The sequence below is a fragment of the Stenotrophomonas sp. INTA L402-1 genome, assembly GCF_059295135.1.
The window spans coordinates 229,673-342,351 of sequence record NZ_JCAFWP010000001.1 but is presented as its reverse complement, the minus strand read 5'-3'; the positions used below and the strand labels follow the sequence as shown (position 1 = coordinate 342,351).

Below are 112,679 nucleotides of genomic sequence, written 5' to 3'. Positions count from 1 at the left end.
CTGGAGATGTGTCAGATCATGCGGCGTGTGGATGAAACGCAGGCGTGCTAGGACATCGCGCTGCCTGCAGCGGTGGTCAGGGGTTCGTCTTCAACACGTAATCACCCTTGCGTATTCCCGGCACCAGCGACCATCCCGGCTTCAGGCTCAGCGACCATCCCGGCCCCTCCAGTGGCAGTTCAGCACTTGCCGGGGCCTGCACGAATACCACCTTCCAGTCGCTCTGCAGCAACGCACCGTCGGTGACATCCAGGCTGCCCCAGATGTCGGACAGCCGCATTGCTGGATACACCATGCCTTGGCCTGGCAACGGCTGCATGGCGTTGGGATCGAACTGGATGTGCATGTTGCGCAGATCCAGGCGCACGACCGGGCCTGTCACGAAGCGCGCACGGTTGTGTTCCAGCTGCGCAAGGCGCTGCTGCCCGCGCAGCGTTTCGGCTTCGTGCAGCTCCGGCCCTTCATAGCGCGCGGCAGCCGCTCCCAGCGCGGTCGCGTCCAGCTGCAATGGGGCCTGCGTCACTTCGGCCAGGCGCGTGCCGAGATCGCGAGCCTGGTGGGCGAGGTCGCCGCGCCAGCCAGGTGCCGCCTGGTCCAGCAGCAGGCCATAGGCCGGGCCGGTGGCATAGGCGAAAGAGCGGACGAAGCTGCGATCACCCACGTGTGCGCGAAGGTCATGCAGTGCCGCCTGGATACGTGTCGACGGCGTCGGATTGCCGACGAACACGCCGGTGTACTCGGCCAGGCCCTCGTTCAATTCCAGCGCCGCTTCTTCCTGCGCGGCCGCAGGGAACCGGCGGTAGCGCTCGGCGCGGAATGCGAGTGCGTCCGTCATCGCAGTGTGCTGCGATACTGCATCGGTGGATTCGAGTGCGTCCGCAAGCGCGCGCCATTCCAGTTGCAGCCAGTAGCGTCCTTCAAGCGTATCGAGGTGTTCGTTTCCACCTTCCGCCGGCGCGATGATGGGCAGCGCCGGCTGCAGGCGATGGAACATTTCGTGAGCCAGCAGCGTACTGCGTCGGGACGCGTCCTGCGGCAATGGCCAGAGCAGCTGCGTCCAGCGTGTGCCGGACCAGTCCACGGCGGTGTTGGCGACGATCGCATCAGACGGAAGCTGGCCTGCGAACACATTGCCGCGCTCCTTCAGCGCACCATGTGCGTCTGCCTGCGAGGCGATGACCTGCCGGCTCTTTGGATCCACCAGCATCATCGGCCCGCACAGGGATTGACCCCACAATCGACCCCGGTCTTCGTTGCAGAGCTGTTCGGCGCGCCGGAAGACCTCGCGGGCCGCCGCATCGGAGAACGCCTGCTCGTTGGCCATCACGGTTCGTTGCGCACATAGCGCCAGTACAGCGAAGAGCAGGAAGCGTGACCTCATGACGTCCATTCATCCTTGGGGCCCAGCTCTCATAGCATCGATCCCATAGGCCGGCAATGCAGCAAACGTCATGTTGCGTCGCAAGGTGCCACCCACCATTCGCACTGGTACGGTCCAACCCGTTGCACCACCACCGACGGGGACAGACGACGATGCGCAAGGTATTGCTGCTGTTGATCCTGCTGACCGGACTGGCGCCCACCGCCTGGGCCGCCACGGTCAAGACCACCCACCGGACCATTCCCAGCTGGGATGGAACGCCTCTCGGGGCCTTCGTCATCGAGCCGCAGGACGCGGGCAGCGGGCGCTATCCACTGCTGGTGATGCCCAGCAGCTGGGCGGTACCCAGCGTGGAGTATGTGGGGGTGGCGCAGTCGCTGGCGCGGCGCGGCTATGTGGTGATCAGCTACAGTTCGCGGGGTTTCTGGGAGTCCGGCGGCAGCATCGACATCGCAGGGCCAGCCACGGTCGAAGATGTCAGCGCCCTGATTGATTGGGCGCTGGACAACACCCGCGCCGATCCAGCCCGGATCGGCGTTTCGGGCATTTCCTACGGCGCAGGCACCAGCCTGCTGGCGGCGGCGCGCGATCCACGCATCAAGGCCGTGGCGGCGCTGAGTGGCTGGGCCGATCTGCAGGCCTCGCTGTACAGCAACGACACCCCCAGCGCACAGGGCATCGCCTTGCTGGTGGCAGCCGGCCTGGCCACCGGCCGCCCGGGACCGGAACTGACGACCATCAATCGCAATGTACTGGTCGGCAACTACCAGGGCGCGGTGGATTCGCTGTTGCCGGTGGCGGCGCAGCGCAGCCCCGGGGCCAGCATCGATGAGATCAACGCCAACCAACCAGCGGTGTTCCTCGCCAACGCCTTCAACGACAGCCTGTTCCCGCCGGGCCAGCTGGTCGATTTCTTCACCCGGTTGAAAGGCCCCAAGCAGTTGCAGTTGCGCCACGGCGATCATGCGCTCAACGAAGCCTTTGGCGCTCTGGGTGTTCCCAACGAGGTCTACGATTCGGTGGGCGACTGGTTCGACCATTACCTCAAGGGTGAAGCCAATGGCATCGACCGCCAGCCTGCAGTACAGCTGAAATCGCAGAAGGGCAGCTGGAGTACCTATCCGAACTGGCAGGCGACCAATGCCGGCGCTGTCAGCTATGCGCTGAGCGCACCCAAAGGACTTCTGCTGCCCACGGGCGGCCTCGTCGCGAGCGGCAGCAGCACCGGCTGGAGTTACCGGATCGGCAGCGGGCTGCTGACCGCCGCCAACTCCGGCGTGGCGATGGCCTCCGGTGCATTGCAGATGATCAACCTGCCGCCGGGTGCCTATGTGCCCTTCGTGGGCCGCAACGCCGCAGGTGTCTGGCAGGGGCCGATCCAGTGGAGTGCGCAGCGCCTGGATGGAACGCCGGAGGTACGCTTGACCGTCACGCCCAGCCGCGCCAACACCACGCTGTACGCCTACCTGTACGCCGAGGATGTGCTGGGCAACGGCCAGCTGATCAGCCACAAGCCCTATACGCTGCGTGGTGCCACGCCGGGGCAGGCGAAGACCATCGACCTGCGGTTGGAAGCCAGCAGCTGGAACCTTCCGGCCGGCAGCCGCCTGACCCTGGTGGTGGACACCGTGGACCTGCGGTACGCGGGCATCAGCCAGCTGGGTGGCACGGTGACTTTCAGTTCGCCGGCCAATGCGCCATCAGTGTTGAAGGTGCCGTTGCATTGATGGAAGGCCGCGCCCGTTGCGGCGGGCGCGGTACGCCAGGCAGTAGAACTGCGAGACTGGCGTTTGTTCCGGGGACGGGAAGAATTCATGGTCATTGCATGGCTGTTGCTCGGTGCAGTGCTTGCGGCACCTACCGCGCAAGGCGCGCCGATCGACTGGTCGGATACGCTGTTGAAGGATCTGGACGCTGCCGACGCCGCCATGCGCGGCAGCCATCCGGGCGCCGTGGACCTGCGGAATCCTGGTTTCGGCGCACAGCTGGACGATGCCCTGGCGCTTGCACGCTCGCGCGCGGAACGGGTCGCCAGCTACCCGGGCTACTGGTGGGCGATGAAGGGCTATGCGGCGGCGTTCAATGATGGCCATGTCAGCCTCAATGCGCTTGCCGATGCTCCCGATCTTCCAACGCAGTGGCCGGGCTTCCTGACCGGCTTCGATGGCGACGCACAGGTGGTCATGACCGTGGATGGTGGTCCGGGCCATCCGCCGCTGGGGGCTCGAATGCTGGCCTGCGATGGCATCGATGCGCAGACGCTGGCTGCACGCCGGGTGGGTGACTTCAACGGGCGCTGGAACCTGCAGGCCAGCCGCATCCAGGGTGGCGGTGAAGTGCTGCTCGAACAGGGCAATCCTTACGTGCCTGCATTGCGTACCTGCGTTTTCCAGGTGGGCGGACGTGAGACATCCTATGCACTGCGGTGGCAGCCACTGCAGGCAGCACAGCGCAAGGAGCGCCTGGCCGATACCCGGCGCAGCTTCCGTCCCCCCAACGGCTGGCACGCGATGCCCGATGGCAGTTACTGGATCACCACCAGCAGCTTCAATGCCGACCCTGCGGAGCAGAACTTCAAGGAACTGACCGCGCTGCTTGAGCAGCTTGCACCGCAAGCCGAAGGGTTGCAGCAGGCACCGACGGTGGTGCTGGACGTGCGTGGCAACACTGGCGGTGCTTCGCAATGGAGCATCGAACTGGCGCGATTGATCTGGGGCCGGGCCGCTGTCGACGCGCTGCCCGACCGCAGCTGGGTAGAGTGGCGGACCTCGGAGGGCAACATCGCCCAGCTTCGCGGCTTCCTGCAGACGCTGGAACAGGTGCCCGACGCGTCGCCCGAGCTGCGTCGCATGCTGGAATCGGTGACGGCAGGCATGGCGCAGGCTCGCGGCCGGGGTGAGGCTTTGTGGCGCGAGCCATCCGAGGCCAGCACAGACCCAGCATCCGCCGCAAGCCAGGCCGGACCTGTGCGCAAGGGCAGGGTCCTGGTTGTGGCCGATGCTTCCTGTGGCTCGGCCTGCCTGGATGCATTGGACCTCTGGAAGCGGCTGGGCGCGGTGCAGGTGGGCCTCGAGACCTCGGCCGACAGTCTGTACATGGACGTGCGGCCGGAGCGGTTGCCCAGCGGGCTGGCCAGGATCTCGGTGCCGATGAAGGTGTTCCGTGGGCGGGTACGTGGTTCGAATGAACCGCACGTGCCCGATCATCGCTATACGGGCGACATGCGCGACACCCGGGCGCTGGAAGCGTGGCTGCTGACGCTGTAGATGCGCGCAGGACCTCGTGCAGGGCTGAATTCCGCAGGAGAGGATCGCATGAGCATCCCGCCACCCAGCGCTGCCAGGCCGCCATCGCGGGCAGGAGCCTTCCGTCGTTGGATGCTGACACCCGGTGCATTGCTCGGCGTGGCGCTGCTGATGTACATGGTCGGCGTACGTGTGCCGCTGGCCAGGCTGAGCGGCCTGTAGGGCGGAGCGAGATCAGCGCCGGACGTCGAACTGGTCACTCTCCAGCAGCGCCCAGACATCGGCCTCGCGCACGGGACTGAAGTCTCCGGGAATGGAGTGCTTCAGCGCACCTGCCGCCAGACCGAAGCGCACGGTGCTCTCTGCATCGAACCCGGACGCCAGCCCGTGCAGGATGCCTGCCGCGAACGCATCGCCGCCGCCAATGCGATCAACGATACCGGGCAATGGCCGCGAGGGGGCCTGCGCACGGGTACCGTCGCGTCCCAACAGCAGCGCGCCCAGGATGTGATGGTCTGCACTCACCACGTCGCGCTGGGTGCAGGCCAGCCACTGCAGGTGCGGGAGCGCCGCGAACGCGGCCGCTGCAGCCGCCTCGGTCCGCGCGATGGGGCTGTCCTCGGCGAAGCGCAGTCCCAGCACCAGTTCGATATCGCGATGGTCGGCAAAGACGATATCCGCCTCTGCGAACAGCTCCCGCAGGATGGCGGCGGCGTTGCCGCCCCAACGCTGCCAGAGCGAAGGTCGGTAGTTGCCGTCGAAGGACACACGCACGCCTGACCTGCGTGCGGCCCGTGCAGCGCTCAAGACGGATTCGGCCACATTGGCGCCCAGCGCGGGACTGACGCCGGAAAGGTGCAGCCACTGCGCATCACGCAACAGCGTTGGCCAGTCATGGTCGGCAAGTGCAGTGTTGGCGAATGCCGAACCTGCCCGGTCATACACCACTTCACTGGCGCGCTGCAGCGCGCCGGTGGCCAGGAAATACAGGCCCATGCGGTCTCGGTCGACTTCACGCACACTTGCCACGCCCACACCATGCCGCCGCAGCTCGGCCACGGCATGCCGGCCCAGCGCGTTGCCGGGCACCGTACTGACCATCTGCACATCGTGGCCGAAACAGGCCAGTGAGACCGCCACATTGGCCTCGGCGCCTCCCATGTGGACCTGCAGCTGCGGCGTCTGCAGCAGCAGTTCCCGACCGGGTGCGCCCAGGCGCAGCAGCAGTTCACCGAAACAAACGACGCGGCTCATCGGTTCTCTCTCACTCGGTGGGGGTGCAGCCCAGCATGCGCAGATCGATGGCATCGGCCATGCGCCGGTAGCCTTCGTCATTGGGGTGCAGGTGGTCGCGGGTGATGTCGTTGGGCAACGATTCCACGGCCTTCGGGTCACGCAGCGCGGCATCGAAATCGATGATGCCATCGAACCCGGTCTTCCCACCGCGTGCCCACTGGTTGATCGAGGTGCGGGTCGCTGCGGACACGGGCTCGTAGCGCTCGGAACCACCGAATGGGGTCAACGTACCCAGCCAGGCGCGGATGCCGTGCGCATGCAGTCGCGCTGCAACCTGCTGATAGCCCAGCAGCATGTCCGCCGCACTGCGTCCAGGCAGCGGCTGCGTGCCACCACCGTGGCGGATGTCATTGATGCCCTCGAACAGGATGACCTGATCGGCATCGGCCACCGCGATCACATCGCGATCCAATCGTGACAGGGCGCTGTGGCTGCGGCCATGGTCAAGCAGCTTGTTGCCGCTGATGCCCTGATTGAGTACCACGAACCGGTTCGGGCAGGCTTGCTGCAGGCGCTGCGCCAATCGCTCCGGCCACTGGTTGAAGGTACCGCGACGGGCGGTGGCACCTTCCGTGATGGAATCGCCGAGTGCCACGATCACCTGGGGACGATCAGCGCGCTGCACCATCACGGCCGAGAACACGTTCTGCTGGTAGCTCAGCCGCACGCTGTCGGCAACCGATGTCTGCCTGCCGTCCGCTACCCGCACTTCGGTGCGGCGCACGGCGGGATGGGTAGGCTGCGGGAAGTAGGCCGTTACGCTGATCTCCTGCAGCGCCGCCACCGGCATCGGTACCGGGTCGCTCAGCAGCGCGGCACCCACCGGCACCTCGATGACCGCGCGGCCATCCACCGTTACCGGCAGAGGGGCGGACGTGCCGTTTTTCACTCCTGCGCGCAGGTCCTCGACCCGTAACGGCGCCGTGCCGAGTTCGTTGCTGATGCGCAGCCGCAACGCATCGCCACGGCTGCCGATGCGCATGTCCTGGCGCACGGTCTGCGCGGCGAACTGTACGGGGGCCTCGGCGGTGCCATCCTTGCGGTCCGGTGCCGGCGAGGCGGTCCACGCGGTGACCCAGACCGGTGCGGCCAACGCGCCAGGCGCGGCCGCGGCGGAACAGATCGTCAATGAAAGCAGGAGGGTCCAGCGCTGCATGGTCAGGATTCCAGTCAGGAGAAGTAGGTGCCGCCGTTGACGTCCAGATTCGCACCGGTGATGAACGCCGCCGCATCCGAGGCCAGGAATACAGCAGCGTCGGCGGCTTCGTCCGGTGCCCCTTGGCGGCGCAGCGGGGTAGCGCCGGCAACGGCCGTGCGTACTTCCGGCTTGGTGAACTCATCATGGAAACGGGTGGCGATCATGCCGCAGCACAGTGCATTCACGCGGATGCCCTTCGGCCCCAGCTCCTTGGCCATGGCACGGGTGAAGGTCATCACTGCCGCCTTGGCGGTGGCGTAGATCGATGCCCCCGGGCCGCCGCCATCACGACCTGCCTGCGAGGCGAAGTTGACGATGGCCGCGCCGTCACGCATGTGCGGCACCACCGCGTGCGTGGTCAGGTAGGTCGAGGTCAGATTCAGGTCCATCACGGCGTGGAAGAACGCCGGGTCGATGTCGGCCAGCGGCCGACGCTGCACCATGCCACCGGCCACGTTCACCAGCAGGTCGATACGCTCGCCGAACACGGCCTGTACCGCAGCGACCAGGCCGGCCACGGCGGCGGCATCGGTGACGTCGGCGCGATGCACGATGGCCTGGCCACCGGCCGCCTGGATCTGTGCCAGCGTTTCCTGGGCACTGGCTTCATCATGGGCGTAGTTGATGCAGACGCGTGCACCGGCGGCAGCCAGTTTGATCGAAACGGCGCGGCCGATATCGCGGCCACCACCGGTGACAATGGCCACCTTGTCCTGGAACGACATGCGGAAAACTCCTTGGTTTGCGGGGGAATGGATGTACTTGGAAAAGAAGGAGACCCAGGCTCAGCCGCCGCGACGGTCGAGCTTCTGGATAGGTCCGGTCCACCACCACAGCGCAGCCAGAGACAGCGGCACCAGCGCGGCAACGAGGATGAAGATCGGGGCGTAGGAGTGACGGGTCAGCACCGGCACCAGCCAGGTGGTGATCAAGGTGCCTGCGACGGCCGCCAGGCCGCCCAGGCCTGCCAGCGTGCCCACCGAACGGCCGTCGAACAGGTCGCCGGGCAGGGTCTGGATGTTGCCGATGGCTACCTGGAAGCCGAACAGCACCGCAGCGATCGCCAGCACTGCCAGCAGCGGCTGGTTGGCCAGCACAGCACCCAGCAGGGCAGGGGCCATGATCACGCACCCCAGGGTGATGGCCAGCTTGCGGGCGCGGTCCACGCTGTGTCCGGCGCGGATCATGCGACCCGACAGCCAGCCGCCACTGAGGCTGCCCAGCATCGCGCCGACGAAGGGTACCCAGGCGAACAGGCCGATCTGCTTGATGTCGAAGCCGAAGGTTTCAGCGAGATAGATCGGCAGCCAGGACACGAAAAGCCACCAGATAGGATCCAGCAGGAAGCGGCAGGCGAGCATGCCCCAGCTCTGGCGATGGGCCAGCAGCTCGCGCACGCTGGCCTTCGGCGCAACCTCTGTCTGTTGCCCGGCCTGGTCTTCCTGGATCAGCCGGCGCTCGGCATCGCTCACCCACGGATGCTTGTCCGGCCCGGCGCGGTAGACAAACAGCCACGGCAGCAGCCACAGGAAGCCGATCGCACCGACCAGCACGAAGGTGCCGCGCCAGCCCAGCCACAGATAGAGGCCGGCGATGGCGGGTGCGGAGACGATCGCGCCGATCGACGCACCCGCGTTGAACACGCCCTGCGCCAACGCGCGTTCGCGCGCAGGGAACCACTCGGCATTGGCTTTGACCGCGCCGGGCCACGCACCCGCTTCGCTGATGCCGAGCATCGCCCTTACCAGGCTGAAGGAGAGCATCGAATGGGTGATCGAGTGCAGCGCGATCGAGATCGACCACACGCTGATCGACAGGGCGAACCCCAGGCGCGTGCCGATCATGTCGAACAGGCGCCCGAACAGGAACTGGCCGGCGGCGTAGAACAGCATGAACACCGTTACCAGCAGGGCATAGTCGTCCTTGGTCGCGCCTACTTCCCTGGCAATTTCCGGCCACATCACCGCCAGTGCATTGCGGTCGATGTAGTTGATGACCGTAGCGACGGCGATCAGGCCCACGATCAACCAGCGCACTGCTGAACGCACCGGCACCTTGCGCAGGTTGGCAACCACGGCAGGGCCGTTCATTTTCCGTCACCCTTGCTGCGGTCCATGCGTGCATGGCTGCCGCTCCAGCGGTAGGCATGGCCGTCCACGGTCACGCTGTGTTCACCCTTGGCGCTGCTGTCGTCGGCCACGCCGAGGGCGATGCGTGCACCGCTGGCCAGGCGCAGTTCGATCACCTCTGCATCGCTGCCCCGGCTGCGCACGATGTCCTTGATGCGGCTGTCCGCACCGTGCACGTACTCGGCGGTGCCGTTGTACTCGCCATGCGGCTCCAGCACGCTGAAGAACGTGACGTCCTTCTGGCCGTCCACGCGTTGCAGCAGGGCCGGTTCACGGCGCAGGTTGAATTCCGGATCGTTGGCACCGCTTTCCACCAGCAGCGCCTGCGCAGGCGCACTGCTGCCGAAGCGGTAGGTGTAGAAGCGCCCATCCAGCAGCCACGCCAGCGAGCGCGGTTCGCTGCCGGGCGAGCTGCGTGCATCCAGCCACAGGTGCTGGTAGCCGTTGTCCTTGCCCAGCACCGGGCGCTGGGCAGGGAAGTGTTCTGCCTCGAAGCCGGTGGTGACGATGTGGCCGTTGAAGTGCAGCGGCAGGTCGTAGCGCGCGGCCTTGTCACCGTGCACCTGCAGCAGGTCCAGCACCACCGGCAGGCCCAGGTCGGGGTGGCGCAGCAGCGCCTGGGTGCGGGTGAACACCACGCCGGGGTAGGCATCGCGCATGGTCGCCGAGGCAACCTGGGTATCGGCATCGGCCTGGAAGAAGCGCACCTGCGGGGCACGCTCCTCGCCGCGCTTCCAGTCGCCCTTGAAGTGGCTCTGTTCGTCCACCACCAGAGTGTTGTGGGCCACGGTCTGTTTGGCCCAGCTGCGGTTCTCGGCCAGGTAGATGCCACCCCGCTTGGCTTCCACGTTGAGGAAGCGGGCAGCGCCGTAGTCGGTCACCACCGGATTGCCGTTGTCGTAGAACAGCCAGTTGAGTTTGTCGAAGTGGCCATGGCCCATGCCCTGCATCGTGTCCTTCTGCACCAGCGCCTGGCCGCGTTCGCCGTTCATGCGCAGGATCGCCAGGCCACCGCGGTCGCCGTCCGGGCCATCGCGCAGCAGCATCGGACGGTAATCGAAGGGCTTGGCCTTGTTGGCGGCCAGTGCCTGCGCCACCTGTAGTCCCTCGGGGGACAACAGCAGCCGTTTCTGCTGCTGGGCCACCGACAACAGGCGGTCGTCACCGGTGCGCGCATAGGCGATGCCGATACCGGCCACCAGTTCCTCGGTATCGATGCCCTTGTCCAGGATGGCATCGTTGATCGGGAAGAACAGGCCGTCATAGCTGGACTGCACCAGCACATCCACCGCCTTCAGCAGCACGCCGTCGCGGCGCGCGAAGATCCTGCGCTGCGGCTCGTTGCGTTCGATGGCGTTGGCGAACAGCAGGAACGGTGCCAGTGCGTAGCGCTGGTAGTACGGGCCTTCCTCGTAATAGCCATCGGGCGAGAACAGCAGATCGATCTGGCGAAGGAAGCCGAACTGATCGTTCTTCTGGCTGCCGCGCAACGATTTCTCCACCAGCTCAGGGTCGCGCAGCACGTAGCCGGTCATGCCAGTGGCGGCCACCGCCCAGGTGGCATGGTTGTGGATCTGGTCGTAGTTCTTCGGCTCGCTGACGAGGAACTCAGCCATCGGCCGGAACACCTTCGATTCGATGGTGTCGCGGTCCTCGGCGGACAGCGCGTCGCGGATCGCGTCGTAGCCCTGGATGGCGTTGACCAGCCACACCGAATCGTTGAGCACCTGCCAGAACACGCGGCCTGGAATCTGTCCGCGGCCTTCGGGGTGCGGGCCCAGGGTGGGGTAGAGCCTGGCGTACTGCAGCAGCATGTCGCGCGCGTAGTCGACATAGACCTTGTCGCCGGTCAGCCGGTACAGGGTGCCGGCCGCCATCAGGGCCTGGTAGTTGCGCTTGTGCTGTTCATGGGTGCGGCCGCCGCCCTTGTCCTTCGGTACCGGCACGTCGATGCCGGCCTTCATCATCTTCTTCAGCGATTTTTCCGTGCGCGCCTGTTCCTTGGCGAACCACGGGTAGCGGCCGCCTTCGCTGGCCATCCGCTGCCACTGCGCTGCGGTCACCAGCACCGGCGCGGTGTCGGCCTGCCTCGCTGCGGCAGCGGGGGCTGCGAACAGCGGCGCGGCCGGCAGCAGGGCAAAGGGGGTGGCCAGGGCCAGGGAGACGAACAGCGGCTGCAACCTCATCGATCAACTCCATTGCGGGTGCGTGACAGGGCAACTTCGCCCACCTTGGGATACCAGTCGACGCCGGTCGCCTCGCGCGCGGTCATCGCCAGGGCAGGATCGGCGCCCACGGCGGGCAGGGCGGGCGCGGCCACCCACAATCCGCTGGCAGCCTGCTGCAGGCTGACGCCACGCCCCTCTACGCCGCCCGGGAATACGGTGCTGGCTGCCGGTGACTGCACGTTGCCACTGAAGTCGATGCCGGCCAGCGAACTGGCGGCATTCGGCGGGTTCCTGCTGCTGCGGTTGACGATCAGGTTGGCGCTGAAGCGGCTGTTGCTGGCGGCGACCACGATGCCCTTGGCCTCATCATGGCCGACGCCGAAACTGATCTTCGCCACGTCCACGAAAGTATTGCGGCTGATCGTGGCATTCACCACCGGCGCATAGCCGGACAGCGGCGGATCGGCCTGCGCGTCCATCACCGCCAGCGCGGAACGGTTGCTGGAGCCGGCCAGTCGTTCGAAGTAATTGTTGCTGACGGTCTGGTCGGCATTGATGATGCGCACGCCGCCGGTGCCGGTCTTGTCGTCGCCCAGGAACACGTTGTCGATCACCCGGTTACCGTTGCCATGGCGTAGCGTGAGCGCGCCGGCCGAACGGTAGAACACGTTGCCGCGGTAGGTATTGCCGCCGGACTTGTTGCTGATGATCTCGGTCTCGCCGTCGCAGCCTTCGAACCAGTTGTTCTCCACCGTACTGTTGGAATCGCTCAACGAAGTGTCGCTGGTGCCGACGCGGAGGGTTTCGCCGCCGTTGACGCCCAGCGCCGGGCGCGGTCCGAACCAGTTGTGGTCGATGCGGTGCTGGTTGTCCAGGCCCTGGGTGGCATCGCGCACCACCACTACCGTGGGCCCGGCGTTGGTCTTGCCGCGCAGCTGGCTGTGATCCAACCGGTTGTTGCTGCCATACAGCGATACCCAGTAGTCCTGGTCGCTGGCATCGGGGTTGGTGTAGTCATCGATCACCAGGCCGGTCACCCGGCTGTGGCGGGCCACCGCCTTGCTGGATTCGCGGAACGCCACCACCGCATCACCCGGCGTATAGCCGTTGCGGAACACCAGGTTGGACACCTGCAGGTAGCTGCCCGCCAGGCGCAGGTCCGAACGTCCGCTGAGGACGACCTTGCCGGCGGTCTGCGCGCGCAACACGATCGGCGCGGCTGCCGTGCCCTGGCCTTTCAGCAGCAACCGCGCGTCGGTCCAGGTGCCGTCAGCCAACACGATCTCATCGCCGGGCTGCAGCGCCGAGGCGGCGGTAGTGAACTCAGCGACATCGTGGACGAGCCAGCTGGCTGCACTTGCCGCTGAAGTGGTCAGGCACATTGCCAGACCAGTGGTCAGGCAAAACAGTGATGGATTGTTGAGCGGATGTCGAGCAAGCGGACGAATGAGCATGAAATCCTTCCATAGACGGCCGGGCCGTCGTTTCAGGGTGGGTCTGCATACCACTTCCGGGTCCGTTGTAAGCCAGCTTTCGCGCAAAGTCATGCTGCATGAGCACATTAAATTGCACTCAACTGGTATGGATGAAAGGCATTTGAACATTCGCATACCAATTGGTTGACATTTTCATGTCACCGTGCCGAAGCTGCGTCCCACGCCTGGCATGCAGGCGATCCTTTGGGAGGAGGAAACCATGCGGCGACCCGCCGGAGCAGTGCACAGCATCTCGTTGTCCCCCACACCCCTGATCGTGGCGCTGCTTGCCGTGCTGGCGGGCATGCCCGCGGCCCAAGCGCAGTCCAGCAAGGACGCGTCAGGGCAGGATCCCACCACGCTGGACCAGGTGCAGGTCACCGGCATCCGCGAATCAATGCAGAGTTCGATCAACAAGAAGCGCGACGACACGGTCATCGCCGACGTGCTCTCGGCCGATGACATCGGCGACCTGCCGGCACCGTCGCTGGCTGATGCGATCGAGACCTTGACCGGCGCCGCCTCGACCCGCGACAAGACCGGCGCCTCGGAGATCTCCATCCGGGGCCTGGGCGCCTTCCTCAGCAGCACCAACTTCAATGGCCGCGAGATCACCAACGGCAGCGGCGACCGCTCGGTGAACTTCAACATGTTCCCGGCCGAGCTGATCAACACGGTGGCCATCTACAAGACCCAGCGCGCCGACATCATCGAAGGCGGCGTGGCCGGCACCATCGGCCTGGAAACAGTGCGCCCACTGGAGTACGGCAAGCGTGCAGCGCAGCTGGACCTGCGCGGCAGCTGGGCGGAGTACGACAGCAAGTACCGTGACAAGGACGGCATCGGCTATCGCGGCACCGCCAGCTACATCGATCAGTTCGAGTTCGGCAACGGGCAGAAGCTTGGCATTTCGCTGGGCTTCCAGCGCCTGGATGGCACCGATCCGGAAGAGAGCATTACCAGCGGTTCCACCTGGTATGCCTGCGATGGCACGCAGAACGTGGGCAATGCCAACTGCAACGAAGTGTCCGCGCAGGCCATCGCCAACGGCGCGCCGTACTACCTGGTGCCGAGCAGCCGCATCTACCGGCTCAAGCAGGAGCGCAACGACCGGCAGAGCGAGTTCGCCGCGCTGCAGTGGCGGCCCAATGACGTGGTCGAGCTGAATGTCGACTTCGAGCACACCGAGCGCAACTGGTATGAGAACCGCAGCGATCTGAGCCTGTCCAACGCACGACGCGGCATCACCCAGCGCGAGGTTGACGAAGACGGTATCGTGCGCCACCTGCACGGCAGCACCTCGATTGATTCCACCTCCAACCGCTACTGGCGTGGCGAGGAATACACCGGGGGTGGCCTGAACCTGATCCTGCGCCCGACCCCGGCCTGGGAGCTGTCTACCGATCTTTCCTACTCGCACACCAATCGCCTCGACAGCGAGCGCATGACGCGCCTGCGCGCCAACCAGCGCGACGTCAACAATGCCGTCGTGCCCGGTATCAGCAGTGGTGCCACCGGCTACGTGGACTATGACTGGGACTGGCACGGCGAAGTGCCCAGTGTTGCCCTGGCGCCGAACTTCGACCCCAACAACTGGGACGCCTATACGGGGGCGGCGCGGGTGACCTCCAGCGCCACCGAGAATGACCACAGGATCAAGGCCGGCCGCTTCGATGCCAGCTTCATGCCGGAGTCCGGTTTCTTCACCCGCATCAAGGGCGGCGTGCGCGCCAGCCAGGTCGACTACCGCCTGCGCGACAACACCCTGGTAACCGACTACGACCAGCGCGTGGCGGCCGACAAAGCGAAGATCATCGCCGCCAACCAGGCCTGCCGTGCACCCTTCCCGCAGGATGACTTCATGGATGCCGCCAGCGGAAACACGATCTCCTCGTGGGCGTACTTCGATCCGAACTGCCTGTACCAGTCGTTCCGCGGCAGCCTCGACAGCGGGCTGGATCCGGGTTTCCAGGATCCGAACAATGTCGATATCACCGAGAAGACACGCGCGCTCTATCTGATGGGTGAGTTCAGCAGCACCCTGTTCGGCTTGCCGGTGACCGGCAACCTCGGCCTGCGCTGGGTCAAGACCGATGTTCGTTCTGAAGGCGTGCGTACCGGGCTGCGCATCGAGGACAACGGTGACGGGACGATCCGCCTGCAACCCACCGGCGAGTACAGCACGCAGGTGTTCAAGGCGGGCAACGACAAGCTGCTGCCCAGCCTCAACGCGGCCTTCGAGCTGCGCCCGGACGTGTTGCTGCGGGTCGGTGCATATCGCGCGATGTCACGGCCGGACATTGCCGCGCTGGGTGCCGGGCGCACCATCAACGTGAGCAGTGATGCCACCTACGGCAACCTGGCCGACGCGCTGGATGACATCAGCGCCAGCGGCAACCCCGCCGCGCAGCCGCTGATGTCCTGGAACGGCGACCTTTCCCTGGAGTGGTACCCGAACCCGGACACGATGCTGGCCGGCGCGGTGTACTGGAAGCAGTTCAACGGCGGCACCGCCACTGCGCTGGTGCCGGAGACCTACACCATCGACGGCCAGAGCGTGACCGTGCCGGTGCGGCAGCAGGTAACCACCGACGAGAACAGCACGCTGACCGGCTTCGAGCTGACCGCCACCCATCGACTGTCGTACCTGCCCAAGCCGTTCGACGGGCTGGGTTTCAAGCTGAGCTACAACTACGCCGATGCCGACTATCAGACCCAGGACTCGCGACTGGGCGAGCAGCTGGCCAGCGATGGCACGATCATTCCGGCCATCGTGCCACCGGCTGGCCTGAGTGGTTTCTCGCGGCACGTGCTGTCCGGCTCGATCTACTGGGACGTCGGGCGCTTCAACATCCAGGCCATCGGCAAGTTCCGCTCGCACTACTACCAGGACTTCACCGGCAACACCGCGCAGCAGAACCGCTACTACGATGACAACACCAGCGTGGACCTGCGCCTGCGCTACCGGGTGAACAAGCAGTTGTCGCTGTCGCTGGAGCTGATGAACCTGACCAACGAGCCGCGCGTGGCCTACCAGCCGCTTTATGGGAACTTCCGCGAAGTGGTGACCTACGGGCGGCGTGCGTATTTCGGTGTACGATACAAGTTCTGAACAGGGCGGCGCGGCCAGTGGTCGCGCCGTCGCTCCAACCGGACCCTTGCCGGCCGCGGTGGCAGGGCAGGGACCCGGAAGGAATCGCCAAGGGTCAGCCGCATGTCCGCCAACCGCCTTTACCAGACCATCGCTGCCAAGCTCCGCAAGCTGATCGAGGACGGCGAATTTCCGCCGGGCTCGCGGCTGCCGGGCGAGCGTGAGCTGGCCGAACGGTTCGGTGTCAGCCGGGTCACCATCCGCGAAGCCGAGATCGCACTGGAAGCGCAGGGCTGGATCGCCATCCGCATCGGCTCGGGCGTGCATGTGAAACCGCGCCCGACGCAGGCGTCCGGCGGGCTGCCGGATGTCAGCGCCTTCGACCTCACCGCCGCCCGCGCGGTATTCGAGGCCGAGGCCGCCGCTCTGGCTGCAAGCAATCTGGATGATGCCGGCATTGCCGAGCTGCAGGCGTTGGCCGAAGCGCTGTGCCGTCGCGACCTGAGTGACGCGGAAGCCGGCGAGTACGACCGCCGTTTCCACCTGGCCATCGCACGGCTTTCCGGCAACCCGGTGGTGGAATTCTTCGTGCAGCAGATCTGGCGCATGCGCAGCGAACTGCCTCGGGTGACCGAGGTCTATGCCCGGGTCTGCCATGATGATGGCGCCAGCCGTGCGGACGAGCACATGGCGATCTTCGAAGCCCTGCGCGCGCGTGATCCGGTGGCCGCGCGCAATGCGATGCGCCTTCACTTCCAGCGCCTGTTCGAAGCCATGCTGCAGGCGACCGAAAGCCAGGCGCTGGAGGAGATCCGCCGCCGCACGCAGCAGGACCGCGAACGGTTCATGGCAACGACGCGGATCTAAGCGCCGCGTTCAACACAATCGGCGCTGCGACCTTCAGCAGGGCAGCTCGCGCTCGAAGCCTGATGGATATGAGAAATGGGCATGACTGCACCGATGCCCAGCCTGTCCGCAATGCCTACACTGCCCGCGGGTCATAGACGGCCCGTTGAGAAAGCTGCATACACACAAGGAGCAGGGTATGAAGTTCTCGCTGTTGGGCGCGGCGCTGCCATTGGTGCTGGCACTGAGTGGAGTCCCCGGTGGAAGCGTCAATGCAGGACCGATCGCGGGCACCGCGACCGCCACTGTAGTTGCGAAGGCCACGTACGCGTCGGATTCGCTGGAAGCCGGCTACATCGTCGATTGGATCAAACGGAATTCGCCCGCCTACGCGCCGGCGTTGCAGACGGGCGAACTGGCCATCTCGCACAGCTATCAGTCTGCTGGCAGCCTGAAGCCGGCCGGTGCGGCGGGCCCGCCTGTTCCATTGCCTGCACGCGGTGTGGAGGGCGAGGTCATCTCGATCTCCAATACCTTGCCGAGCGGTGCTTCCGAGTCGTGGACATACCGATGGTCGAGTGGGTCGTGGAAGCTGATCAAGTACAGCTTTGATGCATGCCAGGGCCCCGCCAGCATCGGTGCGAAGGGATCCGGCACGGAGATCGCTGCGAAGGGACCCTGCATCGACTGAGAGTGACCGGTCCTGGCAGAACTGAACCAGGTCTGCTGCAGAGCAGTGGTGCCCCGGGAGATCATCGTCCCGGGGCGCCGCTTCATACCTTGGCGCGCGAGCATTGACCTCGGCAATCGGGCGGAGATCACCCACGGCCCGAGCCAGTCGCTGGGTCATGCAACCCACGCAGCTTCTTCTTGTTGATCTTGCCCACGCTGGTCCGCTCGATCGATTCCACGAAACTGACCCGTTCCGGAATCGCATACCGCGAGATGTCCCCGGAGCGGCTTCGCGCAGCGACCAGTTCGATGATCTCCGCTTCGGTCACCACACTGCCCGGCTGCCTGACAACCAGCGGCAATGGCCGCTCGCCCCATTTCGTGTCGGCGATGCCGATCACCGCGACTTCGCTGACCGCCGGATGCAGGGCGATGATGTCCTCCAGGGCGAGCGAGGAGATCCACTCACCGCCGGTCTTGATCACATCCTTGATACGGTCGGTCACCCTCAGGTAGCCGCACTCATCGATGTTGCCGATGTCCCCGGTATGCAGATAGCCTCCCGCCCACAGTGCTGCAGATGCATCCGGATTGTGCAGGTAGCCCTGGGTGAGCCAGGGTGCGCGCACGACGACCTCTCCGGTGGCGATGCCATCGTGGGCGACATCCTTCATGTCCGGGTCGACGATGCGCAGGTCCACCAGCGGTACCGGTATGCCGGCCTTGGTGCGCAGCGACAGCACCTCATCGGCATCGGTCACGCTGTCCACGTCGATCTGGGCGATGGTGAGCAGAGGGCAGGTCTCGGACATGCCATAGCCGCCGAAGATGTCGATGCCCCGCGCCAGTGCACGCTGCGCCAGCGCACGCGGCAGGGCGGCACCGCCGATGATCACCTTCCAGCCCTCCAGGTCGGTCTGCGTCGCGTCCGGATGCTCCAGCAGCATGTGGAGGATGGTTGGCACGCAGTGCGAGAAGGTCACCTTCTCACGCGCGATCAATGCCAGCAGCTTCGCAGGCAGGTAGCGCCCCGGATAGACCTGCCTGATGCCCATCGCCGTAGCCACGTAGGGCAGGCCCCACGCGTGAACATGGAACATCGGAGTCATGGGCATGTAGACATCGTCACGATGCAGGCGGCCTTGACGGGGTGCACCGCCAAGCGCGGCCATCGCCGCCAGCGAATGCAACACCAGCTGCCGGTGGCTGAAATACACGCCCTTGGGCAACCCGGTGGTTCCGGTGGTGTAGAACACCGTGGCACGGGCGTTCTCGTCGAAGTCCGGGAAGCGGACGATCGGCGTGGCATCGCGCAACCCCGCTTCGTACTCGGTGGCGAAGCCTGGCGGCAGCGGACCGCCTGCATCGTCCAGCAGGATGCGCGTGCGCAGGTCCGGCAGCTGCTCGTCGATGGCGTCCAGCAGCGGCAGGAACTCGCGGTTGGCCAGGATCACCCGCGCCCCGCTGTGGTTCAGCGTGTAGGCGATCTGCTCTGGGGCCAGGCGCACGTTCACCATCATCAGCACCGCACCGATCATCGGCACGGCGAAGTAGGCCTCCAGGTAGCGGTTGCTGTCCCAGTCCATCACCGCCACCGTGTCGCCGTGGCCGACTCCCAGCGAGGTCAACAGGCCGGCCAGCTGGCCGATGCGCGCCTGCAGGGTGCGGTAGTCGAATCGGACCTGGTCGCCGTAGACGATTTCCTGTTCAGGGCTCACCGCCAGCGGCATCAGCAGCAGCTGCTTGATCAGCAGTGGATAGGCATGGGCATCGGGAGTGGGGGCGCATGACATGGCATTTCCTCGTGGGCGGCGTTGCGGTCGCCGGCCTTCTACGCACCACACTAGCAAGCCCTTCCTGCTGCACCAGCGTACCTAGGTACCTGTTCGCGCGCGCACCCGATTTGATAATCTCGCCAGGACATGCCCACCCTGCTCATCGCCGACGATCACCCCTTGTTCCGCGCGGCACTGCATCGCGCGGCGGAAGAGGCGGTCGCCGATCTGCAGATCAGCGAAGCTGATTCGCTGGACAGCGTGCTGGAGGTGATCGAGAACCAGTCGATCGATCTGATGCTGCTGGACCTGCACATGCCGGGCAACCACGGACTGGCCGGGCTGGCCACGATCCGTGCGTTGCAGCCTGGCCTGGCGATCATCATCGTCTCCGCCAACGAGGAGCCGCAGGTCATCCGGCGTGCCATCGACCTTGGCGCCGCGGGCTATCTGCCCAAGAGCTCGGGTTTGAACGAGCTGCAGTCCGCGCTGCAGTCCGTGCTGGAGGGCGAGCGCTGGATCCCGGCGCTGCTGCGCGAACCGGTGGCCCGGGTGGCGACGTTCAGCAGGGATGCCGACCTGGCCGCGCGCCTGGCCAGCCTGTCGGCACATCAGTACAAGGTACTGGGGCTGGTGGCCGAGGGCCTGCTCAACAAGCAGATTGCCGACCGGCTGGGCGTACAGCTGCGCACGGTCAAGGCACACATGACACGCATCATGGAGCGGCTGGGCGTGCGCAACCGCGCGCAGGCCATCCGCGTGCTGCACGAAATGGGATTGGCCGATCCGTCCCGGCAGATCGAAGAACTGCCTGAGCCCTGACCGGTCAGGGCGTGGTGCTGGCCGCCAGCAGGTGGTTGATCGCCCAGCGCAGCGCCAACGGTTTGAACGGCTTGTTGAGCAGGGACAGCCCAACGCCGCGCACCGCCTCGCGCGTATCGCTGCCGGCATCCGCACTGAGGATCACCGTCGGCCGCAGCCCATGCATGCCTACCAGCCGCTTCCACAGCGCAACACCGGTATCGCCATCATCCAGGTGATAGTCGAACAGCCACAGCGCCGCCTCGTGCGCTGAGGGTCCGATGTCATCGGCGTTGCCTGCCGCGATGACATCGCAACCCCAGGAAAGCAGCAGCTGCCGCATCGCCTCCAATGCGTCCGGGTCGTTGTCGACCACCAGCACGCGGACTCCCTTGAGCGCGCTGCTGCCGGCTGCCGGCGGCGAGCTGCGCGGGGTCGCAGGGGGTGCTGCGCGTTGCACGCTGATCGAGAAGGCCGAGCCATGCTCGGGCACGCTGCGCAGGTGCAGGGGTGCGTGCAGCAGGTCGGCGATGCGGTGTGCGATGGTCAAGCCCAGGCCCAGTCCCTGGCCGTTGCTGCGATCGACCCGGTGGAACTCCTCGAACACCACCGCCTGCTGCTCCGGAGCAATGCCGGGGCCGGTGTCATGCACACCGATCAGCAGCGCCTGTCCCTGGCGGCGCACACCGAGCAACACACCGCCATGGCGGGTGTAACGAATGGCATTGGCCAGGAAGTTCTGCAGCACCCGGCGCAGCAGCAGGGGGTCGCTATGGACCCAGGCCTGGCTCCGCACATGGCGGAACTGCAGGCCGCGCGCCGCCGCCAGTACCGCGAACTCCTGCGCGAGCGGATCGAGGACGGTCGACAGCGCGAAGGGGCGCGGATCGGCGACCAGCCCGCCCGCCTCAAGACGGGAGATATCCAGCAGCCCGGACAGCAGGTCGTCGGTGGAGTCCAGCGCACCACGGATCTGGCGCAGGAAACTGTCGAGGAACTCCGATTCGATGTGCTGCGACATCGCATCGGTCAGCAGCTGCGCCGCATGCAGTGGCTGGATCAGGTCGTGGCCGACCGCCGTCAGGAAGCGTGTCTTGGCAACGTTGGCGCGCTCGGCTTCGTGCACTGCCTGTTCCAGCCGTGCGGTGCGGTCCTGCACGCGGCGCTCGAGGGTTTCGTTGCTGCGCTTGAGCGCTTCCTCGGCACGCCGGAAGGCGGTGACGTCGGTGAAGGTCGCCACGTAGCCACCGCCGGGCATTGGATTGCCACGGATCTCGACGATGGTGTTGTCGGGGAAGATCCGTTCGGACAGATGCGGCGTGCCACGCCGCATGTGTGCGGCGCGACGCTGCAGGGCCTTGTCGCGAGAGTCACCAGGGCCGTCGCCGATCTTCAGTTCGGCCAGCGCCCACGCTGTCAGATTGACCACCGGCTGCCCGACCTGCAGCAACTCGGGCGGAAACTTGAACAACGCGGCGTAGCGGCTGTTCCAGGCCACCAGCTGCAGCTGCGCGTCGACCACGCTGATGCCCTGGCTCATGTTTTCCAGCGCCGCTTCCAGCAGGCGCTGGTTGAAGCGCAGCGCCTGGGTGGCTTCGCCCACAGCACGGGTCACCGCATCCAAGGGCGCGGCACCGCCATCGCGAGCGGCCTCCACCAGCAGGCGCGCCATGCCCGCGCCGACCACGGCGCTCAGTTCGCGTTCGATGGTGATGACCCGGTCGTCGTCCAGCAGCTGCCCGGCATTTCCATCCATCAGTTGCCGGGCCCGCTCCTGGCCGAGGAAGCGTCCGGCCGTCCTGCGCAGCGAGGCTGCCGCCACCGCATCCCGTCGTCGCGGCAACGAGGGACGCACCGCGCGCGACACCAGCGCAACCGTCAGCAGGTTGACCGCCAGACTGACGCCCATGCTGATGGCGATATGGCCCGACTGCAGGCGCAGCGAGACCACGGACAGCCAGTGCAGGTCATCGGGGCCCGAGGCTGGCGGCGTGGCAGGGATCACCATCGGCAGCAGCACCAGCCACAGCCAGGCCAACGACCCCAGCACGATGCCGGCGATGATGGCCGGAGAGGGCGTGCGCGGGCGATACACCGCCAGCAGGACCGCCGGCGCCAGCTGCGAGAGGGCGGTGAAGGACATCAGGCCGAAATCGCTGAGTGCCTCGGTGTCGCTCATCGCCCGGCTGTACAGCCACGACATCAGGAACACGGCGAGGATGCCGGCACGGCGGAAGGCCAGCACGCGTGGACGCAGGTCGGCTGCTGCGGCACCGCCGGCTATGCCGTCCAGCAACCGTGAGCCGAAGCCATGGTTGCCGAGCATGATCGACAGGGTCAGCCCGGACAGGATCATCATGCCGGTGGCGGCGCTCAGGCTGCCCAGATAGGCCAGCAAGGCCAGCAGGTGGTGGCCACCGGCCTGCGGCAGCGCCAGCACGTACAGGTCAGGCGACACCGATGCGGGCAGCTGCGCGGCACCGGCCAGCGCCATCGGCACCGACGGCAGCCCGATCAGCAGCAGGTAGACCGGGAACAACCAGCGTGCCGTCTTCAGGTCCGAGGTCTGGCGCAGCTCGACCACGCCGACATGGAACTGGTGCGGCAGGGTAAACGCGGAGATCGCGCCCAGCGCGACCATGGTGAGATAGTCCGGCATGATGGCCGGTGGCGGCAGCTGCGCCATCTTTTCCAGCAGCGGCGTGCCCGCCTGGCGCACCGACAGCGCGGCATAGAGGCCAATGGCGAGCAGCGCCACCAGCTTCAATACCGACTCCAGCCCCAGCGCGACCACGATGCCACGATTGGGCTCGGTGGCCGATGCCTTGCGTGCACCGAACAGCAGGGTGAACGCCGCCATCGTCAACGCGAACCAGAACGACATGTCCAGCTGCGCGGCAGCAGGCGCGAAACGATCGCCCAGCAGCGCGCCCAGGCCCTGACTGACAGCCTTCAACTGCAGGGCGATGTAGGGAATGATGCCGAACAGTGCCACCAGGGTGATGGTGAAGCCGAGGCCGCGATCGGTACGCAGTCGTGCGACGACCAGATCAGCGATGGTGGCACTGTTGTGCTGCTTGGCCAGCCGCCCCAGGCGGAGCAGGAAGGGCAGGCCGAACGCAAAGATCAACGCCATGCCGGCCAGGGTGGGTGGAATCGGGAAGCCCCATTGCAGTCCCTGCGAGGCCGCGCCGTAGTAGGTCCACGCGGTGCAGTGCACGGCCAGCGACAGCGCATAGATGAGCGGCCATGCCTTCGAAAGCCGGTGCCCCCTGCGCTCACCCCACAGCGCCACGCCAAACAGCAGTGCGGTCCATGCAATGCAGGCGAAGAGGACGATGGAGGGCGTCAACATCGCTCCAGTGTAGGGAGAGAACCGGGCAGGGTGGTGCTAGGGAGCGACCACGATCAGTGACAGCTGCTCAGCGACCAGTGCCAGCTCGCCATCGGCAACCCGCTCGACGGCCTTGCGCTGGGTCAGCAGCCACTGGCCGGGCTGGCGCGCGTCCAGCGACAGCAGCTGCGAGCGTACCCGCACCCCGGACCCGCTGGGTACCGGCGCCAGGAAGCGGACCTTGTTGAGGCCGTAGTTGAGCACATGGGCGATGCCGGGGAAGCCGGTGAGGGCGGCCACATCGTCCTGCACGGTGAGCGAGAGCAGCAGGAAGCCGTGCGCGATGGTCTGCCCGCCCGGCAGCTGCATCTGCGCGCGGCCTGGATCGACGTGGATCCAGTTGTGGTCGCCGGTGGCGTCGGCAAAGGCATCGATGCGCGCCTGGTCCACGTGGGTCACGCCACTCACCCGCTCGCTGGCCGCCCACTGCTGCAACGCCTGCAGCGCGGGAGGCAGGTTGCTCTCCGCACTCACGCCACACGCTCCAGCAAGGTCAGGATCGCGTCACGTGCCTCTGGCTCGGACAGCATCGGAGCATGTCCCACATCCGGCACTTCCACCAGGCGGGCACTTTCCGAGGTGGCCGCCATCTGCCGCGCGACATCGACCGGCAGGATGTCGGACAGCGCACCGCGCACCACCAGTACCGGCACCCGTGCGGTCAGCCCACGAACCGCACGCCACAGCACCGGCCGCAGCAACCACAGCAGCCACGGACGTGTCGTTCGGATCACGGCCGGATCGTAATCCAGCTCCAGCAGTCCATCGCTGCGCGGGCGGAAGGTGCGCACCGCCATCTGCCGCCAGTCGTCGGTACTGAAGCGAGGGAACGCGGCCTTGCCGATGGATTCCACGTAAGCGGTGGCCTGCACCAGGTCCATCGGCGGCACCGGCTTGCCGGCGTACTTGCCGATCCGTGCCAGCGCCTCACGCGGTACCTTGGGGCCGGCATCGTTGAGCACCGCGCCCGCGATCCGCTCGGGCGCGCGCGAGGCGAGGGTGATGGTCACCAGCACGCCCAGCGAGGTACCGACGAATACCGCCTTGTCGATGTTCTGCGAGCGCAGCAGCGCGACCATGTCATCTGCATAGGCACGCGGGTTGTAGCTGGACGGGTCATATGCGCGTTCCGACCCTGCGCGACCGCGCAGGTCGACCGCGATCACGCGCCAGCCCTCGGCGGTGAGCACATCGGCAAGCGCATCGAAATCGGCGCCATTGCGGGTCAGCCCGGGAATGCAGACCACCGTGCCACGCGCTGCCTGCCCCGCATCGGGTGCATGGTCGCGCGCGTGCAGCCGCAACCCATCATTGCTGTTCCAGTACAGGTCGTCGTGGGACTGCGTCATGCAGAAGCTTCCTGGAGATCGTAACGGATGCGCTAGAAATCGTAACGGACGCTGAGGCTATATTGGCGTGGCGGACCATAGAAGCCAATCAGCGTGCCGACCGCCGGGATGTTGTAGCCGGTGGTGCGGTATTCCTTGTCGGCCAGGTTGGTGCCCTGCAGCGAGAAGGTCCACGCATCATCCAGGCGCCAGATGACGCCGGCATTGACCAGGCCGTAGCCCTGCTGGCGGATCACCGGGCTGAGATCAGTGGTCGGCCACACTTCGCTCTGGTAGCTGTAGCTCACCCGTGCTGACAGGTTGCTGCCGTTGGCCAGGTCGGTGCGGTATTCCACGTTGAATGCACCTGAGAATTCCGGTGCATTGGTGAACTTCATCTGCCTGGCCACGTTGACGCCACGATCCATGTACTCGTCGTACTTGGTATCCAGCCACGCCAGGTTGCCGGAAATCAACCAGTGCTGGCTGGGCAGGTACTGGTACTCGACTTCCAGGCCTTTGACCTTACCTGCGCCGGCATTGGTGAAATCACCGAAGAAGGAGTCATCGACACCGTCGCCATTGGTATCCAGGCCGGTGAACACCGACAACTGGATGTCCTTGTACTTGTTGTAGAAGGCCGACAGATTGAGGAACAGGCGCTGGTCGAGGAAGGCCATCTTGCTGCCGACCTCGTAGCTGTCCACGGTCTCGTCATCGAACGGTTCGGCCGAGCGCGGCACGGCCACAGCGTTGGCGCGGATGTTGTAGCCACCGGACTTGAAGCCACGCGTGGCCAGGCCGTAGACCATGATGTCCGGAGTGATCTGGTAGTCCAGCGAGACCTTGGGCGAGACGTTCTTGAAGTTGGTCTTCTTGTCGAAGTCCGCGGTCACCGCCACCGGCCGGCTGAAACCCGGGTCGGCGTACAGGCGGTTCAGCACGATCGCGCGCTTGTCCTCGTCGGTGTAACGGGCACCGACATCCAGCTTGAGTTTGCTGGTCAGGTCGAAGGTCCAGTCTGCGTAGAGCGCGATGCTGTCGGTCAACACCTTGCCCTGGTTGTCGGCGAACTGCGCACTGAAGTAGTTGTTCTGGATCTGGCCGCCCGCCTCGCCACTGAACTGGTACAGGCCGACCACACCGCGCACCCGGCCGCCGGCATCGTAGTTCAATTGCACTTCGTTGCTGACCTGGTCGTCGTGATAGGTGCCACCCACGTCGGCCAGCTTGACCGGCGCGGTATCGAAGTCGATGTTGGCCTCGCTGTCCGATTCACGCTTGGCGACCACGTACTTCAGTGCAATGTCCTCGTTCGGCCGCCAGTTCACCGTGGCCGAGGCACCCTTGCTCTCCACGTTGTTGAGGTTGCGCATGCCCGAGCGGATGTCATAGCGGCTGTCCATCGGCGGGTATGCGCGCAGGAACGGATTGGGCGCCAGCATCTTCGAACCGCGCATGCCGGACTGGTCATCGATCCAGTCCAGTGCGAACTGCACGTCGAAGTCATCGCCCGCGTACGCGCCGACGTTCAGTCGGGCGGCATTGATCTGCTTGTCGCTGACCGGCTGGCCGTTGAAGGTGTTCTCGCCAAACCCGTCGTGGTTCATGCTGGCCACCGCCACGCGGGCGCGCAGGCCACTGTCGGCGCCGCCAATCGGGCCGCCGATGGCCGCCTTCGCATCCAGCTGGCTGTAGTTGCCCACGGTGATCTGGGCGAAGCCCTCGGTCTGGGTGGGCAGGCCGCGCGAGATGTACTTGATCGCGCCGCCGATGGTGTTCTTGCCGTAGAGCGTGCCCTGCGGGCCGCGCAGTACCTCGATGCGCGAGACATCGAACACATCCAGCAGCGCACCCTGCGGACGTGCGATGTAGACGTCATCCAGGTAGATGCCGACGCCCGGGTCCGCGCCCCAGGTGGGGTCGGACTGGCCGATGCCACGGATGTAGGCGGTGACCGTGCTGCTGGCGCCGCGCGCCGCGTAGATGGTCAGGTTGGGCACCTGCGCATCGAGGTCGCTGATGTCCTGGACATTCATCTTGTCCAGCGCCTCGGAGGTAAATGCGGTGACGGCAACCGGCACCTCCTGCAGGGTCTCCTCACGCTTGCGCGCAGTGACCTTGATGCTGTCCAGGTTGGTCGGCGAAGCGGATCTGCCTGCCGTCGGTGATTCCTGTGCCAGTACCGGCCCCGTGGCCAGCAGCGCGCCGATCATGAGACTCAAACAATTCCGTTTCATTCGGTCCTCCCCCAGGCATGAGCGTGCGGATGGCCCATTGCCACCCCTGCAGCCAAGGCTAGCGGTGTCATCGGCCAGCAGCGAGTGGACCTAGGTCCAGTCGGCAGCGGCCGGTGGATGCGGATACTGGTCGCGCCCCCAGCCGGAAGCGGTCCCCGGTACTCCTTCATCCACGACTCACGCACGAGGATCAGGTCATGAAATCCGGAATCGATTCGATCAAGGCGGTACTGCTGGTGTTGTGCAGCTGGCTGGCGATGGCGGGCAGCGCGCTTGCCGCTGGCCCGGCCGGGCATTGGGATATCGGCCTGTACGGCAATCTGTTCGGCGCCCGCGAGTACCAGGTATGGGTGCCGGCCGGCTATGACGACAGCCGGCCGCTTCCGCTGCTGCTGGTGCTGCATGGCTGTGTGACCGGGCCGAACCTGATGGGCGAGGCGTCAGGCTTCAATGATGTGGCCGACACGGAGGGGTTCATCGTGGTCTACCCCCGGCAGAACGTCACCTCCAATCCGGCCCGCTGCTGGAACTGGCAGCTGCCGATCAACCAGGCCCGCGACAGTGGCGAAGCATCGATCCTGGCCGGCATCGTGGACAAGGTGAAAGCGGGCTACAGCGTGGATCCGCACCGGGTCTATGTCACCGGCATTTCCGCGGGCGGCGCGATGACCTCGATCATGCTGGCCTGCTATTCGGATGTGTTCGCTGCCGGCGCCATCCATTCCGGTGGCATGTTCAAGGGTGCGACCACGATTTCCGGTAGCGCCTATGCGTTGCTGGCCGGCAGCATCTATTCGCCGGACAGCAATGGCCGTCTGGCCTGGCAGTGCTCGGGATCGCCGTCGCCGCGACCGCTGCCGGTGCTGGTGTTCCATGGCAGCGCCGATCTCACCGTCAATCCGGTGAACGGCCAGCAGGCGGTGCGCCAGTTCCTGCAGACCAATGATCTGGCCGACGACGGCCTGGACAACGACTCGGTGAAGTACGCGCCGACCAGCAGCTATCACGGCCAGGTGCCGGGTGGACGTGCGTATACGGTGGATACCTACGCCTACGGTGGCAGAACGCTGGTGCAGCACTATGTGGTGCAGGGCATGGGCCACGCGTGGAGCGGCAGCCAGTCTGGCTTGCCGTTCACCGACCCGAAGGGGCCGGATGCCACGCTGATCACCTGGCTGTTCCTGGAGGACTACCAGCGCTGAGGGGAAGGGCAATCCTTGCCGGTGCGGGAGCCACGCGCTCCCGCATCCATCAGCGTGGCTCCTGCGGCCGCTGATCGTCGGCGTCCGAAGCCCGCTGCCGAGTGCCTCGTTCCGCCAGGAAACGCTTGGGCGGCGCACCCACGGTCTTGCGGAACATGGTCACGAACGCTCCGGCACTGTCATAGCCCAGGTGGTCCGCAACGGCCTGTACTGTCCTGCCTTTGGCCAGCAGCGGCAGCGCGACCACAACATGCAGCTGCCTGCGCCAGCGCCTTACGCTTAAACCGGTTTCTCCAGAGAACAGGCGCGACATGTTGCGCTCGCTCATTCCAATCCGGCTCGCCCAGACTTCAAGCGTTGCCCGTTCGGCTGGCGTGTCCAGCATTGCGTTGGCAAGCCGGCGCAACCTTGCATCGGATGGCATGGGCAGATGGAGCCACTCCGGTGGCGCGGCGATCAGCTCATCCAGGAACACGGCCATCAGGCGGTCCTGTGCGCTGCCGGGCTCGTAGTGCCCGGGAAGGGCGGACGCCCGCTCCAGCAGGGCCTGCATGAACGGGGTGATCGCCATTGCAGCGCAGTGCGTCGGCAGCCCCGGCACGACACCGGGTTCCACGAACACCACGAACCCGTGCGGCCGCCCACTGCTGCTGGCCCGATGGGACAGGCCACCGGGAATCCAGATCGCACCCTGTGGGGGAACCACCCACAGGCCGGCTGCAGTCTCCAGCATGATCAAGCCGCGCGTGGCAACCAGCAGCTGTGCCTTCCGGTGCGCATGGAAGGGCATCTGCCAGGCATCTGGAATGGGGTCCAGCCCAAGCACCATCACCGGAAGATCGACACGGTCCGGATAGTCGGGCCCAACCTCGCTCAGCCCCGCAATCGAAATCTCCACGCCGGACCTACGACTCAGAGCTACGCCGGGCAGTACGGCGGCGCTTACTCGTCATCGCGTGCCGACACTGCTTCGCGCCTGTGCCAGACACAGATCAGTCCCATCAGGACATGGATGATGGGTGGATCCGTCCTTCCTGCTTCGGCAGCCAGTGCTTTCTCGCTCACGTTGGCATCCTCTCTGTTCGAGGACCGGTAGCGTAGGCGGCAAGCCGAAGGGCGTCATTCGACAGTTCCGCCAGGTGATTCACCAATCCGGCCATATCCGCAGCCGGGCCAGGCAATCACCACGTGGGCGCGATCTACAACGCCGGAACCGTGATCCTTTGCAGATCGAGCTTGGCCCGCAGGGCGTAGTGCTTGCGGGTGACCGGTACCACGCAGGTCAGACGCGGATCGACATAATCCTTGAACAGCGGCGGACGCGGGGAAGACAGGTAGAAACCGCGATCCTGCTTGACCGCCGCCGGCAGCAGAACCTCGCTGAGGTCGCTGTCGGAGGCATCGGTGACGAGGCAGGGCGCATGGCGGAACCCGAGCCGGCGCAGCAGGTACAGGCGATGGGAGCCATTGGTCAGCACCATGCGCTTGCCAAACCGGGTGGCGCTGATCAGGTTGTCACTGAAACCCAGATAGATGACGACGGCGTGGCTGGCTGCGCCGAACGGCTCGTAGTCGGTGATGGCAGCCGGATCGAGGGTCGCCACATCGAGGAAGCGCAGGTCGTTCGAGGTGGACGCGAAGGTGTAGCTGCCATCGGACTGGGTGAAGCGCACTTCCGGATGTGCATGGCTGCCGCTGCGCGCGACAAGCTGCATGACCTCCTGCGCGGTGGGCGAGGCGGTCAGGGATGCCGCCAACTGGTCGATGTGACGCAGGTTGATGCACTCCTGGAAGATCACCAGTCGATCGATATCGACCATCTGCCAGCTGCGCGGCAGAACACTCGTCATGCGGTGCATCGAGGGTTGCCGCAGCGCCTGCTCAGCCAGCGGCAGCATCTCATCCGGCAACGCATGGACATTGATGGCGTCGGCCTCACCGGCTTCCTCCTGCTGCAGCCTCAGCACCTCGGCACGTGCCGTCCGCCATTCCTCCACCAGCGCAGCCTCGTCGAAGCGTCCCGGCGGGCAACGCTCCCGTACGAAACGGATGAACTTCGGCAAGGGAAACATCCCCTTCAGCAGAAGCGTGGGATCCAGGCCGTCGTCTCTGATCTCGCTGCTCATCCCTCTCGCCTCTCGTAGGTCATATCGACAACGGGCCGCTGGCGTCATTCGTCACGCCAAAATAATATGTTATATCGTAACATTGCGGTGCCTTGGCGGCAATCGCCCTGCAATGTCGCGGCGATGGTGGCTTGGCTGCTCCGTATCCAATGCAACGCGATCCAACGCAATGCGCGGGTACATCCACTGACGATAGGAGATGTTCATGAACGAGCTGATTGAGCTGGGTGTAGTGGCAGGACAGCAGAACCCTGAGGATCAGGGCATGGGTGGCGAACTGATCGAGCTGGGCTCGGTGGTTTCGGAAACGAAGGCGCACAACCACGGCACGTTGTGGGATGGCGTGTTCCCGACCACGTCGCCCTGATCTACCGCGCAATGTCGCATCTGCGGTGCATGCCCTGCATGCACCGCTTCTCCGGTTCCGGCGCAGGAGCGCATGATGGAGCAGGCTGCCGCCCCGTATTTCCTGTCAAAGCACGCCCACGTCTGTGTCACCGGCGATGCGATGGTGATTCTGGACCAGGCCACGGGAAAGTATCTTTCCCTTGAAAAACGCGGCGCCGCAGGCCTTGGCAAGCTCGTTCTCGATTGGCCCCTGCAGTCCGATGACGCAAGCACGCCAAGGCTTCTGCAGGCCTTGATCGACCGCCGCTTGATCACCGCGGATCCGCAGCAGGGGAAATCCGCTGCCAGCCCTGCCATTGCGCTGCCTCGGTACTGGGCGCGCGAAGGCGCGCCGCGAGGCCGTCCGCCCATCATGGCGCGCGACCTGCGTCGATTCATCGCCTCGTGCGCCTATGCCGCCTGCAGCAGAACGTTCCTTCCTTTCAGTTCCACGGTGTCGGCCGTGCGCCGTCGGGCGGATCGCGGCCACAGCCGGCCGGTAAGCGCTGAAGAACTGGCCCTGCGGGTGCGGGTGTTCGACTGGCTTCGACCCCTGGCCTTCAGGAAAACCGATGAGTGCTTTCTCTACTGCCTGGCGATGCGCGGATTCCTGTCGAACTACGGCATCGTTCCGGCCTGGGTGTTCGCCGTCAGAACCCAGCCGTTCGCCGCGCATTGCTGGCTGCAGCACGGCGATCAGGTGTTGACCGACATTCCCTTCAACCTGCGCCGGATGGTTCCCATCCTGGTGCTGTAACGAAACCTGCCATGTACCGATACATCGCCGTGCTCTGGAACACCCACTCGGAATCCGCGACGGCGCAGGCGGAACGCATCGTGGAAAGGATCGGCGCCAGGCTGCCCGGCATCGCCTGCGTGTTGAACGACAACGGCGCGGCGATCCATGTGCAGAGCGACAACCACGGCTATTTCGAATGCGATCGCTCGAACGCGCTGGTGGTACTGGGCAAGCTGTTTCACAAAACGTTCGGTGAAGGCAAAGTGCCTTGCCGCGTGAACCTGGATCCCGCAACAGCGGACGCCGCCTGCAGCAGCCAGGGCCGCAGCATCGTAGAACAACACTGGGGCCGCTACGTGGCGTTCGGCTTCCAGCAGGAAACGTCGAGCTGGTTCGTCCTGCGCGATCCCACTGCGGAGATCCCGTGCTATTTGACCACGGTGGGCCAGTTGACGCTGGTCTTCTCCAACATGGAAGACTGCCTGATGCTGGGTCTGCGCGAATTCAGCGTTGACTGGTCCTTCCTGTCGTACTCGCTGCTGTATCCGTTTCGTGATGGCCTGCAGACCGGCTTCCAGGAGGTCACGGCGGTCGAAGCGGGTGAAGCGGTTTCAATCCGCGATGGTGAGCCGGTGGGCCGGCACTGCCAGTGGGACGTGGTGCGGCTGGCCCGCGACGCGCCGATCGAAGATCTTCAGCAAGCCGTGTCGCTGGCGCGTTCCACGCTGCTGGGCTGCATCGGTGCACTGGCCAGCCCGCACCGACGCATCCAGCTGCAGCTGTCGGGCGGGCTGGATTCCTCGATCATCCTGGCCGGCCTGTTGCAGGCGCCGTCGGCGCCGGAGGTGACGTGTGTTCACCACTACGATGAGGGCATCGGTGCCGACGAACGGCTGTTCGCGCGGATGGCGGTGCAAGGGGCCAGTGATTTCTCGGGCAGGCGTTGCGAATACATCGAATACCGAAGGCAACCTCACTGCGCGCTGGAAGAGATCATGACCTTCCCGCGTACAGCCCGGCCGGCGCATTGTTCCGGCTATCTTCTCCACCGCCGTGACGTGGCCTTCGACGGTGACACCGTGCAGTTCACCGGTGTTGGCGGTGATGCGGTGTTCCTGCGTTTCAAGGGCAACGCCGCTGCGATTGACTACGCCTGGCGACGTGGCATCGACCGGGATTTCTTCCGCGTCGCCTTCGAAACCGCGCAGTCCGGCGATTCACTGTACGGGGTGCTGAAGGATGCGATGGTCCATGGTCTGCTCAAGCGGCCAGGCAGCATCAATGGCCGTTGGGGCAAACCCTGCCCATGGGTGCGGGTGGACCGCGCCGAACAGGATGGCCTGCAGCCGGCCTGGTTGCGGCACGCGCAGGCGCAGGGGCATCGCGTATCACCCTACAAGCTGGCCCATATCGGCCGCATGGTGTTTCCGACCAGCGTCCTTGATCCCTTCGAAGGTGCAGGCCACTGGCATGGCGTATCGCCGATCAGTGCGCAGCCGCTTGTTGAACTGTTCGCGCGCATTCCGCTGCACCTGCTCATTGCAGACGCAGAAGACCGCACCATCGCGCGGCGTGCAATGAAGGGACTGTTACCGGATGCGCTGCTGTCGCGGAAGGTGAAATCCTATCTGGATGATCACTCCGTGGCGGTCACCCAGGGGCACCAGCAGTTCATCAGGAATCTTCTGGTCGATGGAATGCTTTCCAGGCGCGGCTATCTCGACAGCGCGCTGGCCGATGCGGGCATCCAGCAGGTCGGCCCGGACCACTCGTCGCAGGTGCTCGGCATCTTCGGCCCGCAGATCAACATCGAAGCGTGGCTGCGGCGCTGGTCCGGCCAACGTGGCGCGCAGGCGGCCGCCGTGGCCTAGGCGCTGCGGCTCATTTCTTCCAGGTACAGGCTCTCAAGATCGTTCGCGGTGATCGTGCTGGCGTCAAGCGTTCTGCGCAGGCGGCCGGCCCGCATCAGGCCGATCGTGGTCGCCACTTCCCGGGCGCGGAACAGATCGTGGGTGGCCATCAGGATCGCCGTGCCGCGATCGCGTTCCCGCACGATCAACTCATGGAATTCGGCTGACGCCGTTGGGTCCAGGCCCGAGGTGGGTTCATCCAGCAACAGGGCCCTGGCTTCCTTGACGATGGCCAGTGCGATGCCGACCTTCTGCCGCATGCCCTTGGAATAGAGGCCCACGCGTCGCCCGAATGCGTCGGTCGCCAGGCCGGCGGACCTGAGTGCGTCCTTCAACCGCGCTGGCGAGCGTTCCTCGACACCGGCCAGGCGCGCGAAGTAGTCCAGATTCTCGTAGCCGGTCAGCTCGTCGTACAGCGCCACGGTCTCGGGGATGTACAGCAGCCGCCGGCGTACCTCCTGCGGCTGCTGGTGCGCACTGAGACCGTCCACTTCGGCCCCACCGGAGGTGGGTTTCAGAAAGCCAAGGAACAGCTTGATGGTGGTCGACTTGCCGGCGCCATTGGCGCCCAGCAGGCAGAAGATCTCGCCGGGCTTCACCTCGAAGCTGACGTCATCCAGCGCCCGATGTGCACCGTGTTCCATGACCAGGCTTTTTGCAGACAGCATGTGGACGTCTCCTCAGGGCGTTGCCAGCCGGCTGCGCAATGCACCGGCTGCAAGCAGGACAAGCAGGGTGGCAATGATCAGTGCGGCGAGATCGGCGAGGACACCACGTTGGGCGACGCCGGCTGTTTCGTGGAACTGGAAGCGGGGCAGGGTGTCGTACTCTTCGAAGGTCTGCGGCGCGTCACGATCCAGATAGGCCTTGTGCAACAGCCGCCTCGCCTGCCAGAAGGAGTGGACCTGTCCCTGGAAGTCGAGCGCGCGGTCGGCATCCGAGCCTGCGATGCGGTCGAGCGCGTCCTGTGTCGCGACGGCCGGCAGCAGCAGCCGCACCTTGTCCAGAACCTGGCGATGTGCGGCCTCGGCCTGCGCATGCGAGGCGATCAGGCGTTCCAGTTCCCGGTCAGCTGCAACCCGATCGGCGTAGGCCTGGCGCACAGTGTCGGAGATGACGGGGGACGGCGAATTCACTGGCGCCGACGTCGCATGCTCGCGCCGCTGGCGCGTGGCGATGTCGGACTGCATCGCCTTTACTTCGGTGGCGAACTGCATCTGTGACGGCGGCGGCGCGATCAGATTCACCGTGGCCAGCGCCAGCGACGGCGCCATGACCACGATCAGCAGCCACAGCGCGCCGGCGGCGATGGCCGCCTCGGTGGTGCGCCGGGCAAGGCAGCCGATCAGCAGTGCAAGGGCCAGCCAGAACGCGCCGTACAGGAGGACGGTAAGGGCCAGCATGGCCAGGCCCGCAGGACTGCGCGCGCCGGCCCCGATCGTCACCGCCAGGAGGATGGCCAGTGCGGGCAGCAGCACCATCAGGCCACGGGCCAGCACCTTGACCACCAGCAGGCGCGTTGCCGACACCGGCTGTGACAGCACCAGCGCCGCGATGCCGCGCTCGCGCTCACGGGACCACAGATCGTGGGTGGCCACGAGAATGACCAACGGCAGCAGGAAGACGATGACGAAGGCGAGGTCGAACCGTCCCGCAGCCCGTGCCGCTGGATTGCCGATGTCGGCCCAAACGTGCTTGAGCAGCTGGGTCGGATCGCCCAGCGCGACCACATCGGCGGTGTAGGGGTAGGCGTCTGCCTGGCCGATCGACAGCGGTGCCATGGCGGCAGGCGCAAGCACCGGCTGGGCGCGGGGCAGCACCGAGGGCGTCTTGCCGACGAATGCCCGGCTGCGTTCCTTCGTCTGTTGTTCTTCCTGCTTGATCAGGGCGATGGCCGCCTCGCGCTGGTCCGCCCATGCGCGGCCGTTCCACGCGGCGTAGGCACCCAGCCCGAGCAGCAGGACAAGCAGCACCGGCAGCGCTCGATCGCGCAGCAATCGGCGGATCTCATAGCGGGCAATCGACACAACGTTCATGGCGATCTCCCCAGCTTCCGAGCGGAGATGAGCACCACCACGCAACCCAGCATCAGCCAGGCCAGCAGAATGACGAGATTTCCGCGCTGCGCGGCAGCGGTACCGGCCAGGGTCTGTTGCGGCGGCCGGTAGTGCACTGAACGGGTGATGCCGGCGATGTCGGCCACATGCTTCCCGCCTTGTGGTGCCTTGTGCAGTTTCACTTCCTGGTTGAGTGCCTGGATCAACCGATAACGGTAGTCCTCCACGCCGCGCAGGAACGCCAGATGCGCCGGGAAATCCGTGCCGGCGAAGGCGCGCGACCAGGACTGCAGCGCCAGCGTCGGCGAGGCAAGGCCAAACAGGCGCTGGGTGGCGTCCTGCTGCTGGTAGGTGGCATGCAGGCGATCGAAATGGCGGTTGTAGACGCGCGTCGAGTTGGCCTCGGCAAACTCCAGCGCCACACCGCGGAAGTTCAGCGGCAGGTCGTCAACGCTGTCGACCCGGTAGCGCGCCATCAACGCCGTGCGCAGGGCATCAAGGCGTTTGTCGGCCGGGTCATGGCCATCCGCGCCGTTCTCCGCTTCTTCGGTCACGCCGGTCCTGAACGCCGGTGCCGAAGGGGTCGGGTACAGGGATTCGGCAACCGCAGGCGCCACCCTCGGCAGCAGCAGTGTGGACACCACCCAGAAGCCGAGCAGCACGACCAGTGACGTCCGTGCCGAGCCGGCAAGTGCCGACACCCCCACGGTAAGTGCACAGAACACCGCCAGATAGAGCAGGTAGGCGGCCGCCAGTGCGAGCAGGGCGGCAAGATCCGTGGCGTCGCCGTACTGGATGGACAGCCCCGGAAGACTGATCAGCAGCATGGCCAGCACCAGCAGCAGCGAGGCGGCCGCCAGGGCAATCAAGCGTCCACAGATCAGCACGCCGGCCGAGGCGCCGGTGCCGAGTTCCTGGCGCAGCGTCTCGCGGGCCACATCGCCGGACAGGGTGGCGAACCCGGCCAGGATGATCAGCAGCGGCGCCACCACCTGCAGCGCCCACGCCGCAGAGAAGCCCTCGAAGCGGCTGAGTGCGGTGCCACCATCCACGGCACGGTGCCGGGCCGGGTTCTGCGCGTGGCCTTCGATGAACACCGAGGTTCCCAGGTAATCCGTCAGCCCCGGGTCCAGTGCAGCCAGTGGCCGCACGGGGGCAGCAATGGCACGCCCCACATGTGCGGCGCTATGCGGGTCGATTGTGCCCTGGCTGTCCCAGAGCCGCGCCTCTTCCTCGCTCATTGCCTGGCGCTCCTGCGCCTGCAGGGTCAGGCGTGCAGCACCACTGAGCACCGATGCTCCCGCAATCAGCAACAGGGCAAGGGCAAGCCACAGCACGCGCCGCTCGCGCCACATCAGCGTGAGCTGGGTTGCCGCAACAGCAAACGCCTGCTGGATGGCCATGACGGACCGGGACAGGGCAGGGGCTTCGGCGCGCATGGCGGCTTACCAGCGGTGCGTCAGCGTCATGGACAGGAAGCGACCCAGCGCTGTTGCATTGGTGGGGTCATAGCCGGTGTTGATGCTGTTGACGATGAACGGCGGATCCCGGTCGAACAGGTTCTGCACGTTGAACGCAAGCGATGTGCCACGCTGCGGGTCCGCCGATGCACCGAAGTGGTAGGCGAGGTTCAGATCTACGGTCGTCCAGGAGCTGACGTGGGGCCGGGCGACATTGGCGGGGTCGCGATAACTGTCCACGTAGTTCACGAAGATCCCCGCCGCGGCCTGCTGCCGGCTGAGCGCGATGCCACCGCGCATCTTGAGGTCCACCGGGTAGTACACCGAATTCACCGCATCCACCTCGGGCGACGTACTGGTCACGCGCCGCTTCGACTCGATGATGTACTGCCCGGCCAGGTTCAGCCCGATGTGGGTCTGGCCGGCATCGAAGCCATAGGATCCGCTGAAGTCGACACCACGCTGCTGGGTGAAGGCGTTGTTGCGAAAGCGGTTGTCGAGGATCACCTGGCTGTTGGTTTCGTCCGTGCCTGGCGGCAACGCATACGGCCCCACGCGCGAGACGAACAGGCCCAGCCCCGAGATGCCCAGCTGGCGCGCCTGCTGGATCTGCTGCTGGGTCGGATTGCTGGTCAGGATGTCCGCGTAGGGTGCCGTGGACTGCAGGAACAGCGACGGGAAGCTGCCGCCGAAGCCACTGCCGATCCGGTCGGCGTATTCGATGTGGTAGTAGTTCGCATCGATCTTGAGCCCCGGCAGCGACGGCGGCGCGAACGAGAAACCGCCGGTCCAGGTCTTGGCCCGTTCGGGGCCCAGATCGGGATTGCCATTGGAGAGCATCATCAGGATGGTGTTGCCATTGGCTGCGCTCGGGTTGGGCACATTCGCCACCACCACGGTGTTGTTCAACTGCATGTCCTGGTACACCGGCGCCCGGTAGGAACGACCATAGCTGGTACGGAACGAAAGCCCCTGGGTCGCCTCCCACAGCAGGCCGAGCTTGGGATTCAGCGTGGAACCGAAATCGCTGTAATCGTCATAGCGCGCTGCCGCAGTGAAGGACAGGCTGCGCACGCCCGGCATGTCCTTCAGCAGCGGGATGTTGAGCTCGCCGAAGGCGGACCTGATCGTTCGATGCAGGTCGAGTGGCTTTTCCAGGCCGCGATGATCGATCAGTTCATAGCCATCGCGGCGATAGCCCGCGCCGAATGCCGCGCGAACCCCACCGGTGGGCAGGCTGAACAACTCGCCGTCGGCGACCACATCCAGGTGGCGGGATTCGGAGTTCGTATCGGTCGGTGGCGCCGTACTGGCCGAACTGCCGGTGATGGTGGTGCGCTGATAGGACACATCGCTCCTGCCGAACCCGGAATTCAGGCGCGCCTGCCACCCGCGTGGAAGATCCAGGGTGAGTCCCGCGAACAGGTCGAACTGGCGCGTATGCGGGAACAACCGGGTTTCGTCGGCCGTGCCGGAAATGGTGGTGTCCATCTCGCGCTTGGCGAACGAGCCGGTCACGTTCAGGGTCAGCACATCGCTGAGCTGCTGCACGCCGTCCACGTACAGGCTGTGGCGCTTCGAACCGGGGTAGAGGTCGTACGGCTTGACCCGCACGTTCTTCGAGAAATCCTTGTCCACCGCCGGCAGGTTGCTCTGCTTCAGGAACTCGTAGCTGGCCAGCACATGGCCACCATCCCACGACCAGCCTGCCGACTGCGAGGCCTGGTATTCCTCCATGCCGCCGGTGGTCACGGCGCCGTAACGCACAGCGGTCTCATACCCGGTGAAGTCGCGGCGCAGGATGATGTTGACCACACCGCCGACCGCATCGGTGCCATAGATGGCCGAGGCACCATCGGTGAGGATCTCCACGCGTTCAACCGCACTCAGCGGTATCAGCGAGACATCCACGTACTGGTAGCGGTTCGACGAGGTCACGCGGTGGCCGTTGATCAGGGTCAACGTGGTGCCGGTTCCCAGACCGCGCAGGTTGATGGCGGTGCCCTGGCCGAAGTTGTTGCCGGTATCGCGGTCGACGCCAAGGTTGGCGACGTTGGCACCATTGGCGCCACCGCCGAAGTTCTGCGGCAGTTTCTCGAACAGCTGCTGCACGGTGGCCACGCCGGTGCGGTCGATGGCCTCCTTGTCGATCACGATGATCGGGGATGCGCCGCCGCCAATGGCATCGCGGATGTTGCTGCCGACCACCAGCACCTGGTCCAGGGTCGCAGTCGGTGCCTGGGGCGCTGCGCCAGCCGCTTTCGAACCGCGGTCATTGCCGGAGTTCTGGGCCAGTGCGGGCGGGCTGGCCAGCAGTGCAGCGGCAATGCTGAGGGCCATGAGCGCGCGTGGCATGGCAGCGGATACGTTCGTCATTCCCCGGTCCATCGATCCCATCCGAAAGTGGCCTGCGACGTGGCGACGTCGCTCCTGAAGGGATATGTTATAGCATATCATTCAAGGGTGTAGTCCACGCCGGAACAAGGCCGATGAAGAAGACTGCTGTTCCGCCGCCCGTCGCTGAAATCCTGGGCGCGTACTGGAAGGCTGACCGCAGGCTGCTGCTGCTCATCGCCGGCAGTGTCCTGTTGTCCAGCCTGGCCAGCGTTGCTGCGCCGTACCTTTTCTCGCGCCTGATCGACCGGTTGCCCATCGACGGGGCCAGTGCCCTGGCGGGGGGATTCCTGCTCTACGCCTTCATCCTGGGCGCGGGCAGTGCCCTGCAGAACACGGTGCAGTACCTGTCGTTCCTCAGCGGCGAGAACCTCGGCTTCATCACCAGTACCCGCTACTTCGCCCGTCTGCTGAAGAAGACCAACAGCTTCTTCCTGGACTACAACGCCGCCGAGCTGCAGGTGGCAGGGGAGAAAGGCCGTGGCGCGCTGAAGATCGTGGTGCAGCTGGGGCTGGTGGCCTTCATTCCCAGTGCGCTGCAGATCCTGTTGACGCTGATAACGTTGGGTGCGTTGATCAACCTGCAGGTGGTGGCCATCGTGCTGGCCTACGGCACGGTAGCCGTCACGCTTTCCGCCATCGCTACCCGGCGTGCACGCATCCATCGCGAAGCGGCGGTCGAGGCCGGGCAGCAGAACGCGCGCTTCGTCGGCAATGCCATGAATGCCATGGAGACGCTGCGCCAGTTCGGCGGCAGCGCCTGGATGGTGCAGCGCTTCGAGCAGAAGGCCCAGGAGGTGCGCGACAGCTGGCGCGCCTACGTACTGCAGCGGATCGGCTTCATTGCACTGCTGGGCATCGGCCTGGCGGTCGAGTTCATCGTTACCTTCCACCTGTTGCTGCCGCGCTACCAGAGCGGCGGCCTGAGCGTCGGCGACATCGTCCTGTTCAACTTGCTGCTGCTCCAGCTCAACATGCCGTTCGAGATGATTGCCCGTTCGATCGATGACGTCGCGCGCTCGTGGAGCATGCTGGCTCCGCTTTCCACCTTGTGGGCGGCGCCCGAGGAGCGACAGGCAACCGACGCCCAGCGCTTTGCGGGTGAAAGCGGCCGGCTGGCGTTCGAGCGCGTCAGCCACCGCTATGGCAACGGTCGCGGGGTAAGTGATGTGTCCTTCGAGGCCGAACGTGGCGGCATCAATTTCCTGATCGGGCCAACCGGGGCAGGGAAGTCGACCCTGTTCAAGCTCGCCCTGAAATCGATCGATCCCCAGCGTGGCCGGATCCTGGTCGATGGCCTTGACCTGTCCCGGATCGACCGTGCGGCCTGGCATGCCGCTGTCGCGGTGGTTCCGCAGGATGTCATCCTGCTCAACGAAAGCCTGGCCGACAACATCCTGCTCGGACGCGCGCGTGATGATGATCGGCTGCGGCATGCCGCACGCAAGGCCTCGATCCTGCCGTTGATCGAGGCGCTGCCCGAGGGCCTTGAAACGACGGTGGGCGAGCGTGGCCTGAAGTTGTCCGGCGGTGAGCGCCAGCGCATCGCGATAGCCCGTGCACTGTATGGCGAGCCAGCGATCCTGTTCCTGGACGAGGCAAGCTCTGCGCTGGACGAAGCCACCGAGCGCGAGATCATGGACCACATCCGCGCACTTGCGAATGATGTAACCGTGGTGGCCATCACCCATCGGCGAGGTATCGTGAGCCCGACTGACCGGGTGATTGATCTCGAGGGTGATCGCTGAGCGGCTTGGTCATGGCGACCGACCCGCGCCTGACCTAGAGCAGCAACAAGGCCCCGATCAGCGCAGGCGGCATCACCAGCGCGCCCACGCGCAGGAAGTCGAGCGCGCTGACATGCTCGCCCTCGCGGCGCAGCGCCACCAGCCACAGCATCGTGGCCAATGAGCCGGTCACCGACAGGTTCGGGCCCAGGTCCACGCCGACCACCAATGCGGCGCGCGTCTGCGCCGGCAGGTCGGCCATCTGGCCCAGCGAGCCAGCGGCCAAGCCGACCGGCAGATTGTTGGCCACGTTGCTCAGCAACGCCGCCGCGCCACCGGCCAGCCAGCTGGCCTGGTGCGGTGATGCCTGCGCCACGGCCTGCAGCGCGCTGGCCGCCGTCTGGATGACACCGGTCTGTGCTGCCGCTTCCACCAGCACGAACAGGCCGGCCACCAGCGGCAGTACGCCCCATGACACATGGCGCAGCAGCGGCAACGGACTGCGCCGCTGGCGCATCGCCACCACTGCCACACTCAGCGTGCCTGCGCAGAACGTGGCCAGGCCGAGCGGGCCGTTCAGTGCGGAGGTCACCAGCAGCACGGTGCCGGTGAACAGCACGCCCAGAGCGCTGAGCCGGCCGCCTTTGGTCAGCGGACGATGCGCCGGTGCCGCCACCAGCGGCTGCGCGATCTCGCGCCGATGCACCCAGCGCAGCACCAGATAGGTGGCGCCGATCGCGGCCAGCGACGGCAGCGCGAACTGTGCCAGCCACTGCGTCAGCGGCGGCATATGCTGGCCGTACACCACCAGGTTGGCCGGGTTGGAAATGGGCAGCACGAAGCTGGCCGCATTGGCGATGAAGGCGCAGACGAACAGATAGGGCAGGGGGTTGGCACGGGCGGCCTTGCAGGCGGCGTAGACCGCCGGGGTCAGCACCACCGCCGTGGCATCGTTGGAAAGGAACACGGTCACCAGCGTGCCGACCAGGAACACCAGGTCGAACAGGCGTCGTCCCGAGCCTCCCGCATGACGGACCGCGTACAACGCCAGCCAGTCGAACAGGCCTTCGCGCCGGGCCAGCTCGGCCAGCACCATCATGCCGACCAGGAACAGATAGACATCGCGGCCCTCGGCCACCGCGTGCAAGGTCGTGCCGAACGACATCGCTCCCAGCAGTGGAAGCAGAAGGGCAGCCCCCAGTGCCCACACGTACTCCGGAATGCGGAATGGCCGGAACAGCAGGCCTGCGGTGGCAACGGCCACGGCCGCCCAGATGAGGAAAGAGGAGTAGGAAACGAGCATCGGGCGGGGTGTCTCAGCGGCGCCGACGCGTACCTCACGGGAGCGCGCCCGCTGCAATCACGGCAGTTCGGGGAAGGCGGCATCATACTCCGTGAGCTACGCCCGAGTTGTGGAGCCCAATCCATGCTCGTCTGCTTGCCGCGTGCCCCCGGCACCCACGCTCCGCGAACGTTTTCTTCGGGCGCTCTTCACCGTCGCTCCGCTTAGAGTGAAGGCCACTCAAAGCGTCACGCATGGAATCAACGATGTCCGAATACCGGGACTGGATCTTCAATGCCAACGGCCGAACCCTGGTGGCCCGGGTGGAGCTGGATGGCGACGGCGGCGGCACCATCAACCGCTACCAGTTGACTCCGGGTCCCGCGCAATCAGGGCTGTGCATCAAGGTGGCCTCGCAGGCCGAAGCCGCAAAGAAGCTCGAAACCGAGGTGGAGAAGCTGCTCGGCCCAGAGTGGTGAGGAGGGCTTCGCTACGGCAGAAGTGTTGAGAGGTCGCCAGCGCAACTCCGCAATCTCAGCCCGTGCGACGGCCGACCGTATTCTCCCGCCATGCATTCGCCCTCCAGCCCTCCCGATTTCATGACGGCCCGCCGGCCCTCCGGCTGGGTGCAGAGCGGTGACCGCTGGGACCTGTGGTGGAACGGCCGCTGCGTGGCCAACGTCGTGCCGCATGCCGTGCGCGGTGTCCGCCTGTTCCTCGACGCGCGGAAATCACCACAGCCCAAGGTCGTGGCCGCCGTGAATGCTCGCCAGGCCAAGCGCTACGCCGAGCGCTGGTGTGCCGCCCGGCTTTGCCCGCAGTTGCGGTTGCGCGATGCGGTGGCGCGGCTGGTAGATACCGGTGCTCCATCACCTCCGGCGCCTACGCGGGAGCAGCGGCAGCAGGCCCGCCGCCTGGCCGAGGCCGGGGCGGGAGAGATGGGGCGGATCAAGGCGGCGCTTGCGCCGCGGCCCCCGGCGATGCTGGCCAGGCCCGAGGTGCCGGGGCGAGGTGGAGCCTGGCCGATACCAGATCAGGCTCCGTCAACCGGACGGCCGGATGCGAGTGCGCTCCCGGCCAGGGCTACGCCGAAAGTTCCTCGCGCACGATCCTGGACCCTTCGCTGAGCGCACGCAGCTTGCCCCGTGCCACGTCACGGGCCAGCGGCGCCATGCCGCAGTTGGTGCTCGGGTAGAGCTTGTCGGCGTCCACGAACTGCAGCGCCTTGCGCAGAGTGTTGGCCACTTCCTCGGCCGTCTCCACCGTGCTGGAGGCCACGTCGATGGCGCCCACCATCACCTTCTTGCCGCGCACCAGCTCGATCAGATCGATCGGCACGTGCGAGTTGTGGCATTCCAGCGAGATGATGTCGAGGCTGGAGGTCTGCAGCTTCGGGAACGACTCTTCGTACTGGCGCCATTCCGATCCCAGCGTCTGCTTCCAGTCGGTGTTGGCCTTGATGCCGTAGCCATAACAGATGTGCACGGCGGTCTCGCACTTCAGTCCTTCGATCGCACGCTCCAGTGCGGCCACGCCCCAGTCGTTCACTTCGTCGAAGAACACGTTGAAGGCGGGCTCGTCGAACTGGATGATGTCGACGCCAGCGGCTTCCAGCTCCTTCGCTTCCTCGTTGAGGATCTTCGCGAATTCCCAGGCCAGCTTCTCGCGGCTCTTGTAGTGCGCGTCGTACAGGGTGTCGATCATGGTCATCGGGCCGGGCAGGGCCCACTTGATCGGTTGCGTGGTCTGCCGGCGCAGGAACTTCGCATCCTCCACGAACACCGGCTTGGGGCGGCTCACGGCGCCGACCACGGTCGGCACGCTGGCATCGTAGCGGTTGCGGATGCGCACGGTTTCGCGCTTCTCGAAATCCACGCCGCTGAGGTGCTCGATGAAGGTGGTGACGAAGTGCTGCCGGGTCTGCTCACCGTCGCTGACGATATCGATGCCGGCGTGCTGCTGTTCCTGCAGGGACAGGCGCAGGGCATCCTGCTTGCCTTCGGTCAGGCCTTCATCCTGCAGCTTCCAGGGCGACCAGAGCTTTTCGGGCTCTGCCAGCCAGGAGGGCTTGGGCAGGCTGCCGGCGGTGGAGGTAGGGAGCAGTTTCTTCGTCGACATTGCGTTCTGTGTCCTGGGGCGAATGGAGAATCGGTGGATCAGCGGGCAGCCCACTGCTCAAGCACGGCGCGATACGGCTTGATGAAGTGCTCTTCGGTGAATTTGCCCTGCTTGACCGCCAGCTGGCTGCGCTCTTCGCGGTCGTAGACGATGCGGGTGGAGGAGTAGTCCTGGTGCTTCAGGCTGGGCTGGTAGACCTTGCCGGCCACGGAATTGGCGTTGTAGATCTCCGGCCGGTAGATCTTCTGGAATGCCTCCATCGTGCTGATGGTGCCGATCAGCTCCAGGTTCGAGTAGTCGCCCAGCAGGTCGCCCTGGAAGTAGAACGCCAGCGGCGCGACGCTGCCCGGCGGCATGAAATAGCGCACCTGCAGGCCCATCTTGTCGAAGTACTGGTCGGTGGGGGAGAACTCGCCCTGGCGATACTCCACGCCCAGGATGGGATGGTGGTTCTCGGTACGATGGTAGGTCTTGCTGCTGGAGACGCTGATGCAGATTACCGGCTCCTTGCTGAAATTGGCGCGGTAGGCCTCCGATTCCAGGAAGTGCTGGAACAGCTTGCCGTGAAGATCACCGAAGCCTTCCGGAATGCCGAAGGTGGCCTTTCCCTCGTTGCTGGCCGGCAGTACCACGCTGAAGTCGTAGTCGCGCACATAGGACGAGAAGTTGTTGCCGACGATGCCCTCGGTGCGCGCGCCGGTGTGCGTGTCGACGATGGTCGGGCGCAGCACTTCGATCAGCGGGAACGGATCGCTGCCGTCGGCTCCATCGATGTGCATCTCCACCGAAATGATGTCCAGCTCAACGGCGTAGCGGTCCGCACTCGGGTTGTCCCAGTGCGCCAGATCGTTGAAGCGGTTGTTGATCATGCTGATCGTGTTGCGCAGGTTCTCCTGGCGGGACTCGCCGCGAGCCAGGTTGGCGAAGTTGGTGGTGATGCGCGTGCCGTCAGCGGGCTGGTAGTCCTCGTTGAAGGGGATGCGCGTGATACTGAAGGTGAAGTTCTCGGTCGTCATGGGCGGCGTTCCGGGTTGCGGGGGTGACATCCGAATGCAGGTCGCTGGCATTCGGCATTCAAAGGACTGCAGCGGCCTCGGCAGTGGCAGGCGCTGCGCGATGGGACAGGGCAAGCAGGGGCATCGCCCGCTGCACTGCCAGCCGTGCGCGCTGGATCAGGGCCTCGTTGTGCACGCGGCCCTCGGCGAAATCGCGGTCGGTGGCGTAGACGCCGAGGGGCAGGGTGCGCGCCTGGAAGAAGCTGAAGAGCGGCCGCAGCTGATGATCGATCACCAGTGCGTGGCGCTCGCTGCCGCCGGAGGCGGCCAGCAGGATGGGGGTGTCGACCAGCGCGTCCTGATGGATGAAGTCGAAGAAGTGCTTGAACAGGCCGGTATACGAACCGCGGTAGACCGGCGTGGCCACCACCAGTACGTCGGCCTGCTCGACAGCGGCCAGCTGCCGCTCCACGCTGTCGGGTAACTGCGAGCGCCACAGTGCGCCGGCCATCTGCGGCGCCAGTTCGCCCAGCTCGATCAGGTGTGGCTCGCAGGCAACGTCCTCGCCGATGAGGTCCAGCAGGTGCTCGGCCAGGGTTGCAGCCCTGGAGGGGCGCTGCAGTCCGCCGGAAACGGCGACGATACGGAGGGGGCGGGTCATCTGTTCGCTTTCAGCAGGGGAGGGAGCTCCTTCGGGCGATCTACGGGGGCGCAGTCCTGCAGGCCGGCGAGGTGACCGGGCTGGCAGGCAACCGAAGGTATGACCCGATCCTAGCCATGCCCTTTCATGACGTAAAATGGTATTACTTCACCAATCCATGAGCGGTATTCATCGTCATGTTGGAGCGGATCCACCTCAGCATCGTGCAGCAGGTCGAGCAGCAGGGCTCGCTGACTGCTGCCGCCGGCGTGCTCAACCTGACCCAGTCAGCCCTCAGCCACAGCATGAAGAAGCTGGAGCAGCAGCTCGGCACCGATGTCTGGCTTCGCGAAGGCCGCAGCCTGCGCCTGACCCAGGCCGGGCAGTACCTGCTGGCGGTGGCCAACCGCGTGCTGCCGCAGCTGGACCTGGCCGAAGAGCGGCTGGGCCAGTTCGCACAGGGCGAGCGCGGCGCACTGCGCATCGGCATGGAATGCCACCCGTGCTACCAGTGGCTGCTGAAGATCGTCTCGCCGTACCTGGCCGCCTGGCCGGACGTGGATGTGGACGTAAAGCAGAAGTTCCAGTTCGGCGGCATCGGCGCGCTGTTCGGCTACGAGATCGACCTGCTGGTCACGCCCGATCCACTACTGAAGCCGGGCCTGAAGTTCGTGCCCGTGTTCGACTACGAGCAGGTGCTGGTGGTCGCCAAGGACCATGCACTGGCCAAGGTGGACCACGTAAAGCCGCGTCAGCTCGGCCAGGAAGTGCTGATCAGCTACCCGGTGCCGTTCGAGCGCCTGGACATCTACAACCAGTTCCTGCTGCCGGCCGGCATCACGCCGCGGCGCCACAAGACCATCGAAACCACCGACATCATGATGCAGATGGTGGCCAGCGGCCGTGGCGTGGCCGCGATGCCGCGCTGGCTGGTGGAGGAATATGCCGCACGCATGGACGTGGTGCCGGTGCGCCTGGGGGCGAAGGGCATTCCCAAGCAGATCTACCTGGGCGCGCGCGAGGCCGATACCGGTATCGACTATCTGCAGGCCTTCGTCGAACTGGCGCGTAACAGCACGCCGGTTGCCGGCAATGCAGGCGGAGCCCGTTGATGCCCGCACCTGGATCGCAACGGGCGGAAGCCTTCATCAACGCGTTTTCTCTGGAAATGAGCGCGAAGGCCATGCCGGCACTACACGCGGAAGCGGATCGCATCGCTCCGGGAACGACGATCTCGATCCCTTACCTGGCGAGCGAGGACGACGACGCCCGGCTGGCGGCCGCGCGCACGGTGCGCGAACTCGGCTTCGAGCCGATGCCCCATCTCTCTGCCCGCCGCATCGCGTCGCGTGCGGCGCTTGCGCGGTTCCTGGAACGCGCCGCCAGCGAAGCGGGGGTAGAGAAGTGCCTGCTGATCGCCGGTGATCTTTCCGCGCCCGCAGGGCCGTTTGCCGACAGTACCTCGATCATTGAGACCGGCCTTCTTGAGCGTTACGGCATCAAGGTTGTGGTCATCGGCGGGCATCCGGAAGGCCATCCGGTGATGACCGCCGAGGACCGGTGGCACGTGTTGGAACGCAAATGCCAGGCCATCGAGGCGAGAGGCATGGCACCGCTGATCATCACCCAGTTCGCCTTCGATGCTGATATCGTGCTGGCCTGGCTGGATGCGCTGCGCGCCCGTGGCATCACGGTTCCGGTACTGGTGGGCGTGCCGGGCCCGGCCAGCATTGCGCGGCTGGCGCGCTACGCCGCGATGTGCGGCGTGAGTGCCAGTGCATCGATGCTGGCGCGGTATGGCATCTCGATCGGCCGGCTGCTCGGCACGGCGGGGCCAGAGGTGTTTGTGGATCGCCTATTGAGTGGGCTGACAGACGCCCATGGTCCGGTCAGTCCGCATTTCTTCCCGTTCGGCGGCATTGCCCCATCACTGGACTGGATCGAGCGGTACCGGCGGCGCACGTCGGCCGCCAGCGTCTAATGCTCAATCGATGACCGCGTGGCCGGGACCTTCAGCCCGGCAGTTCGCACTTCATCTTGCCGTCCACGTAGTACGGCTTGGGTACGTTCGGGTTCTCGCTGGTCTTCTCGAAGACCACCTCGAACGAAGCCGCATCGGGCGAGCCCTTGCGGTCGGTGCACGCGTCCTGCAGCTTCTTCTTGACCGCCGCGATGCCCGCATCGCGGTTGGCGCCGTCGGCACTGTTGGTCAGGTTCACGGTCTCGGCCGAGGCCAGTGGGCTCAGTGCCAACAGGCAGCCGGTCAACATCAGGGTGTGCAGCTTGGTCATGGTCATACCTCGTGGGTCTGCAATGAGGTCCCAGCATAGAGGCAGGCTGTTAAAGGCCCGTGGCCGCCCCGGTTTCGTGGCCGGTTCTGCGGCATTCGTCGTCGAACACGTGAGGTTGGTCGGACGTTTTCCCTTCGCGGGAGATGTTCGGCTAGGCTGCAGCGACTGACCGCAAGGATGAAGGCACCCATGATCCGCTGGCTGTTTCTGGCGCTTGCCGCGCTGCCGCTCGCTGCCGGGGCCGTGGTCATCCGCCACGATGTGGACGATGCCCGCTACCGGATCGATGGATCCGAGTTTCCGGCCCTGGCTGACATGCCGGGCGAAGGGCAGGGCGTTCTGATCGCGCCGCAGTGGGTGCTGACAGCAGCGCATGCCGCACCAATGGAAGGGATGGGGCTGGCCATCGCCATCAACGGCAGGGACTACGGCGTGGAGCGCGTGTTCGTGCACCCCGGCTACAGGAGAATGCCTGACGCATTGGGCAATGAGGCTATGGCAACGGGAAGCCCGGCGAAGATCCACGCGTTCCTGGCCGGATCGGATGACATTGCGCTGATCAGGCTCACAGCCCCAGTGAGCGACGTGCAGCCCGTGGCGCTGTATCGCGGCAGCGCCGAGGTCACGCAGATCGCCGCCTTGATCGGGAAGGGCGCCACTGGCAATGGTGCGATGGGATTGGTGCCGGGCGGACCGCATCGCACTACGCTGCGGCGGGCATACAACGCGATTACCGGCGGCAATGATCGCTATCTCTGGTATCGGTTCGATGCCCCGCCACAGGGCCTGCCGCTTGAAGGCGTGCTCGGTAACGGGGACAGCGGCGGCCCATTGGTGATCAAGGATCACGGCGTCTGGCAGCTGGTGGGGCTGGGCTCCTGGATCACCGCCGTTCCCGAGCATGCCCTTGAGGCCGGCTTCTACGGGCAGGTGGTGCACAACGTTCGGGTATCGCGCTATGTGGGTTGGATCGAGAGCGTCCTGAGTGCGCCCGATTACCGCCCAGTAACACCCGAAGACTGACAGCTGTCACTGGTTGCAACCCGGGCGGAAGCGAATAGTGGGCGCCAAGGCGAGGGCACCTCGCCACCACCCACCAAGGCGACCGCTCATGAACATGCTCCAGCAACTCACCTCGCAGACGCCGATCTGGGTCTGGCTGCTCCTGGCGTTCCTGGTCACGCGTGGCATCGCCGCCATGAAGCCGGGTGAGACTTCGTTGCAGAAGCTGGCGATCGTGCCCGTCCTGTTCGCCGTGTGGGGCGCGTGGTCGATCAGTCATCGCTTCGGCGCCTCGCTGACCGCCTGGGGCGAGTGGTTGGCCTGCATCGGCACCGGGGCAGCACTGGGATGGCTGCTGCTGGGCCACGTGAAGCTGACCCTGGAGGGCGCTACCGGAAAGCTCTGGCGCAACGCGGACTTCAGCCTGCTGCCGCTGCTGCTGATCACCTTCCTGGTGAAGTACGGTTTCGAAGTCGCATTTGCATTATCGCCGTCGCTGACCGCCAACGCCGGCTTCAGCGCCGCCTACCTGCTGCTGGCAGGCGGATTCACTGGCCTCTTCATCGGCAAGTACTGCCGCTATCTGGCCTCGTTGCGACTGGGCGAGGCAGGTAAAGGGGTTGGGGTCGCAGGCTGAAACCAGCTCCGTCGTGACGCGTCACATTAATGACTCCCAAGGATGGTGCGGCCGCTGGCCGGCCCCGATGTACTTACAGGCTCCAATCAACCCGCATGCCCGCGATCAGCGCATTCGGCAGGTCTCGCTGGCGTCCAGCACCATCACTGGTGAGCTGCTGCTTGCATTTCATTACAGGGCCGGTGCGGGGCGAGCAGTTCCAATTGCAAATGACTCTCACTACACTTGCATCATCCCACCCCTTCCGTCGCCTATGGCGGCCAGAACTCCGGCTCCCAACGTGAACTCCCCGCCCCACCTGTGCAGACCGCATGCATTTGCCCTGAGGGTGATGTGTCCACGCTAGGCCGGGGCACGGGCAGCAACGCGGATCGGGCCTCATCCACGGAGGCGGGCATTCCGGAAGACGCCTCGCCAACGGGCGGGAACCTCCTTGCGAAAGCCTATGCCCGCTGGCGCGGGCCCATCCTCCGCGGCCTTGCACGCGTCAGAGGTGCGGACGGTGAGGACGCCCTGCACGACGGTGCAGTCAAATGGCTGGCGGCAAACCCTGCACTGGCGTCCTGCGACCAGCAAGGTGCCTATTTCCGGCGAACGGTAATGAACACCGTGGCCGATGAATATCGTGAGCACACCGCAGGCCGCCGTCTCCAGACCCTGCCACTGGCAGATGCCGAGGATGCTGGCCAAGCCATCGCCAGCGATGAATCACAGTGCCCGTTGCAGCTCAGTGCCCAGCGGCAGCGCCTGGAGCGCCTGCGAGAAGCGCTGGCCGAGCTGCCCGAGCGTCAACGCGAGGCATTCGTGCTCTGCCGCTTCGATGGGCTGACCCAGGAGGACGTGGCCGCTCGCATGCAGATCTCCCGCCGCATGGTGGTCAAGCACCTGTCGCGAGCGGTTGCCTACTGCGAAGTGCGGGTACGCTATGCGTCTCTGACACAGATGCAGGAACTGCATCGTCCGACCAAGGCGGGCGAGGCGTTGGCGCCTGCCATCGATGCTGATTTTCCCTGCCGATGACCGATCTCCCTTCTCCCGCAGGTTCCGACCCGTTTGCCCTGCATGAGGCGGCGGCCGCGTGGCTGGTACGGCGGCAGGATACGGCCTGGCAACCGAAGGACGAGGCAGCCCTGCAGCACTGGCTGGCCGAGAGCGAAACACATCGACAGGCGTTCGCCGATGTGACCAGAACCTGGCAGGACCTTGGCCACCTGTCACGCCCCGTACTGGCCTCGGACGCGCATGCGGTGATCACCCCAGCAGTACCTGCACCTGCCGCTCTACGGCGGGGCAGGGCGGCGCGGCGTGCACGATCGTGGCGCCTGCCACGCGTTGCGGCGGCTGCGGCCGTGGCGATGCTGGCCTTGGGGTACGTCGGCTACGGTTGGTACGCCGCGCCCAGCTACGTACAGGACGTGGCCACCGGCGCGGGCGAGATACGTGATCTGCAATTGCCGGACGGCTCACGGATTTCGCTCAATGCATGCAGCACGCTGGCCGTGCATTTCTATCGATCCCGCCGTGAAGTAGTGCTCAGCCAGGGCGAGGCGTTCTTTGAGGTCGCCCCGGCGGCCGACCGTCCCTTCACCGTCGATGCCCAGCGCAGCCGGGTGAGGGTGGTCGGCACGACCTTCAATGTGCGCAATGGGCCGGGCGAAGTCGTGGTCAAGGTGCTGCATGGGCACGTGCGGGTGCAGCCGGATCGCGCCGAAGGTGCCTCGCCGGTCAGCCTGCACGCCGAACAGGGCCTGGCCGTTACCACGCTCACAGCCGCCTACCGCTCCATTGCCGCCAGTGCAGACAGCGTTGGCGGCTGGCGCAACGGGCGCCTGGTGTTCCGGCGCACGCCGCTGGACGAAGTGGCGCAGGAGGTGGGGCAGTATCTGGGCCATCCCGTTACGCTGGGACAGCCAGGGCTGAAGTTCCTGCCGGTCTCCGGCTACGCAGCCACCGATGCCCCGGCCACCTTCCTGGAAGCGCTGCCGGATCTGTTGCCCGTGCAGGTGACCCGCACTGCCCAGGGCGGCTATCGCATCGACGAACGGCCTGTGACCCGCTGACGCCGGAGCGAATATTTCTTCCGGCGCGGGTTCCCACCCCACCGCTATTTTCCGTTTACCCCAGTGAGGCCAGTGGTGGCCAAGCATGATGGAGCGGTAATGGGGTACATGAAGATCAAGCGCGCACTTGTTGCTGGCGCGTTCTCTACGGGGGTACACGCCAAGCGGCTGCCGTTGCTGGCACTGTGCATTTCCAGCGCGCTGGCAGCGCCGGCCATTGCACAGTCGCAGCCGGCTGCACGCGTGCAGTTCAATATTCCGGCGCAACCGCTGGATGCCGCACTGCGCCGCTTTTCCGAGCAGTCCCGGCAGCAGGTGCTGTTCAGCGAATCGGCGGTGGCGGGCCGTCGCGCTCCGGCCTTGACCGGCAGTTACACGCCGCAGGAAGCACTGGCGCGCCTGCTGGAGGGCAGTGGCGTGCGTGTCAATGCCACCCGTCCGGGCGTGTTCACCCTGGCGCAGGAAGCAGCAGCGCCTGCGCGCAGCAAGGATGCCCAGACCACCCTGCAGACGGTGAACGTGACCGCCGATGCCCCAAGCGATGGCGCTTACACGGCACGTGAACTGAGCCTGGGCAAGCTGGGACAGAGCATCCGCCAGACCCCGCAATCGGTCAGCGTGATCACCCGCCAGCAGCTCGACGACCGCAACCTCACCACGCTGGACGAGGCCCTGGCGCAGACCACGGGTGTGACCAAGACCGCCCGCAACTTCGGCAACCACAAGTTCTCGATCCGCAGCTTTACCGTGGACGACAGCAACTATCTGGTCGACGGCGTGGCCGGCATCGTCTATGCCCCCGTGGGTTGGCTGCCGATCGACACCGCGGTACTGGAGCGCGTTGAAGTGCTGCGCGGTGCTGGTGGCATGATGCTGGGTGCAGCCGACCCCAGCGGAGCAATCAACATGGTGCGCAAGCGTCCGCGCGACCAGGCCCATCTGGATCTGGCCGCAACCGTGGGCTCGTGGGACAACTACCGCGTCGAGGTGGATGGCGGTGGCCCGCTCAATGCTACCGGCAGTGTGCGCGGCCGACTGGTCGCCGCATATCAGGACCGCGACTACTTCCAGCGGGGCACCTCATCGAAGACGCCGGTGGCCTATGGGGTGATCGTCGCCGATCTGGGCACGGATACCACGTTGACCTTCGGCCTGCGCCATCAGGCCAGTGACACCGACGGCTACTGGCTGTTCGGCCTGCCGCGCTACACCGATGGCGGTGCGCTGGACATCAAGCGTTCCACCTCGCTCATCCAGGACTGGAACCGGCAGGAGGGCTCCGTCGACGAAGCCTTTGCAGAGGCGGAGCACCGCTTCAACGAACGCTGGAAGGCACGCCTGTCGGTGAACCGCACCGAGTCGGACCTGGACCAGCGTGTCGCGGTTCCGCTGGGCGGGGTGGACCGCGCCACCGGCATCGGTTCGCGCTTCTATGACATCTATTTCAACCGCTCGCGCGTGCGCAGTGATGGCATCGACCTGCACACCACCGGCAGTTTCGACGCCTTCGGCCGCAGCCATCAGCTGCTGCTGGGCGCGATGTGGTCGCGCCAGCGTACCCGCCAGAGCTCGGCGGACCTGGCCATCGACGTGCCGATTGATGTCTACGCACCCGACCACAGCGCCATCGCGCAGCCGCTGCAGCCCGCGTGGGACTGGTCAGAAAACGCCCGCGCCCAGCAGAGCGGCGTGTACAGCAACCTGCGCCTGCAGCTGGCAGAACCGCTGCACCTCACGCTGGGTGGCCGGCTGAGCTGGGTGAAGTACCAGTCCAGCGATGGCTTCACCGGCGCCAGGAGCCGCGACTACGAACAGAAGCACGAATTCACCCCGTACGCCGGCCTTGTCTACGACCTGGGTCCGCAATGGTCGGTCTATGTCAGCTACGCCGATACCTTCCAGCCGCAGAGCTCGTACGTCACAGCGTCCGGCTCGGTGCTGGATCCGGCCATCGGCGCCAACTACGAGCTGGGCGTGAAGGGTGAGTTGAACGATGGCCGCCTGAATGTCTCCGCCGCGGTGTTCTCCATCCGCAAGACCGGCAACGCCGTGGTGGACGAATCCGACCCGGGCAGCTGCCGTGGCTCGCTGGCGTCGTCCGATTGCTACCGCAATGGCGGCAAGCTGCGCAGCAAGGGCTTTGAGCTGGAGGCCAGCGGCGAACTGGCGCCGGGCTGGCAGATGATGGCGGGCTATACCCACGTCACCAGCCGCGACGATGAGGGCGCGACCATCAGCGCCGAGACGCCCCGCCACCTGCTGCGCCTGTCGACGTCCTACCAGCTGCCGGGCAAGTGGAACGCGTTCTCCGTGGGCGGTGGTGTATCGGCACAGAGCAGCTACTCCTATCCGGCCTACGACGACCCGGACTGGCGCATGGGCGCAGCGGGACGTGCCGTGTGGGACCTGCGCGCCGGCTACCGGATCAATCCGCGCTGGAGCGTAGGCGTCAACGTGGCCAACCTGTTCGACACCCGCTACTACGCGATGATCAGCCAGATCCGCCGCGGCAACTTCTTTGGCGAACCCCGCAATGTGATGCTGACGCTGCGCGGCTCGCTGTGACCTTTCGCAGCCGGCGGGGCAACGGCCTGCCCGCCACGGGGCAGGCATGAAAGCGGGCTTCCGGCAGAGCATGTCGTGGCTGCACACCTGGTGCGGCCTCACCTGTGGCTGGCTGTTGTGCGCGATCTTCCTGACCGGCACGCTCAGCGTGTTCCGTGAGCCGATCACGCGATGGATGGAGGCCGGCCCCGTGCCGGTCTCCTCGCCGGCGGTGGACACGGGAATGCAGGCGGTACGTGCGCAGCACTGGCTGGCAGCAAATGCCGCCGATGCCAGGTCATGGCAGATCCGTTGGCCTGCCCAGGCGGGCTGGCCACTGGAGCTGTCGTGGGAGGATGGCGACGGCACCGCGCACGAACGCTGGGTGGATGCCGGCACCGGCATGCCACAGCCTCCACCTCGCCTTCGGGAAACCGAAGGCGGGCGCCACTTCATGTCCTTCCACTACACCCTGCACGGCGGCATGGCTGGCTACTGGCTGGTGGGCTGGATCACCGCCTGCATGCTGCTGGCACTGGTGTCCGGCGTGGTGGTGCATAAACGCATCTTCAAGGACTTCTTCACCTTTCGCCCCGGCAAGGGACAGCGCAGCTGGCTGGACGCGCACAACCTGAGTGCCGTGCTGACCCTGCCGTTCCTGTTCATGATCGGCTACACCGGGCTGACCTTCTTCTACAGCAGCTATCTGCCGTGGCCGGTGCATGCGGCCTATGGCGATGCGGATGACGCCTATGCGCGCTATGAAGCCGAGCTGGCGCCTGCACAGCCGGCTCCGCCAGGCATCCTGGTATCCACCGCGCAACTGCCGGACCTGCAGCACCTGCTGGCACGCGCGCAGGCCATCAGCGGGCAGCCGCCAGCATTGATCATGGTCCAGGCGCCCGGCACCGTGCACAGCGTGGTGGAGGTGATCGGTCGCAAGCCCGAGGGGCGCGCAGACAGGCATCTGCTGACCGAGGCCAGCCGCGCGGTGTTCGATGCTGCCAGCGGCACGCTACTGCAACAGCATGGCGCACACCCGCATGCCATTGGCGCTGTGCAGGTGCATGAGACGATTGAAGCACTGCACAAGGCCGATTTCGGCGGCTGGCCGATGAAGTGGCTGTACTTCATCAGCGGCCTGCTGGGCACGGCGATGATCGCCATCGGCACGCTGCTGTTCTCGATCAAGCGGCGCAAGCGCAGCGAGCATGAGTTCGGCTCGGCCACGGCGGGCATCTATCGCTGCGTGGAAGCATTCAACGTCGCATCGCTGGCTGGGGTGGCGCTGGCAAGCATCGTCTACCTGTACGGCAATCGCTTGCTGCCACTGGAAATGAGCGGTCGCAGTGCGTGGGAAATACGCATTTTTCTTACGGCCTGCGCTGCCTCGGTGCTGCACGCGCTTTGGCGCCCACCTCGCCTGGCCTGGATCGAGCAGTTGTGGCTGGCCGCAGCACTGTGCCTGGCGCTGCCGCTGGTGAACATGGCAACCACCGGGCAGTGGCTGCTGATGTATCTGCAGCGGGGCGCATGGCAGCAGGCCGGCGTGGAGCTGGTCGCACTGGCATTCGGGTTGATGTTGGCCAGAGTGGCCGTGGTGCTGCAGCGCCGCTGGCCACGGGCGCCGGAGGCGGCGCGCCCTGCCAAGCCTCCGGCCGGGCGGGAAGCGGCCTATCGCTGGCAGGTGGCAAGCCGCGTGCTGGCCGCCTCGGTGGGCGGCTACGTGTTCACCGCCGCTACCGCCACGGCACTGGCGTTGTTGTTGCCCGTGCTGGTCGGGGTGAGGACGTCCGTTTCGGTCCTGGCCAGTTCACTGCTGGGGTTCGTGCTGTTCATTGCCGTTGCTGTGGGCGTCTTCAGTGCCCGTAGTGTTGGGCGGGTGTGGCTGAGTCTGCTGGCGGGGAGTGCCCTGATGGGGGTGTGGGTGGTAGTGCTGCAGCGAGGGTAGGGCGGAGGGCGAGGCGCACGGGATCATGCAGGCTGTCACCGTGCCCGCCCTCGCCGAATTCACCTCTCAGCAGCGAGAATGAGCCACTGGGCGCGCCCTGGCGCGCGCCACTCACTGCCTGCAGGATCGTATCGATGTCCAACACCCCCTTTGGTGAATCGTCATGCGCTGCCGCCGCCAGCGGTTGCGTCGAGGTGCGCGGTGCGCGCGAGCACAACCTCAAGAATGTCGACGTCTCCATCCCACGCAATGCACTGGTGGTGTTCTCCGGGGTGTCGGGTTCGGGCAAGTCGTCGTTGGCCTTCGGTACTGTCTTCGCTGAGGCGCAGCGGCGCTACTTTGAGTCTGTTGCGCCGTATGCCAGGCGCCTGATCGACCAGGCGGGCGTGCCCGATGTGGATGCCATCGACGGGCTGCCGCCGGCGGTGGCCCTGCAGCAACAGCGCGGGGCCAGCAACGCACGTTCATCGGTGGGCAGCGTGACCACGCTGTCCAGCCTGGTGCGCATGATGTACTCGCGTGCGGGTGCGTACCCGGCCAACCAGCCCATGCTGTACGCCGAGGACTTCTCGCCCAACACGCCACAGGGTGCCTGCAGCACCTGCCATGGCCTGGGGCATGTCTACGAAGTGACCGAAGCGCTGATGGTTCCGGACCCCTCGCTGAGCATCCGCGAGCGCGCCATCGCCTCCTGGCCGCCGGCATGGCATGGCCAGAACCTGCGCGACATCCTGGTCACGCTGGGCTACGACATCGACGTGCCGTGGAAGAAGTTGCCGAAGAAGGACCGCGACTGGATCCTGTTCACCGAGGAAGCGCCCAGCGTGCCGGTCTATGCCGGGTTCACGCCCGCAGAGACCCGTGCCGCACTGAAGCGCAAGCAGGAGCCCAGCTACATGGGCACCTACACCGGCGCACGCCGCTACGTGCTGCACACCTTTGCCAACACCCAGAGCGCGCTGATGCGCAAGCGCGTTTCCCGCTACATGGAAGGCCGGTTGTGCCCGACCTGCCATGGAAAACGCCTGAAGCCGGAGGCGCTCTCGGTCACCTTTGCCGGCGTGGATATCGGTGAGTTCATGCGGCTGCCGCTGGACCAGCTGGCGGCGCTGCTGGAGCCCATCGCACAAGGTGATTTCGGCGCGCACAGCAAGGGCGCTCGCACCAGCAGGAGCGCGACACCCCGCGATCGCGCCCGGAGGGCCGCGAGTGGCCAGGCGACCCACGAGGGCGCTCCGGATGTGCGCCTGACCTCGGCCTTGTCCGAAGAGAAGCGCCTGGCAGCACAACGACTGGCAGGCGGAGTCATGGCGCGTGTACACCAGCTGCGTGACCTGGGCCTGGGCTATCTCTCGTTGGATCGGGCCACGCCCACACTGTCGGCCGGCGAACTGCAGCGCCTGCGGCTGGCCACCCAGCTCAGTTCCTTGCTGTTTGGTGTGCTGTACGTGCTCGATGAGCCCTCGGCCGGCCTGCACCCCGCCGACAGCCAGGCCCTGTACGACGCGCTTGAGCGCCTGCGTGACGGCGGAAACTCGGTATTCGTGGTTGAACACGATCTGGAGCTGATGCGCCGCGCGCAGTGGCTGGTGGATGTGGGGCCGCAGGCAGGGGAACACGGCGGGCGCGTGCTCTACAGTGGCGAGCCCGATGGCCTGCGCCACATCCAGGAGTCGCGCACGGCCCTGTATCTGTTCGATCAGGTGCCCGCACCTGCCAGCCGGCAGCGCAACGCCAGCAGCTGGCTGGAATTGAAGGGCATCCACCGCCACAACCTGCAGGGCGTGGACGCACAGGTGCCGCTGGGGCTGCTGACGGCCGTGACCGGCATTTCCGGCTCTGGCAAGTCCAGCCTGATGGCGCAGGCGCTGCCCGAGCTGTTGCTGCTGCACCTCGGGCATGAGCCTTCGGACGACAACGCCGATAGCGCGCCCACCGACGGGCCAACCGTGATCGAAACGACCCGGGGCACATTGGCGGGCGATGTAGACGCCATCCAGCGGGTGGTGCAGGTCGACCAGAAGCCCATCGGCCGCACGCCACGCTCCAACCTGGCCACCTATACCGGGCTGTTCGATCACGTGCGCAAGCTGTTCGCCGCCACACCGGCCGCGCGCCGCCGCCGTTTCGATGCGGGCCGCTTCTCGTTCAACGTGGCCAAGGGCCGGTGCGAGACCTGCGAGGGCGAAGGTTTCGTCAGCGTCGAACTGCTGTTCATGCCCAGCGTCTATGCGCCGTGCCCCACCTGTCATGGCGCCCGCTACAACGAAGCCACGCTGAAGGTGCAGTGGAATGACCGCAACATCGCCGAGGTCCTGCAGATGACGGTCGACCAGGCGCATGCGTTCTTCAGCGAGGAAGAGGCCATTGCCCGGCCGCTGCAGTTGCTGCAGGAAATCGGCCTGGGCTACCTGCGGTTGGGCCAGCCGGCCACCGAACTTTCCGGTGGCGAAGCCCAGCGCATCAAGCTGGCCACCGAGCTGCAGCGCAGCCAGCGCGGGCGCACGCTGTACGTGCTGGACGAACCCACTACCGGCCTGCATGCCTCGGATGCGGACCGGCTGCTGGTGCAGCTGCAGCGGCTGGTGGACGCGGGCAATACGGTGGTGATGATCGAGCACGACATGCGCGCGGTTGCACAGGCGGACTGGGTGATTGACGTAGGCCCCGGAGCTGGCGGGGCAGGGGGCACCATCGTGGCGAAAGGGACGCCACAACAGGTGGCGCGCGCCAAAGGCAGCAGGACGGCACCGTTCCTTGCCAGGGAGCTGGCGCTTATGTAGAGCCGAGCCATGCTCGGCTGACGAAGAATCCACGCACGTGGTTCCAGCACTGCACTCATCAACAGATGCGGGCTATGGACAATCAGGGCATCCACTGCAGTGCAGGTTGTACTCAACGGGCTCGGCGGTGATTCCAGACGCATCCTTCAAGGTAATCCGCTCCCTCCAGGTCAACGGGGGAGGGGGAATGACGGGAGGCGGGTAGAGCACGATGGGGTAGAAGCAGGCCCATGTGTAGTTGAGCGGGGAGGGCATCTTGTCCGGCAACGTTTCCGTGGCGGGTTCGCAGGGCCCGCTCGGGCACACCGGGCGCTCAAGCGTCAACTCTATCGGAAACTTCGGAACTCCCTTGTACGCAACCGGAACGGAAAATGGCCTGAAATAATTTTCTGTGCGATCTGCGATGCCGGTAACTTCAAAGGCCTCCGTCAATACGGTAACGCCAAGTGCTGAAACCCGCTCGATGGGCATGTAGAACAGGTCGTTCTCAAATCCCGTGTCTTCACCGCCCCGGCCGTGAATGACGCCGACGGCCGCATTGTTGGAAAAGACCGGCCCACCGCTGTCACCTTCGACGCTGAGAGGGCCTGGAGAAAGGTTGCGTGCACGAATGTACCTGCCTATGGTCCCATTATGATTGGACCTTGAATTCATATCCTCAATGGTCCCGCATGCGTAGTGGCCATGAATTCCACTCTTGCAGATCACATCCCCCACATGCGTCGAACTGGAGGGGAGCGTGCCGGTTATTTCGAGCGTCTGCGACGGACCATTGATCAGGGAGATTTCATTTGTCTGCGCGTGGCGTGGCCCCCTGGGCGGCCCTTTATGCCACTGGACATCGTAGTCGCCTACGTTCTGCTCGCTCTGGAAAACGAGAGGCGCGGCAATGCCCTGATAGGTCAGCGTATTGTCACAGTGACCGGCCGTGAGGACGCCAAGCTCACGATCTGCGTCGAAGACGTTGAAGCCAGTAGTGCAACTGAAGGCAGTACCGGTCAACTTATGGCCGCCGGAGATTGCGGTAGTGACAGTAAAGCCTTTCACTTGCTTGATCGCCATGAAATCGACAGCGCCCAGCAATGGCCGGAGTGCGCGTCTAGCGGCCGCTTCGTCCTTCACGTAAAAGGTCACAATGGACCGCTTGATATCAACGCCCGACTCGAAACCAACCTTCTTTGCGAGAAGCTGGGCCTCCGCCTCGGCCTGGGTCGCCAGGAGCATCTCGAGCGATTGAGCGGAAGTGCGGCCGGTAAATACAGGATCCTGCGTGTACTTTGCCAAGGTCTCTTTCGGCCTCTTCGTGAACAGCACTACGATCTTGAATTCTGGCTCATGCTCAACGTACAAGCCACCAAACGTATCCGGCTCAGATGCCTGAATCCTGGCTTCCAGGCCTGCCGCAGAGATCGATTTCATCGACCTGTATTTTGCTTCGGCCTCAGATACATTGAACGTTCGCGAGTAGGTGTGTGCCGTGGGGTTGCCAGTTATCGGCTGGCCGTACAGGGAGAATGCGAACGCACCGAGTGCGGACAATGCCAGGGCGCGCATGGATAGCTACGTGCGCAGATTGATCATGGCTGCTCCTTTGCCTGACCCATCAAGTGAATCGTCATGAGTGGGCCAGTACAGGCATCCGGAATGGACGCAGCAAGACTCGAACGGAGCGATTCACCTCCATGCCCCCCTCCGAATGATGCGGCGATTCCGAATTCCATCATTTCCCCCGATCGTTCATCCTGCACGCCTACGGGAACGCCTCCCTTCATGGCCAGCGAGTAATCGTGAGGCCATGCTGCAAGATATGCCGTGCCACCTGGATCCACGAAGTAGACACAGCCGTTGATTGGCCTCAACACCCCCCTGAGTAGCCCGGTTGCCAAGACCGCCCCCTGCTCAGGTGAGAGTCTGACAAGCACAAGTGATCGGCCCTCTTTGGCGCCAACCGGCATGATCGCGGCGATGCAGGAGGCAATCATCAAATAAAGGAGAGCCGCAAGCTTTGCTGAAGACCTGCAAGATACCGTGCACATCCCCACCTCCATGTCACAGCTGATTGTTGGCCCGCCCGGAATCCACTCGCATCTTCAACAATTACGTTACAGCGAGATTGAAGGTATGGACTTTCCCTGGACTTAACCGTGACCACCTTCACGAACGCGTGTTTTCAGATTACCCGCTCGCTCCCTGTAAAGCCGAGCTATTTTTGCGAACGAGGGGCAGAGGATTACTGCCAGGTACCGAGGTTCTGGCATGGCCATTTCCACGCCCTTGCAGCCGGGCCCGGATGAAATTCTGCACCGCCCGAATCCACGCATGGACGGCTCTGACCGGGATCGGACACGCGGCGGGGCAGAAACACTCTGATGTGAGACGGGCTCCGGCGCGATGCCGGAGCCCCGGTCACTCACTTTTCCTGCAGGAAGCTCAGCAGGTCCTGGTTGACCTTGTCCTTGTGGGTGTCGGTCAGGCCGTGCGGCGCGCCCGGGTAAACAATCAGCCTGGCGCCCTTGATCAGCTTCGCCGACTGGCGGCCGGAGATGTCGATCGGCACGATCTGGTCGTCGTCGCCATGGATGACCAGGGTGGGCACATCGAACTTCTTCAGGTCGGCGCGGAAGTCGGTGGCCGAGAACGCGGTGATCGAATCGTAGGTGTTCTTGTGGCCACCCTGCATGCCCTGCGCCCACCAGGCATCGATCAGGCCCTGCGATACCTTCGCGCCCGGGCGGTTGAAGCCGTAGAACGGGCCGGACGGGATGTCCTTGTACAGCTGTGCGCGGTTGTCCATCTGCGCCTTGCGGATGCCATCGAACACTTCCATCGGCAGGCCATTGGGGTTGTCAGCGGTCTTCAGCATGAGCGGCGGCACCGAGCTGATCAGCACCGCCTTCTTCACCCGGCCGGTGCCATGGCGGCCGATGTAGCGCGCCACTTCGCCGCCGCCCGTGGAGAAGCCCACCAGAGTGACATCATGCAGGTCGAGCGTGTTGATCACCGTGGCCAGGTCATCGGCATAGTGATCCATGTCGTTGCCGTCCCACGGCTGGCTGGAACGGCCGTGGCCACGACGGTCATGGGCAATGACGCGGTAGCCGTGGTTGGCCAGGAAGATCATCTGCGATTCCCAGCTGTCCGAGTTCAGCGGCCAGCCGTGGCTGAAGGTAACGACCGGGCCGTCCTTCGGGCCCCAGTCCTTGTAGTAGAGCTGCACGCCATCGGCGGTGGTGAGATAGCTGGCGGTGCGCGCGATGCTGGTGACTGCCGCCGGCTTGGCCGGTTCGGCGGCCTGCGCGGACAAGCCGGCCTGAACCGAGAGGGCGAGGGCGGCAACGGCCAGGGTACGGGCAAAGGTGTTCATGCGAGGCGTCTCATGGGTGTGTGGTGAGACGTACTTTGCGACCGAAATCAGGCGCCTGGATGATGACATGTACGAATTTCTTGATAGATCGTCCTGCGCGAGCTTGCCCGCGCGAGAGGTCGCCGCGCCACCCGTTGACAGGGTAGAACGATCGTTCTACCTTGGCGTCGTGAACACAACCACCACCGAAACCCAGCAGAAGATCCTGGCCACGGCCGAGGCGCTGATCTACCAGAACGGGATCCACGCCACCGGCATGGACCTGCTGGTGAAGACCTCCGGCGTTGCCCGGAAGAGCATCTACCGGCACTTTGAAAACAAGGACCAGGTGGCCGCTGCGGCATTGAACGCGCGCGACGTGCGCTGGCTCACCTGGTTCCAGCAGGAGTGCAACAAGGCCGACACCCCGGAAGCGTGCATCCTCGGCATGTTCACCGTGCTCAAGGGCTGGTTCCAGTCCGAGGGCTATCGCGGCTGCGCCTTCATCAACACCGCAGGCGAGGTCGGCGACCCCGATGATCCGATTCGCCACATCGCCAAACATCACAAGCAGAAGCTGCTGGATTACACGCTGGAACTCACCACGCAACTGGATATCCAGCAGCCGGACGCACTGGCGCGGCAGCTGCTGGTTCTCATGGAAGGCGCCATCACCGTCTCGCGCGTGATGGGCGACTACGACGCCGCAGACACTGCAAGGGATGTTGCAGCGGTGTTGTTGGAGCAGGCCAGGCGCTGACGCCTGAGTCATCAAAAAATCCGTCGAAGCACCCGTTTATCCACTTGATTGGAGGCCCCACCGTGTCCACTGAAGCACCCCGTCCGCCACTTCCCCCGTTCACCCGTGAATCGGCCATCGAGAAAGTGCGCCTTGCCGAAGATGGTTGGAACTCCCGCGATGCGGACAAGGTTTCGCTGGCCTATTCGCTGGACACCCAGTGGCGCAACCGTGCCGAGTTCACCCATGGCCGCGAGGAAGCCCGGCAGTTCCTGGCCCGGAAGTGGAACAAAGAACTTGAGTACCGGCTGATCAAGGAGCTATGGGCCTTCACCGACAATCGTATTGCCGTGCGCTACGCCTATGAGTGGCATGACGACTCCGGCAACTGGTTCCGCTCCTATGGAAACGAGAACTGGGAATTCGGTGCGGATGGCCTGATGCAGCGCCGCTTTTCGTGCATCAACGACATGCCAATCAAGGAAAGCGATCGGAAGTTCCACTGGCCACTGGGGCGTCGCCCGGATGATCACCCGGGGCTGTCTGATCTGGGTATGTGATTCGCATTGCTTCCCGGAATGCAACATTACGTCCCCCTCCACGGGCCTACCGCGGCAACGGTGTGCTGCCTAGGCTGATCGCACACGGCACAAGCCGTGTTCCGGGCCCACCGCTTGCGCAGTGGCCCGTCTTCCCATGAACCCTGCAGTGCTGGCCTGCCAGGCATCCGTGCCTTGGCAACGCCACGCCCTGCGCCGTGGGAAAGCGCCCGGAATCGTTCGCGCCAGCCTTGCATCGCTGCCCGCCCAATGCCCCTTCGTGGAGATCCCTCATGTTCAGTCTGGAAAACACCGCCGCGCCCATTGCCCCCGCCCTCGATGAACTGGTGCCCTCGCGCTACGCCCTGAAGGTAGGCGACGTCGAAGTGCTGGTGATCAGCGATGGCGTCCTGCCGTTGCCCACCCAGATGCTCGGCCACAACGTTCCGGCCGCCGACCGTGCCGAATGGTTCGAAGAGATGTACCTGCCGCAGGATGCCTTCGACTGGGCATTGAACGTGATGGTGGTGCACAGCGGTGATCGCACCATCCTCATCGATGCCGGCCTGGGCATGGACCCGGACCTGCAGCTGCCGCGCGCCGGCCAGTTGATCCGCCGCCTCGGTGCCGCCGGTATCAACCTGGGCGAAATCACCGATGTGGTGATCACCCACATGCACATGGACCACGTCGGCGGGCTGCTGGTTGAAGGCGTGAAGAAACAGCTGCGCCCGGACCTGAAGATCCACGTGGCCGCGGCGGAGGTGGAGTTCTGGAAGTCGCCGGACTTCAGCCGCACCAACATGCCGCAGGGGTTCCCCGATGCGCTGCGCGCCACGGCCAAGCACTTCTGGGCCGAGTACAGCGGCTACGTGCACACCTTCCAGGACGAACAGCAGATCGCGCCGGGCGTGACGGCCCGCCGCACCGGTGGGCATACCCCGGGCCACTGCGTGGTGCGCGTGGCGTCTGCCGGGCAGGCCCTGACCTTCGCCGGTGACGCGGTGTTCGCGGTCGGCTTCGACCAGCCGAACTGGCACAACGGCTTCGAGCATGACCCGGAGGAATCCGCGCGCGTCCGCATCGCCCTGCTGAAGGAACTGGCAGGCACCGGCGAAATGCTGGTGGCCACGCATCTTCCGTTCCCGTCAGTGGGCCGGGTGTCGCTGGAGGGCGAGACCTTCCGCTGGGTGCCGGTGTTCTGGGACTTCTGATCGGATCCTGCGGCCATTGCGCAGGCAGACGTTCACGACCGGGGCGCATCGGCGCCCCGGTCGGATCCCGCAAGAACGAGGTCGCAATGGATGCCATCCACGCGCGGCGCGGATCTACTGGATGGAGGTGGGTAGTGCCAGCCGCTGCAGCTTGTGCGGGTTGCGCTGCACCAGGATCTGCGTGATCCGTTCGCCATCGGTCTCGAAGGCCATCGCCGCTTCCAGCTCACCATCGAAATAGCGCAGCAGTCCCAGCCGTCCGTTGAGCATGGCCGGCACCATCCGCAATTGCGCGCTGCGCCGCAGGTGCGGGGCATACAGCAGCTGGGCAATGCGTGCGCCCCCGACCATCGGTTTGGGGAAGCTGGTGACGATGCCACCGCCGTCACCCACCAGCTGGGCCGACTCGGCCATCAGTGCCTTCATCGCGCGGAAATCGCCACTGGATGCGGCCTCGGCGAAACGGCGCAGCAGTTTCTGGTGAACGTCCTGCGGGACGTTGTAGCGCGGGCGCTCCTGCCTGAGCTGCTGGCGCGCACGATGCACGATCTGCCGGCAGGCGGCTTCTGTCTTGTCCAGGGTGCGCGCGACCACCGCGTAGTCCTGATCGAACACGTCGTGCAGCAGGAAGGCCGCACGCGCATCCGGTGCCAACCGCTCCAGCACGCTGAGGAAGGCGACCGACAGATCACTGGCGGTTTCCAGCACATATTCAGGGGTGCTGGTGTCATCGGTCAGCAGCGGCTCGGGCAACCACATGCCGACATAGTGTTCGCGCGTATGCCGTGCCAGGCGCAGGCCATCAATGGCGCGACGGGTGGTGGTGGCGACCAGCCAGGCTTCGGGATTCTCGATCCGTGACTGGTCGGCGCCATGCCAGCGCAGCCAGACGTCCTGCACCACGTCCTCGGCTTCGTGCGAAGACCCGAGCATGCGGTAGGCCACGCCGAACAGGCGCGGGCGGAGGCGGGAAAACAGCGCAGTGGAATCGTCCATGCCAGCGTAGACGGGACAGGTCCCCGGATTGTGACACCCGGGGACCTGTCGTTGGTGCCAGCGCCGGACGTGCGATCAGTGCGGCGGCAGAACCGCCGGCTTGCCGATGTCCTTGATCAGGAACACCACGAACTTCGCCGGCTCGGTAGCGCTGGCGTTGCGACCTACGGTGTGCAGATCGGCCGGGCCTTCATGGAAGGCCTCGCCCGGGCCGAGGGTGACTTCCTTGCCGCCGGCCACGCCCATCACGATCCGTCCTTCCAGGACGTAGACGAAGCCATGGGCATCGTGGCGGTGCACCGGATCGGCGCCACCCGGCGGGTATTCCACGGTAAGGATCAGCGCTTCCTTGCCGGGCTGCTCCGGCAGGGCCCGGGTCATCACCTCGTGCACCAGGGGCTCGGGCGCAGCAGGGGGCGGGGTGGCGGCAGCGCTGCACAGTGGCAGCAGCGCAAGCAGGGCCAGAACAGAACGACGCATGGCAGGTCTCCAGTGCGGTAGGGGAGGGCCGCTGCATGGGGCAGCGGCGGAACGATCAGGCCAGGTCGGCCTTGTCCAGGCCAAAGGCCGCGTCCAGGGTGCCGGGCGTAGTACGGAAGGCGACGTTGGCGCGGTTCCAGGCGTTGATCGCCATCACCGCATGGGTCAGGTCGACGATCTCCTGCTCGGACAGCTGGCCGCGCACGCGCGTGTACAGTTCGTCGGGCACACCCTGCGCCGGCAGCTGGGTCAGCACCTCGGTCCAGGCCAGGCAGGCGCGCTCGCGCGGGCTGAACAGCGTCGATTCACGCCATGCCGCCAGGTGATGCAGGCGCAGTGGGCGCTCGCCGCGCAGGGTGGCCTCCTTCACGTGCATGTCCAGGCAGAAGCCGCAGCCGTTGAGCTGCGATGCACGGATGTTGACCAGATCGATGATGGCCGCTTCGATCGAGGCGGTATGGGCGGCATGCGAGTACAGGCCGAGCTTCTTGAACAGTTCGGGGGATTGCGCGGCGTAATCCAGACGTGCGGTCATGGCGTGTTCCTGTAGCGAGTGAAGGACACAGCGAGGCTAGGCCTGCGCCCGCACTACCGGTAGGCCGGGGCCGGGCCGCATGCTGTTGCATGAAAAACACCAATGGCCTGTCACAGCGGCCGATGCTCGGCCGTCTGCCGGGCATGGACACCGCATCGCACCTGCGCACCGCATTCCGCCCTGCCAGCGAACAGGTCTGGCAGACCTTCCTGGCCGCACTGCGCGAATTGCCGCCCGATGCACGTGCGGTGCTGTTGCTGCACGACGTACTGGGCGCCGGGTTCGAGGACATCGTGCCCCTGCTGGGGCTCGACCTTTCCGCGTGCAGGCAACGCCTCGCGCTGGCGCGGAACCACCTGCACGCGCACCGTGCCCGCCTGGAGCCAGGCCGCCCATGAACACCGCACAGCCCAGCCCGGCCAGCGACGGCCACGATGCGCTCAATGCATCCTTCTCCACCAGCTACGCCGGCGTGCTGGCCTTCATCGCAGTGGCGGCCGAGGGCAGTTTCGCGCGCGCGGCCGACCGCCTTGGCATCGGCCGTTCGGCCGTCAGCCGCAGCGTGCAGAAGCTGGAAAGCCAGCTGGGCGTGCGGTTGTTCCTGCGCACCACGCGCTCGACCACGCTGACCCGTGAAGGCGAGCTGTTCCTGGAGGGCTGCAACCCGGGCGTGAACTGCATCCTGCAGGCGCTGGAGGAAATGCGCGACCTGCGCGAGGGCCCGCCGCGCGGGCACCTGCGCATCAGTGCCAGCCACGGCTTCGGCCGGCGGGTGATCGCCCCCTTGCTGGCCGCCTTCCGCGCCGAGTACCCGCAGGTCTCGGTAGAACTGCTGCTGGACGAGCAGGCCCCCGACCTGGCTGGTGACCGCATCGATGTGGCGTTCCGCGACGGCCTGCTAGAAGACAGCCAGGTGATCGCCAAGCAGCTGGTGCCGATGCAGCTGGTGGTGTGCGCGTCACCGGCGTACGTGCGGGCGCATGGTCTACCGTCGTCGGTGGATGCGCTGTCCACGCATGCCTGCATCGGGCGGCGCCTGCCGGGTGGGCGCATGCAGCCCTGGGAATTCCGGGTCGACGGCACCGATGTGCACCTGCAGCCGCCGGCCGCACTGGTGTTCAACGATGCCGACCTGGCCCTGCAGGCCGTCATCGACGGGCTGGGCATCGCCCAGCTGCCCAGCTATCAGATACGTGAAGCGCTGTGGGCGGGCAGGGTGGTGACCTGCCTGGATCGGCATGCGCCGCTCGATCGCGGCCACTACCTGTGCTACCTCAGCCGCCGCCAGCTTCCCAAGCGCGTGCGGGCCTTCATCGACTTCAGCACGCAGCGGGTGCGCGCGCTCGAACTGGATGTGATCTCGCACTGGGAGGCGCGCCAACAGGCCACGCCCATGAAACCAGGCGCACAGCCCGCCTGGGCCTGAGCGTATTGGTGCGTAATGGGCAACAGTCCGCGCCCCAGCGCGGACCTACTGCCTCGCGCCCACGCTGCCTACGCTTCCTGCATGCCCGGCCACAGCCGGTCGCCCCTTCTACATTCCAGGAGACACGTCATGAAATTCCTCGTCATCGGTGGTACCGGCCGCATCGGCAGCAAGGTGGTGGAGCGCCTGCGCACCGCCGGGCATGACATCGTGGTGGCCGCGCCCTCCACCGGCGTGGATGTGCTGACCGGTGAAGGCCTGGACGCCGCCATGGACGGCGTCGACGTGGTGGTGGACCTGGCCAACTCGCCCTCGTTCGAAGATGCGGCAGTGCTTTCGTTCTTCGTGACCGCTGGCCACAACATCCTTGCCGCCGCCGCCCGTGCCGGCGTACGCCACCATGTTGCGCTTTCCGTCGTAGGCACCGACAAGCTTGCGGCCAGCGGCTACTTCCGCGGAAAGATCTCCCAGGAGCGCCTGATCCGCGATTCTGGCCTGCCGTACACCATCATCCATTCCACGCAGTTCTTCGAGTTCCTGCCTGGCATCATCCAGTCCGCCGGCAATGGGGCGACCCTGCGCTTGCCGGCCGCCGACGTACAGCCGATTGCCGCCGAGGATGTTGCCGAAGCGGTGGCACGCATCGCGCAGCAGCCGCCCCGCAACGGCGTCGTGGAAATTGCAGGTCCCCAGCGCGCCGCGATGGCGGATCTGGCCAGGCAGTATCTGCAGCGGACTGGCGACCCGCGACAGGTCGTGGCAGACGCCGAGGCCCTTTACTTCGGCGCGCCGCTGCAGATCGATACGCTGGTGCCGGTGGGGCAGGCGTGGCTGGGGCCGATCGGCTTCGAAACCTGGCTGCAGCAGTCTGGCCTGTTGCAGCGGCAGCCCGCCTGAGCGGCCATCGATCGCCTGCCAATGACCGAGCTGAAGCCACCTTCGCCCGCCATGCTGGACCGCTACCAGGGCGACGACGTGCAGCCGTTGTACACCGGCCGCGTGCGGGTAAGCGGTGGCCAGGCCCAGCACGGGCGCGCGTCCGGCGTGGTGCGATCGGACGACGGTGCACTGGCGGTGGACCTGCGCCTGCCGCCGGAACTCGGCGGGCCCGGCGGCGGCTCGAATCCCGAGCAGCTATTGGCCGCAAGCTACGCCGGCTGCTTCCACGGCGCCATGGTGCTGGTGGCCGCGCGTGCCGGCCTGCTGCTGCACAACCCCAGCGTCGAAGTGGCGGTGACCTTCGCCCGTGATCCGGCAGATGGGCTGTACCTGCTGTCTGCCGAGGTCGTGGTCCATCTTCCCGGCATGGATGCGAACCTGGCCTGCGAACTGGTGCGCAACACCGAACGCGTCTGCCCCTACGCCAAGATGTTCCATCGTGGCATCAGCGATGCCGTGCGTGTCCGGGTGGCCGCAGAACGTGGCGCAGCTCAGGCCTGCAGCGACGCGGGTGGCGCATGTCCCAGCACGTGATCGCATTCGACCAGGCGCGCGTTGCTGACAGCCTGCCGCTCACCACAGCCTGCGCAGGCAAGGAGCGTCCCTCCAGGCATGCCTTCCAGTTGAGGCACCTTCAGATGGGTGATGTGCCGGCACCGGTTGCATCGAATGCTGATCGCATTCACATGTTCCAGATGGCCCTGCTCGTCGCGGGCAGCGTCGAGGTCGAGAACGTAGAAGAAGCCTGTATCGGGCATTGCGGCATACCTGGAGATTTCGCGCATGGTGCACTGCGCATCGCCTCCATCTTGTGATGACGGCCCATATTCAGCGTCATGCGAAACTGAACTGTTGTGTATTTCTTCGACACCTCACATTGACACACGCCCCTTGCTGCTAGGGTCGTGTCTCATCAAGGAGGTGCACAATGCCCATCAGGGCGGTGGTATATGCAAGCGGTGCCGGCAAGGGCATCGCGGGCGACAGGCTGGGCTTGCCCAGCGGCAAGCTGGACTGGATCGTGGACGACGCAGCCCGCTTCAATCGCAATGCCGGGGTTGCCGGCGTGCTCCTGTTCGATGGCGAGCGCTTCCTGCAGTATCTGGAGGGGCCGGAGGACGGACTGTCGGTAGCGTACTCACGTGTGCTGGGCGCCAGCAGCCACAATGGCATCGTTGAGCTGCAACGGGGCAGGGTGGGACAACGCCGCTTGCCTTTCTGGCCGATGAAGTGGCTGCCTGTTGAGCCGCAGGAACTGCGGCGGCTGGCACACGCCGACTGGACCCGCTTCAATCAGCGAGGCGACGCGGGCAATGCCAACGCAACCGCCATGGATCGCCTGGTGGGGCTTGTAGAGCCTTACGCCATCGCTGCTTGAGGCGCGCCTTCGCTGCTCCTGCTCGAACGTACGGGAGTGCAGCTCAGAACTGGCTCTTGATTGCAGCAATCAGCTGCGTGAAGCGATAGGGCTTGGAAAGGAACTGGACGTTGTCCGGCAACACAGGCAACTGCGAGCGGCTGTAGCCCGATGCCAGCAGGATGCGGGCGTCGGGCTGGACGGCGGCGGCTTCCGAGGCCACATCCAGGCCAGACACGCCTTCTGGCATGCTGTAATCAGTCACGACAATAGAGAACCGAGCGCTGCCGCGCAGGCATTGGATCGCTTCAACGCCATTGCGGGCGGTGGTCACCGCGAAGCCCTGGGCGGCAAGTGCATCCACAACGATCTCGCGAAGATCATCCTCGTCGTCGACAAACAGTACTGAAAGAGGCATTGGCTACTCGGCGACAGGGTAGTAAAGGGCAACAGATGTTCCTGAGCCAGGCGTGCTGTCTACACGGATGAAACCGCCCGATTGGCTGGTGAAGCCGAAGACCTGGCTGAGGCCCAGCCCGCTGCCGCGTCCGACGGTTTTCGTGGTGAAGAAGGGCTCGAATATTCGTGCCTGATCGTCCGGCGCAATCCCTTGGCCGTTGTCCTCAACGGTTATGCAGAGGAACCTGCCAGGTTCCTGGTGTGGGTCATCAGGATGACGTTCTGTCTGTAAACGCACTGTAATCTTGATGTATCCGCCGCGCGGCATTGCGTCACGGCTATTGCACACCAGGTTGAGAATGGCGGAGTCCAACTGACCACGGTCGAGGTTGACGGACGGAAGATCGCCCGCAACGTCGAGCTCGACTGCAACCGCATCGCCGGCGGAACGTTGCAGCATGTCGTGCATGTCACCTATCGCCTTGCCGACATCGAACCGTTCTGGCGCCAGTTCATGGCCTCGACCAAACGTCAGCAACTGCCGAGTCAGCAGAGCGCCACGTTCTACCGACCTCAGGGCCGTGCGGATGTACTTGTCAGAAAGCTCGCCGTGAGGCTGCGCGGCGATCAGATCCAGGCAGTTGGTGACCACGCTGAGCAGGTTGTTGAAGTCATGGGCAAGGCCCAGTGTCAGCTTGCCGATGGCCTCCATCTTCTGCGCCTGCAACAGCTCATGTTGTGCACTTCTCAGCTGCTCCTGGGCAAGGTAGCGCTCGGTTACATCCCGCGTGATCTTTGCGAAGCCGACGAGTACGCCGTCCACCCTCACCGGGTCGATGACCACGCTGGCATGAAAGCGCAAGCCGTCCTTCCGAAGCCGCCAACCTTCGCCTGCGTAGCGACCTTCATTCGCGGCAATGGCAAGGTTGCGTGCCGGGACGTCGGCAGCAATGTCTTCGGGCGTATAGAACCTGGCGTAGTTGGTGCCGACCACCTCTTCCTTTCGGTAGCCCTTGATGCGCTCTCCGCCTGGGTTCCAGGTACGGATGACCCCGCGAGGGTCGAGCATGTAGATCGCGTAATCAGTGACGGAATTGACCAGAAGTCCAAATTGCTGCGACTCGTCGCCCAGATCGCCCGTGGGATGTGGAGTCATAGGGCACCCTCCTTCGGGCTGATCAAGCTATGCTTCTATTTGTTAGCTGTTTGTGAAAGTGAAGGCGGACCTCTCATGTCGGCGGATGGTTCATCCAAGCCGCCTGCCACACACCTCGGCTACGATGGGCGCCATCGGCATTGAGCCGTGGGGCGGGGGACGCAATGGACATGCAGACAGGGGGCGATTTCGATCCGCAAAACCAGACCAAGCAACAAGAACTGACCTTCCACTGGCTCTACCAGCGGGTGCAGGGGCTGGTAGAGCACAGCATCTACCCGAAGGCGGGCCGGGTGGAGACGTGGGCGTTTCGCGTTGGTTTGGCCGCCGCGATCATTGGCATTCTCTGTGGCCAGCTGCCTGATCGGTGGCTACCCGTCAGTGTGGTGTTGCAAGTGGTTGTTGCGTGCCTGTCGATCGAGATCGGAGGCTTCCTTCTTGGAGGTGTTCTGGCCGCCCGCAGAGGCTTCCGCCAGTTCAGTCAGCCACGGTTGTCGCACGCCATGGAGATGGACGGCGACTTCGCACACTGGCAAGCCGTGGTTACCGAGCTCCGCCATTTCTCTCGCATCGAGCGCGAGCGACGCTTGCGCTACGTCAGCACGCTCCGTACCAATATGATCGAGCGCATGGGCCTGATGTACGGCGGGCTGCAGCGGCTTGGGCCGTTCCCGCTGTTGATTGCGCTCTACCTGCAGTTCCGCGGATGGAAATGGGGCGACTGGGCGGGCGCTTTCGACGTCAGCCTGGTAGGCGCATTGTTGATCTTCGCAATGGTGCTGCTGTACGTGTTGGGCTGGATGCTGATCAGCATGCGCACCCGCCTGGACACTTACGTGGCCTTGCTGGAAGGCTCCATTCACGAACCCGAGCCGCCGCAGCCCGCGCCGCTGTAGCGTCGAGCCATGCTCGACTACGGCACACCACATCGCGCCCCATCAGGCACATCGCCAGCGAGAACCTGCAGCATCCGGTCCATCAGAGCAGGCTCCGGCACTCCAGCCAGCACCTGTTCCAGATAATCCAATGGCTCCAACTGCCATTTGAGGATTGTCCGCAGCTGCAGAACGGCGGGCGCCCGCTGCTCCGCGTCCAGTGAGACCCGCAACAGCAGATGTTTCGAGCGCCTCTCCAGCCACAGCACTGGTATACCTCGGCAATGAACCTGGAACTCGGCATCGCGATGCCGCTCAACAAACTGGAAGCCCTGTCGTGGCCGAGACTCCACGAACTGCATTGCCTGGCGGCGCAGTTGTGAAAAGCGATTGTCGATGATGCTCTGGAACGCGAGCTGCTCAGGCGACGGCGGCACCGACCACCAAAGCTGTGCCGCGACCACTGCCGCGAGGCACAGCGCTGTGGCCGCCCAGCGGCAGCAAGCCACTCAGCCCTCCGGGCGTACCCGATCGATGGCGTGCGCCGTGAGTCCCAGCCCGGCCATGATCAGCCCCTCCATGACGCGCGGGCCGACATACTGCTCCAGTTCACCGTTCTCGCGGGCACGCTGCGCGGCCAACAGGATCTCCAGCACCACGCGAAGGCCGGCCAAGGAGCAATCGGTGTCCGCCAGGGCAATGCGTCGCCCGGGCATCTGATGGCGTTCCGGCCAGGGCTGGCCATCGGAGGCGGCACCGGAGCCGATGCTGTGCAGGAGGGCGATAAGCGTGTTCGGGTCCAACGCGGGGCCGTTGGCGGGCGCGTCTTGGATCGGGTGCGGGGCAGGGGAGTGGGGCTGGGTCATGGCTGGGCTCCTTGCGTGCAGGCAGAAGCCGCCACCGATAAAGGTGGCGGACGGTGCGAGGTTCGAAACCCGGTGTGCAATCAGACCGGCGGGCGCAAGGCCCCCACGCACCGCCCGCCATAGCCGGCTGACGGATTGCCAGTCGGCACCACGCGGTGGTGGTGCCGACTGGCAAGCGCTTTTTACGATTGCACAACCGGGGTTTCGAAGCCCGGCCACCTGTTCAAGGTGGCACGGCAAGAAATACGCCCGGTTGTGCGCGATGCCAATGCAGTAGGGCCGATGCCGTCACTACATTCAACAGTTTCAGAATCGTTGTATATGGCGCAACGCGGCTGGAGCCTTGCGCTGCAATGCTATCGGCGATGTCGGTAGTGCAGGCCTGCGGACTGTCGGCATCCGCCCGGAGAGACCATGAGCGAGACGGATGCGACAGGGTTGCCAAAGGCCGCCAGGCGTCAGCGGCCCTTCAACGCGGCCTTGGTCCGCTCCAGCCATGCGGCATTGTGGCTGCGCGCATGGCGCGACCAATGCTGGGCATCGTCGATGATGCTGGCGAACAGGCTGCGGGCCTGCTCACGGTCGGCAGGCTGCGGTTGCGCCATCAGCCACTCGGCGTAGAGGCAGCGGGCCGCCGCATCGTTTCCGCATTCCACAGCGCGCTCGAACGCGGCGCGGGCGTCGGGCGACTGGGCAGCAGCCAGTGCCTGCGCGTAAAGCAGGGTCTGTTCCGGCTTGCGGCGCACGTCCGGATGGCGGGCAAACAGGTCGTCCAACGTCTCGACTGCAAGCGCGGCGTGCCCGGACTCGAGGCGAGCACGCGCCAGGCCGGTCAGGATGTAGGGGTCGTCGCCCAGTGGCGAGCTTGCGGCCTGCTCAAGCAGGGTTCTGGCTTCCTCCGCCTGGCCGGCATCCAGCAGCGTCATGCCAAGACGAACCCGGTTCTGCACGGTGGGCGTTCGCGACAGATCAGCACGTGCGTTGCGCAGGTCCTGACCCGGGTTCATGAGCTGCTTGGCGGAGCGGATGGCCTGACGGGCGCCGCGCGAGTTGCGGGCTTCCGGGAAGTAGATAGCAAGGAAGTAGACGACGCTGCCCAGCAGCGGGAACGAGAAGAGCAGGATGAGCCAATAGAGGCTCTGGCCCGAGCGGATGGCGTGCACCGCGAAGTAGATGGCCGCCAGTACGTGGAGTCCGATTCCGATATAGGGCATGTGTGCCGTCTCGTCCTTGTGAGGGCTGGAACTATAGTGGGGGAGGGGTGGGGCGCCAATGGGGTGGGGCGATCGAGCGTGACGCGTCACGTTAATAGGGTTGGATTCTGCGAGGTAGGGCGCTGCATGTCACCATGTGAGGGTGCTGCATTGATGGAGGGCAATACATGGAACGTACGCAAAAAGCACTAACGATGGCCAATGTCGCTGGTTGGGATCGGCGCTGGTCACGTTTGGCTTGGTTCAAGGGGGCTTTTATCTGAAGGCGTATTGGGACCACTTCGGCCTGGATCCCTTTCAGTTTGTTGCGGTGAGTGAGCTTGCGCTGGCAGGGCTTGCTGGGATCGGCATGGTGTTATTTCTCATGCTGCTGGCCTCGCTGTTTGGCGGCTGGGTGGAGATGAAGGTCACGAGCGGCAGCTCCAAAAGCAAACTGTTCGCATGGCTGTTTCCAGTGCATTTCTTCACTGCCCTAGGGCTGCTGCTTTGGTGGTCGAACACGTGGCCTCTTCTGATAGGGATTCTTCTGACGGTCATCTGTGCATTGATCGTGCATCTTTCGCCGATGATGCCCACCGCAGTGAAAGATTCCCCTTGGCTGCTTTACGCCTTGGTAATGCTGGTCTACGTCTCGATAGCTTCAAGCATGCTTGGCTCCCAGCGTGCCGAGAAGATTTCCTCTGGCGGCGGCAAGCACGTGGCGGCTGTGACTGTTGATGGAAAGGTGCAGGGCGACCTAAGCCTGATTGGCCGTCTTGGTGACAGCTATGCACTGTGGGACCCGACGCGGAAGGCTACAGTGCTTGTGCCTGTTGGCGATGTTGGGAAGTTGGAGATTCTGCGAAACGGTGTGATTCCTGTTTCGGCAGCCCAATAGGGCTGGATCTCGGCGAGCGCCAAGCTGAGAGTGGCAGTGCACTTCAGTACGGGGAGTAGCGATAAGTGATGTTTATCGAGGGTAGTACCGTCTTACCATAGAGTCGAATACTGGAGGCACACGCCCCCCCCCCTGCGCCGCGCGCCTCAGCGGCGATACTTATCTCCAATCACTGCTCCCGGGCCAGCATCGACTGCTGGGCAAAGATGCCCGTCATCGCGCCCTGTGATGCTGCTTGGGTGACCGACTGCGTAGCTCGACGAGTTGGATACACGTAATGGACATAGGCTTGGCTGGACTGTGGGTAGGCGTATCATGGATATACTCAAATCACCCATAAGCTAGAGGATCCCCTATTGAGCACCCCCATGCTCCCAAGAATCGTCGGCTTCGATGTCCCACATCTACATGAGCGCGTAGATTCTTCGACTGATGAGGCTATCGTTGCGCTATTGGATCTTGCGCCGGGTGCCCGCTGGACAGAACTCTTCGTAAGGAAGTGCGAGGCGCTGGCGTCTCAGCTCTCCTTGGCAGATGTCCGGGTTGAAGGCTCCAGGATCTATTTTTACGGGTCAATCAGCGACTCAAGAGCGCTCGCCGATGCGGTCATGTCCATCGTTCACGTGCTGAATGATCAGCTCATGCGAGAAGGGAACGACGCAGCCTCGCGGGAAGAAAACTCCTAGGAGCAAGAGAGACGCGACCAGCATTGGCCTGCGATCTCCGCTGCACCAGGGTGACCACGCAAGCTGGATCGGGCCGCAAGTCTGCCCTCGAGGTCGTCCAGCCATTCTGCGCGTGTTCCGTGAGGGGCTCTGATGTAGATGTCACATGCGAGCCGGATGACGGGGTCAACTTCATGGCGGAAGCTAATGGCGGGTAGCGCACCAGAGTTGAATGCCAATCCCCAATGCGTGAGTTCACGTTCGACGTCAACGAAATCCTTGTTCCTCTTGCGTTCCATGTTCTTCTCCTCTTAGAGCTGCACTGTACACCCTTAGAATCGGCGACCTGTTCATGGCGCTTGTTCATACTGGTGCCAATTGGGCACGGCTGCGTAACAGGCTGGGGGCCATTGTGGGGTGGCAGCAGATGGCTGCATCGGAGTAAGACATGAACAACACTTCCCAGAACCAGAGCGACAGTCACAACTCAGATGCCGATAAGAAGCATCCGGGTCAGCAGGGCCAAACAGACGGGAAGGATCTCGGCGGTGAGGATTTGGCCGGAAAGCAAGGGCAGCAACAACAGCAGCCGAACGGCACTGAGCCTGGGCACCCAGGCCCTGGTCAGGCCCAAAAGGTCAGTGTCGATCGCGACGATCGTCGTTGATGCATAAGGGGTGGCCGCGCCAAGCGCGGCTCCTTCCGTATCAACAGGATCGCTGAAATGTCATCCCACGCTCAAGCTGTGAACTTGATGACGAAGATCATGTATCAATCGCGCCCGGTTACCACAACGACGATGGCTCAGTGCCGGACCTGCCAAGGGGAAAGCCCTGGAGGAATGGAGTGTGCGCGGTGCCTGACGGAAAAGTTGGGAAGGGTGATTGCGAATCGGGGCGCTGCTCTTTGCTGGCTTGAGTCGTTCCTGAAAGTTCAGCGAGACGAGGCACACGTGTTCACATGTGCAAGGAGAGTTGATGCGTCAGTCTTGTAGTAGTCGCATTTTGCCCTGACATTGCGCAAGCGTATGCTCGGTACATCTAGGAGCAACGCTATGAATTTCCCGATATGCATCTACGATCGAACGGGTACTGGGCTCCGGCTTCCTTCCGAGTGGTGGATTGATCTGCAGTCAGATCTTCCCGCTCTAGTGAACGGCAGTGAGCGCATAGATCTGCCACGTTCCTCGAAAGATGAGCGCCCTAGCCTGGATCCTGAAGTTCTCAGTGATCTATCCAGACGAATCCGGGGCTCGCAATGGCTAGAGTAGATTCAGCTCAACCGCCAGGTGTGCGCTGGCTCTTCTTCCGACTTCGCAATGGGCAGTCGATCAGCCCGGCCAGGCTAATGTCTGTCTGGTGCGAAGCTACTGAATCAACCGAGTGCGCAGTCCGCCGCGAGATCATTGACGGCGCTGGCTACGTATATGCTCTCTATGCACCAAATGGACTGCGCTCCCCCCGTCGTGTGGAGCTGCGCATGAGAGCACTTCTGGAAGAAGCCGGGTATGCATTCACGATGGGGAGCTTGGCTGGGAGACATCCAGCCGACGGCTGAGGGGTGCCGCTTCCAAGGCTGAAGGACCATCATCAGATCCCTTTTTTTGGATTCGCTGCCGTCCTCGAACGCCTGCGTGTGCCTATCCAGGCGGTTGAAGAGCGCTGACTACGCGGCAAGCGGCAAGCGGCAAGCGGCAAGCGGCAAGCGGCAAGCGGCGCCAAGCTACCATCTCCGAGAAAGTGGTCGTAGCCTATGAAGAGCTATCTGGCGCACCAATTTGCTCGCTCAGAACCGTCAACGATTGTTCGAAGGCTGCGGCGAAGAGATCGCTGCTGTCGCCCCGGTGTTTTGCCACAATGTTTGGCAGAAGCTGATGCCATGCGTCGGAGAGGTCGTTGGGTGTAGGGTGGGTCAGTACGCAGATTCGCAACGCATACTCCATCGCCTTTAGGTGGCCGCGGTGCATCTCAAGTCCTGCCTCGCAGGCGTGGAGGCGATCGAGGATTTCCGTGATTTCGGTCGACATGGCGTTCTCGACAGGCGGGAGGCGGACAGGGGATAGTTTGCGGACACCTAGACGAGCCCGCTATGAGCATCCTCAACGTTCTGCTCACTCGTGACCACCTTGTCGTCGCCGTGGATACCTTGGCAGAGGATGCCCGAACAGGAGCGCATTCCGCGGGAGCGAAGCTGCTTCTGATCCCTCAGCACAATCTGGCGCTGGCCACTCGCGGCTCCACGCAGTTCTTCCTCCGCATCTACGAGCTAACGCTGCAAGCCAGCTTCCGCGCGGACTTCACGATGGAGCAGCTTTCCGCCGAGCTGGGGTTGGTGGTGGACCAACTATGGCCGAAATACCAGAAGGCAGCGGCCGAGGCAGGCCTGCCGCTAGAGCAGCTCGGGACAGAGTTAGTGCTGGGCGGCTGGTCGCCGAAGAACGGGCGAATGATGGCCACGGCGTATGCCAAGAGCGACAGTCAGTGCCCGACCCGAGTCCAGCCGATCGGCGGGCAGCTGGCATCGCCCGGCGAACCGCTCCAGGCGGTGACGCCGAGCATGTCCCAGACCGATTTAATGGCCCATGCGCGCCTCCAGGCCAGCCACCTTAATGAGCAGATGGGCAGGCAGGTGGCGGGCGGTCGGCTGCTGGCTGGGTTCCTGCAGAACGGGCAGGCCGTGGTCAAGGACCTAGGGGCGATCTGATCTGGCTCGGAGAGTGTTGGGCGAATCGGACGCACATGGCCTGAGGGTGGCCTGGCCGGCTGTACCCGGGGTGTGTAGCGGCGGGGGCGAGCTTTGACGTCGATCTGGCGGCCTCTACGCGGTGCTTACGATGTCGGATCTACGCTCGGTCTCCCCGAGGAGCCGGAGAGTGCCATGCCCAACAGGGCTGTTGTTTTCGTCAGTGAGGCCACACCCCAGCTCGCTGTGGAGCATTTGGCCGCGATCATGGCAGACGCGGCTCGATTCAACAGAAATGCAGGTATCAGTGGCGTCACCCTGTACGACGGCAGACGATTTCTGGTGTACATGGAGGGGCCGCCGGATGGTCTGGATGTTGCGTTCTCTAGAGCTGCAGGCGCTTCAAGCCATGCCGAATTGATCGAGCTGGCCAGGGGGGGGTGGGGCAGCGCAGGCTTCCGTATTGGCCGATGCGTTGCGTTCCCCTGTCGCCGCCGGAGCTGGTGCAGCTGGTGCGAGCCGACTGGACTTCCTTCCTACAGCGGGAAGGTGATCAGACTGGCCCGGCCACCGCGATGGAGATGCTGGTGGGGCTGGTTGAACCTATTGCGAAGGCCGGTTGACGGCGGGAGCTGGCACTTCCCCGAACGATTCGCGCACTCATCGGTGTACCAGAGAAGCCATCGTTCATTTCGGGCCTTGGACGTCGAGCGGATCATCCGGCTTTGGATTGAAGAGTGCCACCAATCGCTCGCGGCGGCACTGTTCAAGCCAGTGGTGCCAGACCTCCATTTCGTCCATCAATCCTGTGGCTCCGCAAGCTGGGCATGTAAGCGTGGTGCCCTTGGGATCGGTTTGAAAGCCGGCGTCCTCGGTCAGTGAGGACCTCAGTCCGCAGTTTTTACATGTTGTCCGCACCTGTTCCAAGCGGATGATCGCCCCATTGAGCGCAAGCAGAGGCAGGATCGTATGGATCCTGAAGGCGTTGGGAGGGTGCATAGCCGTGCCATTTGAGGGCTGGACACGGGAGCAAAGGATTCTGCACCGGAGAAGAGCCACGAGACTGCAGTGTGCGCCGCTCAAAGTGAACCCTTCATCACAGCGAGCTGAAGCGTCGACCGCTGTCGCAGAGCGTGAGACCGCCGGCCGTATCCTTCCGGCCATGCGTCCATCGCACGGCTACCAAGGCTCCCGCACCGCCCCTATCCCCTCTGGCTGAGTTCAGATGGGGGAGATCTGGGTGCCTTGGTGGAACGGCAGGCAGATTGGCAACGTCTCGGCGGCCAAGGAAGGTGGGGCGCGCTTGCGTCAGAATCCCCCGGAAGGTGTTACAGACCAAGGATGTTTGGGCGGCCAGCATCGTCCAAGGCAAGCGCTATGCCGAACGCCGGTGCCTGGCGAGGCTCTACCAGAGTTGCGCCTGCGCGCGGCCGTGGCGCGGCTGCTGGACGTGACACCGTTGGAGCCGCTCGAACCGTTGCCCGACCGGCGACTGACACCTGAGCAGGTGCAGCAGACCCAGCCGCTTGGTTGAGGCTGGGGTGAGGAAGCAAGGGCGGGTCAAGGGAGCGCTGGAGCCGCGCAGGCCGCCGCCAGAGTCCAAGGCGAGGCAAACGAGGCAGTGGATGCGCGCCCGAGCAAGTGCCCAGTCTTGGCATTAAACTATTTGATCCGGTGGTGCATCCAAGGTGCGCATGGACTCATGCGTTAGCCAATGGATGCTGCCAATGTCTACGAGATGCCGCCCCCAGTCTTTTGCCCTTCTAGCGGTGATTGCCTTTTCCTGCGCACCTACTGCCTCGGCAGAGACTATTGCGATCCCCTTTGATCTGGGCAAGGACCATCGAATTTATGCAGAAGGCACAATCAATCAGTCGCGCCCCCTTCGTTTCTTGATAGATACGGGGGCGGACGGCATGGCCGTGTCAGTTGCTACCAGTACTCTGGCTGGTATGAAAATCGATGATCAATCGGAGAACGCCGGCTCAGACGGAACGAGCCTGGTTGAATACAGTACGAGCAATAGAGTTACCCTTGGAGCCGCTAGCAGGACGCTAGGTGCCGCAGTAATTGACTACCGAAATCGGCCTTTCGATGCCGTTCTGGGCTGGAAATTCTTTGAGGGACGTGTAGTCGAGGTCGACTACGATAAGAAGACCTTGTTCGTGCATAGCAGTTTGCCCAGTACAGCGGGCTACACCAGAGTGAACACGCGGTGGATCGACAACACCCCCGCTATCGAAGTGACTTTGAAGACTGAAGGCTCACGATTCAAGGCGTGGCTCTCTTTGGATACCGGGAGCAACGGAACCATCGATCTGAGTTATGCCTACAGTTCCCGGCACAACCTCTCGGGTGTTTTTACGCAGAAGATCGGAACGTCACAGTTCAGCGGAAGCGCTGGTAAGAAGATCCGCGCGGTCGACGTCCGTGTCGCCTCGGTAGAGATTCAGGGCCTTCGGCTGGAGCAACCCAAGGTGTCTTTCACCATTGATGAAGACAGCTCAACTGGCGACGGCACGGTCGGGAGTGAGGTCCTTCGGAATTTCAACATCCTATTGGACACGAAGACCGGGGACGTCTATCTGCGCCCGAACGGGATTCTCGGCAGGAGCTGATGTTGGGAGGCGGAGGCAGGCCCTGAACGTCCGAGCGTAGAGTATCGACCATGCCGGGCCTGTCGCCGTCCCGCGAGCAACAGCAACAGGCCCGGCGCCTAGCCGAGGCCGGAGCTAAGGGGTACGAGCGGATCAAAGCGGCGCTGGAGCCGCGCAAGTCGCCGGCAGAGACGAAGCCACCCCTTGAGAGACGCCCGCAAGGTGTGTGTCAGGGAAGGTGGCTGGGTTCTTGCAGAAGGGGCAGCCCGTGCTCGAGGATCTTGGAGAGATCCAGGTCGTTTGCAGCAATCCGACTAACGCCAAAATCCGTCCGCCCCTTATGTGTCATCTATGCGGAGCCACAGCAGGCTCAAGGTCAGTCGTGGATAAGGAAGATTTATCGAGGGTAGAGGAAGCAATTCTACTTCTGTCCACGGCGGCCCGGGCCTGTCCAACTAAACGAAAACACGCACTCCACCAAGAGCTCATGCGGCCACCCTTCTGGGCGTTGGCTCTAACGACGGTCAGCTTGGTGGGTGGGAACCGCTTTTCTAGAATAGAATCTGCAACTGCAGCAGACACACTGATTGTTCAGTCAATGCCTGCTGCCGCTCTTGCCAGAGCGCCCTCGACTCAACTTAACCTAGGCTCAAGCCGAATGATCACTCTAAGTTTCGATAGAAGCCTAATTCGTCTTAGTTCTTGGGATGAGCTCTATGAGACACCTGGCTATGTCAAAGTGCTTGACGCTAAGTCAGTCCAGCTTAGGGAGATCATTGGCGTCTACTCATTTCAAACGAGAGAAGCGTGTGGTCTCAAGAACTGCAAACAGCCCCACGGCAATGGATACGTAGTAACTACTACTAGTGGAAGCGTCACAAACATTGGAAGCATTTGCGGTAAGCGGGCGTTCTCAATTACGTTTACAAACTTGCGAAGAGCGTTCGACAGAGATCTTAAGGCTAAGGAGAGAAGGGAAAGGCTGGAGGCACTTCAAAGTAGGCTGCCGGCGGTCCTGGAGCAGTTTCGCTCCATGCGGGACCACGCGAAACCACTTTACAGAGCTACTATGGGTCTGAGGGGATCAGGTGTTCCGCGGCAGATAGCCGATGCGGTAAGGAATATGATGCGTATCGGAGACGGTGCGATAACCAAGAATAGAAAGGCGACCCCTCAAGAGCGAGAATTTGCCATTGAGTCGGGGCTGGCTAGGCGGGACATGCCGTACTATGTCAGTGAGATTGTTGGACGCATCAGTAGCGTGAGTGCACTAAACGAGGCGGAGACGCTTAGGGAACTGCTCAACGAGCTCGACCCGACGCTCAATAGACTGGCAGAGTGCGATCTAAGCACAATTTCAGACAAAGAAGCTCGCCATCTTGATAAAGCGACCAGCGGCATAGATTCTAGGCTTGATCAAATCGGACGCACGATTACGTCGCTCCGTGCATTTGCTACCCAGGACAACATTGGCCAACTTGCTATGATCTTGGACTCACCGACTGATAGGAGGCTCTTCGATGGATTCTTGCATTCATTGCCTGCGCCCGGATTGGTTCGGTAAAGGCATCTGCCTGAAGACCCTCGGCTGAAGCGAAACGATGGCAAGCGACAAGCTCCTAGAATGGTATGTCGAACGTTCCGACCTCTATCCCACCCTTGTACCGAGCTCTTTTTTCAAAGATGCTTGCAAACTCCCTTCGAAGCTCAGCGTCACTGTTCAGCTTATCCGCATCACTCTCAGAAAAATCCATCGAAACCTCGATTCCCCGCTTGTTAGTGCTAAGGATGACTTCCCCACTTGGCATGGAAATTCTCAGCCTCGAAGCCGCCTTGCTCAAATAGTGCCTGAGCATATAGCCCATTTCTTCTTTGAAGTAACTGCGCACTTCAGATGAAGTCGCAATGGCCTCAAAGCTCTTGCCGACCTCATTTGAGAAGAACTTAACATTATGCGAGTGAAGCAAATCGATATCGCCAATCCATTGCTTCAGTGCGGAAGATTGCACGAAATGCACGGACGCAGCCGTGTCTTTCCTTCTCACCATATATCGAACGAAGCAAGTGATGCGATCGACCTCGCGCACTTGCTTCCTGTCTTCATTGAATTGAACTTCCACCATTTGAGCATCAAAGACTGCATGCAGTGAGTAGCTGTAGATCCTCTTCCTTCGCGCCATATCGCCCCCAGCCCGCTTTCCGAGTTCGTGATCGAGAGCCTTGATTAGGCTGGTAAAAGAGTCGTAGTAAGGCTTGTCATTGTTAGCCTGCCCCTCATTGCCCACCATCTGAAATGCAAAAACGTCCCGAGCCGCCACTAGCATCGTCCTAACGGCGGGGCTCATCGATGAAAAATAGCGATCTTTCCAGTTCGAGCTGGAGAGATGGGCCTTCATCGGCTGCAGTCTCGTGGCCTGTGGCGCAGGCTCCCAGTCAGCATTTGGGTCCTTGGCTGGGCGCTTGCGCGAAAGAAAGGCTGCGGCATCCTTTGCGATCTTTTTGCAGCTGATCAGAGCGCAAGTGAGTACGTGTACATCGTCCATTTTTGTTATCTTGTAGGCGATAACATCGAGCTCTCGCGCCTGATTGCTTACGTCATCAATGTAATAGCTTCCATTGATAGTCTTCCAGCCTGCCTTCTGTAGCGCTGTCACCACCTCGTGTTCAAGAACAAACCCAGTTTTCGCAACCGCTTCGAGGACTTTCGCATTAGTTGGCACGAGTAAATCCTTATAATTTGGCGTGGGCGGATATCATTGCTCGGCTGAGTTGCCGGCGCAGTTCAATTGTCCGACCAAACGGTAAGTCGGGGAAAGATCTTTGATTGATCGGGTCAGCGGACGGTGACTGCGCGGCCTCAGTCCACGAAAGAATTTCGGCGATGGATAGTCATGCCTTCGCCGCGCCCTTGTCGTCCTCCAAAAGTCGCGCCGCTGGATTGGCTGTGGCTCCGCCGGCTTGGAAGTATCCCACCACGCTCGACACCGAACGGTGCTCGGTCAGTTGCATGATCGCCGGCAGCGCCACGCCTTGGCGGCTGGCCTCGGTCACAAACCCTGACCGCAGGCTGTGTCCACCAAAATCCCCCTCCAGCCCGGCCAGGCGGGCTCGCCGTTGCACGATCTCACCCACCGCAGCGGGGGACAGGGCAGGGCCGACGCGCTGCTTCCAGAGCCGCCGGAAGATGGCCCCCTCGGTGATTCTGGACGCCTCCAGCCAGTCCTGCAGGGCGAGAGCGGCCCTGTCCAATACCGGCTTGTCTGGCGTCGAGGTGGCGGTAACGCCGGCCTGCTGGGTCTTGCTGTGCTCGAGCCGGTAGATGTAGCCCGCCTCGCCGATCCGACGCAGGTCGCGCAGGTCGGCCGCGGCGATCTCACTACGCCGACGGCCACCGCTGGCGAACCCAAAGGAGAGTAGGGCGCGATCCCGAATGCCTTCCAGGCTGTCGTCGCAGGTGGCCAACATGGCCTCCAGCTCGCCCAGGGTGATCGCAGTTTTCTTACGGGGGCGCTCGCCACGCTTGACCGCGGCGCGCGCCGCGCGACTGAGCACGGTGCGAATTGCCGGCTGCTCGCAGGGATTGGCCACGTGCTTGAGTCGGTGCGCGGTGGACAGCACGGCAACGCGATGGCGCACGGTGGCTAGGGTCCACGGGCCGACCTTGGCCTTGAGGCCAGCGGCCACCAAGGCCTGGTCGACTGCTGGTGGCAGCTCCCATGCCAATTCGCCGTCGGTCGAGCGGCGCTGCACATGGTCGACCACGAACTGCAGCACGGTGGCTTCGGGTACCGGCAAGGCCAGCTCGATGCCGTAGCGCGCCGCATGCCAGCCGGCCCAGTAGCGCAGGGCGCTGGTGTAGCTGCGGGTGGTGTTCTCGGCGGAAGCTTCGGCCAGCAGTTCGCGGACCGCATCGGCCGCCTGCTGGGCCAACTGTTCGGGCAGCGCCAAGCTGGGTGGCCGTGGCGGCGGACATGGGAATTGTAGAGATATCTTTCATACTATGTAATGTACGCTACAGCAACAAGACCATACCCTCGATAATCATCACTTATCGCTAGTACGTTATCAGCAGAGTAGGGTGCCAGTACAGGAGACTTCGCATGGCCCGCGGCATCACTGAATCTGACGTCCATACCGCCGCCGACGAGTTGGTCGCCAAGGGCGAACGCCCAACCGTCGAGCGGATCCGGGCTCACCTGGGAACAGGCTCGCCGAACACGGTGACCCGCTGGCTGGAGACATGGTGGAACCGACTTGGCACGCGCCTGCAGCCAGCGCGTCCGCACCTGGAAGATGCACCAGCGGTGTTGGCAGAACTCGCCGGGCAATGGTGGGAGTTGGCGTTGAAGCATGCCCAGGAGGCCGCCCGTCGAGAGCTTGCATCGTCCGAGCAGGCCCTGGCTGCCGAGCGTGATGCACTGGAGGCCAGTTCCCGACTTGCGGCTGAAGAGCTGGCGCAAATGCGCGCAGTGCGTGACGTTGCAATCACCGGGGAGAGAATTGCAACGACCCAAGCTTCAGAGCTACAGCACCTGGTCGACCAGCTTCAGCTACAGATCTCTGAACTTGCAGAGCAGCGCGACCTCGAGCGTCGAAGAGCCGACCGTACCGAGACAGCAAGACAGCAACTCGACGTCCGGCTTCATGACGCCCTGGAGACGGCGAAATCTGAGCGAGAAGACTGGACCGAGTACGTCAGATCTGTCGAGAATCGGGCGCTAAACGATGTTGATCGAGCACGCCAGGAGGTGAAGGAACTCCAGACGCAGCTAAGCAAGACATCCGAAGAACACAGGGCCCTTGAGAAGCAACTGCGTCAGGATATTCAGGCCGCCCAATCGGCGGCAGCAACCGCCAGCCGGTCTGCGGATATCCTGCGCGGGAAGTGTGACGCTCTCGAGGGACAACTTTCAGCGCTTCAAAACTTGCCGGCTCGGGTTGAAGTGGCACTCAAGCGGTCCAAAAGAGCTATTTCACCTGCGGTTCGGAAGCGTCCAAAGCAATAGGGGCGTGCTGCGACCCCTCGGCTACTGGTGACTTGTCCAAGTCAATCAGGCGCCACTCACGCTCAGGCACCGAAAGTGGCTATTCATCTTCATCGAATTCGATGAGCGCAGCGCGCAAGACCGCTGCAGGATCGACCCTGAAAATCTCCTCAGGAGTCGCGCCTCCCAGTAAAACGTGACAACTCATAAACCACTCGACCTCACCCCAGCCGGTAGTGCGCCCCTGATCATCCGGTGTAAACGGCCCTTTTGCTCGCATGACCGTCAGGATGTCATGCAACTGGCTGACGGGCTGACCGTCTTCCTCAAACTGCCATGCGGGGTAGCGGTAGTGGGATGACGGCGGATCCATGTATACGGCGAGAAGTCGCCACTGTTGGCGGAGCTTCGTCGCCGCTGTTGGCAGCGAGCTCTCATAGGCTGGATCGACGATCCTAGATACTTCCTCGGCCGTCAGCCAATGCTCCGCCAACCTCGCACGTTTTTGGGCGGCGGCGACCAAGATTGGGGGGAGGCTGTCGAAACGGGGAATCACCATCTTGCACCTGCCTCTAGGACAAGAAGTCCTGTTCAGTGGTGGTGCCCCTGGTCGGAATCGAACCGATGTGTACGCGCTTATCTGGCACGTGCTCTCACCGGAGTATAAAGCCGGCGCTCTGACCAACATGAGCAACAGGGGCGTGATCGATCGAAGCGATCACGCCGGTATTCGAGGGTCGAGCGATACTAAGCAGGTCATAGGGCAAGCATACCGGCATTGACACCAGGCTGCCATGTACAGAGACGCGAACCCCGGTTTGCCACAGAGCAAAGGCGATGGATCGCCAGGAGCCACGGTCCAGCGACTGAAGCCTCCGTTGCTTCCGAACTAGTAACACCTTTACATGGCGCGAGGTAACAGATTTACCTGCTTCGTCACCAGAGCCAAGCCAGAGCCGGAGCCACTGCCAGGCCGAGCCCACGAACCGGATCATGCCCGATACAGCATTTCGCATAATGTATATTATGTTCACCTACCTGCAGCGGTGGCCGGCACGGGTCTTGCCCAGTCCCCGGCTCCGACGTTGGCATGGAGCCTGATCAATGCGTGCCCTGAAACGACCGCCCCTTAGGTCGGCTTTTCGTTTAAGTGCGGTCGACTGGTCACCCCCAAAGGGATGCGAGCTGCTGCTGGAAGATTTCGCGTCGGCCATCGTGGCGGAGACTTTAGGCCGTTCTTCGTTGTAGTCACGCCGCAATCTTTCGATACTGGTCCTGGCATGGAGCAACGTCGGGAACCAATGCTCGTTCAGACAATCAACACGCAGCCGCCCGTTGAAGGACTCAACGTAAACGCATTGGTTCGGCTTGCCGGGCTCGATCAGGCGCTGGGCAATTTCCTTCTCGTGAGCCCACGCCACCCTCGCCACGTCGATGGCCACCGCCTCGTGGGGGGCGCCGTTCTCGAACACCTGCTCGGCCAGCAACTTCTTCAGGCGTGTGTTCTCGGCCTCCAGGTCCTTGAGCCGCTTGGCGTCGGGCACGCTCATGCCACCGAACTTGCTGCGCCACGCGCTACTCAATCTCGGAGGGGGAGCGCAGCTCGGCATGGAGCGGGGAGCAGCCCTCCCCTACCCTCAATATATCGGGTTCTACCCCGTTTTCACGGACACTTACAAGAAGGCCGATTCAGGCCATGAGGAGTGTTCATGTCAAAGCGTAGGAAGTTCGGTGCCGAGTTCAAGCGCGGTGCGGTTGAGCAGGCGAACCAGCCCGGCATCAGCTGCGCCCAGGTGGCCCGGGAGCTGGGAATTCGCGACAACCTGCCAACCCGCTGGAAGCGCGAGGCGCAGAATCCAGAAGCGGCCGCTTTCGGCGGCGCTGGTCAGAAGGCGCCGCTCACACTCAGTGACATCTGGTCGATCAGGGCGCGCCTACAGCTTGCAGGAGGTGCTCGTGACCTAGCGCTGTTCAACCTGGCGATCGACACAAAGCTGAGAGGTTGCGATCTGATCAGCCTACGACTGCGAGACGTATCGCATGGTGCGGTCATTGCTAATGAGGGCTATCGTATTGCAGCGTAAGACCGGCATGCCAGTTCAGTTCGAGTTGACCGTCTCAACAAGAGCCGCCCTCGCTGAATGGGTCCATCAGGCTCGGCTGGAGTCGGCATCCTATTTGTTCCCAGGATAGGGTGATAGTCACCTGTCTACCCGGCAGTACGCGCATTGCAGCGTCATGGGCTTCAGCCATTGGACTCGACCGCCACAGCTACGCCCCCTCCTGCTTGGATCCATTGGATCCAAGCTTGATTGAAGCCCTCCCGATTTCATCATGGTTGAGTCAGCGGACGCACCGCATCCGCTGACCTCAGCCCATCTAGCCCACTGGCACATCCCTCTTCGAACCGTTGGATCCAATGAGCACCACTGCAGCCAGAGCGGCCAGGCCGGCAGCAATTGCCGCACCCAAGAACGCAGCCTGGAAACCCGTCAGCGTACCTTCCGCACTTTGGCCTGCAACAGAGCTGGAGCCCCATGTAGAAAGCGCAACCATAGTAGCGAGACCTATGGCAGAGCCAATCTGGTAGGTTGTATTGATCAGGCCCGAAGCCAGGCCGGTTTCCTCGGGTTTGGCGCCAGCCATGCCTGCCATTGTCGTCGGAATATACGCCAAGGCCATCCCGAACGCGGCGAGGAGAGAAGCAGGAAGAACGTGCGTCACGAATGAACCATCCGGCGGCAGATTCGCAAACATCAGGAGCGCTCCACCCATAAGCACCAATCCGATCACAAGGTTTGCTTTCACGCCAAACCGCCCAATAAGCCTACCGGAAAGGCCAACCATCACGATCATGATCGTGCCGGTCATCGGCAGAAGTGCCAAGCCACTGGCTAGCGCAGAGAGACCAAGGATCTGCTGGAGGTAGAGGTTCAGGAAGAACCAAAGTGGAATCCAAGCGGCGCCAAGAAGCGCCATTACAAGGTTGCCCGCCGCCAGGTTTCGTGCTTTGAAGATGCTCATGGGAAGAAGCGGCTCGCGCCTCACGAACTGCGCGACCAAGAAGACGGCGAACAGAACGAGTGATACACCCAGCATTGCCAGAACCTGCGGAGAATAGAATCCAGCCGTTTCAATGGTAACGATGGCAAAGACAAGACTGACAAGCGCAGTCGTCACACTGATCGCCCCAAACCAATCAACTGCGCCGGCGTTGCGCGGAGACTTGCGGAGCACAGCCGGTATCAAGGCGAGCACCAACAGGCCGAGCGGTACATTGATCAGGAAGGTCCAGGGCCAAGTCAGCCATTCGGTGATGACGCCACCTAGAAACACACCCGCAGATCCGCCGGCAGCAGCAGCGGCACCCCAGAAGCCGAATGCCTTGCCAAGTTCGGCACCATTGTGTCCAAAAAGACGCATGAGGATCATCAATGCGGACGGCGCGATGAGTGAGGCGCCAACGCCCTGCAAGGCGCGGCCGGCAAGCAGCATCTCCTGACTTTGTGCCAGCCCCGCTACCAGGGATGCGGCGGTAAGTATGAAGAAGCCGCTCGCAAATATCCTCCGCGCACCGAAGAGGTCACCCAGTCGCCCGCCCAGGAGCAGCAGACCGCCAAATGCGATGACATAGGCATTGAAGATCCAGCTAAGCCCACTGGCGCTGAAGCCCAGTTCAGCCTGCATTGCGGGTAGGGCCACGCCGATGATGGATGTATCAAGAATAACGATAAATTGGGCAGTACAAAGAAGAGCTAGAGCGGCCCATCTTTTCGGGTCAGGTATGTTCTTCTGCATTGAGACTTCCAAGTATCAAGTGCTCGCCAATTGCGATTGATGGTGAGTGTCAGACTTACAACGTTGACAGAGTCAACAGTGGGAATCATGCGCGCAGGTATGCGCATCAATGTTGATGCACCCCCCTGCCGACAGGTCAGGGCAAGCGTTCGCTTGGGTGACTGGCCAACTGGGCCCGTAGCTTCCAGCAACGTGCATCTAGGCAATCCGGCCACGCTCAAACCTGCCGCGACAGAGGGCCTGTCAAAGCGTTGCTTCAGCAAGACCCCGGCTCGTCTCAGGAACTCTCAGCAACATTGACGACCAACGGAACCGTTCGGATCTCACCGCTACCCATGAACTGGATCCAAAGCGCATATTGGCCCGGTCTAGGAGGATTCGCGTGGAGCATCATCTGTGCTGGGATAGGGCCAGCTTGAACATGCCCTGCTCTGTGGGAACCGTGCGCGCCCTCGGGTGTATTGATCGACATTGCGTGGGCGTGGACGTAAGCAAGGTCATGAGTTCCGACGAACACCGCGTGAGCCGGGACGCCAAGGTACAGGCCCAGGTCCTGGGCAGGTTCTCCGTCCTTGAGAACCGTTAGTTTCAGCATGCTCTCCTTGCCCGCCTGCAACCCCTTCTGATCCAGTTGCACTGTATAGGGGCCGTCGGCTCCTTCACTGGATGACAGGGGAGGCTCGGTTCCAGAGGCGCCGGTTGCTGCATCCACTGAAACGTCGAAGCGAACCACCTGCTGTCCAAGCCCAGCAGGAACCGCGTCAGCAAAAACATGGTAAAGGCCCGGCTTCGGGAAGTTCATCGCCACCCGGAAGCGACCATCCGGCTCCGGTTTGCCCGGATGCTCGTGCAGGAAGCTGGAGAAGTTGCTGTCGGTTGCCAGAACATGCAGATCCTGCGTCAACTCCTCTTCGAACTTCGTTATGCGCTTACCCGTGGTCTTTTCGGAGAATGTGATAAGTAACTCACGGGAAAGAGGGCCCGTTTTTTCAATGGAAATTTCGGCAGTCACCTTCTCGGTTGATCCCGGAAGTGCGAAGTGCCCTCTCAGCGCTCTCTCGGACGCCGCGGATGGCAGCGCGGTCGTACCGATGGCGGCCATGCCGAATGCAAGAAGATTTTTGATGAACATGGGGATCTTTCTCCATAGAAAATTGACCAGCTGCGTGCCAACGACTGACCGTGGCATCCGGCCTCGGCCGGCCTCGCCAGATCAGATGTGTGAACGTTGATTGCCTGGCTAATTGGCACATCAACTACTTTCAGCGCTGACAGCGTGGCAATGTCAATACGATCCATGGAAGCCTTTCTTTTCCATCTGCTTGGATTCATGTTCGGAGAATGCGGGTCTCAGGCGACGTCCAGTTCCCGCCTCCCCTGCTACCGCGGCAGTAGGAGTATTCGTCGCGACGTCATGAGTTGCAGAGTCGATAGTCAAACGGAATACGCAGGATCTTCCCATCATCTCCCGGTCCCGAAATGCTCGCTTGCAATGACGTTCCATCACGCCGGTACTCGATGCGCTTCGGGAAGTCATTCTGCAGATTCTCGAACACCACCCAGTTCGCGCCGTGCTCGGCAATGACGAACGCGGTTGCCGCCACGCCATTTGGCTGCACATGCAGGCCAGCCGCTTTGCCTGCAGGCACCAGACGCATGTACTCGAATGACTCCATATCGCCGCGGCTCAACGTGCGCGACATACCAAGCAAGGCGCCGCCTGCCTCTGGCAGCCACACCTCATCAAGCCTGCGCTCCTCGGTACCACCGCACCAATGCCCGGCCAACCAGTCGAACCTGGCCGGAGCAGCGGTGACTGCACTGCTTCCCAACGCCAGCCCTGCGCCCAGCACCACCAACGTCGACTTCAACATACCCTGACCTCCTGGATCGGTTGGACGCAGGCTAGCGCCCCAGCCCCGGGGACGCTTGTAAAAATGCGCAGGATGACGTCCGATGCGGCATGGACTACCGCGAGCACCCTGCCCCCGACGACCTGCGCCGTCATGTCCAGTGCCTCTGGTGGCTGCGGGACGAAGCCCCAGGCCATGAGGTGCAGGTCATCTATCCCGATGGCCGGTGCGAGTTGCTGGCGGAACTTGGCGTGCCGCTGCATCTGCACGGGGCAGATGGCCGGATCCGTTCCGATCTGCCGTTCTGTTTCGCCGCACAGCAATGCGGCCCGATCCGCCTGCGGGCCGTCGGCCCGGTGTTCTGCATCGGCGTGCGGCTGCAGCCGGCCGCAAGCGCCTTGATCGCCGGTGCCCGCCTGCCCGGCCTTCGCGACCAGGCACCGGACCTGTACACGCTGGATGCCTCCTTTGCTGAGACCTTCAGTGCGGCCGCACGCGCCAGCGCGGCAAGCAGTACGCCCGAGCCGTTATGGCAGGTGCTGCAGGAATGTTGTGCCAGTTTCACCCTGGACGAGCGCATCGAACAGGCCGTTGCGGAGCTGGATGCAGCGGAAGGCGACCTGCGCATCGCCGAACTGGCGCGGCGGCTTGGCATGTCCCTGCGTGGCTTGCAGTCGCGTTTTCTGACGGCCGTGGGCATGACGCCGAAAGAATATGCCCGAGTATGCAGACTGCAGGCTCTGTTGCACACGTTGGATGGAGAAGCCACCAGCATCGCCTCCGCCGCTGCGCGCCACGGCTACAGCGACCAGGCCCATGCCACGCATGACCTGGTGCGATGGACCGGCGTCACGCCCGCTCGGCTGGTCCACGCGCTGCGCGGTGATCGCGGCAGCGACGATGCACTGCGGCTGGCTGCCGCCTTCGTGCGCAGAAGCAGTAGCGACCACTCACGATAGCCGGGCCCCACCCTCCTGCCCTGCTCCAGAGCCGACGCCATCAGCCAGCGCCTCCCGCCAGCCGGATCTGCTCCCCCAGCTCCCGGATACGCGCTTCACCAGCCTCCAGTGCCTGCGGGCTGGTATGGACCGAGTAGTAGCCTGTTGCCAGCGGATACGGATGCCGTGCTGCGGTACCGAACACGAACTCGGTGTCCTCGCGGGCGAAGAACGCGACCTCCTGGCCGCCTTCCTCGAAGACCACCAGTTCACCTGCACCGATCGCTTCGGGTACACGCAGCGAGCCCACGCTCACCGCGGCCCAGGCCACGTCATGTCCCGGCGGCGGCTGGAACCGCCACGATTCTCCCGCCCGCAGTTTCACCGAAACGTAGTTGATCGGTGCCGGGGCATCGATGGGGCTGCGGGCCATGCCGTACGCTCCCAGCAATACGGTCACCGGGCCTTCGCTGCGGATCTCGCCAGGAGAGAAGTAGCGGCTGAAGGGCGCGCCCAACTCCAGTGCGGGCGGCAGCGCAAGCCACAGCTGGAAACCGCGCAAGCGATCAGAATCACCGAATCCGCCGCCGTGCCAAGCGCCACTGCCGGCCTGCATCCACTCCATCCAGCCGGCCTCGATACTGCCCTGGCGCCCCTGGTCGTCTTCATAGTCGACGGTCCCTTCCAGCAGCCAGGTGAGCGTGGCGATGCCCGAGTGCGGATGCAGGCCAAGCGCAGGGGCTTCGGCGCGCGAAAGATCGCGGGCGTCGATGAGATCGAGGAAGACGAACGGCTTGAGACGTTCGCCCAGATCGGAAGGGCTCACCAGCCGGGTGATGGGCCCGTGGCTGCGGCCGCGGGTGCGATGCACGATGCGGCGCACGGAGGCGACCGGAGAGATCGCGGTGGATTCGGAAGGGTGGACGGCAAGCATGGCGTGGTCTCCTTGGAAGCAGGTTTCGAACGTCGCGACGACGTCCTACGCCCAAGGTAGGCACTGAGCACTCATGGCAGTAGCCCGCCAGTTCGGATTTCATTCCTCCATCGCTGGAGCAATAGCTGCCACGCGTGGAAGCGGCAGCGCCTCCCGCTCAGGTGCTTACCAGTTGCCATGCATCAGATGGGTCGTGGCGAAGTCGACAAACGCGCTGGCGGCGCGTGGCAACTGCCGCCGGCTCTGGTAGACCACGAACAGCTCCAGGCCATCAATACGGTAGTCGGGCAGCACCTGGACCAGCGTCCCTTCCCGCAGCGGTTGCGCCACCATCGCCTCGGTCAGCAGCGCGATGCCCATGCCGGCCACGCAGGCCTTGGTCAAGGCCAAGGCCGAGTTGGCGCTGAATCGCCCGCGCACTTCGACCTCGGCGGGGCCATCCGGCCCCATCAAGCGCCACTGCGTGCGCCCTGAGCCCGAGGGCACGGCGATGCAGTCGTGCGTGGACAGGTCCTCCAGTGCGCTGGGCGCTCCCCGTGCCTCCAGGTAGGCCGGGCTGGCCACCAGCACGGCACGGTTGTTGCCCACCCGGCGCGCGATCAGTGTTGGCCCGGTGACTGCACCTGCACGAATCGCAACATCGATGCCGTCAGCGACCAGGTCGGCGCGCGCATCATTGAGCACGAACTCCAGGCGCACCCGCGGATGGGCCTGCAGGAATGACTGCACCCACTCCAGCTGGAACCAGTTGAAGAAGTCCACCGGCGCGGCGACGCGCACCTTGCCCACCGGCACTTCACTACCCTCGGAAAGCTCCAGGGTAGCGTCCGCCAGCGCCTCGATCTGCTCCACGCTGCGCGCGTACAGGCCCTCACCGGCATCGGTCAGGGTCAGCTTGCGGGTGGAACGATGCAGCAGCCGGACACCCAGCTGCTCTTCCAGCTGCTGGATGCGCCGGCTGGCGGTATTGGAGGGCATGCCGATCCGGCGGGCGGCCTCGGCGAAGCTGCCGGCCTTGGCCACCTGTACGAACAGGGCCACATCATTGAGATCGATCACCCGTGGTCTCCATGCAGACGACCTCCGGTTCGGAGGTCCCTGCATTGTGTTGCAAATGGTGTCGCCGTGCTCGGCGCAGCACCCTGCCCTCATCGGGCCTTGCGCGCATCCAGGCTGAATCGGCCTGCGCCGTTGGCGACCAGCATCAGGAATGCACCAGCAATGGATACATTCTTGAGGAACATGATCATCTGCGTCTGGTCAGCGACGTTGTTGTGGAACAGGAAGGCGGTAGCCAGGGTGAAGCCCGCCAGCAGCACGGCGACGATCCGGGTCTGCCAGCCGGCAATGATCGCCAGCGCGCCACCGATCTCCGCTAGGATCACCAGCGGCAGCATCAGCGCGGGAACACCAACCGAGGCCATGTACCCCGCCGTGGCCTCGTAGGCGCTCAGCTTGCCGAATCCCGACAGCAGGAACAGTGCGACCAGCAGGAGGCGGCCGAACAGTTCGACTGCGCCCTGCAGGCGGGTGGAGGACGAGGCACCAAAGGTGGTTGTGGAATAAGAGGACATGTCTGCATTTCCTGGAGGCGTGTTGAAACAAGGTTGAAACAAGAGGGACGGTGGCAGCGGCAGGAACGACGACATCATCATTTCCAGCGGGACGCACTCTAGGTGCCCCTTCCATCGCCCACTAGCCGACCCAGGGGGAATTCACCCGTCCATTCATGGACGAATCCACCCGCAGTGGGATTGCCCCCATCCGTGGACGAATGAAATCCGCTGCGACCGGCTAGTGGGGCCCAATGCGCGGAAATAGAGTGCAGGCGTGGCCCATGGCAGTGCGTTCGCCGGGCCCGTCCTACCCCCCCACTACGAGAACCGCCATGAAGCTCCTGCATATTGATTCCAGCATCCTCGGCCAGCAGTCGGTCAGCCGCCAGCTCACCGCCCAGCTCATCGAAGCTGCCCGCAAGCAGCATGGCGACGTGAACGTGACCTACCGCGACCTCGCCCTGGCACCGGTCGACCACCTTGCTCCGCCCCACCTTGCCGCTGCCCAGGGCGCCCCCATCGAAGCCGATGCCCTGCAGCAGGACGTGGCGCTCGGTGCCAACGATCTGGAGTCCTTCCTGCAGGCGGATGTCGTCATCATCGGGGCACCGATGTACAACTTCAGCATTCCCAGCCAGCTCAAGGCCTGGATCGACCGCATTGCGATTGTCGACAAGACCTTCCGTTACACCGCACAGGGGCCGGAAGGCCTGGCGGGCGGCAAGCGGGTGCTTATCGCCTCCACCCGCGGCGGCATGTACGCCGGTGATGTGCCGGGTGCGGCCATGGACCATCACGAAACCTACCTGACCAGCCTGTTCGGCTTCCTCGGCGTCACCGACCTGCAGTTCATCCGGGCCGAAGGTCTGGCAATGGGCGACGATGCGCGTGCACAGGCACTGCGGCACGCCCAGCAGGACATCGAGCGCCTCTTCGCCTGATAGCTGTGCCGTCGGCGGTACACATCGCCACGGCATTTCAATCCCATTCCGCCCGACGCACCGAAGCCGATGGACAGCGATATCGCTGTCTACAGGAACCGGTGCATCACATATACATCAACCAACCCCAGCGACCGATGCCGGAACGCCTCCGGTAGCGTCCCGACCACGGCAAAGCCCAGCTTCCGGTACAGCTCAACCGCTGGCGCATTGGAACTGACCACGTAGTTGAACTGCATGGCCAGGAAGCCTTCCGATCTGGCTCGATCAAGACTGTGCTCCACCAGCGCCCGGCCAATGCCGCGACCTTGCACCCGGGGATCGACCACATAGGTAGCGCTGGCCACATGCGCGCCCAGGTCCGGGTAGTTGGCGCCCATCTTGTACATTCCGACCACGCGCCCTTCCAGAACGGCCACAAAGGCCGCCTGCACTCCGAACCAATGGCTCCGAAAGGTCCCGGCCTCGAAGGTGCCGGCGAACGGAAGCGCATCTTCCGTCGCAATGGCGGCCTGGAAGATCACCCACATGGTCTCGAAGTCGTCCGCGCTGGCGGGTCGGATTTCCATGCGGTTCCTCGCGGAGTGGCGTGATGCACAAGGCGGACACTAGCAGAATCCAGCAAGCGCCCCGCACGCGCTTCACGCGCCACCGCCATCGGTTCCGCAATAGTTGAGTGAATTCCAGCCGTTGGAACAGTACATGCCCCCTATTCCCGCGCGCATCCCGCTCCGGCTCCGCCAATGGCGCGTCGCTGGCTACATCCTGCTTGGCGTGTACGTTCTCTACCTGCTGGCCGGCAACATCTTCCTCAACACGCCCCTGTTCGACCAGGTCACCAACCGCAAGCCGCACAAGTTCGTGATGACGACCGGCCCGGCCATCACGCTGCTGCCGGGCCACGTCATTGCCTGGAACGTGCATATGCGCGGCCACGTCAACCACACCGTCTACGTACTGCACGCCGAGCGTGCCAGCGCCCGCTTGGCAGTCCTGCCCCTGTTCCGCCGCGAAGTGCGGGTTCCGCGATTGCAGGCCACTGGCGTGTCGGCCGAGATCAGTCGCGTCGAGGACGCCATTCCGTCACCGCCGCGCAGCGATCAGGGCTGGACCCTGCGCTTCGACGCCATCCACAGCGACAGCATCCGCAGCGCACGGCTCGGCAAGCTGCTGATCATCGGCAAGGGCCAAGGCACGGTTGGGTTCCTCAAGCAGCTGCGTGGCGGCCCGTCCGAACTGTTCGATTCCGATGTCTCGTTCAGCAAAGCAGACACCAGCTATGACGGCGTGCAGCTGCTGGGCGACATGAATCTGACTGCGCGTTTCAGCTATCCGCGCCACTATCGCGACCAGGCGCCCGGCCTGGCCAAGTTGAAGTTGCTGCATGCACAACTTGATGTGGACGCGCGCAGCCAGGGCCTGCGCATGGATACGGACGCCACAACGCCAAAGATCTCCAGCGCGCCCGTGCCCGGACGCCTGCAACTGGCAGTTCATATGATCGACGGCCAGCTGCAACCCGGTGACCACGCGCTGTGGCAGGTGCCGCTCTTCCTCGGCGATGGCGCGCCCAATCGCGGTGTGCTGGCCCTGCAGCTCAATGTGGCCAACGACCTGCGCCTGCAGGCCCGCCTGCCGCCGCGCCCGGATTCGGTCGCCGGCATCGATGCCGACCTGCACATCACCGGGCGCGAGATTCCGTTCCAGCACCCTGCCCAGCTGCTGGAGCGCAGCTCCGGTACCGTGCGTGCCGAATGGGTCTTCACCTCGCTCAACTGGATCCCTGCCCTGTTCGTGCGCAAGCCATGGCTGCAGCTCGACGGCGGCGGCACGCTGAAGGCCGATCTGCGCCTGCGCAGTGGCGAGCTGATCGAAGGCAGCACAGTGGATATTCCCTCGGCCGCAGCAGTGGCCGAAGTGGCCGGCGTGCGTCTGGCCGGCACCGCCAGCGCGCATGGCGAGCTGAAGGCAGGCAGCCCCAACCAGGCACAGCTGGCCATCCGGCTGCGCCGCTTCACCGCGCGCCCCGGCGATGCCCGGGACGTGCGGCTGTTCGACGGGCGTGACCTGGCCGTGGACCTCACCGGCGATGGCCGCCTGCAGGAACTACGCAAGGGCGTTCGTGCGCGGTTGCGTTTCAGCGACGCAACCATCCCTGACCTGGCCGCTTACAACCGCTACCTTGGCTCTCAACAGGTGCGCCTGCTGCGTGGCACCGGCAGCCTCAGCGGCGACGCCATGCTCGACACCGATGGCCGCGTCGGCCACGGCACCGCGCGCCTGCAGGGGCGCAACGCCAGCGCGAAGGTTGCAGGCCTGGACATGGGCGGCGATGTCGACGTGAACGCGACGCTTCGCCGCGGGGACTTCAACCAGCGCCATTTCGATCTGTCCGGTACCACCGTGGAGCTGCGCAATGTGCAGGTGGCGGGCACCGATTCCAACAGCGCGTGGAAGGGCCGTGCTGTGTTCAAGCGGGGCCGCATCGACGCGCAGTCCCCGTTCCAGGTGGACGCTACCGCCGATCTGACCCTGAGCGATGCACGCCCCTTGCTGGCCGTGTTCGCCAAGCGCACCGACTACCCGCGCTGGACGTTGTCGCTGCTCGACTCCGGCCAGGTCGATGCACAGGCCATGCTGCGCTGGCGCCCGGGCCATCTGCTCATCGACGGCCTGCACGCCGAAAATGATCGCCTGTCGGTACGTGCGCGGCTGGATCTTCTGGAGCAGCGCAAGCGTGGCGATCTCTACCTCCGCTGGGGGCTGCTGGGCGCTGGCATCGAACTCAATGGCGACCAGCGCCAGTGGCACCTGGCCAAGGCGCGCGAATGGTTCGATCAGCAGCCATCGCTGCTGCCGGCCAGCCAAGGCAGCAGCGTCGGGGGCACTTCAGACTGATCGCACCCGGCCTGCATCCATGCGCCGCTTCTGTTCGTATGCATGGATATAGGCATGAAGGAGCGGTACGGAATGAAGCGGCGTTCACAGGTTTTGGGTCTTCTGGGATGGGGCGTGGTCACTTTTGCGGCGGCGGGAGTCGGTGCGTGGGCATCCACATCCGCTGCCAACTTCTACGCTGCCCTCGCCCTGCCCACCTGGGCACCGCCTGCCAACGTGTTTGGCCCGGTATGGACCCTGCTCTACGCAATGATGGCCGTTGCGGCGTGGCTGGTCTGGCGCGAACGCGGCTGGCGCAACGCGCAACCGGCCCTGGTGCTCTATCTGGTGCAGCTGGCCGTCAATGCCCTCTGGAGCTGGCTGTTCTTCGGCTGGAAGCTGGGAGCGCTGGCCTTCGTCGACATCCTGGTACTGATCACGCTGGTCTGCGCAACGATCGTTGCCTTCGCACGCATCCATCGCGGTGCGGCGGTGATGCTGCTGCCTTATCTGGCCTGGATATCGTTCGCCTCGGCGCTGAACTTCGCGGTGTGGCGCGCCAATCCCGGGGTGCTGTGAGCCAGTATCAGTGCTCTCAGGCCTGTGCGACGCGTTGCGGCTGCCAGGCACGCAGCAATGCCGGCTTGAACGCCTGCTGGCCACAACCCGTGGGGCATCGCACCACCCGCGCGGCGGTGTGGCTGACCAGTCCCTGCCCCTCTTCCGCCTTGAACACCGTCTCGCAGCACAGGCAGCGCGCAACCAGCGAGTACAGGTGGAGCAGGCGCCCACTGGCCGGATCCTGCAGGGCATCCACATCCAGCAGCTCAAACTGGCAGCTGTCGGCAAGCATGCGGTATGGCGTTGAAGGCAAGGTCTGCAGGTTCACGGGCGTGGTCACTCAGGAATGTGCGTTCACCCTAGGCAAGTCGGTGTCGAGCGCGCGTGCAGCGCACATGTACCTTTCGCGAAACATGCAAGTGCTGTTGGAATGGTCAGATGAAGAATTCAGGTTTGAATGAAACGCTCTTCACGCGCACGTGCTGGTAGGCGAATGCACGATTTTGCTTCACCATCCATGCATGCCGGATGCGACGCTGGGCCTTTCCAGCCATCCACGAATCATGAGTCCCGCCCTTGATGCCTTCTGCTGAGTCCACGCACGACACCGCCCAGTCCCGTTGTGCGCGCGAACCGATTCATACGCCCGGTGCCATCCAGCCATATGGCGTGCTTCTGGTAGTGGAGCCTCAGTCACTGCGGGTGCGTGAGCGCGCCATCAGCCAGCCGGGGTTGCTGAAGCAGTTCGGCGAACCGTTGATGCAGCACGTCAGCGAGGTACTGGGCGGCGTGCTGGCGCCCTTCCAGGCGCTGTTCCAGCAGGCCACGGTGGGCAGCAGCGCCCATGTAGGCGCTGTGCACCTGGACGGCCACGGGCGGCATCAGCTGCTGGTGCATCGCTCCGCCAGCGATCTGCTGATCGAGCTGGAGGCGCCGGTTCCCGGCCAACCGGGTTCGCTGGAAGAACTGTATCCGTCGATCCGCGAACTGATGACCGGCATCGAATCGGCTACCACCGTGGAAGATCTGTGCCAGCTGGCGGCCGCGCACATGCGCCGGCTGACCGGCTTCGACCGGACCCTGGTCTACCAGTTCGATGCAGGCTGGAACGGCATCGTAGTCGCCGAGGATGGCAACGGCCTGTTGCCGTCCTACCTGGACCTGCGCTTCCCCGAGTCGGACATTCCGGCCCAGGCCCGCGAGCTGTACCGGCGCAACCGGGTGCGCCTGATCGCGGACAACAGCTATACCCCTACCCCTCTGATGCGGGCCGAGGACCATCGCGACGCGGCGGCTACCGACCTGAGCCTGGCCGTGCTGCGCAGCGTTTCGCCCGTGCACCTGCAGTACATGCGCAACATGGGCACCGGCGCGTCGATGTCGGTGTCGCTGGTGCACGAGGGCCAGCTGTGGGGCCTGGTGTCCTGCCACACGGTGCAGCCGCGCCGCCTGCCCTGTCACGTGCGCACCGCCTGTGAATTCATGGGCCAGATCCTGTCGCTGCAAATCGCGCTGAAGGAGCGTGCACGCGCCATCGAAGAACGCGTGGCGCGCCGCTCGGTGCTGGTCAAGCTGCTGGCACGCATGGCCGGCGACGAGGATTTCATGGCTGCGCTGCGCCACGATGAAGCCAGCCTGCTGTCGCTGACCGGTGCCGCAGGCGCCGCCATTGTGCACAAGGGCGACTGCATGCGTGTGGGCCAGTGCCCGCCCGCGACCGACGTGCTGGCCCTGGCCGATTGGCTGGCCGCACAGCAGGCCGGGCAGGAAACGTACTGCAGTGACCATCTGGCAGCCGACTGGGTGCCCGGCGCGCGCCTGGCCGACGTGGCCAGCGGCGTACTGGCGGTGTCCATTTCGCAGCTGCACGACAGCTATCTGATGTGGTTCCGCCCGGAAGTGGTGCACACCGTGCGCTGGGGGGGCGACCCACGCAAAGCGGCGGCGCCCGGCGTGGCACTGTCCCCGCGCAGTTCATTCGAAGCATGGAAAGAGACCGTGCAGCAGCGCAGCCTGCCGTGGAACGACGCCGACCGCGATGCCGCGCACGAGATGCGCACGGCCATCGTCGACATCGTGCTGCGCAAGGCCGAGGAAATGGCTGAGCTCAACGAGCAGCTGGTCCGCAGCAACAAGGAACTCGAAGCGTTTTCCTACTCCGTAAGCCATGACCTGCGCGCGCCATTCCGCCATATCGTCGGTTACTCGGAACTGCTGGGCAGCTCGGCCGGCGAACGCCTCAACGATACCGAGCGCCGCTTCCTGGATACGATCGTGGAGTCGGCCAAATCTGCCGGAACGTTGGTGGACGACCTGCTGAGCTTTTCGCAGATGGGCCGCTCTACGCTGGGCCGGGCGCGGCTGGATATGGCCGCGCTGGCCGAGGATGTGCGCCGGAGCCTGGTCCTGGACTACAGCGGCCGCGACGTGCAGTGGACGCTTGCGCCGTTGCCGGAGGTCGAAGCCGACCCGACGATGCTGCGCCTGGTCTGGCAGAACCTGCTGGCCAACGCGATCAAGTTCACCCGCGAGCGCGAGCAGGCGGTCATCGAGGTCGGTCACCAGCGAAACGACGACGAAGACCACTTCTTCGTGCGCGACAACGGCTGTGGCTTCGACATGCGCTACGTGGACAAGCTGTTCGGCGTATTCCAGCGCCTGCACCACGTCGAGGAATTCGAAGGCACCGGCATTGGCCTGGCCAACGTGCGCCGCATCGTCGGCCGCCACGGCGGCAGGACCTGGGCCGAGGGCGAACCTGGCAAGGGCGCCACGATCCACTTCACCCTACCCCGTTCCACAGGAGATCACCCATGAGGGACCTGCGGCCGATCCTCTTGGTAGAGGACAGCCCCAAGGATGCAGAGCTGACGCTGGCGGCGCTGTCGCGTTGCCAGTTGCTGAACGATGTCATCCATGTACGTGACGGCGCCGAAGCGCTGGATTACCTGCGCTGCGAAGGCAAATTCGCCGGCGCCAACCACGGCGGCCCGGTGGTGGTGCTGCTGGACCTGAAGCTGCCCAAGGTGAATGGCCTGGAAGTGCTGGAGCAGGTCCGTGGCGATTCGAACCTGAGCAGCACGCCAGTGGTGATGCTGACCTCCTCCCGCGAAGAGCAGGATCTGGTGCGCAGTTACGAACTGGGCGTGAACGCATTCGTGGTCAAACCAGTGGACTTCAAGGAGTTCTTCGACGCCATCCAGGGGCTCGGCATGTTCTGGGGCATCACCAACCAGCCCCCGCCGCATCGGCCCAGCGGCTCGGGGCAGCACAATGCGTGATGGATCGCGCCGCAGCGAGCGCCTGCGCATCCTCATGCTGGAGGACAGCGCGCTTGATGCGGAGCTGATCAGCGCACAGCTGCAGCGTGCCGGCCTCGATTTCGAGGCCGAGCGCCTGTGGACCCGCAATGCATTCATCGAGGCCATCGACAACCGCCCGTTCGACGTCATCCTCGCCGATCATGTGCTGCCCGGATTCGACGGCGATGCGGCCCTTGCGCTGGCACGCGAGCGGATTCCGCAGACCCCTTTCATCTTCGTCTCCGGCACGCTGACCGAAGAACTGGCGGTGCAGGCGCTGACCCGCGGCGCGCGCGACTACGTGGTCAAGCAGCGCCTGCAGCGCCTGCCGGATGCGATCCGTCGTGCGCGGCAGGAGGCCCATGAACGCACCCAGCTTGTGCAGGCGCAGGCCGCACTGAACGACAGCCAGGCGCAGTTGCAGCAGGTAACCAATGCCGTCCCTGCGCTGATCGCCCAGCTCGACACGGCGCATCGCTACCGCTTCGCGAACAAGGCGTTCCTGGACTGGCACGGCGTCAGCCTGGCCGAACTGCTGGGTCGCGCGGCACGGGATGTCAGCGGCATTTCCGCCTTCGAGCACGCCCTGCCCAGCCTGGAGCGGGTACTGCAGGGCGAGCGCACCAGCTTCCAGGTCGAACTGGTCCACCGCAGCGGCGAATCACGATTCGTGCAGATGGACTGCGTACCGGAACATGCGGCCGATGGCAGCGTGGTCGGCTACATCTGCATGGGCAGCGATGTTTCACTGTTGAAGCAGGCCGAACTGGCGCTGCGCGAGGACAACCAGGTTCTCGAGCGACAAGTGCAGGCACGCACCGCCGAGTTGCGGGCCAGCAAGCGGCGCCTGCAGGCGATCTTCGAATCCAGCTTCCAGCATCAGGTGCTGCTGGATCTGTCCGGACGCGTGGTTGATGCCAATGACGCGTCACTGGCCGCGGTGCTTGCGGACAAGAAGGACACTGTTGGCGCGCGCTTCGGCGAATCGCTCTGGTTTGCCACAACCGATGGCATCAGTGCGCTGATCGACCAGGCCGTCGCCGCAGCCGTACAGGGCCGCAGTTCGCTGCATGCACTGGAACTGGAACTCCCGACCGGGCGGCGCAGCTTCGACTTCTCGTTCCGCCCGCTGCTGGATACCGAAGGCGTGGTCACCGCCGTGGTCTCCGAGGCGGTGGAAACCACCGCGCGGCTACAAGCAGAACACGCGCTGCGCCAGTCACAGAAGATCGAGGCGGTCGGCCAGCTCACCGGCGGCATCGCCCATGATTTCAACAACATCCTGACGGTCATCTCCGGCAACGTCGAGCACGCCATGCTGCTCAACGAACGCGCCGGAGAACCCGGGGCAATGGTCAGCCGTGCACTGGACAATGCACTGAAAGGCGTCGGCCGTGCCGCCAGCCTGACCCAGCGCCTGCTGGCGTTTGCCCGTCGCCAGCCGCTGCACAGCCAGGCCGCCAACCTCAACGAACGCCTGCTGGACATGCACGACATGCTGCAGCGTGCACTGGGTGAGCTGGTGCAGCTGGAGATCCGCAACGCCGAGGACATCTGGTGCGTGGAGATCGACATCAGCCAGCTGGAGGCCTCCGTACTGAACCTGGCGGTCAATGCCCGCGATGCGATGCCGCATGGCGGCCGGCTGGTGATCGAAGTCGACAACAGCCACCTCGACCACGACTACGCCGCCCTGTTTCCCGATGCAACGCCAGGCGAGTACGTGATGTTGCGGGTGCGCGACAATGGCCACGGCATGGACGCAGCGACCCTGGCGCGCGTGTTCGAGCCGTTCTTCACCACCAAGCAGGTTGGCCGCGGCACCGGGCTTGGCCTGTCCATGGTGCATGGCTTCGTCAAGCAGTCCGGTGGCCACGTGCTGATCGACTCGGTGGAAGGCGGCGGTACCAGCATCACCATGATGTTCCCGCGCTCTCCGCTGTCCCTGCCCTGCGAAGCACGCACCCCACAGACCGGCCTGGCGGGTTACTCACCGCGCGAGGAAACCATTCTGGTGGCCGAGGACAATGACGATGTCCGCGCCCACACGGTGGATGCGCTGCGGCTGCTCGGCTACCGCGTGCTGGAAGCCCACGACGGACCCTCCGCACTGCGGCTGCTGGAACGCCCCGACACCAAGGTGGACCTGCTGTTCTCGGACGTGGTGATGCCCGGCATGTCGGGCTGGGAACTGGTGCACGAAGTCCGTGAACGCTGGCCGGAAGTCGCCGTCCTGTTCACGTCGGGCTATCCACGCGACCACGACCAGGTGGGCAGCCAGGGACGCGCCGTTTCATTGCTGCCAAAGCCATTTACCCGCAGTGATCTTGCAGCGGCGGTGCGCACCGCGCTGGAGGCGACGCCGCACTGAGGTCAGGACGCCGGATCGCGCATGCCAGCGGCGATCCGGTTGATGTCCGCGCACTCCACGGTGGCCGGCGGATGCTCCCTGGCGGCCAGCGCAATCATCGCCTGGCCCAGGGCCAGATTGCTGGTCATCAACGAAGGCGCAATCGCACCGGCCAGCTTCATCAACGGCGCGCCGCCCCAGTACAAGGGCTTCAACAGGGCATGACGGGTGCCGGTTCCCGCGACCGGCCTGACGCCACCCGGGCGCAGCATCACCGAGCGCACCGGCAGGGCCTGCAAAGCAACTTCGGTCTCGCCCTTGACCCTCAGCGGCATCAGCCGGCTCTGAGGGTCTGCACCCGCACCGGATACATACAGAAAGCGTCCCTCGGGATTCGCGGCCGCCCAGGCACGGGCCACCGCCAGTGTGGTGTCCACGGTAACGCGTCTGTACTCAGGCTCGGCGGTGCCGACCGGTGGCGCACCGGCGCAGTAGAGGCATGCATCGAACCCGGCAAGCTCCTCCACCCGCTCCTGGATACGCAGAAAGTCCGGGACAATCAGCTCGCTGCCGGTGCCGCTCAGACTGCCGGGGTGGCGGACCAGCGCGGTCAGGCCGGAGACCTGCTGTGAGCGCTGGCAGGCCAGCACCACACCCTGCCCGACCAGGCCTGCGGCACCGGTCAACAGAATCCGCAATGCACCCGTCCCGACCTTCATCGCACCCGCCTCAGAGTTTCACAAAACGCTGGATCTTCCGCGCCAGCCAACCGCTGAACACCAACGGCGCATCCAACGCAGACACGCAGATGCACGGCACACCCGGCGCGGTCACCGGCTGGTGCTCCACCTCCTCGTCCAGATCCGCAACGTCACCCGGCGCGAACAGCCCCAGCGCGTCGTTGTAGGAACCGCGCAGGATCTGGGTCAGCTCGCTGCGGCCATGGCTGTGCATGGGCAGGCACTTGCCGGGGGCGATCTTCAGCATGATCAGCGAGGGCATCTGCTCGGCCCGGATGCAGTGCACCCCCGGCGCCATCCAACGCCAGCGCAGGTCACCCAGCGAGGTGCCAAAGTAGGGATGCAGTGACGCCGGCAGATGATCGGGATCAGCCTCGGGCCGCTCCTTCGGCATAGGGCGTAGGGATTCCGCCATGGCCATCGGCGTTTCCGTGACCAGCTGCATCAGCATGGCCTCGCGCAACTGTTCGCGCCGCGTGTCGTTTGCAGGCGGCTGGGTCTGCTCCAGCAGTACCGAACCGATCGCCTCAGCATCGCGCAGGCGCTGACGGCAATGCGGGCACTGCTCCAGATGGGCACCGGCCACGATGCTCAACGGCGCCGGCAGCGCACCGGCGGCATAGCTCATCAGCGTGGATTCGTGCAGGTGGTGGTGCGGATTCACGGCACACCTCCCACTTTCGCCTGCAGTTGCAGGAAGGCACGGCGCAGGTGCGATTTGACCGTCCCCAGCGGCATGCCCAGCGCTTCGGCGATTTCGCTGTGGCTCTTGGCTTCGAAATAGGACATCCGCACCAGCCGTGCCTGCACCGCAGGCAGCTCGTTGATGCGCTGGCGCAGACGCGCCTGGTCGGCGAACTGCTCGGCGCTGCTGCGCTCGATCACATCCAGCGTCGCCGCGTCCTCCACTGCGGCCTGCACCTGCATCCAGCTGCGCTCACGGCGCACTCGATCGATATGCAGGTTGCGGGCGATGCGATACAGCCACGTACTCAGCGCCCCCTGTGCCGGATCGAAATCGGCGGCCCGCAGCCATAGGCGCAACAGGCATTCCTGCGCCAGCTCCTCGGCTACGGCATCGGGTGCGCCCAGGCCGCGCAGGTACACGCACAGCCGCGGCATGAAGTAGTCGTAGATCCGCATGAAACAATCGCGGTCGCGCAGCCGCGCCACGCCGTCCATGTCACCGGCCCAGTTCGTCGGCTCGCTGCTGGGCTGCTGGGAACTGGACACGGTGCGTGCGGTATCGAAGTTGAGGAGTGTGCTGGCGGCGTCAGGGTACATCTGCGTTCGCGGCGGGCAGGTGAAGGTCTTCCTCTGTACGCGCAGGGGCAGCCATTGGATGCAGTCGGCACTGCGCATCCAACCGGGCGCCCCCGCCGTATGACCTGAGAGACCTCCGCTTCCGGATGAACACCATGCGCACTGCCTGGCTGCTGTTGTGCCTGCCCCACGCCGCGCTGGCGGCACCCTGGCTGCGAAATGAGGGTGTGGCCACCTCCGCGCAGGGCGACATCCTCTACCGTGAAGTGCACTGGCGGCGCGAGGCAACGGAGGGTGCCGAGCGCTGGGTGCTGTACCAGTGCCCGGATGGCCAGCCCTTCGCCCGCAAGCATCTGCCCGCCAGCGCCCGCCCGCAGGCACGGAGCTATTCGCTGCAGGACCGCCGCAGCGGCCAGACCGCCGAAGTCGACGCCACTGGCGACTCGGTGTCGATTGCCTGGAAGGAAGATGCCGCCAGCCAGCCGCATCAGCGCCGGCTTGAACTGCCGCCGGACGCGGTGATCGATGCAGGGTTCGACGCCGCGGTGCGCCTGCACTGGCCGGCGCTGCTGCGCGGCGAACGCATCAGTCTGCCCTTTCTGGTGCCGGGTCGGCAGCGCTACTTCCCGGTGCAGGTGCGGCGCATCGGTCCGGTACGTTGGCAGGGTGTTGATGGCCAGTCGATCGACGTCAGTCTGGACACCTGGTACGGCGGCATCGCCCCGCGTCTGTCACTGGTCTATGCCAACACCGACCGCCGCCTGCTGGAATTCCGCGGTACCAGCAACCTGCGCGATGCACGCGGCACTTATCCGCAGGTGACGGTGCGCTTCAGCTCGCCTGCTGCCGAGCAGACTACCGCGGAATGGCGGCAGGCCTGGACGCATCCTCTGGTCGACCGCTGCGCCGTGACGCCCAGGTGAAGTCGAGATTCTTCGCGTCGCAGCGCATCCATTGCACGCGCTGCTGCGTACAGGTAGACACGACACCCGCCGAGATCCCCCAATGGCCTCTGTAGCGCCCCTCCCCCGTCGACGCTCGCGCCTGCTGCGTACGCTGCAGCGCTGGATCGACACCGGCAACGTCGCAGAGACCACCGGCGAACAGCCCGGCCACATCGACTGGTTGCGCGCCGTGCCATTCGCACTGATGCACCTGGCCTGCATCGCTGTGCTCTGGGTCGGAATCTCGTGGACAGCGGTGATCGTCGCCGCAGCGCTCTATGCGGTGCGCATGTTCGCCATCACGGCGTTCTATCACCGCTATTTCTCGCACCGGACCTTCCATGCATCGCGAACGGTGCAGTTCGTGTTCGCTGTCATCGGCGCCTCCAGCGTGCAGCGTGGGCCGCTCTGGTGGGCCGCCCATCATCGCCACCACCATCGGCATGCCGACCAGCCGCTGGATCCGCACTCGCCACGCGAGGGCGGCTTCTGGCGCAGCCACATGGGTTGGTTCCTGACCCGCGAGGCGTTCGCCACCGATCTGTCACGGGTACCGGACCTGGCGCGCTTCCCCGAGCTGCGCTGGCTGGACCGCTTCGATACGGCAGTGCCGGTACTGCTGGCCGCAGCACTGTACGCACTGGGTGCCGCGCTGGAGCGATGGGCGCCAGTGCTGCACACCACGGGCCCGCAGTTGCTGGTGTGGGGCTTCTTCATTTCCACCGTGGTGCTGTTCCATGCCACCGTCACCATCAATTCGCTGGCGCATCGATTCGGCCGCCGCCGTTTCGACACACGCGATGACAGCCGCAACAACCTCTGGCTGGCGCTGCTCACCTTCGGCGAAGGCTGGCACAACAACCATCACTTCTTCCCCGGCACTGTCCGCCAGGGCTTCCGCTGGTGGGAAGTGGATTTGACCTGGTACGGACTGCGCGCGATGGCGGCCCTGGGCCTGGTCAAAGGTCTCAAGCCCATCCCCGAGTGGGTCCTGGCCAAGGCGAGGTACTGACATGCGCATCGCCGTCATCGGCTCGGGTATCTCGGGGCTGTCCAGTGCCTGGTGGCTCGATGGCCAACACGACGTCACGCTGTTCGAGGCCAACGACTACCTCGGTGGCCATACCCACACGCACGACGTGCATGTGGATGGCGTGCGCATGGCGGTGGATACCGGGTTCATCGTGTTCAATCCCCAGCACTATCCGCTGCTGACCGCGCTCTTCGACGAGCTGGGTGTGGCTTCGCAGCCGACCACGATGAGCTTCTCGATGCACAGCGAGCGCAGCGGCGTGGAGTACAACGCCACCTCGCTGGATGGCCTGTTCTGCCAGCGCCGCAATCTGGTGTCACCTCGATTCTGGGGCATGCTGGCCGACCTGCGCCGGTTCTATCGGGATGCACCGTTGCTGCTGGCCGAGGAAGACGGCCCCACGCTCGGCGAGTACCTGCGCAGCCAGCGCTATGGCGAGGCCTTCATCGACGAGCACCTGCTGCCGATGGCCTCGGCACTGTGGTCCTCACCGACCGCCACCGTGCAGGACTTCCCGGCGCGCTATCTGGCCCAGTTCATGGCCAACCACCAGATGCTGCAGATGACCGGGCGCCCGAGCTGGCGGGTGGTCAGCGGGGGATCGGCGCGCTACGTGGATACGCTGCGCCGCCGCTGGCGGGTGCATGAGCGGCTGCAATGCCCGGTCAGGATGGTCGAACGCACGCCCTGGGGTGCACGCGTGCACAGCGCGGCCGGCGCGGAGGCCTTCGACGAAGTGATCCTGGCCTGCCACAGCGACCAGGCGCTGGCGTTGCTGGCCGACGCCGATGCCATCGAGCGTGAGGTCCTCGGCGCCATCCGCTATCAATCCAACGAGGCCGTACTGCATACCGATGCCTCGTTGCTGCCGCGCAACCGCAAGGCGTGGGCGGCATGGAACGCGCACGTGCCAGAGGATCGCGCCGCGCCCTGCACGGTCAGCTATTGCATGAACCTGCTGCAGGGCCTGCCCGGCGATACGCCCCTGGTGGTTACCCTCAACCGCAGCGAGGCAATCGACCCGGCCAAAGTACTGCGTACGCTGCGCTATGCCCACCCGGTGCACGACCACGCCGCGGTGCGGGCACAGCAGCGCTGGGCGGAACTGCAGGGCCGTCGCCATACGTGGTTCGCAGGCGCCTATTGGGGCTGGGGCTTCCATGAGGATGGCATCCGCAGCGCCCGCCGCGTGGTCGATGCCCTGCAGGCCTGCGCTCCACATCGGCTGGCATCCGGCGCGGATGAGGTGGCGGCATGAGTGCCAGCGCGCTCTACATCGGGCAGGTGATGCATCGCCGGCATCATCCGCACCCGCATGCCTTCCGTTACCCCATCGCCCAGCTGCTGCTCGATCTGGACGAACTCGATACGGCGTTCGACGGGCGCTGGTTGTGGTCGGTCAATCGCCGCAACCTGGCCGAGTTCCGCCGCAGCGACTACTTCGGCGATCCCGCACGGCCCCTGGCCGATGCCATCCGCGATCACGCTGCCCACACTCTTGGCTACCGGCCGACCGGCCCTGTGCGCCTGCTCACCCATCTTCGCTTTGCCGGGCACGTGTTCAACCCGGTCAGTTTCTACTACTGCTACCAGGCCGACGGCAGCACGCTGGACTGCATTGTCGCCGAGATCACCAACACGCCCTGGAAGGAACGGCACGCCTATGTGCTGCCGGTCGCTACCGCCACGCACGAAGGCAGCTCACTGCGTTGGCAGTTCGACAAGTGCTTCCATGTCTCGCCGTTCATGCCGATGGACTGCGGCTACGACTGGCGGTTCAATCGCCCCGACCAGGACCTGCGCGTGCACATGCAGGTCTGGCGGGACGGCGTGCGCCAGTTTGATGCCACCCAGGCCATGCAGCGGCGTGCCTTGGATGGCCGCGGGCTGGCCCGGGTCCTGGCCTGCTATCCCCTGATGACCACCCAGGTGGTGGCCGCCATTCACTGGCACGCACTGCGGCTGTGGTTGAAACGCAACCCGGTGCACGACCACCCCACTCTTACCGAGAAACCGCGATGAACTCGATGACTCCCTGGGTTGCCCTGCCGCGCCCCGGCGCCTTGGACGCGTTCCTGCGCCGCCGCCTGCTGGCCCAGCTGGCCCCGATGCGCGACGGTCGGCTGTGCGTGCGCGATGCACTCGGCGAGGTCTGGCTGGGCGACGCCCGCGGTGAACTGCATGTCACCGTCACCATCGATGACCCGGCGTTCTATCGCAAGGTTGCTGCGCAAGGCAGCGTGGGCGCAGGTGAAAGCTACATCCAGGGCGAGTGGCACTGCGATGATCTGGTGGCACTGATCCGGCTGCTGGTGCGCAATCGCGATCTGCTCGACGGCATGGAGCGTGGCCCGGCCCGCT

General features: G+C 64.5%; 99 protein-coding genes, 1 tRNA gene and 3 pseudogenes (1 of these 103 cut by a window edge). 53 read left to right on the top strand and 50 right to left on the bottom strand.

What is annotated here, in order from left to right:
• Positions 1–76 precede the first annotated feature (76 nt).
• Positions 77–1,381 carry a hypothetical protein gene (locus tag AC5O77_RS01520; protein WP_478057404.1) on the bottom strand — a complete coding sequence of 435 codons (1,305 nt, stop codon included), beginning with the start codon at positions 1,379–1,381 and terminating at the stop codon, positions 77–79.
• A gap of 152 nt (positions 1,382–1,533) precedes the next feature.
• On the opposite strand from AC5O77_RS01520, the gene AC5O77_RS01515 reads away from it, so the two are divergent.
• The 3 genes from AC5O77_RS01515 to AC5O77_RS01505 all read left to right on the top strand — a co-directional run bounded on the left by AC5O77_RS01515 (position 1,534) and on the right by AC5O77_RS01505 (position 4,848).
• Positions 1,534–3,108: a S15 peptidase family protein gene (locus AC5O77_RS01515; protein ID WP_049461085.1), complete on the top strand. Its 1,575-nt coding sequence runs from the start codon at positions 1,534–1,536 to the stop codon at positions 3,106–3,108.
• 87 nt (positions 3,109–3,195) lie between these two features.
• Entirely contained in the window at positions 3,196–4,647 is a 1,452-nt protein-coding gene (locus tag AC5O77_RS01510; protein ID WP_478057403.1) for a S41 family peptidase, read from the top strand.
• A 48-nt stretch (positions 4,648–4,695) separates the two neighbouring features.
• Positions 4,696–4,848 (top strand): hypothetical protein, encoded by a 153-nt coding sequence (locus AC5O77_RS01505; RefSeq protein ID WP_478057402.1) that lies wholly within the window; start codon positions 4,696–4,698, stop codon positions 4,846–4,848.
• Between the two features lie 12 nt (positions 4,849–4,860).
• On the opposite strand, the gene AC5O77_RS01500 is transcribed toward AC5O77_RS01505, so the two are convergent.
• The 6 genes from AC5O77_RS01500 to AC5O77_RS01475 are packed head-to-tail and all read right to left on the bottom strand — an operon-like array spanning position 4,861 to position 12,871.
• On the bottom strand, positions 4,861–5,880 hold the full coding sequence (locus tag AC5O77_RS01500) for a sugar kinase (RefSeq protein WP_478057401.1): 1,020 nt from the start codon (positions 5,878–5,880) through the stop codon (positions 4,861–4,863).
• Positions 5,881–5,890: 10 nt separating this feature from the next.
• Complete coding sequence (locus tag AC5O77_RS01495) at positions 5,891–7,078, bottom strand: GDSL-type esterase/lipase family protein (RefSeq protein WP_494506365.1); 1,188 nt, start codon at positions 7,076–7,078, stop codon at positions 5,891–5,893.
• Between the two features lie 14 nt (positions 7,079–7,092).
• Positions 7,093–7,845 carry an SDR family NAD(P)-dependent oxidoreductase gene (locus tag AC5O77_RS01490; protein WP_478057399.1) on the bottom strand — a complete coding sequence of 251 codons (753 nt, stop codon included), beginning with the start codon at positions 7,843–7,845 and terminating at the stop codon, positions 7,093–7,095.
• A gap of 60 nt (positions 7,846–7,905) precedes the next feature.
• A complete protein-coding gene (locus AC5O77_RS01485; RefSeq protein ID WP_478057398.1) occupies positions 7,906–9,210 on the bottom strand; it encodes an MFS transporter in 1,305 nt (434 codons plus the stop codon).
• The gene (locus AC5O77_RS01480; RefSeq protein WP_478057397.1) at positions 9,207–11,435 is read right to left on the bottom strand and encodes an oligoalginate lyase; all 2,229 of its coding nucleotides are present in this window, start codon (positions 11,433–11,435) and stop codon (positions 9,207–9,209) included. Before AC5O77_RS01480 ends, AC5O77_RS01485 begins: the two co-directional genes overlap by 4 nt.
• Positions 11,432–12,871, bottom strand: coding sequence for a polysaccharide lyase 6 family protein (locus tag AC5O77_RS01475; RefSeq protein WP_478057396.1), 1,440 nt, complete (start codon positions 12,869–12,871; stop codon positions 11,432–11,434). The genes AC5O77_RS01480 and AC5O77_RS01475 overlap by 4 nt, the downstream gene beginning before the upstream one ends.
• A gap of 241 nt (positions 12,872–13,112) precedes the next feature.
• Here AC5O77_RS01475 and AC5O77_RS01470 point away from each other — a divergent pair, with 241 nt between their 5' ends.
• From AC5O77_RS01470 to AC5O77_RS01460, 3 genes are all read left to right on the top strand, one after another.
• Complete coding sequence (locus tag AC5O77_RS01470; RefSeq protein ID WP_478057395.1) at positions 13,113–16,004, top strand: TonB-dependent receptor; 2,892 nt, start codon at positions 13,113–13,115, stop codon at positions 16,002–16,004.
• A gap of 102 nt (positions 16,005–16,106) precedes the next feature.
• The gene (locus tag AC5O77_RS01465; RefSeq protein WP_049401514.1) at positions 16,107–16,850 is read left to right on the top strand and encodes a FadR/GntR family transcriptional regulator; all 744 of its coding nucleotides are present in this window, start codon (positions 16,107–16,109) and stop codon (positions 16,848–16,850) included.
• Positions 16,851–17,028: 178 nt separating this feature from the next.
• Positions 17,029–17,520 (top strand): hypothetical protein, encoded by a 492-nt coding sequence (locus tag AC5O77_RS01460; RefSeq protein ID WP_478057394.1) that lies wholly within the window; start codon positions 17,029–17,031, stop codon positions 17,518–17,520.
• A gap of 127 nt (positions 17,521–17,647) precedes the next feature.
• Here AC5O77_RS01460 and AC5O77_RS01455 read toward each other — a convergent pair whose 3' ends face one another.
• Complete coding sequence (locus tag AC5O77_RS01455; protein ID WP_478057393.1) at positions 17,648–19,294, bottom strand: fatty acid--CoA ligase; 1,647 nt, start codon at positions 19,292–19,294, stop codon at positions 17,648–17,650.
• 129 nt (positions 19,295–19,423) lie between these two features.
• Between AC5O77_RS01455 and AC5O77_RS01450 the strand changes: the two genes are divergently transcribed.
• Entirely contained in the window at positions 19,424–20,098 is a 675-nt protein-coding gene (locus AC5O77_RS01450) for a response regulator transcription factor (RefSeq protein WP_032127250.1), read from the top strand.
• A 4-nt stretch (positions 20,099–20,102) separates the two neighbouring features.
• Here AC5O77_RS01450 and AC5O77_RS01445 read toward each other — a convergent pair whose 3' ends face one another.
• From AC5O77_RS01445 to AC5O77_RS01430, 4 genes are read right to left on the bottom strand one after another with little or no spacing between them, the layout of a single operon-like run.
• On the bottom strand, positions 20,103–23,432 hold the full coding sequence (locus AC5O77_RS01445; RefSeq protein WP_478057392.1) for a hybrid sensor histidine kinase/response regulator: 3,330 nt from the start codon (positions 23,430–23,432) through the stop codon (positions 20,103–20,105).
• A gap of 36 nt (positions 23,433–23,468) precedes the next feature.
• Complete coding sequence (locus AC5O77_RS01440; RefSeq protein ID WP_478057391.1) at positions 23,469–23,945, bottom strand: MaoC family dehydratase; 477 nt, start codon at positions 23,943–23,945, stop codon at positions 23,469–23,471.
• Positions 23,942–24,820: an alpha/beta fold hydrolase gene (locus tag AC5O77_RS01435; RefSeq protein ID WP_478057390.1), complete on the bottom strand. Its 879-nt coding sequence runs from the start codon at positions 24,818–24,820 to the stop codon at positions 23,942–23,944. Before AC5O77_RS01435 ends, AC5O77_RS01440 begins: the two co-directional genes overlap by 4 nt.
• 32 nt (positions 24,821–24,852) lie before the next feature.
• Positions 24,853–27,015: a TonB-dependent receptor gene (locus AC5O77_RS01430; protein WP_478057452.1), complete on the bottom strand. Its 2,163-nt coding sequence runs from the start codon at positions 27,013–27,015 to the stop codon at positions 24,853–24,855.
• 221 nt (positions 27,016–27,236) lie between these two features.
• On the opposite strand from AC5O77_RS01430, the gene AC5O77_RS01425 reads away from it, so the two are divergent.
• Positions 27,237–28,241 carry an extracellular catalytic domain type 1 short-chain-length polyhydroxyalkanoate depolymerase gene (locus AC5O77_RS01425; RefSeq protein WP_478057389.1) on the top strand — a complete coding sequence of 335 codons (1,005 nt, stop codon included), beginning with the start codon at positions 27,237–27,239 and terminating at the stop codon, positions 28,239–28,241.
• Between the two features lie 49 nt (positions 28,242–28,290).
• Here the strand turns inward: AC5O77_RS01425 and AC5O77_RS01420 are convergent, their stop codons facing one another.
• Positions 28,291–29,070 carry an AraC family transcriptional regulator gene (locus tag AC5O77_RS01420; RefSeq protein WP_258015732.1) on the bottom strand — a complete coding sequence of 260 codons (780 nt, stop codon included), beginning with the start codon at positions 29,068–29,070 and terminating at the stop codon, positions 28,291–28,293.
• Between the two features lie 370 nt (positions 29,071–29,440).
• Complete coding sequence (locus tag AC5O77_RS01415; RefSeq protein WP_494506364.1) at positions 29,441–30,367, bottom strand: hypothetical protein; 927 nt, start codon at positions 30,365–30,367, stop codon at positions 29,441–29,443.
• A 205-nt stretch (positions 30,368–30,572) separates the two neighbouring features.
• Here AC5O77_RS01415 and AC5O77_RS01410 point away from each other — a divergent pair, with 205 nt between their 5' ends.
• The 3 genes from AC5O77_RS01410 (at position 30,573) to AC5O77_RS01400 (ending at position 33,364) form a co-directional block, all read left to right on the top strand.
• Complete coding sequence (locus tag AC5O77_RS01410; protein WP_162292259.1) at positions 30,573–30,734, top strand: hypothetical protein; 162 nt, start codon at positions 30,573–30,575, stop codon at positions 30,732–30,734.
• Positions 30,735–30,809: 75 nt separating this feature from the next.
• Positions 30,810–31,511 (top strand): lasso peptide biosynthesis B2 protein, encoded by a 702-nt coding sequence (locus AC5O77_RS01405; protein ID WP_329892924.1) that lies wholly within the window; start codon positions 30,810–30,812, stop codon positions 31,509–31,511.
• 11 nt (positions 31,512–31,522) lie between these two features.
• Entirely contained in the window at positions 31,523–33,364 is a 1,842-nt protein-coding gene (locus AC5O77_RS01400; protein WP_478057387.1) for an asparagine synthase-related protein, read from the top strand.
• Here AC5O77_RS01400 and AC5O77_RS01395 read toward each other — a convergent pair.
• From AC5O77_RS01395 to AC5O77_RS01380, 4 genes are read right to left on the bottom strand one after another with little or no spacing between them, the layout of a single operon-like run.
• Entirely contained in the window at positions 33,361–34,071 is a 711-nt protein-coding gene (locus AC5O77_RS01395) for an ABC transporter ATP-binding protein (protein WP_478057386.1), read from the bottom strand. The two genes, AC5O77_RS01400 and AC5O77_RS01395, sit on opposite strands and share 4 nt — an antisense overlap.
• Positions 34,072–34,083: 12 nt before the next feature.
• Positions 34,084–35,439, bottom strand: coding sequence for an ABC transporter permease subunit (locus tag AC5O77_RS01390; RefSeq protein WP_478057451.1), 1,356 nt, complete (start codon positions 35,437–35,439; stop codon positions 34,084–34,086).
• Positions 35,436–36,899 carry a DUF3526 domain-containing protein gene (locus AC5O77_RS01385; protein ID WP_478057385.1) on the bottom strand — a complete coding sequence of 488 codons (1,464 nt, stop codon included), beginning with the start codon at positions 36,897–36,899 and terminating at the stop codon, positions 35,436–35,438. Before AC5O77_RS01385 ends, AC5O77_RS01390 begins: the two co-directional genes overlap by 4 nt.
• Positions 36,900–36,905: 6 nt before the next feature.
• The gene (locus AC5O77_RS01380) at positions 36,906–39,296 is read right to left on the bottom strand and encodes a TonB-dependent receptor plug domain-containing protein (RefSeq protein ID WP_494506363.1); all 2,391 of its coding nucleotides are present in this window, start codon (positions 39,294–39,296) and stop codon (positions 36,906–36,908) included.
• Between the two features lie 113 nt (positions 39,297–39,409).
• Here AC5O77_RS01380 and AC5O77_RS01375 point away from each other — a divergent pair, with 113 nt between their 5' ends.
• Positions 39,410–41,062 (top strand): ABC transporter ATP-binding protein, encoded by a 1,653-nt coding sequence (locus AC5O77_RS01375; protein ID WP_494506362.1) that lies wholly within the window; start codon positions 39,410–39,412, stop codon positions 41,060–41,062.
• 34 nt (positions 41,063–41,096) lie between these two features.
• On the opposite strand, the gene AC5O77_RS01370 is transcribed toward AC5O77_RS01375, so the two are convergent.
• Complete coding sequence (locus tag AC5O77_RS01370; protein ID WP_494506361.1) at positions 41,097–42,344, bottom strand: arsenic transporter; 1,248 nt, start codon at positions 42,342–42,344, stop codon at positions 41,097–41,099.
• Positions 42,345–42,589: 245 nt separating this feature from the next.
• Here AC5O77_RS01370 and AC5O77_RS01365 point away from each other — a divergent pair, with 245 nt between their 5' ends.
• Positions 42,590–42,802 (top strand): hypothetical protein, encoded by a 213-nt coding sequence (locus tag AC5O77_RS01365; protein ID WP_012511105.1) that lies wholly within the window; start codon positions 42,590–42,592, stop codon positions 42,800–42,802.
• Positions 42,803–43,406: 604 nt separating this feature from the next.
• Here the strand turns inward: AC5O77_RS01365 and AC5O77_RS01360 are convergent.
• From AC5O77_RS01360 to msuE, 3 genes are read right to left on the bottom strand one after another with little or no spacing between them, the layout of a single operon-like run.
• Positions 43,407–44,441, bottom strand: coding sequence for a methionine synthase (locus AC5O77_RS01360; RefSeq protein WP_478057381.1), 1,035 nt, complete (start codon positions 44,439–44,441; stop codon positions 43,407–43,409).
• Between the two features lie 38 nt (positions 44,442–44,479).
• Positions 44,480–45,457, bottom strand: a complete 978-nt coding sequence (locus AC5O77_RS01355) for a DUF1852 domain-containing protein (protein WP_494506360.1) — start codon at positions 45,455–45,457, stop codon at positions 44,480–44,482.
• 58 nt (positions 45,458–45,515) lie between these two features.
• Positions 45,516–46,097: an FMN reductase gene (msuE, locus tag AC5O77_RS01350; RefSeq protein WP_494506359.1), complete on the bottom strand. Its 582-nt coding sequence runs from the start codon at positions 46,095–46,097 to the stop codon at positions 45,516–45,518.
• A gap of 176 nt (positions 46,098–46,273) precedes the next feature.
• On the opposite strand from msuE, the gene AC5O77_RS01345 reads away from it, so the two are divergent.
• Positions 46,274–47,188 carry a LysR family transcriptional regulator gene (locus tag AC5O77_RS01345; RefSeq protein WP_049422266.1) on the top strand — a complete coding sequence of 305 codons (915 nt, stop codon included), beginning with the start codon at positions 46,274–46,276 and terminating at the stop codon, positions 47,186–47,188.
• Complete coding sequence (locus tag AC5O77_RS01340) at positions 47,188–48,057, top strand: methylenetetrahydrofolate reductase (RefSeq protein WP_494506358.1); 870 nt, start codon at positions 47,188–47,190, stop codon at positions 48,055–48,057. Before AC5O77_RS01345 ends, AC5O77_RS01340 begins: the two co-directional genes overlap by 1 nt.
• A gap of 31 nt (positions 48,058–48,088) precedes the next feature.
• Here the strand turns inward: AC5O77_RS01340 and AC5O77_RS01335 are convergent, their stop codons facing one another.
• Positions 48,089–48,367, bottom strand: coding sequence for a hypothetical protein (locus tag AC5O77_RS01335; protein ID WP_012511098.1), 279 nt, complete (start codon positions 48,365–48,367; stop codon positions 48,089–48,091).
• A 189-nt stretch (positions 48,368–48,556) separates the two neighbouring features.
• Between AC5O77_RS01335 and AC5O77_RS01330 the strand changes: the two genes are divergently transcribed.
• The 7 genes from AC5O77_RS01330 to AC5O77_RS01300 all read left to right on the top strand — a co-directional run bounded on the left by AC5O77_RS01330 (position 48,557) and on the right by AC5O77_RS01300 (position 59,344).
• Entirely contained in the window at positions 48,557–49,390 is an 834-nt protein-coding gene (locus tag AC5O77_RS01330; protein WP_494506357.1) for a S1 family peptidase, read from the top strand.
• A gap of 88 nt (positions 49,391–49,478) precedes the next feature.
• The gene (locus AC5O77_RS01325) at positions 49,479–50,006 is read left to right on the top strand and encodes a DUF6622 family protein (RefSeq protein ID WP_494506356.1); all 528 of its coding nucleotides are present in this window, start codon (positions 49,479–49,481) and stop codon (positions 50,004–50,006) included.
• A 300-nt stretch (positions 50,007–50,306) separates the two neighbouring features.
• Entirely contained in the window at positions 50,307–51,026 is a 720-nt protein-coding gene (locus AC5O77_RS01320) for an RNA polymerase sigma factor (protein ID WP_494506418.1), read from the top strand.
• The gene (locus AC5O77_RS01315; RefSeq protein ID WP_494506355.1) at positions 51,023–52,066 is read left to right on the top strand and encodes a FecR family protein; all 1,044 of its coding nucleotides are present in this window, start codon (positions 51,023–51,025) and stop codon (positions 52,064–52,066) included. Before AC5O77_RS01320 ends, AC5O77_RS01315 begins: the two co-directional genes overlap by 4 nt.
• Positions 52,067–52,174: 108 nt before the next feature.
• A complete protein-coding gene (locus tag AC5O77_RS01310) occupies positions 52,175–54,631 on the top strand; it encodes a TonB-dependent siderophore receptor (RefSeq protein WP_494506354.1) in 2,457 nt (818 codons plus the stop codon).
• Between the two features lie 46 nt (positions 54,632–54,677).
• Positions 54,678–56,561 carry a PepSY-associated TM helix domain-containing protein gene (locus AC5O77_RS01305; protein WP_494506353.1) on the top strand — a complete coding sequence of 628 codons (1,884 nt, stop codon included), beginning with the start codon at positions 54,678–54,680 and terminating at the stop codon, positions 56,559–56,561.
• A 134-nt stretch (positions 56,562–56,695) separates the two neighbouring features.
• Complete coding sequence (locus tag AC5O77_RS01300) at positions 56,696–59,344, top strand: excinuclease ABC subunit UvrA (RefSeq protein WP_494506352.1); 2,649 nt, start codon at positions 56,696–56,698, stop codon at positions 59,342–59,344.
• Between the two features lie 72 nt (positions 59,345–59,416).
• On the opposite strand, the gene AC5O77_RS01295 is transcribed toward AC5O77_RS01300, so the two are convergent.
• A complete protein-coding gene (locus tag AC5O77_RS01295) occupies positions 59,417–60,898 on the bottom strand; it encodes a S1 family peptidase (RefSeq protein WP_494506351.1) in 1,482 nt (493 codons plus the stop codon).
• 856 nt (positions 60,899–61,754) lie between these two features.
• A complete protein-coding gene (locus AC5O77_RS01290; protein ID WP_494506350.1) occupies positions 61,755–62,708 on the bottom strand; it encodes an alpha/beta fold hydrolase in 954 nt (317 codons plus the stop codon).
• A gap of 169 nt (positions 62,709–62,877) precedes the next feature.
• Between AC5O77_RS01290 and AC5O77_RS01285 the strand changes: the two genes are divergently transcribed.
• The 3 genes from AC5O77_RS01285 (at position 62,878) to AC5O77_RS01275 (ending at position 65,179) form a co-directional block, all read left to right on the top strand.
• Entirely contained in the window at positions 62,878–63,447 is a 570-nt protein-coding gene (locus AC5O77_RS01285; protein ID WP_494506417.1) for a TetR/AcrR family transcriptional regulator, read from the top strand.
• A gap of 62 nt (positions 63,448–63,509) precedes the next feature.
• A complete protein-coding gene (locus AC5O77_RS01280) occupies positions 63,510–63,986 on the top strand; it encodes a nuclear transport factor 2 family protein (RefSeq protein ID WP_494506349.1) in 477 nt (158 codons plus the stop codon).
• 272 nt (positions 63,987–64,258) lie between these two features.
• Positions 64,259–65,179 carry an MBL fold metallo-hydrolase gene (locus AC5O77_RS01275; RefSeq protein ID WP_494506348.1) on the top strand — a complete coding sequence of 307 codons (921 nt, stop codon included), beginning with the start codon at positions 64,259–64,261 and terminating at the stop codon, positions 65,177–65,179.
• Positions 65,180–65,293: 114 nt separating this feature from the next.
• Here the strand turns inward: AC5O77_RS01275 and AC5O77_RS01270 are convergent, their stop codons facing one another.
• From AC5O77_RS01270 to AC5O77_RS01260, 3 genes are all read right to left on the bottom strand, one after another.
• Positions 65,294–66,175 carry an RNA polymerase sigma-70 factor gene (locus AC5O77_RS01270; protein ID WP_494506347.1) on the bottom strand — a complete coding sequence of 294 codons (882 nt, stop codon included), beginning with the start codon at positions 66,173–66,175 and terminating at the stop codon, positions 65,294–65,296.
• A 75-nt stretch (positions 66,176–66,250) separates the two neighbouring features.
• Positions 66,251–66,655: a cupin domain-containing protein gene (locus AC5O77_RS01265; RefSeq protein ID WP_125893221.1), complete on the bottom strand. Its 405-nt coding sequence runs from the start codon at positions 66,653–66,655 to the stop codon at positions 66,251–66,253.
• A 55-nt stretch (positions 66,656–66,710) separates the two neighbouring features.
• Positions 66,711–67,190, bottom strand: coding sequence for a carboxymuconolactone decarboxylase family protein (locus AC5O77_RS01260; RefSeq protein WP_125893223.1), 480 nt, complete (start codon positions 67,188–67,190; stop codon positions 66,711–66,713).
• Positions 67,191–67,279: 89 nt separating this feature from the next.
• Between AC5O77_RS01260 and AC5O77_RS01255 the strand changes: the two genes are divergently transcribed.
• From AC5O77_RS01255 to AC5O77_RS01230, 6 genes are all read left to right on the top strand, one after another.
• On the top strand, positions 67,280–67,588 hold the full coding sequence (locus AC5O77_RS01255; protein ID WP_071228235.1) for a sigma factor-like helix-turn-helix DNA-binding protein: 309 nt from the start codon (positions 67,280–67,282) through the stop codon (positions 67,586–67,588).
• A complete protein-coding gene (locus tag AC5O77_RS01250; RefSeq protein WP_125893225.1) occupies positions 67,585–68,616 on the top strand; it encodes a LysR family transcriptional regulator in 1,032 nt (343 codons plus the stop codon). Before AC5O77_RS01255 ends, AC5O77_RS01250 begins: the two co-directional genes overlap by 4 nt.
• A gap of 129 nt (positions 68,617–68,745) precedes the next feature.
• Positions 68,746–69,513, top strand: a complete 768-nt coding sequence (locus tag AC5O77_RS01245) for an SDR family oxidoreductase (RefSeq protein WP_494506346.1) — start codon at positions 68,746–68,748, stop codon at positions 69,511–69,513.
• Between the two features lie 21 nt (positions 69,514–69,534).
• Positions 69,535–70,089, top strand: a complete 555-nt coding sequence (locus AC5O77_RS01240) for an Ohr family peroxiredoxin (protein ID WP_494506345.1) — start codon at positions 69,535–69,537, stop codon at positions 70,087–70,089.
• Positions 70,074–70,370: a hypothetical protein gene (locus tag AC5O77_RS01235; protein ID WP_180837066.1), complete on the top strand. Its 297-nt coding sequence runs from the start codon at positions 70,074–70,076 to the stop codon at positions 70,368–70,370. Before AC5O77_RS01240 ends, AC5O77_RS01235 begins: the two co-directional genes overlap by 16 nt.
• Positions 70,371–70,483: 113 nt before the next feature.
• Entirely contained in the window at positions 70,484–70,933 is a 450-nt protein-coding gene (locus AC5O77_RS01230; protein ID WP_494506344.1) for a BLUF domain-containing protein, read from the top strand.
• 43 nt (positions 70,934–70,976) lie between these two features.
• Here AC5O77_RS01230 and AC5O77_RS01225 read toward each other — a convergent pair whose 3' ends face one another.
• Both AC5O77_RS01225 and AC5O77_RS01220 read right to left on the bottom strand, forming a co-directional pair.
• Positions 70,977–71,330, bottom strand: a complete 354-nt coding sequence (locus tag AC5O77_RS01225; RefSeq protein ID WP_087922597.1) for a response regulator — start codon at positions 71,328–71,330, stop codon at positions 70,977–70,979.
• A gap of 3 nt (positions 71,331–71,333) precedes the next feature.
• Entirely contained in the window at positions 71,334–72,467 is a 1,134-nt protein-coding gene (locus AC5O77_RS01220) for a two-component system sensor histidine kinase NtrB (RefSeq protein WP_494506343.1), read from the bottom strand.
• A gap of 164 nt (positions 72,468–72,631) precedes the next feature.
• Here AC5O77_RS01220 and AC5O77_RS01215 point away from each other — a divergent pair, with 164 nt between their 5' ends.
• Complete coding sequence (locus tag AC5O77_RS01215; RefSeq protein WP_494506342.1) at positions 72,632–73,363, top strand: hypothetical protein; 732 nt, start codon at positions 72,632–72,634, stop codon at positions 73,361–73,363.
• Positions 73,364–73,380: 17 nt separating this feature from the next.
• On the opposite strand, the gene AC5O77_RS01210 is transcribed toward AC5O77_RS01215, so the two are convergent.
• The 3 genes from AC5O77_RS01210 to AC5O77_RS01200 form a co-directional block, all read right to left on the bottom strand.
• On the bottom strand, positions 73,381–73,851 hold the full coding sequence (locus AC5O77_RS01210; RefSeq protein WP_494506341.1) for a hypothetical protein: 471 nt from the start codon (positions 73,849–73,851) through the stop codon (positions 73,381–73,383).
• Positions 73,852–74,208: a hypothetical protein gene (locus tag AC5O77_RS01205; RefSeq protein WP_485617085.1), complete on the bottom strand. Its 357-nt coding sequence runs from the start codon at positions 74,206–74,208 to the stop codon at positions 73,852–73,854. It abuts the gene before it with no gap.
• Positions 74,209–74,666: 458 nt separating this feature from the next.
• Positions 74,667–75,422, bottom strand: coding sequence for a tetratricopeptide repeat protein (locus AC5O77_RS01200; protein ID WP_478445835.1), 756 nt, complete (start codon positions 75,420–75,422; stop codon positions 74,667–74,669).
• A gap of 211 nt (positions 75,423–75,633) precedes the next feature.
• Between AC5O77_RS01200 and AC5O77_RS01195 the strand changes: the two genes are divergently transcribed.
• The 3 genes from AC5O77_RS01195 (at position 75,634) to AC5O77_RS01185 (ending at position 78,521) form a co-directional block, all read left to right on the top strand.
• On the top strand, positions 75,634–76,299 hold the full coding sequence (locus tag AC5O77_RS01195) for a hypothetical protein (protein WP_494506340.1): 666 nt from the start codon (positions 75,634–75,636) through the stop codon (positions 76,297–76,299).
• A 1,113-nt stretch (positions 76,300–77,412) separates the two neighbouring features.
• Entirely contained in the window at positions 77,413–77,631 is a 219-nt protein-coding gene (locus tag AC5O77_RS01190) for a hypothetical protein (protein WP_293793955.1), read from the top strand.
• Positions 77,632–78,221: 590 nt separating this feature from the next.
• Positions 78,222–78,521 (top strand): hypothetical protein, encoded by a 300-nt coding sequence (locus AC5O77_RS01185; RefSeq protein ID WP_293793958.1) that lies wholly within the window; start codon positions 78,222–78,224, stop codon positions 78,519–78,521.
• A 193-nt stretch (positions 78,522–78,714) separates the two neighbouring features.
• On the opposite strand, the gene AC5O77_RS01180 is transcribed toward AC5O77_RS01185, so the two are convergent.
• Positions 78,715–78,990: a hypothetical protein gene (locus AC5O77_RS01180; RefSeq protein WP_494506339.1), complete on the bottom strand. Its 276-nt coding sequence runs from the start codon at positions 78,988–78,990 to the stop codon at positions 78,715–78,717.
• Positions 78,991–79,052: 62 nt separating this feature from the next.
• Here AC5O77_RS01180 and AC5O77_RS01175 point away from each other — a divergent pair, with 62 nt between their 5' ends.
• From AC5O77_RS01175 to AC5O77_RS01160, 4 genes and pseudogenes are all read left to right on the top strand, one after another.
• A complete protein-coding gene (locus AC5O77_RS01175) occupies positions 79,053–79,667 on the top strand; it encodes a hypothetical protein (RefSeq protein WP_494506338.1) in 615 nt (204 codons plus the stop codon).
• A gap of 174 nt (positions 79,668–79,841) precedes the next feature.
• Positions 79,842–80,269 (top strand): annotated as a pseudogene (locus AC5O77_RS01170) (BLUF domain-containing protein).
• 1,104 nt (positions 80,270–81,373) lie between these two features.
• Positions 81,374–82,264: a retropepsin-like aspartic protease gene (locus tag AC5O77_RS01165; protein ID WP_494506337.1), complete on the top strand. Its 891-nt coding sequence runs from the start codon at positions 81,374–81,376 to the stop codon at positions 82,262–82,264.
• 718 nt (positions 82,265–82,982) lie between these two features.
• Positions 82,983–83,807: a hypothetical protein gene (locus AC5O77_RS01160; protein ID WP_494506336.1), complete on the top strand. Its 825-nt coding sequence runs from the start codon at positions 82,983–82,985 to the stop codon at positions 83,805–83,807.
• A 55-nt stretch (positions 83,808–83,862) separates the two neighbouring features.
• Here the strand turns inward: AC5O77_RS01160 and AC5O77_RS01155 are convergent, their stop codons facing one another.
• A complete protein-coding gene (locus AC5O77_RS01155) occupies positions 83,863–84,963 on the bottom strand; it encodes a hypothetical protein (protein ID WP_494506335.1) in 1,101 nt (366 codons plus the stop codon).
• Between the two features lie 169 nt (positions 84,964–85,132).
• Positions 85,133–86,191: a site-specific integrase gene (locus AC5O77_RS01150; RefSeq protein ID WP_494506334.1), complete on the bottom strand. Its 1,059-nt coding sequence runs from the start codon at positions 86,189–86,191 to the stop codon at positions 85,133–85,135.
• Between the two features lie 152 nt (positions 86,192–86,343).
• Here AC5O77_RS01150 and AC5O77_RS01145 point away from each other — a divergent pair, with 152 nt between their 5' ends.
• Positions 86,344–87,249: a DNA-binding protein gene (locus AC5O77_RS01145; protein ID WP_494506333.1), complete on the top strand. Its 906-nt coding sequence runs from the start codon at positions 86,344–86,346 to the stop codon at positions 87,247–87,249.
• Between the two features lie 79 nt (positions 87,250–87,328).
• Here AC5O77_RS01145 and AC5O77_RS01140 read toward each other — a convergent pair whose 3' ends face one another.
• From AC5O77_RS01140 to AC5O77_RS01130, 3 genes and pseudogenes are all read right to left on the bottom strand, one after another.
• Positions 87,329–87,787 carry a hypothetical protein gene (locus tag AC5O77_RS01140; protein WP_494506332.1) on the bottom strand — a complete coding sequence of 153 codons (459 nt, stop codon included), beginning with the start codon at positions 87,785–87,787 and terminating at the stop codon, positions 87,329–87,331.
• 39 nt (positions 87,788–87,826) lie between these two features.
• A tRNA-Ile gene (locus tag AC5O77_RS01135) sits at positions 87,827–87,929 on the bottom strand.
• 525 nt (positions 87,930–88,454) lie between these two features.
• Positions 88,455–88,799 (bottom strand): annotated as a pseudogene (locus AC5O77_RS01130) (integrase core domain-containing protein); the annotation flags it as partial.
• A 138-nt stretch (positions 88,800–88,937) separates the two neighbouring features.
• Between AC5O77_RS01130 and AC5O77_RS01125 the strand changes: the two are divergent.
• Positions 88,938–89,114: pseudogene (locus AC5O77_RS01125) on the top strand (transposase); the annotation flags it as partial.
• Positions 89,115–89,607: 493 nt separating this feature from the next.
• Here AC5O77_RS01125 and AC5O77_RS01120 read toward each other — a convergent pair.
• The 3 genes from AC5O77_RS01120 to AC5O77_RS01110 form a co-directional block, all read right to left on the bottom strand.
• Complete coding sequence (locus AC5O77_RS01120) at positions 89,608–91,026, bottom strand: DHA2 family efflux MFS transporter permease subunit (protein WP_478057339.1); 1,419 nt, start codon at positions 91,024–91,026, stop codon at positions 89,608–89,610.
• A gap of 277 nt (positions 91,027–91,303) precedes the next feature.
• Positions 91,304–92,158 (bottom strand): DUF8832 domain-containing protein, encoded by an 855-nt coding sequence (locus tag AC5O77_RS01115; protein WP_277778739.1) that lies wholly within the window; start codon positions 92,156–92,158, stop codon positions 91,304–91,306.
• A 280-nt stretch (positions 92,159–92,438) separates the two neighbouring features.
• Positions 92,439–92,900 carry a DUF6265 family protein gene (locus tag AC5O77_RS01110; protein WP_478057338.1) on the bottom strand — a complete coding sequence of 154 codons (462 nt, stop codon included), beginning with the start codon at positions 92,898–92,900 and terminating at the stop codon, positions 92,439–92,441.
• 89 nt (positions 92,901–92,989) lie between these two features.
• Between AC5O77_RS01110 and AC5O77_RS01105 the strand changes: the two genes are divergently transcribed.
• The gene (locus AC5O77_RS01105; protein WP_478057337.1) at positions 92,990–93,838 is read left to right on the top strand and encodes a helix-turn-helix domain-containing protein; all 849 of its coding nucleotides are present in this window, start codon (positions 92,990–92,992) and stop codon (positions 93,836–93,838) included.
• A gap of 40 nt (positions 93,839–93,878) precedes the next feature.
• On the opposite strand, the gene AC5O77_RS01100 is transcribed toward AC5O77_RS01105, so the two are convergent.
• From AC5O77_RS01100 to AC5O77_RS01090, 3 genes are all read right to left on the bottom strand, one after another.
• Positions 93,879–94,751 (bottom strand): pirin family protein, encoded by an 873-nt coding sequence (locus AC5O77_RS01100; RefSeq protein ID WP_478057336.1) that lies wholly within the window; start codon positions 94,749–94,751, stop codon positions 93,879–93,881.
• A gap of 165 nt (positions 94,752–94,916) precedes the next feature.
• Positions 94,917–95,810 (bottom strand): LysR family transcriptional regulator, encoded by an 894-nt coding sequence (locus AC5O77_RS01095; protein ID WP_478057335.1) that lies wholly within the window; start codon positions 95,808–95,810, stop codon positions 94,917–94,919.
• A gap of 89 nt (positions 95,811–95,899) precedes the next feature.
• The gene (locus tag AC5O77_RS01090; protein ID WP_478057334.1) at positions 95,900–96,400 is read right to left on the bottom strand and encodes a DoxX family protein; all 501 of its coding nucleotides are present in this window, start codon (positions 96,398–96,400) and stop codon (positions 95,900–95,902) included.
• Between the two features lie 239 nt (positions 96,401–96,639).
• Here AC5O77_RS01090 and AC5O77_RS01085 point away from each other — a divergent pair, with 239 nt between their 5' ends.
• Positions 96,640–97,248 (top strand): FMN-dependent NADH-azoreductase, encoded by a 609-nt coding sequence (locus tag AC5O77_RS01085; protein ID WP_478057333.1) that lies wholly within the window; start codon positions 96,640–96,642, stop codon positions 97,246–97,248.
• Between the two features lie 89 nt (positions 97,249–97,337).
• On the opposite strand, the gene AC5O77_RS01080 is transcribed toward AC5O77_RS01085, so the two are convergent.
• Positions 97,338–97,817, bottom strand: a complete 480-nt coding sequence (locus AC5O77_RS01080) for a GNAT family N-acetyltransferase (RefSeq protein WP_478057332.1) — start codon at positions 97,815–97,817, stop codon at positions 97,338–97,340.
• 133 nt (positions 97,818–97,950) lie between these two features.
• On the opposite strand from AC5O77_RS01080, the gene AC5O77_RS01075 reads away from it, so the two are divergent.
• Positions 97,951–100,146 (top strand): AsmA family protein, encoded by a 2,196-nt coding sequence (locus AC5O77_RS01075; protein WP_494506331.1) that lies wholly within the window; start codon positions 97,951–97,953, stop codon positions 100,144–100,146.
• A 72-nt stretch (positions 100,147–100,218) separates the two neighbouring features.
• Positions 100,219–100,704: a TspO/MBR family protein gene (locus AC5O77_RS01070; protein WP_478057330.1), complete on the top strand. Its 486-nt coding sequence runs from the start codon at positions 100,219–100,221 to the stop codon at positions 100,702–100,704.
• Between the two features lie 16 nt (positions 100,705–100,720).
• Here AC5O77_RS01070 and AC5O77_RS01065 read toward each other — a convergent pair whose 3' ends face one another.
• On the bottom strand, positions 100,721–101,014 hold the full coding sequence (locus tag AC5O77_RS01065; RefSeq protein ID WP_032127324.1) for a hypothetical protein: 294 nt from the start codon (positions 101,012–101,014) through the stop codon (positions 100,721–100,723).
• Positions 101,015–101,265: 251 nt separating this feature from the next.
• Between AC5O77_RS01065 and AC5O77_RS01060 the strand changes: the two genes are divergently transcribed.
• The 3 genes from AC5O77_RS01060 to AC5O77_RS01050 are packed head-to-tail and all read left to right on the top strand — an operon-like array spanning position 101,266 to position 106,359.
• On the top strand, positions 101,266–103,503 hold the full coding sequence (locus tag AC5O77_RS01060; RefSeq protein ID WP_494506330.1) for an ATP-binding protein: 2,238 nt from the start codon (positions 101,266–101,268) through the stop codon (positions 103,501–103,503).
• Entirely contained in the window at positions 103,500–103,967 is a 468-nt protein-coding gene (locus AC5O77_RS01055; protein WP_478057328.1) for a response regulator, read from the top strand. Before AC5O77_RS01060 ends, AC5O77_RS01055 begins: the two co-directional genes overlap by 4 nt.
• The gene (locus tag AC5O77_RS01050; protein WP_494506329.1) at positions 103,960–106,359 is read left to right on the top strand and encodes a response regulator; all 2,400 of its coding nucleotides are present in this window, start codon (positions 103,960–103,962) and stop codon (positions 106,357–106,359) included. Before AC5O77_RS01055 ends, AC5O77_RS01050 begins: the two co-directional genes overlap by 8 nt.
• A 2-nt stretch (positions 106,360–106,361) precedes the next feature.
• On the opposite strand, the gene AC5O77_RS01045 is transcribed toward AC5O77_RS01050, so the two are convergent.
• Genes AC5O77_RS01045 through AC5O77_RS01035 form a run of 3 tightly spaced genes read right to left on the bottom strand, consistent with a single transcriptional unit; the run spans position 106,362 to position 108,362 of the window.
• Positions 106,362–107,057: an NAD-dependent epimerase/dehydratase family protein gene (locus AC5O77_RS01045; protein ID WP_478057326.1), complete on the bottom strand. Its 696-nt coding sequence runs from the start codon at positions 107,055–107,057 to the stop codon at positions 106,362–106,364.
• Between the two features lie 10 nt (positions 107,058–107,067).
• Positions 107,068–107,742, bottom strand: coding sequence for a ChrR family anti-sigma-E factor (locus AC5O77_RS01040; RefSeq protein ID WP_478057325.1), 675 nt, complete (start codon positions 107,740–107,742; stop codon positions 107,068–107,070).
• Positions 107,739–108,362 (bottom strand): sigma-70 family RNA polymerase sigma factor, encoded by a 624-nt coding sequence (locus tag AC5O77_RS01035; RefSeq protein ID WP_478057324.1) that lies wholly within the window; start codon positions 108,360–108,362, stop codon positions 107,739–107,741. Before AC5O77_RS01035 ends, AC5O77_RS01040 begins: the two co-directional genes overlap by 4 nt.
• Positions 108,363–108,496: 134 nt before the next feature.
• Here AC5O77_RS01035 and AC5O77_RS01030 point away from each other — a divergent pair, with 134 nt between their 5' ends.
• The 5 genes from AC5O77_RS01030 to AC5O77_RS01010 all read left to right on the top strand — a co-directional run.
• Entirely contained in the window at positions 108,497–109,264 is a 768-nt protein-coding gene (locus AC5O77_RS01030; protein ID WP_478057323.1) for a hypothetical protein, read from the top strand.
• Between the two features lie 82 nt (positions 109,265–109,346).
• Complete coding sequence (locus AC5O77_RS01025; RefSeq protein WP_478057322.1) at positions 109,347–110,297, top strand: acyl-CoA desaturase; 951 nt, start codon at positions 109,347–109,349, stop codon at positions 110,295–110,297.
• Between the two features lies 1 nt (position 110,298).
• Positions 110,299–111,576 carry an NAD(P)/FAD-dependent oxidoreductase gene (locus tag AC5O77_RS01020; protein WP_478057321.1) on the top strand — a complete coding sequence of 426 codons (1,278 nt, stop codon included), beginning with the start codon at positions 110,299–110,301 and terminating at the stop codon, positions 111,574–111,576.
• Positions 111,573–112,340: a DUF1365 domain-containing protein gene (locus AC5O77_RS01015; RefSeq protein ID WP_478057320.1), complete on the top strand. Its 768-nt coding sequence runs from the start codon at positions 111,573–111,575 to the stop codon at positions 112,338–112,340. The genes AC5O77_RS01020 and AC5O77_RS01015 overlap by 4 nt, the downstream gene beginning before the upstream one ends.
• A protein-coding gene (locus tag AC5O77_RS01010; RefSeq protein ID WP_494506328.1) for a class I SAM-dependent methyltransferase crosses the window boundary here: on the top strand, positions 112,337–112,679 show its beginning. The gene runs 917 nt beyond the window's last position; the window shows 343 of its 1,260 coding nt (coding positions 1–343); its start codon is at positions 112,337–112,339; its stop codon lies off the right edge, out of view. Before AC5O77_RS01015 ends, AC5O77_RS01010 begins: the two co-directional genes overlap by 4 nt.

Bases quoted from the DNA above. Each gene is read 5' to 3' on its own strand.
- AC5O77_RS01335 (WP_012511098.1), bottom strand. From the start codon at position 48,367: ATGACCAAGCTGCACACCCTGATGTTGACCGGCTGCCTGTTGGCACTG.
- AC5O77_RS01045 (WP_478057326.1), bottom strand. From the start codon at position 107,057: ATGAAGGTCGGGACGGGTGCATTGCGGATTCTGTTGACCGGTGCCGCA.
- AC5O77_RS01385 (WP_478057385.1), bottom strand. From the start codon at position 36,899: ATGCGCGCCGAAGCCCCTGCCCTGTCCCGGTCCGTCATGGCCATCCAG.
- AC5O77_RS01300 (WP_494506352.1), top strand. From the start codon at position 56,696: ATGTCCAACACCCCCTTTGGTGAATCGTCATGCGCTGCCGCCGCCAGC.
- AC5O77_RS01175 (WP_494506338.1), top strand. From the start codon at position 79,053: ATGAGCATCCTCAACGTTCTGCTCACTCGTGACCACCTTGTCGTCGCC.
- AC5O77_RS01455 (WP_478057393.1), bottom strand. From the start codon at position 19,294: ATGTCATGCGCCCCCACTCCCGATGCCCATGCCTATCCACTGCTGATC.
- AC5O77_RS01435 (WP_478057390.1), bottom strand. From the start codon at position 24,820: ATGACGCAGTCCCACGACGACCTGTACTGGAACAGCAATGATGGGTTG.
- AC5O77_RS01030 (WP_478057323.1), top strand. From the start codon at position 108,497: ATGCGCACTGCCTGGCTGCTGTTGTGCCTGCCCCACGCCGCGCTGGCG.
- AC5O77_RS01050 (WP_494506329.1), top strand. From the start codon at position 103,960: ATGCGTGATGGATCGCGCCGCAGCGAGCGCCTGCGCATCCTCATGCTG.
- AC5O77_RS01515 (WP_049461085.1), top strand. From the start codon at position 1,534: ATGCGCAAGGTATTGCTGCTGTTGATCCTGCTGACCGGACTGGCGCCC.
- AC5O77_RS01355 (WP_494506360.1), bottom strand. From the start codon at position 45,457: ATGACGACCGAGAACTTCACCTTCAGTATCACGCGCATCCCCTTCAAC.
- AC5O77_RS01505 (WP_478057402.1), top strand. From the start codon at position 4,696: ATGAGCATCCCGCCACCCAGCGCTGCCAGGCCGCCATCGCGGGCAGGA.
- AC5O77_RS01275 (WP_494506348.1), top strand. From the start codon at position 64,259: ATGTTCAGTCTGGAAAACACCGCCGCGCCCATTGCCCCCGCCCTCGAT.
- AC5O77_RS01245 (WP_494506346.1), top strand. From the start codon at position 68,746: ATGAAATTCCTCGTCATCGGTGGTACCGGCCGCATCGGCAGCAAGGTG.
- AC5O77_RS01475 (WP_478057396.1), bottom strand. From the start codon at position 12,871: ATGCTCATTCGTCCGCTTGCTCGACATCCGCTCAACAATCCATCACTG.
- AC5O77_RS01055 (WP_478057328.1), top strand. From the start codon at position 103,500: ATGAGGGACCTGCGGCCGATCCTCTTGGTAGAGGACAGCCCCAAGGAT.
- AC5O77_RS01105 (WP_478057337.1), top strand. From the start codon at position 92,990: ATGGACTACCGCGAGCACCCTGCCCCCGACGACCTGCGCCGTCATGTC.
- AC5O77_RS01180 (WP_494506339.1), bottom strand. From the start codon at position 78,990: ATGTCGACCGAAATCACGGAAATCCTCGATCGCCTCCACGCCTGCGAG.
- AC5O77_RS01200 (WP_478445835.1), bottom strand. From the start codon at position 75,422: ATGCCCTATATCGGAATCGGACTCCACGTACTGGCGGCCATCTACTTC.
- AC5O77_RS01080 (WP_478057332.1), bottom strand. From the start codon at position 97,817: ATGGAAATCCGACCCGCCAGCGCGGACGACTTCGAGACCATGTGGGTG.
- AC5O77_RS01165 (WP_494506337.1), top strand. From the start codon at position 81,374: ATGTCTACGAGATGCCGCCCCCAGTCTTTTGCCCTTCTAGCGGTGATT.
- AC5O77_RS01470 (WP_478057395.1), top strand. From the start codon at position 13,113: ATGCGGCGACCCGCCGGAGCAGTGCACAGCATCTCGTTGTCCCCCACA.
- AC5O77_RS01495 (WP_494506365.1), bottom strand. From the start codon at position 7,078: ATGCAGCGCTGGACCCTCCTGCTTTCATTGACGATCTGTTCCGCCGCG.
- AC5O77_RS01230 (WP_494506344.1), top strand. From the start codon at position 70,484: ATGCCCATCAGGGCGGTGGTATATGCAAGCGGTGCCGGCAAGGGCATC.
- AC5O77_RS01020 (WP_478057321.1), top strand. From the start codon at position 110,299: ATGCGCATCGCCGTCATCGGCTCGGGTATCTCGGGGCTGTCCAGTGCC.
- AC5O77_RS01405 (WP_329892924.1), top strand. From the start codon at position 30,810: ATGGAGCAGGCTGCCGCCCCGTATTTCCTGTCAAAGCACGCCCACGTC.
- AC5O77_RS01445 (WP_478057392.1), bottom strand. From the start codon at position 23,432: ATGTTGACGCCCTCCATCGTCCTCTTCGCCTGCATTGCATGGACCGCA.
- AC5O77_RS01120 (WP_478057339.1), bottom strand. From the start codon at position 91,026: ATGCAGAAGAACATACCTGACCCGAAAAGATGGGCCGCTCTAGCTCTT.
- AC5O77_RS01225 (WP_087922597.1), bottom strand. From the start codon at position 71,330: ATGCCTCTTTCAGTACTGTTTGTCGACGACGAGGATGATCTTCGCGAG.
- AC5O77_RS01395 (WP_478057386.1), bottom strand. From the start codon at position 34,071: ATGCTGTCTGCAAAAAGCCTGGTCATGGAACACGGTGCACATCGGGCG.
- AC5O77_RS01265 (WP_125893221.1), bottom strand. From the start codon at position 66,655: ATGCGTCGTTCTGTTCTGGCCCTGCTTGCGCTGCTGCCACTGTGCAGC.
- AC5O77_RS01375 (WP_494506362.1), top strand. From the start codon at position 39,410: ATGAAGAAGACTGCTGTTCCGCCGCCCGTCGCTGAAATCCTGGGCGCG.
- AC5O77_RS01215 (WP_494506342.1), top strand. From the start codon at position 72,632: ATGGACATGCAGACAGGGGGCGATTTCGATCCGCAAAACCAGACCAAG.
- AC5O77_RS01500 (WP_478057401.1), bottom strand. From the start codon at position 5,880: ATGAGCCGCGTCGTTTGTTTCGGTGAACTGCTGCTGCGCCTGGGCGCA.
- AC5O77_RS01465 (WP_049401514.1), top strand. From the start codon at position 16,107: ATGTCCGCCAACCGCCTTTACCAGACCATCGCTGCCAAGCTCCGCAAG.
- AC5O77_RS01220 (WP_494506343.1), bottom strand. From the start codon at position 72,467: ATGACTCCACATCCCACGGGCGATCTGGGCGACGAGTCGCAGCAATTT.
- AC5O77_RS01400 (WP_478057387.1), top strand. From the start codon at position 31,523: ATGTACCGATACATCGCCGTGCTCTGGAACACCCACTCGGAATCCGCG.
- AC5O77_RS01035 (WP_478057324.1), bottom strand. From the start codon at position 108,362: ATGTACCCTGACGCCGCCAGCACACTCCTCAACTTCGATACCGCACGC.
- AC5O77_RS01420 (WP_258015732.1), bottom strand. From the start codon at position 29,070: ATGGTGCTTGGGCTGGACCCCATTCCAGATGCCTGGCAGATGCCCTTC.
- AC5O77_RS01115 (WP_277778739.1), bottom strand. From the start codon at position 92,158: ATGTTCATCAAAAATCTTCTTGCATTCGGCATGGCCGCCATCGGTACG.
- AC5O77_RS01380 (WP_494506363.1), bottom strand. From the start codon at position 39,296: ATGACGAACGTATCCGCTGCCATGCCACGCGCGCTCATGGCCCTCAGC.
- AC5O77_RS01190 (WP_293793955.1), top strand. From the start codon at position 77,413: ATGAACAACACTTCCCAGAACCAGAGCGACAGTCACAACTCAGATGCC.
- AC5O77_RS01325 (WP_494506356.1), top strand. From the start codon at position 49,479: ATGAACATGCTCCAGCAACTCACCTCGCAGACGCCGATCTGGGTCTGG.
- AC5O77_RS01290 (WP_494506350.1), bottom strand. From the start codon at position 62,708: ATGAACACCTTTGCCCGTACCCTGGCCGTTGCCGCCCTCGCCCTCTCG.
- AC5O77_RS01240 (WP_494506345.1), top strand. From the start codon at position 69,535: ATGACCGAGCTGAAGCCACCTTCGCCCGCCATGCTGGACCGCTACCAG.
- AC5O77_RS01025 (WP_478057322.1), top strand. From the start codon at position 109,347: ATGGCCTCTGTAGCGCCCCTCCCCCGTCGACGCTCGCGCCTGCTGCGT.
- AC5O77_RS01480 (WP_478057397.1), bottom strand. From the start codon at position 11,435: ATGAGGTTGCAGCCGCTGTTCGTCTCCCTGGCCCTGGCCACCCCCTTT.
- AC5O77_RS01260 (WP_125893223.1), bottom strand. From the start codon at position 67,190: ATGACCGCACGTCTGGATTACGCCGCGCAATCCCCCGAACTGTTCAAG.
- AC5O77_RS01370 (WP_494506361.1), bottom strand. From the start codon at position 42,344: ATGCTCGTTTCCTACTCCTCTTTCCTCATCTGGGCGGCCGTGGCCGTT.
- AC5O77_RS01270 (WP_494506347.1), bottom strand. From the start codon at position 66,175: ATGGACGATTCCACTGCGCTGTTTTCCCGCCTCCGCCCGCGCCTGTTC.
- AC5O77_RS01510 (WP_478057403.1), top strand. From the start codon at position 3,196: ATGGTCATTGCATGGCTGTTGCTCGGTGCAGTGCTTGCGGCACCTACC.
- AC5O77_RS01070 (WP_478057330.1), top strand. From the start codon at position 100,219: ATGAAGCGGCGTTCACAGGTTTTGGGTCTTCTGGGATGGGGCGTGGTC.
- AC5O77_RS01415 (WP_494506364.1), bottom strand. From the start codon at position 30,367: ATGAGCAGCGAGATCAGAGACGACGGCCTGGATCCCACGCTTCTGCTG.
- AC5O77_RS01250 (WP_125893225.1), top strand. From the start codon at position 67,585: ATGAACACCGCACAGCCCAGCCCGGCCAGCGACGGCCACGATGCGCTC.
- AC5O77_RS01015 (WP_478057320.1), top strand. From the start codon at position 111,573: ATGAGTGCCAGCGCGCTCTACATCGGGCAGGTGATGCATCGCCGGCAT.
- AC5O77_RS01255 (WP_071228235.1), top strand. From the start codon at position 67,280: ATGAAAAACACCAATGGCCTGTCACAGCGGCCGATGCTCGGCCGTCTG.
- AC5O77_RS01425 (WP_478057389.1), top strand. From the start codon at position 27,237: ATGAAATCCGGAATCGATTCGATCAAGGCGGTACTGCTGGTGTTGTGC.
- msuE (WP_494506359.1), bottom strand. From the start codon at position 46,097: ATGACCCGCCCCCTCCGTATCGTCGCCGTTTCCGGCGGACTGCAGCGC.
- AC5O77_RS01460 (WP_478057394.1), top strand. From the start codon at position 17,029: ATGAAGTTCTCGCTGTTGGGCGCGGCGCTGCCATTGGTGCTGGCACTG.
- AC5O77_RS01340 (WP_494506358.1), top strand. From the start codon at position 47,188: ATGCCCGCACCTGGATCGCAACGGGCGGAAGCCTTCATCAACGCGTTT.
- AC5O77_RS01110 (WP_478057338.1), bottom strand. From the start codon at position 92,900: ATGTTGAAGTCGACGTTGGTGGTGCTGGGCGCAGGGCTGGCGTTGGGA.
- AC5O77_RS01390 (WP_478057451.1), bottom strand. From the start codon at position 35,439: ATGAACGTTGTGTCGATTGCCCGCTATGAGATCCGCCGATTGCTGCGC.
- AC5O77_RS01090 (WP_478057334.1), bottom strand. From the start codon at position 96,400: ATGTCGTCGTTCCTGCCGCTGCCACCGTCCCTCTTGTTTCAACCTTGT.
- AC5O77_RS01305 (WP_494506353.1), top strand. From the start codon at position 54,678: ATGAAAGCGGGCTTCCGGCAGAGCATGTCGTGGCTGCACACCTGGTGC.
- AC5O77_RS01520 (WP_478057404.1), bottom strand. From the start codon at position 1,381: ATGAGGTCACGCTTCCTGCTCTTCGCTGTACTGGCGCTATGTGCGCAA.
- AC5O77_RS01235 (WP_180837066.1), top strand. From the start codon at position 70,074: ATGTCCCAGCACGTGATCGCATTCGACCAGGCGCGCGTTGCTGACAGC.
- AC5O77_RS01450 (WP_032127250.1), top strand. From the start codon at position 19,424: ATGCCCACCCTGCTCATCGCCGACGATCACCCCTTGTTCCGCGCGGCA.
- AC5O77_RS01310 (WP_494506354.1), top strand. From the start codon at position 52,175: ATGAAGATCAAGCGCGCACTTGTTGCTGGCGCGTTCTCTACGGGGGTA.
- AC5O77_RS01075 (WP_494506331.1), top strand. From the start codon at position 97,951: ATGCCCCCTATTCCCGCGCGCATCCCGCTCCGGCTCCGCCAATGGCGC.
- AC5O77_RS01360 (WP_478057381.1), bottom strand. From the start codon at position 44,441: ATGTCGACGAAGAAACTGCTCCCTACCTCCACCGCCGGCAGCCTGCCC.
- AC5O77_RS01145 (WP_494506333.1), top strand. From the start codon at position 86,344: ATGGCCCGCGGCATCACTGAATCTGACGTCCATACCGCCGCCGACGAG.
- AC5O77_RS01060 (WP_494506330.1), top strand. From the start codon at position 101,266: ATGCCTTCTGCTGAGTCCACGCACGACACCGCCCAGTCCCGTTGTGCG.
- AC5O77_RS01490 (WP_478057399.1), bottom strand. From the start codon at position 7,845: ATGTCGTTCCAGGACAAGGTGGCCATTGTCACCGGTGGTGGCCGCGAT.
- AC5O77_RS01100 (WP_478057336.1), bottom strand. From the start codon at position 94,751: ATGCTTGCCGTCCACCCTTCCGAATCCACCGCGATCTCTCCGGTCGCC.
- AC5O77_RS01185 (WP_293793958.1), top strand. From the start codon at position 78,222: ATGGCTAGAGTAGATTCAGCTCAACCGCCAGGTGTGCGCTGGCTCTTC.
- AC5O77_RS01365 (WP_012511105.1), top strand. From the start codon at position 42,590: ATGTCCGAATACCGGGACTGGATCTTCAATGCCAACGGCCGAACCCTG.
- AC5O77_RS01410 (WP_162292259.1), top strand. From the start codon at position 30,573: ATGAACGAGCTGATTGAGCTGGGTGTAGTGGCAGGACAGCAGAACCCT.
- AC5O77_RS01205 (WP_485617085.1), bottom strand. From the start codon at position 74,208: ATGACCCAGCCCCACTCCCCTGCCCCGCACCCGATCCAAGACGCGCCC.
- AC5O77_RS01345 (WP_049422266.1), top strand. From the start codon at position 46,274: ATGTTGGAGCGGATCCACCTCAGCATCGTGCAGCAGGTCGAGCAGCAG.
- AC5O77_RS01295 (WP_494506351.1), bottom strand. From the start codon at position 60,898: ATGCGCGCCCTGGCATTGTCCGCACTCGGTGCGTTCGCATTCTCCCTG.
- AC5O77_RS01140 (WP_494506332.1), bottom strand. From the start codon at position 87,787: ATGGTGATTCCCCGTTTCGACAGCCTCCCCCCAATCTTGGTCGCCGCC.
- AC5O77_RS01330 (WP_494506357.1), top strand. From the start codon at position 48,557: ATGATCCGCTGGCTGTTTCTGGCGCTTGCCGCGCTGCCGCTCGCTGCC.
- AC5O77_RS01315 (WP_494506355.1), top strand. From the start codon at position 51,023: ATGACCGATCTCCCTTCTCCCGCAGGTTCCGACCCGTTTGCCCTGCAT.
- AC5O77_RS01485 (WP_478057398.1), bottom strand. From the start codon at position 9,210: ATGAACGGCCCTGCCGTGGTTGCCAACCTGCGCAAGGTGCCGGTGCGT.
- AC5O77_RS01085 (WP_478057333.1), top strand. From the start codon at position 96,640: ATGAAGCTCCTGCATATTGATTCCAGCATCCTCGGCCAGCAGTCGGTC.
- AC5O77_RS01430 (WP_478057452.1), bottom strand. From the start codon at position 27,015: ATGATCGGCGCGCTGCTGGCCACGGGGCCGGTACTGGCACAGGAATCA.